At 30.0% G+C, this 115,343-nt stretch carries 111 protein-coding genes and 1 tRNA gene (2 of these 112 only partly in view); 19 read left to right on the top strand and 93 right to left on the bottom strand.

Annotated elements, in window-relative coordinates:
• Positions 1-1,374: the 5' portion of a T9SS type A sorting domain-containing protein gene (locus CX675_RS06300; protein WP_130734362.1), read on the bottom strand. It extends 807 nt beyond the left edge of the window; only the first 1,374 of its 2,181 coding nucleotides appear in the window; the start codon lies at positions 1,372-1,374; its stop codon lies beyond the left edge, outside the window.
• A 432-nt stretch (positions 1,375-1,806) separates the two neighbouring features.
• Here CX675_RS06300 and CX675_RS06295 point away from each other — a divergent pair, with 432 nt between their 5' ends.
• The 3 genes from CX675_RS06295 to CX675_RS06285 all read left to right on the top strand — a co-directional run bounded on the left by CX675_RS06295 (position 1,807) and on the right by CX675_RS06285 (position 4,420).
• Positions 1,807-2,550, top strand: coding sequence for a hypothetical protein (locus CX675_RS06295; RefSeq protein ID WP_130734361.1), 744 nt, complete (start codon positions 1,807-1,809; stop codon positions 2,548-2,550).
• 69 nt (positions 2,551-2,619) lie between these two features.
• Entirely contained in the window at positions 2,620-3,672 is a 1,053-nt protein-coding gene (locus tag CX675_RS06290; protein WP_130734360.1) for a sensor histidine kinase, read from the top strand.
• Positions 3,653-4,420: a LytTR family DNA-binding domain-containing protein gene (locus CX675_RS06285; RefSeq protein ID WP_130734359.1), complete on the top strand. Its 768-nt coding sequence runs from the start codon at positions 3,653-3,655 to the stop codon at positions 4,418-4,420. Before CX675_RS06290 ends, CX675_RS06285 begins: the two co-directional genes overlap by 20 nt.
• Before the next feature lie 50 nt (positions 4,421-4,470).
• On the opposite strand, the gene CX675_RS06280 is transcribed toward CX675_RS06285, so the two are convergent.
• The 7 genes from CX675_RS06280 to idi all read right to left on the bottom strand — a co-directional run bounded on the left by CX675_RS06280 (position 4,471) and on the right by idi (position 7,918).
• A tRNA-Thr gene (locus tag CX675_RS06280) sits at positions 4,471-4,544 on the bottom strand.
• Between the two features lie 117 nt (positions 4,545-4,661).
• Complete coding sequence (locus tag CX675_RS06275; protein WP_130734358.1) at positions 4,662-4,931, bottom strand: hypothetical protein; 270 nt, start codon at positions 4,929-4,931, stop codon at positions 4,662-4,664.
• 57 nt (positions 4,932-4,988) lie between these two features.
• A complete protein-coding gene (locus CX675_RS06270) occupies positions 4,989-5,951 on the bottom strand; it encodes a type I phosphomannose isomerase catalytic subunit (RefSeq protein ID WP_130734357.1) in 963 nt (320 codons plus the stop codon).
• A 126-nt stretch (positions 5,952-6,077) separates the two neighbouring features.
• Positions 6,078-6,404 carry a hypothetical protein gene (locus tag CX675_RS06265; protein WP_130734356.1) on the bottom strand — a complete coding sequence of 109 codons (327 nt, stop codon included), beginning with the start codon at positions 6,402-6,404 and terminating at the stop codon, positions 6,078-6,080.
• 77 nt (positions 6,405-6,481) lie between these two features.
• Complete coding sequence (locus tag CX675_RS06260; protein ID WP_130734355.1) at positions 6,482-6,934, bottom strand: peroxiredoxin; 453 nt, start codon at positions 6,932-6,934, stop codon at positions 6,482-6,484.
• A gap of 3 nt (positions 6,935-6,937) precedes the next feature.
• Entirely contained in the window at positions 6,938-7,348 is a 411-nt protein-coding gene (locus CX675_RS06255; RefSeq protein ID WP_130734354.1) for a 6-carboxytetrahydropterin synthase, read from the bottom strand.
• Between the two features lie 42 nt (positions 7,349-7,390).
• Positions 7,391-7,918 (bottom strand): isopentenyl-diphosphate Delta-isomerase, encoded by a 528-nt coding sequence (gene idi, locus CX675_RS06250; protein ID WP_130734353.1) that lies wholly within the window; start codon positions 7,916-7,918, stop codon positions 7,391-7,393.
• Between the two features lie 317 nt (positions 7,919-8,235).
• On the opposite strand from idi, the gene CX675_RS06245 reads away from it, so the two are divergent.
• Positions 8,236-8,658: a hypothetical protein gene (locus CX675_RS06245; protein WP_130734352.1), complete on the top strand. Its 423-nt coding sequence runs from the start codon at positions 8,236-8,238 to the stop codon at positions 8,656-8,658.
• A gap of 61 nt (positions 8,659-8,719) precedes the next feature.
• Here CX675_RS06245 and CX675_RS06240 read toward each other — a convergent pair whose 3' ends face one another.
• Positions 8,720-10,279, bottom strand: coding sequence for an NAD(P)/FAD-dependent oxidoreductase (locus tag CX675_RS06240; RefSeq protein ID WP_130734351.1), 1,560 nt, complete (start codon positions 10,277-10,279; stop codon positions 8,720-8,722).
• A gap of 38 nt (positions 10,280-10,317) precedes the next feature.
• The gene (locus CX675_RS06235; RefSeq protein WP_130734350.1) at positions 10,318-11,367 is read right to left on the bottom strand and encodes a DUF2891 domain-containing protein; all 1,050 of its coding nucleotides are present in this window, start codon (positions 11,365-11,367) and stop codon (positions 10,318-10,320) included.
• Between the two features lie 64 nt (positions 11,368-11,431).
• Here CX675_RS06235 and CX675_RS06230 point away from each other — a divergent pair, with 64 nt between their 5' ends.
• Positions 11,432-11,671 (top strand): hypothetical protein, encoded by a 240-nt coding sequence (locus CX675_RS06230; RefSeq protein WP_130734418.1) that lies wholly within the window; start codon positions 11,432-11,434, stop codon positions 11,669-11,671.
• On the opposite strand, the gene CX675_RS06225 is transcribed toward CX675_RS06230, so the two are convergent.
• The gene (locus tag CX675_RS06225) at positions 11,659-12,531 is read right to left on the bottom strand and encodes an AraC family transcriptional regulator (RefSeq protein WP_130734349.1); all 873 of its coding nucleotides are present in this window, start codon (positions 12,529-12,531) and stop codon (positions 11,659-11,661) included. The genes CX675_RS06230 and CX675_RS06225 overlap by 13 nt on opposite strands.
• An 82-nt stretch (positions 12,532-12,613) precedes the next feature.
• Between CX675_RS06225 and CX675_RS06220 the strand changes: the two genes are divergently transcribed.
• Positions 12,614-12,976 (top strand): DUF983 domain-containing protein, encoded by a 363-nt coding sequence (locus CX675_RS06220; protein ID WP_130734348.1) that lies wholly within the window; start codon positions 12,614-12,616, stop codon positions 12,974-12,976.
• A 77-nt stretch (positions 12,977-13,053) separates the two neighbouring features.
• On the opposite strand, the gene recQ is transcribed toward CX675_RS06220, so the two are convergent.
• The gene (recQ, locus tag CX675_RS06215; RefSeq protein WP_130734347.1) at positions 13,054-15,249 is read right to left on the bottom strand and encodes a DNA helicase RecQ; all 2,196 of its coding nucleotides are present in this window, start codon (positions 15,247-15,249) and stop codon (positions 13,054-13,056) included.
• A gap of 86 nt (positions 15,250-15,335) precedes the next feature.
• Here recQ and CX675_RS06210 point away from each other — a divergent pair, with 86 nt between their 5' ends.
• The 4 genes from CX675_RS06210 to lptB all read left to right on the top strand — a co-directional run bounded on the left by CX675_RS06210 (position 15,336) and on the right by lptB (position 18,419).
• On the top strand, positions 15,336-16,301 hold the full coding sequence (locus CX675_RS06210; RefSeq protein WP_240723605.1) for a KpsF/GutQ family sugar-phosphate isomerase: 966 nt from the start codon (positions 15,336-15,338) through the stop codon (positions 16,299-16,301).
• Positions 16,301-17,125, top strand: coding sequence for a twin-arginine translocase subunit TatC (gene tatC / locus CX675_RS06205; RefSeq protein WP_130734345.1), 825 nt, complete (start codon positions 16,301-16,303; stop codon positions 17,123-17,125). Before CX675_RS06210 ends, tatC begins: the two co-directional genes overlap by 1 nt.
• A 3-nt stretch (positions 17,126-17,128) precedes the next feature.
• Complete coding sequence (locus CX675_RS06200) at positions 17,129-17,482, top strand: carboxymuconolactone decarboxylase family protein (RefSeq protein ID WP_130734344.1); 354 nt, start codon at positions 17,129-17,131, stop codon at positions 17,480-17,482.
• Between the two features lie 130 nt (positions 17,483-17,612).
• Entirely contained in the window at positions 17,613-18,419 is an 807-nt protein-coding gene (gene lptB, locus CX675_RS06195; RefSeq protein ID WP_130734343.1) for an LPS export ABC transporter ATP-binding protein, read from the top strand.
• 79 nt (positions 18,420-18,498) lie between these two features.
• On the opposite strand, the gene CX675_RS06190 is transcribed toward lptB, so the two are convergent.
• From CX675_RS06190 to CX675_RS06150, 10 genes are all read right to left on the bottom strand, one after another.
• Positions 18,499-20,139 (bottom strand): S8 family serine peptidase, encoded by a 1,641-nt coding sequence (locus tag CX675_RS06190; protein WP_130734342.1) that lies wholly within the window; start codon positions 20,137-20,139, stop codon positions 18,499-18,501.
• Between the two features lie 2 nt (positions 20,140-20,141).
• Positions 20,142-21,758, bottom strand: a complete 1,617-nt coding sequence (locus tag CX675_RS06185; protein ID WP_130734341.1) for a S8 family serine peptidase — start codon at positions 21,756-21,758, stop codon at positions 20,142-20,144.
• A gap of 57 nt (positions 21,759-21,815) precedes the next feature.
• Positions 21,816-21,980 carry a hypothetical protein gene (locus CX675_RS19740; protein WP_165395982.1) on the bottom strand — a complete coding sequence of 55 codons (165 nt, stop codon included), beginning with the start codon at positions 21,978-21,980 and terminating at the stop codon, positions 21,816-21,818.
• 121 nt (positions 21,981-22,101) lie between these two features.
• Complete coding sequence (locus tag CX675_RS06180; protein ID WP_130734340.1) at positions 22,102-23,796, bottom strand: helix-turn-helix domain-containing protein; 1,695 nt, start codon at positions 23,794-23,796, stop codon at positions 22,102-22,104.
• A gap of 441 nt (positions 23,797-24,237) precedes the next feature.
• Positions 24,238-24,687, bottom strand: a complete 450-nt coding sequence (locus CX675_RS06175; protein ID WP_130734339.1) for a sterol desaturase family protein — start codon at positions 24,685-24,687, stop codon at positions 24,238-24,240.
• Positions 24,687-25,526, bottom strand: a complete 840-nt coding sequence (locus tag CX675_RS06170) for a phytoene/squalene synthase family protein (RefSeq protein WP_130734338.1) — start codon at positions 25,524-25,526, stop codon at positions 24,687-24,689. The genes CX675_RS06175 and CX675_RS06170 overlap by 1 nt, the downstream gene beginning before the upstream one ends.
• Positions 25,523-26,989 carry an NAD(P)/FAD-dependent oxidoreductase gene (locus tag CX675_RS06165; protein WP_130734337.1) on the bottom strand — a complete coding sequence of 489 codons (1,467 nt, stop codon included), beginning with the start codon at positions 26,987-26,989 and terminating at the stop codon, positions 25,523-25,525. Before CX675_RS06165 ends, CX675_RS06170 begins: the two co-directional genes overlap by 4 nt.
• A 33-nt stretch (positions 26,990-27,022) precedes the next feature.
• Positions 27,023-27,916, bottom strand: a complete 894-nt coding sequence (locus CX675_RS06160) for a MerR family transcriptional regulator (RefSeq protein WP_130734336.1) — start codon at positions 27,914-27,916, stop codon at positions 27,023-27,025.
• Positions 27,917-27,960: 44 nt separating this feature from the next.
• Complete coding sequence (locus CX675_RS06155) at positions 27,961-28,818, bottom strand: GH25 family lysozyme (RefSeq protein WP_130734335.1); 858 nt, start codon at positions 28,816-28,818, stop codon at positions 27,961-27,963.
• Positions 28,819-28,827: 9 nt separating this feature from the next.
• The gene (locus tag CX675_RS06150; protein ID WP_205728607.1) at positions 28,828-29,565 is read right to left on the bottom strand and encodes a phosphatidylcholine/phosphatidylserine synthase; all 738 of its coding nucleotides are present in this window, start codon (positions 29,563-29,565) and stop codon (positions 28,828-28,830) included.
• Between the two features lie 347 nt (positions 29,566-29,912).
• Here CX675_RS06150 and CX675_RS06145 point away from each other — a divergent pair, with 347 nt between their 5' ends.
• The gene (locus tag CX675_RS06145) at positions 29,913-30,899 is read left to right on the top strand and encodes a PorV/PorQ family protein (RefSeq protein WP_130734416.1); all 987 of its coding nucleotides are present in this window, start codon (positions 29,913-29,915) and stop codon (positions 30,897-30,899) included.
• A gap of 15 nt (positions 30,900-30,914) precedes the next feature.
• Positions 30,915-32,039, top strand: coding sequence for a DUF4105 domain-containing protein (locus CX675_RS06140; RefSeq protein ID WP_130734334.1), 1,125 nt, complete (start codon positions 30,915-30,917; stop codon positions 32,037-32,039).
• Positions 32,040-32,060: 21 nt separating this feature from the next.
• On the opposite strand, the gene CX675_RS06135 is transcribed toward CX675_RS06140, so the two are convergent.
• The 20 genes from CX675_RS06135 to CX675_RS06040 all read right to left on the bottom strand — a co-directional run bounded on the left by CX675_RS06135 (position 32,061) and on the right by CX675_RS06040 (position 53,493).
• On the bottom strand, positions 32,061-33,443 hold the full coding sequence (locus tag CX675_RS06135; RefSeq protein ID WP_130734333.1) for an exopolysaccharide biosynthesis polyprenyl glycosylphosphotransferase: 1,383 nt from the start codon (positions 33,441-33,443) through the stop codon (positions 32,061-32,063).
• Between the two features lie 69 nt (positions 33,444-33,512).
• Positions 33,513-34,529, bottom strand: coding sequence for a glycosyltransferase family 4 protein (locus tag CX675_RS06130; RefSeq protein ID WP_130734332.1), 1,017 nt, complete (start codon positions 34,527-34,529; stop codon positions 33,513-33,515).
• On the bottom strand, positions 34,495-35,853 hold the full coding sequence (locus CX675_RS06125; RefSeq protein WP_130734331.1) for an O-antigen ligase family protein: 1,359 nt from the start codon (positions 35,851-35,853) through the stop codon (positions 34,495-34,497). The genes CX675_RS06130 and CX675_RS06125 overlap by 35 nt, the downstream gene beginning before the upstream one ends.
• Positions 35,846-36,916, bottom strand: a complete 1,071-nt coding sequence (locus CX675_RS06120) for a glycosyltransferase (protein ID WP_130734330.1) — start codon at positions 36,914-36,916, stop codon at positions 35,846-35,848. Before CX675_RS06120 ends, CX675_RS06125 begins: the two co-directional genes overlap by 8 nt.
• Position 36,917: 1 nt before the next feature.
• On the bottom strand, positions 36,918-38,045 hold the full coding sequence (locus CX675_RS06115; protein ID WP_130734329.1) for a glycosyltransferase: 1,128 nt from the start codon (positions 38,043-38,045) through the stop codon (positions 36,918-36,920).
• 2 nt (positions 38,046-38,047) lie between these two features.
• The gene (locus CX675_RS06110) at positions 38,048-38,593 is read right to left on the bottom strand and encodes a serine O-acetyltransferase (RefSeq protein WP_370277584.1); all 546 of its coding nucleotides are present in this window, start codon (positions 38,591-38,593) and stop codon (positions 38,048-38,050) included.
• A 1-nt stretch (position 38,594) separates the two neighbouring features.
• Complete coding sequence (locus tag CX675_RS06105; protein WP_130734327.1) at positions 38,595-39,593, bottom strand: glycosyltransferase family 2 protein; 999 nt, start codon at positions 39,591-39,593, stop codon at positions 38,595-38,597.
• Complete coding sequence (locus CX675_RS06100) at positions 39,583-41,121, bottom strand: glycosyltransferase family 2 protein (RefSeq protein ID WP_130734326.1); 1,539 nt, start codon at positions 41,119-41,121, stop codon at positions 39,583-39,585. Before CX675_RS06100 ends, CX675_RS06105 begins: the two co-directional genes overlap by 11 nt.
• A complete protein-coding gene (locus CX675_RS06095) occupies positions 41,118-42,269 on the bottom strand; it encodes a glycosyltransferase family 4 protein (protein ID WP_130734325.1) in 1,152 nt (383 codons plus the stop codon). The genes CX675_RS06100 and CX675_RS06095 overlap by 4 nt, the downstream gene beginning before the upstream one ends.
• Before the next feature lie 3 nt (positions 42,270-42,272).
• The gene (locus tag CX675_RS06090; RefSeq protein ID WP_130734324.1) at positions 42,273-43,670 is read right to left on the bottom strand and encodes a UDP-glycosyltransferase; all 1,398 of its coding nucleotides are present in this window, start codon (positions 43,668-43,670) and stop codon (positions 42,273-42,275) included.
• Between the two features lie 10 nt (positions 43,671-43,680).
• Positions 43,681-44,496, bottom strand: coding sequence for a polysaccharide pyruvyl transferase family protein (locus CX675_RS06085; RefSeq protein ID WP_130734323.1), 816 nt, complete (start codon positions 44,494-44,496; stop codon positions 43,681-43,683).
• Position 44,497: 1 nt separating this feature from the next.
• Entirely contained in the window at positions 44,498-45,373 is an 876-nt protein-coding gene (locus tag CX675_RS06080; protein ID WP_130734322.1) for an N-acetylneuraminate synthase family protein, read from the bottom strand.
• 87 nt (positions 45,374-45,460) lie between these two features.
• Positions 45,461-46,618 carry an acylneuraminate cytidylyltransferase gene (locus tag CX675_RS06075; RefSeq protein ID WP_130734321.1) on the bottom strand — a complete coding sequence of 386 codons (1,158 nt, stop codon included), beginning with the start codon at positions 46,616-46,618 and terminating at the stop codon, positions 45,461-45,463.
• A 1-nt stretch (position 46,619) separates the two neighbouring features.
• On the bottom strand, positions 46,620-47,753 hold the full coding sequence (locus tag CX675_RS06070; RefSeq protein WP_240723599.1) for a glycosyltransferase: 1,134 nt from the start codon (positions 47,751-47,753) through the stop codon (positions 46,620-46,622).
• Complete coding sequence (locus CX675_RS06065) at positions 47,754-48,824, bottom strand: glycosyltransferase family 2 protein (protein ID WP_130734320.1); 1,071 nt, start codon at positions 48,822-48,824, stop codon at positions 47,754-47,756.
• Complete coding sequence (locus CX675_RS06060; protein ID WP_130734319.1) at positions 48,821-49,849, bottom strand: glycosyltransferase family 2 protein; 1,029 nt, start codon at positions 49,847-49,849, stop codon at positions 48,821-48,823. The genes CX675_RS06065 and CX675_RS06060 overlap by 4 nt, the downstream gene beginning before the upstream one ends.
• Positions 49,833-50,663 carry a polysaccharide pyruvyl transferase family protein gene (locus CX675_RS06055; RefSeq protein WP_165395981.1) on the bottom strand — a complete coding sequence of 277 codons (831 nt, stop codon included), beginning with the start codon at positions 50,661-50,663 and terminating at the stop codon, positions 49,833-49,835. The genes CX675_RS06060 and CX675_RS06055 overlap by 17 nt, the downstream gene beginning before the upstream one ends.
• Positions 50,656-51,243 carry a CatB-related O-acetyltransferase gene (locus tag CX675_RS06050; protein ID WP_130734317.1) on the bottom strand — a complete coding sequence of 196 codons (588 nt, stop codon included), beginning with the start codon at positions 51,241-51,243 and terminating at the stop codon, positions 50,656-50,658. Before CX675_RS06050 ends, CX675_RS06055 begins: the two co-directional genes overlap by 8 nt.
• Entirely contained in the window at positions 51,222-52,514 is a 1,293-nt protein-coding gene (locus tag CX675_RS06045; RefSeq protein ID WP_130734316.1) for an ABC transporter ATP-binding protein, read from the bottom strand. The genes CX675_RS06050 and CX675_RS06045 overlap by 22 nt, the downstream gene beginning before the upstream one ends.
• A gap of 109 nt (positions 52,515-52,623) precedes the next feature.
• The gene (locus CX675_RS06040; RefSeq protein ID WP_130734315.1) at positions 52,624-53,493 is read right to left on the bottom strand and encodes an ABC transporter permease; all 870 of its coding nucleotides are present in this window, start codon (positions 53,491-53,493) and stop codon (positions 52,624-52,626) included.
• 125 nt (positions 53,494-53,618) lie between these two features.
• On the opposite strand from CX675_RS06040, the gene CX675_RS06035 reads away from it, so the two are divergent.
• Positions 53,619-54,353 (top strand): tyrosine-protein phosphatase, encoded by a 735-nt coding sequence (locus CX675_RS06035; protein ID WP_130734314.1) that lies wholly within the window; start codon positions 53,619-53,621, stop codon positions 54,351-54,353.
• Positions 54,354-54,358: 5 nt separating this feature from the next.
• Here the strand turns inward: CX675_RS06035 and CX675_RS06030 are convergent, their stop codons facing one another.
• The 22 genes from CX675_RS06030 to recR form a co-directional block, all read right to left on the bottom strand.
• Positions 54,359-56,722 carry a tyrosine-protein kinase gene (locus CX675_RS06030; RefSeq protein ID WP_130734313.1) on the bottom strand — a complete coding sequence of 788 codons (2,364 nt, stop codon included), beginning with the start codon at positions 56,720-56,722 and terminating at the stop codon, positions 54,359-54,361.
• Between the two features lies 1 nt (position 56,723).
• On the bottom strand, positions 56,724-57,488 hold the full coding sequence (locus CX675_RS06025; protein ID WP_130734312.1) for a polysaccharide biosynthesis/export family protein: 765 nt from the start codon (positions 57,486-57,488) through the stop codon (positions 56,724-56,726).
• 41 nt (positions 57,489-57,529) lie between these two features.
• Positions 57,530-59,434 carry a nucleoside-diphosphate sugar epimerase/dehydratase gene (locus CX675_RS06020; protein WP_130734311.1) on the bottom strand — a complete coding sequence of 635 codons (1,905 nt, stop codon included), beginning with the start codon at positions 59,432-59,434 and terminating at the stop codon, positions 57,530-57,532.
• A 30-nt stretch (positions 59,435-59,464) separates the two neighbouring features.
• Complete coding sequence (locus CX675_RS06015; protein WP_130734310.1) at positions 59,465-60,589, bottom strand: DegT/DnrJ/EryC1/StrS aminotransferase family protein; 1,125 nt, start codon at positions 60,587-60,589, stop codon at positions 59,465-59,467.
• Positions 60,586-61,137 carry a sugar transferase gene (locus tag CX675_RS06010; RefSeq protein WP_130734309.1) on the bottom strand — a complete coding sequence of 184 codons (552 nt, stop codon included), beginning with the start codon at positions 61,135-61,137 and terminating at the stop codon, positions 60,586-60,588. Before CX675_RS06010 ends, CX675_RS06015 begins: the two co-directional genes overlap by 4 nt.
• Positions 61,130-61,747, bottom strand: a complete 618-nt coding sequence (locus CX675_RS06005) for an acetyltransferase (RefSeq protein WP_130734308.1) — start codon at positions 61,745-61,747, stop codon at positions 61,130-61,132. The genes CX675_RS06010 and CX675_RS06005 overlap by 8 nt, the downstream gene beginning before the upstream one ends.
• A 3-nt stretch (positions 61,748-61,750) precedes the next feature.
• Positions 61,751-62,356, bottom strand: a complete 606-nt coding sequence (locus CX675_RS06000; protein WP_130734307.1) for a sugar transferase — start codon at positions 62,354-62,356, stop codon at positions 61,751-61,753.
• On the bottom strand, positions 62,349-63,494 hold the full coding sequence (locus CX675_RS05995) for a glycosyltransferase family 4 protein (RefSeq protein ID WP_130734306.1): 1,146 nt from the start codon (positions 63,492-63,494) through the stop codon (positions 62,349-62,351). The genes CX675_RS06000 and CX675_RS05995 overlap by 8 nt, the downstream gene beginning before the upstream one ends.
• Positions 63,484-64,590: a glycosyltransferase gene (locus tag CX675_RS05990; RefSeq protein ID WP_130734305.1), complete on the bottom strand. Its 1,107-nt coding sequence runs from the start codon at positions 64,588-64,590 to the stop codon at positions 63,484-63,486. The genes CX675_RS05995 and CX675_RS05990 overlap by 11 nt, the downstream gene beginning before the upstream one ends.
• Positions 64,587-65,474: a glycosyltransferase family 2 protein gene (locus tag CX675_RS05985; protein ID WP_130734304.1), complete on the bottom strand. Its 888-nt coding sequence runs from the start codon at positions 65,472-65,474 to the stop codon at positions 64,587-64,589. Before CX675_RS05985 ends, CX675_RS05990 begins: the two co-directional genes overlap by 4 nt.
• 10 nt (positions 65,475-65,484) lie before the next feature.
• The gene (locus CX675_RS05980; protein ID WP_130734303.1) at positions 65,485-66,585 is read right to left on the bottom strand and encodes an EpsG family protein; all 1,101 of its coding nucleotides are present in this window, start codon (positions 66,583-66,585) and stop codon (positions 65,485-65,487) included.
• A gap of 8 nt (positions 66,586-66,593) precedes the next feature.
• Positions 66,594-67,700, bottom strand: coding sequence for a glycosyltransferase family 4 protein (locus CX675_RS05975; protein ID WP_130734302.1), 1,107 nt, complete (start codon positions 67,698-67,700; stop codon positions 66,594-66,596).
• The gene (locus CX675_RS05970) at positions 67,701-68,792 is read right to left on the bottom strand and encodes a glycosyltransferase family 4 protein (protein ID WP_130734301.1); all 1,092 of its coding nucleotides are present in this window, start codon (positions 68,790-68,792) and stop codon (positions 67,701-67,703) included.
• The gene (locus CX675_RS05965) at positions 68,789-69,697 is read right to left on the bottom strand and encodes a glycosyltransferase family 2 protein (RefSeq protein WP_130734300.1); all 909 of its coding nucleotides are present in this window, start codon (positions 69,695-69,697) and stop codon (positions 68,789-68,791) included. Before CX675_RS05965 ends, CX675_RS05970 begins: the two co-directional genes overlap by 4 nt.
• A gap of 94 nt (positions 69,698-69,791) precedes the next feature.
• The gene (locus tag CX675_RS20300) at positions 69,792-70,343 is read right to left on the bottom strand and encodes a DapH/DapD/GlmU-related protein (protein ID WP_304988707.1); all 552 of its coding nucleotides are present in this window, start codon (positions 70,341-70,343) and stop codon (positions 69,792-69,794) included.
• A 20-nt stretch (positions 70,344-70,363) separates the two neighbouring features.
• Complete coding sequence (locus tag CX675_RS05955) at positions 70,364-71,863, bottom strand: oligosaccharide flippase family protein (protein WP_130734298.1); 1,500 nt, start codon at positions 71,861-71,863, stop codon at positions 70,364-70,366.
• A 13-nt stretch (positions 71,864-71,876) separates the two neighbouring features.
• Positions 71,877-73,154, bottom strand: coding sequence for a nucleotide sugar dehydrogenase (locus CX675_RS05950; RefSeq protein WP_130734297.1), 1,278 nt, complete (start codon positions 73,152-73,154; stop codon positions 71,877-71,879).
• Positions 73,155-73,156: 2 nt separating this feature from the next.
• A complete protein-coding gene (locus tag CX675_RS05945; RefSeq protein ID WP_130734414.1) occupies positions 73,157-74,548 on the bottom strand; it encodes a UDP-glucose 6-dehydrogenase in 1,392 nt (463 codons plus the stop codon).
• Complete coding sequence (locus tag CX675_RS05940; protein ID WP_165395986.1) at positions 74,548-75,522, bottom strand: SDR family oxidoreductase; 975 nt, start codon at positions 75,520-75,522, stop codon at positions 74,548-74,550. The genes CX675_RS05945 and CX675_RS05940 overlap by 1 nt, the downstream gene beginning before the upstream one ends.
• A 15-nt stretch (positions 75,523-75,537) precedes the next feature.
• Complete coding sequence (locus tag CX675_RS05935) at positions 75,538-77,994, bottom strand: exopolysaccharide transport family protein (protein ID WP_130734295.1); 2,457 nt, start codon at positions 77,992-77,994, stop codon at positions 75,538-75,540.
• 7 nt (positions 77,995-78,001) lie between these two features.
• A complete protein-coding gene (locus tag CX675_RS05930; RefSeq protein WP_130734294.1) occupies positions 78,002-78,802 on the bottom strand; it encodes a polysaccharide biosynthesis/export family protein in 801 nt (266 codons plus the stop codon).
• A 66-nt stretch (positions 78,803-78,868) separates the two neighbouring features.
• On the bottom strand, positions 78,869-79,489 hold the full coding sequence (gene recR / locus CX675_RS05925) for a recombination mediator RecR (protein WP_130734293.1): 621 nt from the start codon (positions 79,487-79,489) through the stop codon (positions 78,869-78,871).
• 74 nt (positions 79,490-79,563) lie between these two features.
• On the opposite strand from recR, the gene CX675_RS05920 reads away from it, so the two are divergent.
• Positions 79,564-81,084 (top strand): sodium:solute symporter, encoded by a 1,521-nt coding sequence (locus CX675_RS05920; RefSeq protein WP_130734292.1) that lies wholly within the window; start codon positions 79,564-79,566, stop codon positions 81,082-81,084.
• On the opposite strand, the gene CX675_RS05915 is transcribed toward CX675_RS05920, so the two are convergent.
• On the bottom strand, positions 81,055-81,411 hold the full coding sequence (locus tag CX675_RS05915; protein ID WP_130734291.1) for a CoA-binding protein: 357 nt from the start codon (positions 81,409-81,411) through the stop codon (positions 81,055-81,057). The two genes, CX675_RS05920 and CX675_RS05915, sit on opposite strands and share 30 nt — an antisense overlap.
• A gap of 184 nt (positions 81,412-81,595) precedes the next feature.
• Here CX675_RS05915 and CX675_RS05910 point away from each other — a divergent pair, with 184 nt between their 5' ends.
• Complete coding sequence (locus CX675_RS05910; RefSeq protein WP_130734290.1) at positions 81,596-82,219, top strand: MarC family protein; 624 nt, start codon at positions 81,596-81,598, stop codon at positions 82,217-82,219.
• 47 nt (positions 82,220-82,266) lie between these two features.
• Positions 82,267-83,694, top strand: coding sequence for an SDR family oxidoreductase (locus CX675_RS05905; RefSeq protein ID WP_130734289.1), 1,428 nt, complete (start codon positions 82,267-82,269; stop codon positions 83,692-83,694).
• A gap of 3 nt (positions 83,695-83,697) precedes the next feature.
• On the opposite strand, the gene CX675_RS05900 is transcribed toward CX675_RS05905, so the two are convergent.
• The 7 genes from CX675_RS05900 to CX675_RS05870 form a co-directional block, all read right to left on the bottom strand.
• Positions 83,698-86,400, bottom strand: coding sequence for a carboxypeptidase-like regulatory domain-containing protein (locus tag CX675_RS05900; protein WP_130734288.1), 2,703 nt, complete (start codon positions 86,398-86,400; stop codon positions 83,698-83,700).
• A gap of 155 nt (positions 86,401-86,555) precedes the next feature.
• Complete coding sequence (locus CX675_RS05895) at positions 86,556-87,299, bottom strand: GLPGLI family protein (RefSeq protein WP_130734287.1); 744 nt, start codon at positions 87,297-87,299, stop codon at positions 86,556-86,558.
• Positions 87,300-87,337: 38 nt separating this feature from the next.
• The gene (locus CX675_RS05890) at positions 87,338-87,595 is read right to left on the bottom strand and encodes a hypothetical protein (RefSeq protein ID WP_130734286.1); all 258 of its coding nucleotides are present in this window, start codon (positions 87,593-87,595) and stop codon (positions 87,338-87,340) included.
• Positions 87,596-87,729: 134 nt separating this feature from the next.
• Positions 87,730-87,972 (bottom strand): carboxypeptidase-like regulatory domain-containing protein, encoded by a 243-nt coding sequence (locus CX675_RS05885; RefSeq protein WP_130734285.1) that lies wholly within the window; start codon positions 87,970-87,972, stop codon positions 87,730-87,732.
• Entirely contained in the window at positions 87,973-88,656 is a 684-nt protein-coding gene (locus tag CX675_RS05880; protein ID WP_130734284.1) for a GLPGLI family protein, read from the bottom strand.
• Between the two features lie 37 nt (positions 88,657-88,693).
• On the bottom strand, positions 88,694-88,933 hold the full coding sequence (locus tag CX675_RS05875; protein ID WP_130734283.1) for a hypothetical protein: 240 nt from the start codon (positions 88,931-88,933) through the stop codon (positions 88,694-88,696).
• Positions 88,934-88,950: 17 nt separating this feature from the next.
• Positions 88,951-89,190, bottom strand: coding sequence for a hypothetical protein (locus tag CX675_RS05870; RefSeq protein ID WP_130734282.1), 240 nt, complete (start codon positions 89,188-89,190; stop codon positions 88,951-88,953).
• Positions 89,191-89,577: 387 nt separating this feature from the next.
• Between CX675_RS05870 and CX675_RS05865 the strand changes: the two genes are divergently transcribed.
• Both CX675_RS05865 and CX675_RS05860 read left to right on the top strand, forming a co-directional pair.
• Entirely contained in the window at positions 89,578-90,021 is a 444-nt protein-coding gene (locus CX675_RS05865) for a hypothetical protein (RefSeq protein ID WP_130734281.1), read from the top strand.
• A gap of 11 nt (positions 90,022-90,032) precedes the next feature.
• Entirely contained in the window at positions 90,033-91,682 is a 1,650-nt protein-coding gene (locus tag CX675_RS05860) for a S8 family peptidase (RefSeq protein WP_130734280.1), read from the top strand.
• A 76-nt stretch (positions 91,683-91,758) separates the two neighbouring features.
• Here the strand turns inward: CX675_RS05860 and CX675_RS05855 are convergent, their stop codons facing one another.
• From CX675_RS05855 to CX675_RS05800, 12 genes are all read right to left on the bottom strand, one after another.
• Positions 91,759-92,448, bottom strand: a complete 690-nt coding sequence (locus tag CX675_RS05855; protein ID WP_130734279.1) for a hypothetical protein — start codon at positions 92,446-92,448, stop codon at positions 91,759-91,761.
• A 282-nt stretch (positions 92,449-92,730) separates the two neighbouring features.
• A complete protein-coding gene (locus CX675_RS05850; RefSeq protein ID WP_130734278.1) occupies positions 92,731-92,955 on the bottom strand; it encodes a hypothetical protein in 225 nt (74 codons plus the stop codon).
• A 268-nt stretch (positions 92,956-93,223) separates the two neighbouring features.
• A complete protein-coding gene (locus CX675_RS05845) occupies positions 93,224-94,231 on the bottom strand; it encodes a hypothetical protein (RefSeq protein WP_130734277.1) in 1,008 nt (335 codons plus the stop codon).
• Positions 94,232-94,519: 288 nt separating this feature from the next.
• Positions 94,520-95,176 carry a TIR domain-containing protein gene (locus CX675_RS05840; protein WP_130734276.1) on the bottom strand — a complete coding sequence of 219 codons (657 nt, stop codon included), beginning with the start codon at positions 95,174-95,176 and terminating at the stop codon, positions 94,520-94,522.
• Positions 95,177-96,377: 1,201 nt separating this feature from the next.
• A complete protein-coding gene (locus tag CX675_RS05835; protein WP_130734275.1) occupies positions 96,378-97,622 on the bottom strand; it encodes a sulfate adenylyltransferase subunit 1 in 1,245 nt (414 codons plus the stop codon).
• Positions 97,623-97,736: 114 nt separating this feature from the next.
• Complete coding sequence (gene cysD, locus CX675_RS05830) at positions 97,737-98,630, bottom strand: sulfate adenylyltransferase subunit CysD (protein WP_130734274.1); 894 nt, start codon at positions 98,628-98,630, stop codon at positions 97,737-97,739.
• 16 nt (positions 98,631-98,646) lie between these two features.
• Positions 98,647-99,372 carry a phosphoadenylyl-sulfate reductase gene (locus CX675_RS05825; RefSeq protein ID WP_130734273.1) on the bottom strand — a complete coding sequence of 242 codons (726 nt, stop codon included), beginning with the start codon at positions 99,370-99,372 and terminating at the stop codon, positions 98,647-98,649.
• Positions 99,360-99,593, bottom strand: a complete 234-nt coding sequence (locus CX675_RS05820; protein ID WP_130734272.1) for a DUF2061 domain-containing protein — start codon at positions 99,591-99,593, stop codon at positions 99,360-99,362. Before CX675_RS05820 ends, CX675_RS05825 begins: the two co-directional genes overlap by 13 nt.
• A 75-nt stretch (positions 99,594-99,668) precedes the next feature.
• Positions 99,669-100,082, bottom strand: a complete 414-nt coding sequence (locus tag CX675_RS05815) for an Rrf2 family transcriptional regulator (protein ID WP_130734271.1) — start codon at positions 100,080-100,082, stop codon at positions 99,669-99,671.
• Complete coding sequence (ctlX, locus tag CX675_RS05810) at positions 100,083-101,021, bottom strand: citrulline utilization hydrolase CtlX (RefSeq protein WP_130734270.1); 939 nt, start codon at positions 101,019-101,021, stop codon at positions 100,083-100,085. It lies immediately after the preceding gene.
• 57 nt (positions 101,022-101,078) lie between these two features.
• Entirely contained in the window at positions 101,079-101,447 is a 369-nt protein-coding gene (locus CX675_RS05805; RefSeq protein WP_130734269.1) for a four helix bundle protein, read from the bottom strand.
• A 42-nt stretch (positions 101,448-101,489) separates the two neighbouring features.
• Positions 101,490-102,404 (bottom strand): dimethylarginine dimethylaminohydrolase family protein, encoded by a 915-nt coding sequence (locus tag CX675_RS05800; RefSeq protein WP_130734268.1) that lies wholly within the window; start codon positions 102,402-102,404, stop codon positions 101,490-101,492.
• Between the two features lie 136 nt (positions 102,405-102,540).
• Between CX675_RS05800 and CX675_RS05795 the strand changes: the two genes are divergently transcribed.
• A complete protein-coding gene (locus CX675_RS05795) occupies positions 102,541-102,903 on the top strand; it encodes a hypothetical protein (RefSeq protein WP_130734267.1) in 363 nt (120 codons plus the stop codon).
• Between the two features lie 50 nt (positions 102,904-102,953).
• Here CX675_RS05795 and CX675_RS05790 read toward each other — a convergent pair whose 3' ends face one another.
• From CX675_RS05790 to CX675_RS05750, 9 genes are all read right to left on the bottom strand, one after another.
• The gene (locus tag CX675_RS05790) at positions 102,954-104,237 is read right to left on the bottom strand and encodes a citrate synthase (RefSeq protein ID WP_130734266.1); all 1,284 of its coding nucleotides are present in this window, start codon (positions 104,235-104,237) and stop codon (positions 102,954-102,956) included.
• Positions 104,238-104,432: 195 nt separating this feature from the next.
• Entirely contained in the window at positions 104,433-105,779 is a 1,347-nt protein-coding gene (locus tag CX675_RS05785) for a peptide-N-glycosidase F-related protein (protein ID WP_130734265.1), read from the bottom strand.
• A 376-nt stretch (positions 105,780-106,155) separates the two neighbouring features.
• Positions 106,156-109,065 carry a T9SS type A sorting domain-containing protein gene (locus CX675_RS05780; RefSeq protein ID WP_130734264.1) on the bottom strand — a complete coding sequence of 970 codons (2,910 nt, stop codon included), beginning with the start codon at positions 109,063-109,065 and terminating at the stop codon, positions 106,156-106,158.
• 87 nt (positions 109,066-109,152) lie between these two features.
• Positions 109,153-109,914 (bottom strand): LytTR family DNA-binding domain-containing protein, encoded by a 762-nt coding sequence (locus CX675_RS05775; RefSeq protein ID WP_130734263.1) that lies wholly within the window; start codon positions 109,912-109,914, stop codon positions 109,153-109,155.
• A gap of 54 nt (positions 109,915-109,968) precedes the next feature.
• Positions 109,969-111,918 carry a tetratricopeptide repeat protein gene (locus CX675_RS05770; RefSeq protein WP_165395980.1) on the bottom strand — a complete coding sequence of 650 codons (1,950 nt, stop codon included), beginning with the start codon at positions 111,916-111,918 and terminating at the stop codon, positions 109,969-109,971.
• Between the two features lie 145 nt (positions 111,919-112,063).
• Positions 112,064-113,356 (bottom strand): phosphopyruvate hydratase, encoded by a 1,293-nt coding sequence (gene eno, locus CX675_RS05765; RefSeq protein ID WP_130734261.1) that lies wholly within the window; start codon positions 113,354-113,356, stop codon positions 112,064-112,066.
• 101 nt (positions 113,357-113,457) lie between these two features.
• Positions 113,458-114,567: a glutamine-hydrolyzing carbamoyl-phosphate synthase small subunit gene (carA, locus tag CX675_RS05760; RefSeq protein ID WP_130734260.1), complete on the bottom strand. Its 1,110-nt coding sequence runs from the start codon at positions 114,565-114,567 to the stop codon at positions 113,458-113,460.
• A 113-nt stretch (positions 114,568-114,680) separates the two neighbouring features.
• Positions 114,681-115,172, bottom strand: a complete 492-nt coding sequence (gene rplQ / locus CX675_RS05755; RefSeq protein ID WP_130734259.1) for a 50S ribosomal protein L17 — start codon at positions 115,170-115,172, stop codon at positions 114,681-114,683.
• 62 nt (positions 115,173-115,234) lie between these two features.
• Positions 115,235-115,343, bottom strand: partial view of a DNA-directed RNA polymerase subunit alpha gene (locus CX675_RS05750; RefSeq protein WP_130734258.1) — the final stretch only. The gene runs 884 nt beyond the window's last position; the window shows 109 of its 993 coding nt (coding positions 885-993); its start codon lies beyond the right edge, outside the window; the stop codon is at positions 115,235-115,237.

The raw sequence follows: 115,343 nt of genomic DNA, 5'->3' as shown, positions 1-115,343 counted from the left end.
TGCCATAAAAGTTGCATTAGTAAGCGTTCCATTATTTAAGTTAAGTTTTCCTAACCAAGAAATATGAATATTTCCATTTCCTCCCGTAAAATTATTTTGGAAACCAAATGCAGAAGGATTGCTATAGATTGTGTTTCCTTCCCAAAAATTTTCAGAATTATTTCCATGACACCTAGCTCCTACCACCAGTTTATCATTCGTATAATCTACAGCTAAAGCATCTATATATTGATCTGGAGATGAATTAACTATATTTCCAGTAGGAGTAATTTCATGATACAAACGACTCCACCATTTTAAATTACCCGTTGCATCCATTGCAATTACAGCTGGCTCAAAATCGGGTTGACCACCAGGAAGCACGCTTTTAAAATTTAATCCAATATATAACTCATTTGTTCTTTTATCAACACAAATTGATTCGCCTCCATAAACAGGACTACCAGCTGCTGCTGCATATCCTGTATAACCAGGACTAACCGCTGTAGGATTATTAGGGTCGCAAGGAGAATTAAACAAAACATCTAAAGGCCATTTCCCTTTTTTAGTTCCCCCATTTCCGTCTGAAATAATGGTATTATAATCGGTATTTGTCCACGAACGTAAATCACACCTTCCCCAAATTTTTAACACAATACCACTATAAGCAACCGCAGCAATACCACCCAATGGATTAGCAGAAGCAGGTGTTCCTTTCCATTCTGAGCCGTTTGTTAACCAATGTGTACGCCAATTAGGCACCACTTTTAATTGACCATTTGAATTTAAGCAATATACAGCACTCCAATTGTAACCATAGGCTTCACCGCTGATATAATATATTTCACCATTGCTAGTCACATCCCATGGATGATATTCTTTAGGTCCAGTTTGAGCTTGTACTATATGTATCCAAGTACACGCTGTAGGCACACCCGAAATAAAATTATTATTTAATTTAGCAATAATATATCCGCCCCCATTAGCTACAGAATCTGATGTATTACAACTAATAAACAAGTCTCCTGTTTGGGTATAAGGTAAACTATTGGTTTTCATAAATCGGATATCTTCAACAGCTCCTTGTGGAAAATGAACAACATTTAAAATAGTTTGCATGTCTTGAGATAATTGTAGAATAAAGCCAATTTTACTTGTCCCTTGAGCATTTGGAATTGTAGCTGTATATGTTAATTGAGTTCTAGGTACAGCATTAGGTATCCAATTCAAATCTGAAGCATAACCAGAAACAATAAATGTTCCATCACTAAGCTGTATTACATCATAAAAAGTTTCTCTACCATTATTACCAGCATAGGTAACAATATTAGTTTGTCCATTTGCATATTGCAGTATAAAAAGCAATACAGCAAATACATAATAATTTTTCATCATAGTTTTGGTTTGTTTGTTTTCATTTATAATCTATTACAAATCAGTCGCAAAGCCAAACTATCATAATTATGCAATAGAAATAAATTTCGTACAAAATTATATCCCATTCCTTACTCAGAAAAACCATCGCTAGAACAATTTATAAATTGTTCCTATAAAATTTATAAATTATTCTGTTTTTTATAAAAAACTAGATGAAATTACAATAAAAACCTAAAAATTAAATAATTAATAGAAAAAAAATCATTATTATTTTATTTTATCACTCAAAAAAACGTTCACATGTTAAATTCTATAAATTTTAACTCATTATAAAATTTCCTTGGTTTATTCTTATTTTTCCCTAGCTCATCATTTTTAGATTGTAGTGAAAAGAGAGTCATTGTAGTTTTGAGAAACAAAAAAATGTATCACTCAAAACAAAATAATGTTATGAAAAAAGAAGTAGTATTTTTAAGAACTTTTGCTATAGCTATAGCTATAGGCACACTTGTATTAGCAACTAGCGCTTTTAAAAAAAATGGTAATCAAAAATTTACTGAGATAGACGTAGAACGAATTAATATCGTTGAAAAAGACGGTACTGTTAAAATGATTCTAACTAATGTAGATAAATTTCCGAATGGGAACACTATTATTAATGGAAGAGGGACGAATGTAACTAGAAAAAAACGTTCAGGAATGTTATTTTTTAACGAAGACGGTATCGAATGTGGCGGTTTTATTTACGATGGTGCCAAAAGTGAAAATGGGCATAGTTCTGGGCTTTCTTTAACTTATGATCAATATGATGGTGACCAAGTAATGCAATTGTTAAACCAAGATTATCAAAAAGGTGACAAACGATTTGTGAGTACTAGTTTGGTCTTTAATGACAGACCCGCACAAGAAACACAAAAAAGAAATGCTGAAATAATGAAAGAATTAGAAATTCTAAAAAAAGAAGATCCAAAATTAATGCAAGAAAAGTATAAAGAATATCAAGAACAAGGCATTATTGGTGGCGCACCTCGCGTTATGCTAGGCAAAACAAGAAGTGAAAATAACGGTTTGTTCTTATTTGACGACAAAGGAATGCCTAAAGCCATGTTTTATGTAGACAAAAATAACAATGCAAAACTCGATTTTTTTGATGACAAAGGAAATGTTATTGCTTCTTTTCCAAATCAGAAATAAAGAAACAAACAGATTAATAGCGCTATTTATTAAATAGCGCTATTTTTGTAATTCATGAAATAGTATTCCATGCAGTTCCTAAAAAAACTCAACACACATAAGTATTTTTTACTCTTTATTTTTTTATTTGGGTATGCCCATTCTGTTCAAATTCGGTTTTTAATACGTCAAAAATTAAACGGGTATCTTTTTACACCTGAAGCAGCGGTAATGACATTTATAAGTTCTTGTTTCTTTTTTTATATCATGACTATTCTTATAAAAAAATGGCAAAAAGCAACTTTCTTTAGCATATCTGAAGTTGTAAAAATCTTTAGTATTTCTTTACTAATTTATATTATAATCTTGAAGGCTTTTGGATTCATCATTGCCTTACTTTTTGACACTGTTGAAAGAAATTTTAACTTACAAACAATTACTCATTCGTTAGTTACAAATTTTATAGATGCTTTTATTTATGGCAGTTTTTTCTTAGCTTATTATTATCATCTTAAAAATAAAAAGTACCAAAATCAATTAACATCTTATAGTTTAGCTCTTTCCGAAAGTAAAATTAATCAACTAAAAACACAACTCAATCCACATTTTCTATTTAACAACCTAAACATATTAGACCAGCTCATAGAGGAAGATAAAAACAAAGCCTCGACTTTTTTAAATGAATTTGCAGAGATTTACAGGTATCTATTAGAAGTTAGCACAAGAAATAAAGTAACAATTACTGAAGAACTTTCTTTCATAAAAAAATATTTTTTACTTATAGAACATAAATACGGTAATGCTTTTCAATTGATTATTGAAGAAAATAAGGATATTCAAAACACTTGGATTCCACCACTTGCTATCCAATTATTGCTAGAAAACGCTATTAAACACAATTTAGGTACTGAAAAAAAACCAATTATAATAACGATACAAATAAACGAGTCTGTAATTGTAACTAACAATCTGAACAAGAAGAAAAACAAAACATTACATTCAGGAAGAGGTTTACAAAATTTAAACGAACAATACGCAATACTTTGCAATAAAAGAATAGAAATAACAGAAACCGAAACTAATTTTATAGTTATTTTACCCCTAATTTCCAATCACTCTACCAATGAAAATAGCCATTATTGAAGACGAAATTCCAGCAAGAAAAAAGATAAAACGTTTTTTAGAAGATTTGAATGAACCCATAACCCTTGTGGCAGAAATTACTACCGTCGAAGAAACTAATACTTTTTTAGCATCTCAATCTGAAGTTGATTTAATTTTATCAGATATCGAATTATTAGATGGTAATGTCTTCGAAATTTTTTCTAAAAATCAAATTCCATGTCCTATTATTTTCATTACGGCTTACAATCAGTTTTTAATGAATGCTTTTGAAACCAATGGTATAGAATATCTTTTAAAACCATTTTCTTTTGACCGATTTAAAAAGGCTTGGGATAAATTTTTATTACTACGAAAAACAGTCATTCCAGATCACACTATCCTTACAAAGTTAGAACTCCTTTTAAAACAGCCTATTCAAAAAGCAACTTCTAAAGAGCGTTTTACCATAAGTACTAGCAAAGAAATATATTTTATTGAAACTGAAAATATTTCTTTTTTTACTGCTGAAGAAGGGGTTGTATTTGCAATAGATATATATTCAAAAAAACACCTTTTAAATCAAAATACATTAAAAGATATTGAACAATTAATTGACTCAAAAGCGTTTTTTAGAATTAATAGAAGTACTATTGTACACAAAAAGCACATTCAGAAAATTGAGAAATATTCTAAAAATAATTTAGCTGTAAAACTTTTAGGATATGAAAAGCATTTGATAACTAGTCAGAGTCAAACCAAATTATTTAGAGATTGGCTAGAGGAATAAATAGGAGTTCATAAAATAAAAAAAGGAAAGCGTTTGCTTTCCTTTTTTTGAGCCGATGGAGGGACTCGAACCCACGACCTGCTGATTACAAATCAGCTGCTCTAGCCAGCTGAGCTACACCGGCAACTCTTAAAGGCAAGCCAAGTCTTATTTCATACAGTGCGTTACCTTTATTGCGGTGCAAATATAATTTTGATTTTTATATTTGCAAAGAAAAATCCGCTTTTTTTTAGTATTTTTTTTAATTTAATTTGTTGATTTTTTCAACTATTTGATTTGCAGTATCTTCGTATTCTTTACGAATTTGTTTAAAATGCGCTTTTTTGTTCTCAACATCTTTTTTATTGATTTTAGTAACTAAAGCATCATAGTTATCGTAAATTTCATCAATAATAGCATCTGTAGTTTCAGTAGGTTTTCCACCATTTGTCATTTCCCACACATACACAATATTTACTAAATCTCCTAAAACGTAGTTGATTTCTTTCTTCAAGTTTTTAACGCTTGCCATTTTGTATTTATTTAAAATTTGAAGCAAAATTAAGGAATATATTCTTATGATATTTAATTAAATAGAAATTTCTAATACTGTAGCACTCCCCTTTAAAATTAAATCATCAATTACTGCTGGTATTAAAATCGTATTTCCTGCTTTTAAACTGAAACACTCTTCTTCAAAAAACAAATCAAATTGTCCTTCTGTGCACATTAAAACAGTAAAAGCCTCCTGTTTTTTAGACCAATAGTAATTTCCTTGTAAAGGGATTATATTTGTTTTAAAATAAATACAGTCAACTACTTTATTTGAAACGTTTTCTACTGTATCATAAGTAACTTTTGAGTTTGTTTTTTTATATGTAATCGCATCCAAAGCTAAATCTGTATGTAATTCTCTTCCATGACCACTTGCATCTACTCTGTCCCAATCATAAATACGGTAGGTAATATCGCTGGTTTGTTGTATTTCTGCGATAACAACTCCCGAACCAATAGCATGTATTGTTCCAGTTTCAAGAAAAAAAACATCTCCTTTTTTAACAGGCATTTCATTTAAAATAGAAACTAATGTTTTATTTTGTAGGTTATTCAGATATTCCTCTTTTGTCGTATCATTTTTAAAACCTACTACTAAACGAGAATCTCTATCGGCTTGCATGACATACCACATCTCAGTTTTTCCAAAAGAATTATGTCTTTTTTTAGCTAAAGCATCGTTTGGATGTAATTGTATAGACAAATCTTCTTTAGCGTCAATAAATTTAAACAATAATGGAAATTCATTTCCAAATCTTTTTATTACTGATTCACCTAAAAAATCACTTGAAAACAATTCAATTAAGTCATTTATATTTTTTCCTTTTAAATAACCATTACGAACTACACTAATATCATTTGGAACTGTAGAAATCTCCCAGCTTTCTCCTGTTATATCAGAAAAAATAGGTTTGTTTAAATAAGTTTTTAATTTGGTTCCACCCCAAATTCGTTCTTTAAGTATTGGTTCAAACAATAATGGATATAAATGATTCATAACGTATCTTTTTTTAATACAAATATTCAAGAAATTCAAATAGAATTCTTATTCTTTCGATGAATGGTTATGTATGTCATTTTATTAACATATCTATTTAGACAAACAGCAAAAGAATTAGGCCACTTATTTAAGTTTTGAAATCATTACCAAAAAGGCAATTGCCACAAGAATTATATATCCTGAAAAATAAACAGACGGTATTTTAGCAGCCTCATTAATTTTAAAAAGCTTATTTTTAGCAGTACTAGTTAACTCATAGGGTTTAAGGTCTCCCTTTTTACATTTAGAACAACTCACCATCGTTCTTTTTTCTGAAGGAAAAACAAAAAATTTTATTACAAAAATCTTTAAATAAACATCCACTAACAAATCAGCTTCTTCATTACAAACTTTACATTTCTCCTCTTTAATAACTCCTTGAGAAATTTTTCTTTCAACTGTTCCAATCATAACTAACGTTTAAGAAAAACAAAAATAAAAACTTAATCAGCTAAAAAAATTTTTCTTCAATTTATTTTGTAAAATAATTATACTATTTCTTTAATCTTATCTTTTGCAATTGTGATATGATTTTTTGCAGACATGCTATTGTGAATATAAACTACAACTCCATTAGAATCTATAATATAAGTGACTCTTCCTGGCAACAATCCTAACAAATTAGTAGGAACATCAAATAATTTTCGAATAACTTTATTTGAATCAGATAGCAAAATAAAAGGAAGTTTGTGATTTTGGGCAAACTTTACATGCGATTTTTCAGAATCCCCACTAATACCAATTACCTCAGCCCCTAAGTCTTTAAAATCCTCATATTCATCTCTAAAACTACAGGCTTGAGCTGTACATCCTGGAGTATCATCTTTAGGATAGAAATAAAGTACTGTTGGTTTTCCTAACTGTTCACTCCAATTAAACACTTCTCCATGTTGATTTTTTGCTGTAAAATGAGGTACTTTATCTCCTACTTTAAGTGCCATACTTTAATTCCCTTTATAAGTTACAAAATTACGTGGTGTTTCATACAAAACCACTTCTAAATCCATTTTTAAATTAATATAAGGACGCAATTTATTCCAAATCACCACTGCTATATTTTCGGCAGTAGGATTACGATTTTCAAAATCAACAACATCTAAATTTAAGTTCTTGTGATCTAAAACGTCTTCTATATGTTCTTTGATTAAATCTGATAAAATTTTAACATCTATAACAAATCCTGTTACGGGATCAATCTCACCAGTAACACTTACTATCAATTCATAGTTATGACCGTGATAGTTAGGATTATTACATTTTCCAAAAACTGTAGTATTTTTTTCATCTGACCAATCAGAGCGATGCAATCTGTGTGCAGCATTAAAATGGGCTTTCCTTGAAACTGTTGCTTTCATTGTTAGTAAACTCTTCTTTAGAATTATAATGGCTAAATAATATTATAATTTATGATTTTCTAAGTAATGATAAAACTCATTAAAAATTATTTTAAACCATACAGTGTAACTATCAGGATTAGCCAGCATATCTTCTTTAATGTCTTCAATTTTCATCCATTTCCAATTCGCAACCTCCTCTTTATTAATAATTGGATCTTCATTATATTTTCCTATCATTACATGATCTAATTCATGTTCCGTTAATCCATTATCAAAAGGAGCTTTGTATATGAAATGAAAAAGTTCTTTTAAATCGGTTACAAAACCCATTTCTTCCATTAAACGCCTCTTTCCTGCAACAACATTTGATTCGCCTGCTCTTTGATGGCTACAACACGTATTAGTCCATAACAAAGGAGAATGATATTTTTGAGCTGCTCTTTGTTGTAACATCACTTCGTTTTTATCATTTAAAATAAAAACAGAAAAAGCTCTGTGTAAAAGTGCTTGTTCGTGAGCTGCTATTTTTTCCATTAAACCAATAGCTTCATCGTTTGTATCCACTAAAATAACTTTTTCTTCTCTCATAAATAATCTATTTATGTTTCAAAAATACAAAAAAAGTTTGGCATCTGTTTTAGTTTAAAAGTTTGTGAGAATATTAACAATTGTATAATTCACCCTTTAAAAAACCTTTCTCATCAACTAAAAAAAGAGGCAAAAGACTACTAATTAAAAAGTTAAACAGAAACAAACACCCACTTTATTTTATTTTTCAAATTATAAAAATCACTATAAATCGTGATTCCTAAGTTTTGAAACATATCTTTCTTTGCAAAGAACAATTTATGAATAGCAAATCATTCATAAAAACAAACAAATACTAACATTAAAAATTTAAAAAAATGATTTACGGAATTACATTAATTATTCTAGGGTTATTGGCAGCACCATCATTATTATTAGCAAAAAAACCAAATGCAAAAGAACTTTTAGACAAAATAACTCCTTATCAAGGCTGGATTGGTTTAGTTTTCTGTTTTTGGGGTGTATGGGGAATTATTCAAGCTGTTTTAAATATGGGACTATTAACTACATTCCCTATTTGGTGGATTACATGGTTAGCCTCTTCAGCAGTAGAAGCCGTTTTAGGTTTTATACTTGGTTATGGAATGATTAATCAGTTTTTCTTATCAAAAAATGAAGAAGCAAAACAAAAAGGCGAAAAATTATTAGCAAAATTAGCTCCTATTCAAGGCAAATTAGGACTAGCTGGTATTGCTGTTGGCGTTTGGGTAATTTTAGCCAGTCTTTTCTTTTATGCCTAAATAATTTTAATTAATTGATTGCAAAACCATAGTCTAGACTATGGTTTTTTTATTCCTATATTTATGCTAAACTTTCTGCAATTTTAATAGCGCACTTTTCGCCATCAATAGCTGCAGAAATAATTCCACCAGCATAACCCGCTCCTTCTCCACATGGATAAAGTCCTTTAATTTGCAAATGTTCCAATGTAAATACATCTCTAGGAATCCGAACAGGTGAAGAGGTTCTACTTTCAGGAGCATGTAAAACTGCTTCATTGGTAAAATAACCTTTCATCGATTTTCCAAATTGCGCAAAACCCTCTCGCATGGTTTGGGTTAAAAAATTTGGAAATACCTCTCCAAGTTCTACAGAAGTAGTTCCTGGCACATAAGATGTTTTTGGAATACTATCAGAAACCTTTTTTTGAGAAAAATCGACCATTTTTTGAGCAGGCACTTTTTGAGTTTGTCCAGCCAAATACCACGCTTTCTGTTCAATTGCTTTTTGGAATTCCATTCCAGCTAAAGCACCGAATTTTGCAAATGGTTTAAAGTCTTCTAATTTTAACTCAACCACTATTCCTGAGTTTGCAGTTACCTGATCTCTTTTTGAAGGCGACCATCCATTAGTAACAACCTCTCCTGAACTTGTTGCACATGGCGCAATAACACCACCTGGACACATACAAAATGAATACATTCCTCTACCAGCTACTTGTTTCACTATGGCATAAGGAGCTGGTGGTAAAAATTCGCCTCTAAAATCGCATGAATATTGAATTTTGTCTATTAATTCTTGTGGATGCTCTGCACGAACTCCTAATGCAAAAGGCTTAGCTTCTATTAAAATTTTCTTTCTATCTAATAATTCAAAAATATCTCTTGCAGAATGACCCGTTGCTAAAATGATTTTGCTCACAGAAATAGTACTCCCATCTTGTAATACAACTCCTTCTACTTCATTATTTTTAATTAGAATATCTGTAACTTTAGCTTCGAATAAAACTAATCCTCCACACAATCTTATTTTCTCACGAATATCTTGTATAATTTGAGGCAATTTGTTAGTTCCTATATGAGGGTGAGCCTCAACTAAAATTTCATCAGAAGCTCCAAAACCAACTAACAATTTTAAAATTCTATCAACATCTCCTCGTTTTTTGGATCTCGTATACAATTTCCCATCAGAATAGGTACCAGCTCCACCTTCTCCAAAACAATAATTGGATTCTCCATTAACAATATGATCTACATTTATCGCTTTGAGGTCTCTTCTTCTTCCACGTACATCTTTACCTCTTTCTAAAACAATAGGTTTTAATCCTAATTCAATTAATTGTAAAGCGGCAAACAGTCCTGCAGGACCAGCACCCACAACGACCACTTCAGGAGCATGAGTAACATCTGGATAATCTGGCAATTCTATTTTAGTTTCAACAAATGGTTCGTCTTGTAAAAATACGTTGGCTTTAATATTAATTTTAATTGCTCTTTGTCTTGCATCAATAGATCGCTTAATGACCACAACTTTTTGAATCTCTTTTGGGGAAACCTGAAATAATTTAGCTACATGATGAGTTAGTAACATTTCATTTGCAGCTACTTCTGGTGATACTTGAAATTGAAATTCGCGTGGCATTCTTTATTATTTTTTTTGCAAAAGTAAACATTTTGTATTTAGTTTTTGACCTCAAATGCTCGCAAAGCAAAAGAAGCCAACCAATGTTCCCCTTCATAATTCCCATCTACCACAGAAGGTAATGAAAATTGTAAATGTTGTGTTGCAATAGGCTTTAAATGGGAAAACAATTTAGGATATTGATGACTCAAATTATATAGATTCCATGCTCTACTAAAATTCAACCCGTCTAAATGCACCAAATGACCATCTGTTCTATCTGAAACCTGAGCAGGTTGCCATTGAAAATTCTTTTTAAATAATTGAGGAGCAAAATCTTTCAACCAATCGATAAATTCTTTTTCAGATAAAATTCGTTGCATTAATCCAATTTCCTCTAGACAAGGAGACAAAAAATCGGTGCCGCTTGGTTCCCAAGTAAACGGGCAATTTTCATCCGAACCATACAAACGCAAGGCATTTTCCTTGATTATTTTTTGAAACAAATCGTTTCTTGAAAAAACGGCATAATCCCAAGCATTCGTTAATCCAAAAGCAGTATTTGAATGCGTTCCTACTCGAATAGGATACAACAATTTCGGTAAAAATTCAATATATCTTTCGATTAATAAATGGGTTAATGGTTTTAAATTTTCAGACAAAGGTTTTGCAAAAGGCTCATCACTTTGTTCCAACTCCAACTGTAATTTCAACAACCAATTCCAGCCATAGGTTCTTTCAAAAGACTTTTCATGTGGTTTCGCAAAATAAAACATTTCTTGTTCAATATTTTCTTTTGACAAGTTGGTTTGCAACTTTTGAATAATTACTTCTCTGTGTCCTAGATTACTAAAATTATTCAATAAATACACCAAACTCCAATGTCCGTGAACAGAAGAATGCCAATCGAAACAACCATAAAAAGAAGGATGCAATGTTTTGGGAGAAGCCAATTCCGAATCGTCTTTTAACAACTGATTCAATTTATTTGGATATTCTTGTTGCAAACATTTAATAGGTAAGCTCGCTAAATGATTCGCTTGATCCAAAGTTAATTCTTGTGAAAATAAAGAATTTATTCCAAAAATTAAAAAAAGAAAATATTTCATAAGACAAAGTTTTTCCAAATTTAATAAAAACTTACCTTTGAATTTCATTTATAAGAGGGTGGTTATTATGCGAAAAATAAAATTAATTTGGGATTTCAGAGGCATGGCTGCGGCTAAGACAGCTGAACATCATGAAATTCATTTAAAAGAGTACATTCAAATTGAAAAGTTACCTATAAATATAACCGGTTGGTTCTCTATAAATGAAATGCATGCTATAGCTTATATGGTTGTTGAAGAAAAAGATATGATTGTTGTACGAGATGCTTTGAAACCACATCGAGGAGAGGTTTATAATTCTTGACTTTTCATTTTTTGGACAAACTCTTTAGTCGTAATTCCTTCTCTTTTTTTAAACAATTTGATGAAATAATTAGGTGAAGTAAATCCTAACTCGTCAGCAATTTGATTAATAGACAGTTTTCTTTCGACCAATAAACGTTTTCCTTCTAGAAGCAAGCGTTCAGTAATAACATCGGTTACTGTCTTATCTAAAATAGATTTTGTAATTCTATTGAGGTGCTTTAATGTAATTGCCATTTTATCTGCATAAAAAGAAGGCGCTTTTTCCTTTTTATAATACTTTTCTAGCAAAGTTTCAAATCGCTTTAATTTCAAATTATAATTAGAATTGCTATTCTCGTTTTGAGGTTGATAACACCTTGCAATTTCAATATGAATAATATCTAGAAGATTAATTAATTTATTTTTTCTATAAATCAAATGATGCTCTTTTTCTTCTAGCATTAAATCAAAATAAATTTCCAATTGCTTCCGTTTTTCATCCGACAATATCGTTTCTGGATTGTTTTGAAAAGACTCAAAAAAAGGATAGTTTTCAACACTTTTATTTTTAAAGTATAAATCAAAAATTTCTTTAGTATAAAAAATGATGTATCCTTCTATATTATTAGATAGTTTCCAAGAATGCATTTGTCCTGGTTGCATTAAAAACAAGCTACCTTTTTGAATGGTGTAATTTGTAAAATCTATCGAATGCATTCCATTTCCTTGCGTAAAAAGCACCAATAAATAAAAATTATGTCGGTGCAAATCCTCTATAAAACGATGTCGTTTCAAATGATTGGCAAACGAATTTACATAGAAATTATTTTTAAAAATGGTTTCTTCAAAATTTTCAATCTTATAAACAGGATAAATCATAAATGTCTTTTTTGTACACTTTTTTGCGAAAATACAAAACCTATGCTTAACAAAAGAGTTTTAAATTTGCACTAAAAAAGAAATGTTACACAATATTCTTCCTGTTTTAAAAAATAAATGTCCGAATTGTACCAAAGGAAAGGTTTTTAAAAACGGATTATTTAATTGGGGGTTTGGATTTCCAAAAATGAATACAAACTGTCCAAACTGTAATTTTAAATTTGAAAAAGAACCCGGTTTCTTTTTTGGTGCTATGTTTGTAAATTATGCTTTAGGTTGTGGGGAAGCTCTAGTGACCTATTTTATAGCGAAACCATTTTTCAAAGCTACTTTTGATTTACGGATTTTTCCAATTATTGGAATTGTAATCTTAGCTTTATCTATTTTTAATATAAAACTGTCGCGTTTAATTTGGATTTATATCTTTAAAAATTACAAAAAATAAAAAAACCGTTCAAAAACACTATAACAAGAAATGGAATTCTTGCCTTACGATTTTTGAACAGTTTTTAATGTTGTTCCTTAGTTAGCGACTTCGCTAATAAATTTAATACGCATTAAACGCAATTCTTCGGTATCGTAATCACCGTCAAATTCTTTCAATGCATCTTTAATATTATCCGATTCAGATTCCATAAAATAATCGTGAATTTCTTCTTGTTGATCTTCATCTAAAATATCGTCAATCCAATAATTAATATTTAATTTGGTACCAGAATATACAATTTGTTCCATTTCTTTCAACAAACCATCCATATCTAATCCTTTGGCTTTGGCAATATCATCTAAAGCTAATTTTCGATCCACATTTTGAATGATGTATAGTTTTAATCCAGAATTAGCTCCTGTAGATTTAACTACTAAGTCATCAGGTCGAATGATATCATTATCTTCAACATATCGAGCAATTAACTCCACAAAATCTTTACCATATTTTTTAGCTTTTCCTTCACCTACTCCATGAATATTACCTAATTCTTCAATAGAAATTGGATATTTTAAAGCCATATCTTCTAAAGATGGGTCTTGAAACACAACAAAGGGTGGCACTCCTAATTTTTTGGCTACCTTTTTTCTCAAGTCTTTCAACATACTCATCAACGCTTCATCTGTTGTACCAGATGATTTAGCTGCTGCCACTATATTTTCATCATCAGTTTCGCTATATTCATGATCTTCAGACATCATAAAACTTTCTGGATTTTTAATAAATTCTTCTCCTTTAGAAGTTAATTTGATTACACCATAGGTTTCTATATCTTTTCGAACATAACCCGCGACTAAAACCTGACGAATTAAAGCCATCCAATATCTTTCATCATGATCGCTTCCTTTGCCAAAAAAAGGCTGATTATCAATTTTGTGCGCTTTTATTATCGCATTTATTTTTCCTGTTAATGCTAAAATAATTTCTTTAGATTTAAACAGTTGTTTTGTCTCATTAATTACAGATAATAATAATTGCACTTGATTTTTGGCTTCAATTTTCTTTTTCGGGTTGCGAACATTGTCGTCCATATCAGCACCTTCTCCATTTTCTAAATCAAATTCTTCTCCAAAATAATGCAATAAATATTTTCTTCTAGACATTGATGTTTCGGCATATGCGACTACTTCTTGTAATAAAGCATACCCAATCTCTTGTTCTGCCAATGGCTTTCCAGCCATGAATTTCTCTAACTTTTCGATATCCTTATATGAGTAATAGGCTAAACAATGCCCTTCACCTCCATCACGACCTGCTCTACCTGTTTCTTGGTAATAACTTTCTAATGATTTTGGTATATCATGATGGATCACAAATCGAACATCTGGTTTATCGATTCCCATTCCAAAAGCAATTGTGGCTACGACCACTTCTACATCTTCCATCAAAAACATATCTTGATGTTTGGCACGTGTTTTGGCATCTAGTCCTGCATGATAAGGAACAGCACTAATTCCATTAACCTGTAATAATTGGGCAATTTCTTCTACTTTTTTACGACTCAAACAATAAATCACTCCTGATTTACCTTTATTTTGTTTTATAAAGCGAATAATATCTCCTTCTATGTTTTTAGTCTTTGGACGCACTTCATAAAACAAATTAGCTCTGTTAAAAGAAGCCTTAAATGTATTTGCACTAGGCATGTCCAAATTTTTCAAGATATCTTCTTGTACTTTTGGAGTGGCAGTTGCCGTTAATCCAATAATTGGGATATCCCCTAATTGCTTAATAATAAATTTTAAATTTCTGTATTCTGGTCTAAAATCGTGTCCCCATTCAGAAATACAATGTGCTTCATCAATAGCAACAAAAGAGAGTTTTACCCCTCTTAAAAACTGTATATACTCTTCTTTGGTTAATGATTCTGGAGCAACATACAACAGTTTGGTTACTCCTGATGTGATGTCATGTTTAACTTGATTAATTTCTGTTTTGGTTAATGAAGAATTTAATACGTGGGCAATACCCGATTCGGAACTGATACCTCTAATGGCATCTACTTGGTTCTTCATTAAGGCTATAAGAGGAGATACAACAATAGCAGTACCTTCTAAAACTAGCGCAGGAAGTTGATAGCATAATGATTTTCCTCCACCCGTAGGCATAATTACAAAAGTATTATTTCCATAAATAATACTATTAACAACTTGTTCTTGAAGTCCTTTGAATTGGTTAAACCCGAAATATTTTTTTAATTCTTTGTGTAAATCAATTTCGTTTGGTTTCATTCTCTATTAATATGATTTTACCTAAATTTGCAAACATAAAGATACAATTTTCTTTAATAAAACAAAACATTAATCTATTTAATACTTTGGACACAACAACAACCATTTTAAATTCGGCAAGAAACACTATTTTAACAGAAAGTAAGAGTATTGCTAATTTAACAGAGTATCTTACAGAAGATTTTGCAAAAGCTACTGAAATTATCTATAAATCAAAGGGAAGACTAGTTATTACTGGCATAGGAAAAAGCGCTATTATTGCGCAAAAAATAGTAGCTACGTTGAACTCTACAGGAACACCTTCCGTTTTTCTTCATGCTGCTGAAGCCGTTCATGGAGATTTAGGTATGGTATTGCCTGACGATGTTATTATTTGCATTTCAAAAAGTGGTAATAGTCCTGAAATAAAAGTTTTGGTACCTCTTTTAAAACGTTTTGGCAATACTTTAATTGGTATGACGGCTGATTTAAATTCTTTTTTAGGAAAAGAATCGCATTATGTTTTACATGCTTATGTAGAAAGCGAAGCCTGTCCTAACAATTTAGCTCCTACAAACAGTACAACAGCGCAATTAGTTTTAGGTGATGCTTTAGCTGTCGCTTTAATGGAGCTTAGAAATTTTAAAAGTGAAGATTTTGCCATTTACCATCCAGGTGGTGCTTTGGGTAAAAAATTATTATTACGTGTGAAAGACATGTTAGATACAACACATACACCTCAAGTTGCTCCAAATGCGAGTATAAAAGAAGTAATTGTCGAAATTTCTGAAAAACGATTAGGCGTTACAGCTGTAATTGAAGCAGGGAAAGTTATAGGAATAATTACGGATGGAGACATTCGTAGAATGTTGAATACGAATGATACTTTTACACATTTACAAGCAAAAGACATCATGACTCACAATCCAAAAAACATCTCATCTTCTATTTTAGTTGCTGATGCTTTAAGTATTTTAGAAAACAATGCAATTACCCAATTAGTCGTAATAGATGAGGGTATTTACAAAGGAATTTTACACTTACATGATATTTTAAAAGAAGGAATTGTATAATGGCAAAGAAAAATTTAGGCGAGATGTCATTTTTAGATCATCTTGAAGAATTAAGATGGTTATTAATAAGAAGCACAGTAGCAATCTTGGCTTTTTCGGTAGTGGCTTTTTTCTTTAGTGAGTTTATTTTTGATCAAATTCTTTTTGGCCCCAAAAACCCTAGTTTTTTTACTTACCAATTCTTCTGTGAATTAGCACAAAAATTTGGTCTAGATAAAAGTTTGTGTGTCACAGAAATTAACCTACCCATTCAAAACAGAGAAATGGGCGGTCAATTTTCGATACATATGTGGACTTCCATAACCGTAGGATTTATTATTTCATTTCCTTTTGTTTTATGGGAAATATGGAAATTTATTAGTCCAGCATTATATGAAAACGAGAAAAAATATGCTTCTGCATTTATTATTATTTCCTCGTTATTGTTCTTTATGGGTGTGCTATTTGGTTATTACTTAATCGCGCCTTTATCGGTACAATTTTTTGCTAGTTACATTGTGAGTCCAGAAATAAACAATTCCATTGATATTGACTCTTATATCAGTCTAATGAAAACATCAACGGTAGCCAGTGGTTTATTATTTGAATTACCCATTATCATCTATTTTTTAACCAAAATAGGACTAGTAACCCCTCAGTTTTTAAGAAAATACCGAAAATACACTTTAGTTATTGTATTGATTTTATCTGCCATTATTACACCTCCAGATGTATTAAGTCAGGTTATTGTTTCAATACCAATTATGATATTATATGAAATTAGTATTTTCATAAGTGCAGCTGTAGTAAAAAAACAAATTACAACAACCGATTTAACAACCTAATTTATGTCAAATTTAGTTCAAGAATTTAATGACTATCGTGCTAAAATGAATGAAAAATTATTAGCCGACAACAACAAAGTAATCAAAAGAATTTTTAATGTAGACACCAATGCATATATGGCTGGTGCCTTAGACGTTAAAACCAAAGAACTTCTAGGTTTAGTTGCTTCTGCGGTCTTACGTTGTGATGATTGTATTAAATATCATTTAGAAACTTCATACAAAGAAGGTATTACCAAAGAAGAAATGATGGAAGCTATGGGAATTGCCACTCTAGTTGGCGGTACTATTGTAATTCCACATTTAAGAAGAGCGTATGAATTTTGGGAAGCACTTGAAAATGAGCCGATGATTTAATGTGTTAAAATGTCAATTTACAATTAACAAATAATTGGCACATAGGCGAATTGCCTAGTTAACACATTATTTATTATTTTTACAAAAAAACTGGCACATTGCCTCATTGTCTAATTGACACATTATCAAAATGAAATTAAGAGCAGAAAATTTAATAAAAACCTATAAAAAGAGAAGTGTTGTAAAAGGAATTTCCGTTGAAGTAAATCAAGGTGAAATTGTAGGTCTATTAGGTCCTAATGGAGCTGGAAAAACGACTTCTTTTTATATGATTGTAGGTTTGGTAAAACCAAATAGCGGTACTATTTTTTTAGACGATATGGATATTACTAATTTTCCCATGTATAAACGTGCTCAAAATGGAATTGGATACCTTGCTCAAGAAGCTTCCGTTTTTAGGAAATTAAGTATTGAAGACAACATTATGAGTGTTTTACAATTAACTTCTCTTTCCAAAGCAGAACAAGAAGCCAAAATGGAAGCCTTAATTGATGAATTTGCTTTGCAACATATTCGTACCAATAGAGGCGATTTATTGTCTGGTGGAGAAAGAAGACGCACCGAGATTGCAAGAGCATTAGCTACTGACCCTAAATTTATCTTACTAGACGAACCCTTTGCAGGTGTTGACCCCGTTGCTGTAGAAGATATTCAAAGAATTGTGGCTCAATTAAAAAATAAAAATATTGGAATTTTAATTACTGATCACAACGTACAAGAAACACTTGCCATTACAGATAAGACCTATTTAATGTTTGAAGGTGGTATTTTAAAAGCAGGAAAACCTGAAGAATTAGCAGAAGATGAAGTAGTACGACGTGTATATCTTGGACAAAATTTTGAATTAAGAAAGAAAAAAATTGACTTTGAAGCACCTAAAACCACTATTATTCATGGTAAAGGGGAACTTTTAAAACAAGAAGAAAATAAAGAATAAAGAGTACTGTTTAATACTCTTTTTTTATTTCTTTGGTATAGTAAAATATTTTAAAAAGAAATACAGTAATTCAAAATTTTCATTTCTTTTTACTTATTTCTTCTGCCATTTTCATGGCGTTATAGGTGTTTAAGATTTTTCCTGACTTACATAATTCAGAAAAAGGAACTAATTCGTTTTCTGTGCCTGGTTTAATAACTTGTTTATCTATGGTTACGCCCGATTGTAAAATAATCTGTTTTACTTCTTGCACGGTTAAATTGGTATAATACAACCAGATTAAAGCAGCTGTGCCAGAAATCATAGGTGCAGCTAATGATGTGCCAGAGTCATATTTGTATTGATTGTCAGGAATTGCAACATATATGTCTTCGCCTGGTGCAAAAATATCGACGTTGTTTTTACCGTAATTTGAAAATGGAGAAACTATAGTACTATCAATTCTTTTAGAAATAGAGCCTACATTAATACAATTATTAGAAATTTCAACTTCTTCCCACATGTAAGTATCTCTAGGGTAAGTAATTTCATTATCTATATTCTTACTTTGATTAGCAGCACATAGAACAATTAATACATTGTTTTCTTCGGCATACTTTATTGCTTTAGATACCCATTCTTGATGTAATGAAAATTCTTTACCAAATGACATATTAATTACTTTGGCACCATTATCAACCGCATAATAGATTGCCATAGCTATGTCTTTATCATTTTCGTCACCTGATACAGATGTGATTAAAGGCATCAATTTAATATTTTTATGAAAACCTGATGTTCCAATATTATTTCTACTGTTTGCTGCAATTATACTTGAAACTTCTGTGTTGTGATATTGCAAATCTTTAAAAGAGTTAAGAAAATTATTGCCATAACCTTTTTCAAGCTTTTCTGGATTATCTTTTATGTATTTTCTATCTACAAAATCAACATTTAGATTTTGCATTATTATAGAATCTAATTCATTTTTTTTATGAACAATATGTTCCAATTTAGTAAAATTCTGTTGATAATTAACAATCATATAATGAATTAAAGAACCTAGGTCAGTGTCATTATCATCTCTTCTTTGCCAATATGGTTTATCATTAATTTTGTGTTTTTTAAATAAGCTATCTAAATCAGATATATTATAATTTTCTTTTGGAAAAAAATATTTCAGAGTGTCTTTACTTTTCGAATAAACCTCTATATTAAAAGTTAATGATTTTCTCCAATTTGAATAATAATCTAAATAATATTCTAGGTAATTTTTTGCATAGGTATATTCATTAAAATCATTTTGTAGGTTAACCTCAATATCTTCTTTCTTTTTGTTTTTAAAAATAGAATCGTATTTTCTTACGATTCTAGTATATTCAAAATTTCCATATATAAAATAACCTCCATTAGGTTTTCCTACAAAGTGCCATCCATTAATGTCGTCTATATAACCGTTTTTATCATCATCAATTCCATTATGAGGTATTTCACTTTTATTAATCCAAAATTGATCTTGTAAGTCTTCATGTTCAAGGTCAATTTGTGTATCTAAAGTTGCAACAATTATTTTATTAGATATGTGTTTTTTATTTTCTTTCTTCCATTTCTCTAAAGAAGTTCCATGAAAATTATCCAAAATAAAATCCTTATGATACCATAAATCTTTATTGCCGGAACTTGATAGATGAGATTGAGCAAAACAATTTGAAACTAAGAATAACAAACCATACAACTTCATGATTAATTCCTTTTCTTTTTACTTATTTCTTCTGCCATTTTCATGGCGTTATAGGTGTTTAAGATTTTTCCTGACTTACATAATTCAGAAAAGGGAACTAATTCGTTTTCTGTGCCTGGTTTAATAACTTGTTTATCTATGGTTACGCCCGATTCTAAAATAATTTGTTTTACTTCTTGTACTTTTAAATTAGGATAATATAACCAGATTAAAGCAGCTGTTCCTGAAACCATAGGCGCAGCTAATGATGTACCAGAATCATATTTGTATTGATTGTCTGGAATAGCAACGTATATGTCTTCGCCTGGTGCAAAAATATCGACGTTGTTTTTGCCGTAATCAGAGAATGAAGATACCATGGTGCTATCGGTTCGTTTAGAGATAGAACCTACGTTTATGAAATTGTTTACTAAGTTTTTCTTTTTATCATAATCGTAATCTGATGGGTAATAAGGGTTTGTGTCGATGTCGAAGCCATTATTACCAGATCCATGTATCAAAAGAACATTATGCTTTTCTGCGTATTTAAATGCTTCAGTAACCCATTGTTGATGTAATGAAAATTCTTTTCCAAAAGACATGTTGATTATTTTAGCACCATTATCGACTGCATAATAAATTGCCATCGCAATATCTTTATCGTATTCGTCACCAGAAGTTGAAATGCTTAATGGCATTATTTTTATGTTATTATGGAAACCTTTTGCTCCAATATTATTTTTTCTATTTGAAGCTATAATGCTAGATACTACTGTACTGTGTTTTCTTAAGTTTTTAGCATTGTTTAGGTTCTTATTTCCATACCCTTTTTTTAAAGCATTTTGATTGTCTTTAATATAATCTCTAGGATTAAAAGAAGTATTTAGATTTCTGTTTAAAATGGAATCTTTATCATTTTTAGAGTTTATTAAATTTTCAATAGTTTTATCGCCAGTTAAATAATCTGATTTTACATAATGTATTAATGCACCTAAATCACGATCATTACTATCTCTTTTTTGTTTATATGTTTTATCATTTATTTTATAGATTTTATATAAGCTATCTAATTGCGAGATTGAATAATCTTCTTTAGGGAAAAAATATTTTAAAGTATCACGAGCAATTTGACCAACATCAATGCTAAATTCCATTGATTTTAACCAATTCGAATAGAACCCAGAATAAATTTGGTGTTTTTGTTTAGCTCTTTTAAACTCATTGAATAAAAAAATAGAATCATTTTGAACTTCTTCTAATTCTTTAAAAACTAATTCATATTTTCTAACAAGTTTTGTGTATTCAAAATTACCATAAACATAATAACCTCCATTTGGTTTTCCAACAAAATTCCAACCGTTAATATCATCAATATACCCATTATTATCATCATCCTTGCCATTGTTTGGGATTTCGTTTTTATTAACCCAAAACTGACCTTGTAAATCTTCATGGTCTAAATCAATTTGAGAGTCTAAAACGGCAACAATGATTTGGTTAGTTGTCTTATTATTACTATTTTCAGAATACCAATAGTCTAATAGATTACTGTTAGATATTTGGTTGTTTTCTTTTTTTTGATACCAAAATGTCTCTTCAAGCTCAACGTTATTTTTATTAGTTGAGCAAGAAATAAACATCAAAACTATTATTAAAAGTTTTTTATTCACAATATAAAAAGGCTTATTGTTAAATTATTAACATTTATCACTACTCATTTTTTTTATGAGATCTGTAATGGTTCCAGGGTCATCATTTCCTGTTAATACATCACTAGTTCCTCCCACTGCCCTTTTTAAATTTGAAAGTTTAGCCACTTCGAATTTTTCAATGCTGAATTTTTTTTCATTTCGTTTTTTCATGTTATTTCGTTTTTTTGTTTGGAACAAATATACATGTCAATTTTAAAATTAGCTACTTTTAAAAAAAATAGCACTCGAAATTCCTGAATTTCGATTTCTTAATTTTTTATAATTCAAAAGATTATAGTTCTTTTAACTCTTTTATGAAATATGAAGGTTTGATTCCTGTTTTTTTATAAAATGCGTTTGAAAAAGATTCTGCAGTATTAAAGCCAGCTTCTTCTGCTATAGCGCTCATGGTATATTTACGTAAATTTTTCTTTTCCTTCAGTTCGTTTACAATGTAATTAATCCTTAATTCATTTACATAATGAACAAAGCTTTTTTCTTTTTTTGCATTTATAATGATGGAAAGGTATTTTGAATTTGTATTAAATTCATGAGCTAAACTTTGAATCATTATGTTTGAATTTAAATAGCCTTTACTTTTTTCAAATTTTTCTAATTCTGTAAGAATCATTTCAATTATCTCTTCGTTGATACCTAAGTTTTCATTATTTGAAGATGTTTCTCGTTTTTCAATTATTATCTCTTCAGTAATTTTATCTTTCTTATTGGTATTTATTAAATTTTCGAAACGTTCTTTGTATTTTTTATTTAGTTTAGTTTGCCTAACATTAAAAAATATAGAAAATGAAATTAGGATAAATAAGATACTTATAAGGTAATAGTTAAACTTTTTTCCATTATTTAATTCATCTATTATAGATTCCTTTTCTTTGATAAGGTGCGGTATGTCATAATCTTTTTGGATTTTTCGAGTTAATACTCTGTAATTTTTTTGAAATAAAGTATCAATCGTCATTAAGGTATTAATATATTGCAATTGTTTTTCTTTATCTCCTTCTCTTTTATAATAGTTAATTAAAAATCTATATCCATCAGTAAATTCAGGGGTAATAATTTTTGTTTTCTGATAAATAGAATCAACTTTGATAAAATTTGTTACTGCATTTTCATAATCTTTAAGACCTTCATACGCTTTGCCGTAATAAAAATAAGAAGCTAGAATATTGTTGCCAATATTATTCTTTCCTTTTAATTTTGGAAGAGCATGATTAACACTGTCAATTGTTGCATTATAATTTCCTTTTAAAACTTGATTTGCCCCTTCATTTAAAATAAAAATTCCATTTAAATATTCATTATTAAATTTTTTGGAATGATTATATCCCAAATTATTGTAATAACTAGAACTATCTAATTCTTTTAGAGATTTGTAAGCGTCCGCAAGCGCAAATAATGAATTCTCATAATCATAAGAAAATGTCGAATCATTTTTTTTCTTGTCAAAAAAAGCATTAAATTCTTTAAATAAGGGTAACGCTTCTTCTACTTCACCCATTTTTTCTGATTTTAAAATTCCTATTGCGAATTTGCAATGATAACAGTAGTCGGTATTCCTTTCTAAGGCTATTTTTTCAGCTTTTAAATAATTATCTATAGCTTCATCATAACGAAATAAATTTTCAAGAAACATTGCTTTCTCATAATAAGCAACTATAGGAAAATTTTTATCATTTATTGGAGTGTTTGTATTATGAATTATACTGTCGAAATAAGCTATCTTTAATTTTCCATTATTAATTAATGAATAATAGTAATACCCTCTTGCTAATTTACTTTGATTGTTTTCTTTTTTAGCTCTCTTAATAATTTCATTGGCATATTTTTTTTGGAATGATATATTACCATCATTTTCAAAAAAAGCTTTTTTTAACTCATCATAGTTCATGTTTTTTAAATCCTTTTCATCTGATTGAGCATAAAAAGATTGAAATAGAAATAACAAACTAAGTAGATAGAAATTTTTCATTGGAATTTTTAGCTTATCTGTTTGAATGTTTGAAGTTGTAAATATCTACTTTTTGTGTTATATGATTCTACTTTTTCCATTAAATTCCAGAAATACTACTCGAAATTCAGGAATCTCGAGTAGGTTCGTTTGTGAGTTAAAAAAAATGCAGGTAGTTTTGGAATATGAAAATACAACATTAGGAGAAGCTTTAAATCGTCCAAATTTTAAAAATATGGATCATTACAAAAGACCGAATACACGTTTGCAAAGATTGTACGTTTAAAGTATACTTGTATTGATAGCAGAACTTATAAAGAACGAATACCTTTATTTTGAAAAGAATATTGATTTCATCAAAATCTCTAAAATGTTGATATAATTCCTACCTTAATGTATGGAAAGATTGGAATATAAATCTCTTAAAGGATTTTAAATAATAACAATACAATGATTAAAGATTTACATCGAAAAATATTTCCAAGGCACATATAACATACCAAAACATTCCCCTTGCTCTTTACCTAAATGTTTGTGATGTATTTTATGGGCTTTTCGCAACCCAACTAAATATTTATTTTTTGTATTCTTAAACCATTTAAAACGCTGGTGAATCAATACATCATGAATTAAAAAATAAGCAATTCCATAACATAAAATCCCTAGACCGATAAAGAATAAAAAGTTGAGTTCTGGATGAATCCCAAAATAAAACAAAGCAATACTTGGAATGGCAAAAATGACAAAAAATGCATCGTTTTTTTCAAAAACACCTTGGTATTTAGGTTGGTGATGGTCTTCATGCAAATACCATAAAAAACCATGCATTACAAATTTATGGGTCAACCATGTAACGCCTTCCATTAGTAAAAAGGTTCCAAAAGTAACCAGTATATAAAATAAAACAGTCATTAGGCAATAATGTTTAATTGATAACGCAAATATGATTTTCCCAAAATTACTAATTTCAAAGGATTTGAAACACTTATTCTTTTGCTTAAAAACTCTTCAGGCTGTGTCTTATTAATTTTTTGCATTAAACTTTTATAGTAACGGTAAGCGGTGTAAACTCCAAATTTTGCTTCTGTAGGCAATTTTAAAATCCCTTTGAAAGCTTCCTCAAAATCAGCATTAATTTCTGCTACAATCTGCTCTTTATTCGCATTGGTTAACGAAGAAAAATTAATTCCTGGAAAATAGACACGTCCTAAATTTTCATAATCATGTTGTAAATCTCTTAGAAAATTGACTTTCTGAAAAGCAGAGCCTAACTTCATAGCGCTCGATTTTAATTCATTATATTTTTTTTCATCTCCTTTTACAAATACTTTTAAACACATTAAACCTACTACATCGGCCGAACCAAAAATATATTCTTCATATTCTGCAATTGAATTGTATTCTTTCTTAGTTAAATCCATGCGCATACTTTTCATAAATGGAGCTACCAATTCATAGAGTCCATAACGATGAACCACATGTTGAAAAGCATTTAAAATAGGGTTTAAACTAATGCGTCTTTCCAAAGCCTTTTTATATTCCGCTTCAAATTCATCAAGTAACGTAGCTTGTTCATAGCCTTCAAAAGTGTCCACTATTTCATCAGCGCAACGCACAAATCCGTAAATCGAATAGATATCATCTTGGATTTCTGGGGCTAACATTTTAATGGCCAATGAAAAAGAAGTACTATACTTCCTTGTAATTGTTTTACTGCATTCTAATGATGCTTGGTCAAATAATGCTTTCATGATGAGAATTCTTTTATAATTTTTTCACTTACTATTTTTCCGGAAATCAGGGAAGGTGGTACACCTGGACCAGGAACGGTTAATTGGCCAGTAAAAAATAAATTTTGAACCTTTCTACTCTTTATTTTAGGTCTTAAAAATGCAGTTTGTGTTAAAATATTGGCTAACCCATAAGCATTTCCTTTATAAGAATTATAATCTTTTATAAAATCATTCACACAATAGGACTCAACAAATATAACATTTTGCTTTACAGTTTGTTGGGTTATTTTTTCTAGCCTATCAATAATGATATTAAAATAATGCTTTCGTGTAGCTTCTGTGTCTTCTAAACCTGGTGCAATGGGAATCAAAAATGTAGCTGCTTCTTTACCATTTGGAGCAAAAAAAGAATCTGTTTTAGATGGAAAACTTGCATAAAACAGAGGTTTTTTTGGCCACACTTTGGTATCATATATTTCTTGAGCATGTGGTTCAAATGGAGTATCAAAAAACAACGTATGATGGGAAACATTTTCAATTTTTTTGTCAAAACCTACATAAAATAATAAAGATGAGGGTGCAAATATTTTTTTGTTCCAATATTTTTCAGAATACATTCTATTTTCTTTATCTAATAATTGCTCCGAGTGATGATAATCGGCTCCACTAACTACTATATCAGCAAACTCATCAATACCATTTACATGTACTCCAATTGTTTTTTTATCTTTCACTAAAATCTTAGTGACATTGGCATGAGTAACAACTCTAACGCCTAACTCTTTGGAAAGTTGTTCCATAGCTTCTACAACTGCATACATTCCTTTTTTGGGATGCCAAGTTCCAAGACCAAAATCGGCAAAATTCATAAAACTATAAAACGATGGTGTATCAGAAGGTTTTGCTCCTAAAAATAAAACGGGAAATTCTAGAATTTTAATAAGTCTCTCGTCTTTAAACCTCTTTCGAACCTCTTTTGAAATAGTAGAAAAAAACTGATGAACGCGCACTATGGTTTCAGTAGTAATTAATTCAGTTATTGAATCTCCAGGTTTATACACCATTTTATCTACGGCTATAGCATAATTATCTTGAGCTTCTTTTATAAAAGATTTTAGCTTTTTTGCACTCCCTTTTTCTATCGCTTCAAACGTTGCTGCAATAGCATCTAAATTATCGGCAATGGTTATTTTTTCATTTTCTTTAAAATAAACATCATAAGCAGGTGCCAATTTTTCTAACTGATAATAATCGGTTATTTTCTTATTAAAATCTGCAAAAAACTTTTCAAAAACGCCTGGCATCCAATACCATGTAGGCCCTATATCAAAATGAAATCCATCGCGGGAAAGCCTTCTTGCTCTACCACCAACAGTAGGGTTCTTCTCATAAATAGTAACTTCATTTCCTGCTTTTGCTAAATAACAAGCGGCAGATAATGAAGCAAAACCCGAACCAATAACAATGATTTTCTTGTTCATTTTGTTTTGTATATTGCTTTAAAAAATTATTCTTTACAGTTCTAAAATTAAATTTTGAATCTCAGAATAAAATGCTATTTTTTCTTGTTTATCTGTAGCATACTCTATTTGTTTACCAAGAACATGCAATGTATTAGGTGTATCTTTTAATATCGTTTGATAAAATTGATGGAGATAAGTATTTACGTCATCCGCATGCGGTTGGATTGTAAAATAGGAAATAAAATGAATTTCTTCAAAGTAAAGTTTCATGTCAGATAAATCTTCCATAGGCACACTTTCCCCTAAGTATACAGTACTATATCCTTTGTTTAACAACAAATAATTAATAAATATCAAACCTAACTCATGAATCTCATTTAGTGGCAAATAAAGAACAAATACTTTTTTTCTAGTATAATTTTCTTTTTGATGTATTGTTTCAATAGCTGTATATAATTTTTGCCTGATTAACGAACTTATAAAATGCTCATGAATAGGTTTGAGTGTAGCGGTTTGCCATAACATTCCTATTTCGTCTAGTAATGGTATAAAAACTTCGTAAAAAATTTCTTCAAAGGATTTGGTTTTTGCTAATTGAGAATAGGTCTCATGAAATAATTTAGTATCAAAATTAAACATGGCATATTTAAAGGAAGAAATTGCCAAAGAAGAACTGTTTTTTTCAGAATAAATTTGTTTTACTAAATTATTCATATCTTCCATAGTAAGAGAAGATATTTTAGAAATTTTATATCCAAAATTATTTAAAAAAGTAATATTCAACAACTTTAATAAATCTTCAGAATTGTACGATCTGATATTATTTTCATTTCTATCTGGTGAAAATATAGAATAACGCTTTTCCCATATTCTGATAGTATGTGCTTTAATTCCTGAGAGATTTTCTAGGTCTTTTACACTAAAAGAAGTTTTAATATTGTTCATCGTTTTTCAAATTTCGTTAAACAAATATAAAACTATTTTTTTATTTATGGCTTAGTTGCTTCTATAAATTTCACAAAATCACCATTAAACACGTTTAAATCTACCGTTCCTTTAATTCCTTCAACTTTCGCTTTTTCAGTAAATTGCCATAGCAACCATTCTTGTTCTGGCTTTTTTTTCCAGATATTATAATTCGCTATCCAAAATGGATATTCAGAAAATTCTTTTTTCAAAAAATCTTTGTAGTAACTTTCACCAGAATAAATTATTGGTTTCATTTTATAATGCTTTTCTACTTTAGTGAGCCATCTTTTTAAACCAACTTTTAAACTATCTAAAGACTGTGTTCTAGGTAGTTTTTCAATATCTAAAACAGGTGGAAAATCTCCAGAAGACAATTGTACCGTTTTAATAAAATTATTTGCTTGTAGTATCGAATTTTCATTAGGCCTATAATAATGATATGCGCCTCGTACAAAGTTATTTTTTTTGGCTGCTTTCCAATTCTTTTTAAACTTTTTATCAACTTTATCTTTGCCAGCAGTTGCTCTAATAAAAACAAAAGACAACGCAAAAGTATCGTCTACTTTTTGTGATTTTTCCCACTCAATTTCTCCTTGATACTCAGAAACATCCATTCCAAAAATAAAATCCTGATGTTCACTTAATACTTCATAAATTCTAATATCAGCTATTTTTCTTTCATCATTGGATAAACCATCTGTGTTATTGGTTTTAAAGCCTAAATAATATAAAACACCATCTTTAAATTGATAAAAGCCTAAACCAATAATGGCAATAGCCAAAAAAGAAATACTATAAAGCACTAATTTGGTAAAAGAAAACGAACTTTTCTTAGTAGTTTTCCTTTTAGAATTTGTATAGCTTTTCTTTGATGACACAGATGATTTTTATTTTTTTCCAAATCTGTTTACCACTACAGAAATAATGATATAACTTAAAATAATTATTGGAATAGCAATAAAACTCAATAGTACTAACAATATGGCTGCAAATAATACAAAAAGAATTTGCAGTTTAGATTCTTTCCAACTGAATTTTTTAAATTTTAAAGAAAATAAAGGTATTTCTGCATTTAATAGATACGAACTAACAATAGCAATAAGTACTAATACATAAGGGTTCTCTAATATTTTTACTAACCAATGATAATTATCAACATATTGAATCATTGGAATACTCATAATAAGTAATGTATTAGCAGGTGTTGGTAAACCAATGAATGAATTAGTTTGTCTGCTATCGATATTAAAATTTGCTAATCGATAACAGGAAGCTAGAGTTACTAAAAAACCTAAATAAGGCAATATTCCTAAATAAAATTGATCCTCTGTTACCATGAATTCTGGTCGGTTTTGTTGTAACGAATCGATTAATCTAAAAAGTAAAATTCCAGGTACAACACCGCTCGTAACCATGTCAGCTAAAGAATCTAGTTGCAAGCCTAAATCACTCTGAGCATTTAATTTTCTAGCTAAAAAACCATCCCAAAAATCAAAAAAGATACCCAAACAAACAAATTTAAAAGCATCATCATAAAATCCATTTGACAAGCATAAAATTGCGATTAATCCGCATAATAAATTTAAAAGTGTAAACGTGTTCGGAATTAATTTTATAATTTTCATAATATTCAACTTAAAAAACGCTTTGAATGTATCTTTAACCCTGATGGCAGTGAAAATCCTTTTCTAAAAAAAACAATTCGCTTATTATCAAACGACTAGTTTGTTTTTAAGAAAAGATTGCAACGAACAGCAGGAAAATGATTTAAAAAGAGCCTATTGTTTGGTTTTTACTAATTTTAGAACAAATGTAATACAATAAGTTAATACATTTAGAGTTTACTAATTAAGATTTTTATTTCATCTTTGTAAAAAATTAATTTGCTTTGAGAAAAACCTTTGTTGTTATTTTGTTTGTTTATGCATTAACTTCATACAGTCAGACTTTTAGAAAATATTCTAATGAGTTTTTGAGTATTGGTGTTGATGCTGCTGCATTGGGTATGAGTAACGCAGTTACTGCACAAACTGGTGATGTAAATTCGGGGTATTGGAATCCTGCTGGTTTATTACAATTAGAAGATAAACAAATTGCTTTAATGCATGCTAATTATTTTGCTAACATTGCACAATATGATTATGCTGGCTTTGCTATGCCCATAGACGACAGAAGTGCACTTGGTGTATCTTTAATACGTTTTGGTGTTGACGACATTTTAAATACCACACAATTAATTGACAATCAAGGAAACATAGATTACAATCGTATTTCTCTTTTTTCAACAGCAGATTATGCATTAACGGTTTCTTATGCTAGAAGCTTACCTGTTCAAGGCATTAATTATGGCGTAAATGCAAAAGTAATTCACCGAATCATTGGGGATTTTGCCAATTCGTGGGGATTTGGTTTCGACCTTGGAATTCAATACAAAAGTGAAAATGATTGGCTTTTAGGATTAATGTTGCGAGACATTACAACCACTTACAACACTTGGTCCATCAATACAGAAGAATATGAAAAAATTAAAAATGCTATTCCTGGTGAAAACCAAGAACTTCCAGAAACAAGTGAAGCGACACTACCAAAAGCGCAACTTGGAGTAGCAAAAAAATACATTTTCAGATACGATTACAGCTTAACGGCTGCGGCCAATTTAAATATGCAGTTTACACAAACAAACGACATTATTTCAAGTGAAATAGTGAGTATTGATCCAGCAGTTGGCTTTGAATTTGGCTATATTGATTTGGTTTTTGTAAGAGCAGGTGTGGGTAATTTTCAACAGATTACTCAAATTGACAACACTAAAAAATTGAGTTTCCAACCTAATATAGGTCTAGGCTTCAAGTATAAAGGCATTCAAATAGATTATGCTCTAACCGATTTAGGCGATCAAAGTGCGGCTTTATATTCTAATATTTTTTCTTTAAAAGTAGATTTTAGTATTTTTAGATAATTGAAAAAATAAGTTATGAAACATAAGTTACTTTCCTGCCTTTTAGTCCTCATTTCCTATATGAGTTACAGCCAAAATGTTTTTTTGTCTGAACAAGCAGAAGTAAGTATTTTAACATGTGGAACAGGCAATGAATCTTATTCTCTTTATGGTCATACAGCTGTGCGCTTTAAAGATGTTACCAATCATATTGATTTAGTTTACAATTACGGTACTTTTGATTTTGAAACACCAAATTTCATCTTAAAATTTGTTAAAGGTGATTTACAATATTTTATGTCTGTAAGTGATTATGCTAATTTTGAATATGGTTACCAATATGAAAATCGATCTATTTACGAACAAATATTAGAACTTCCTTTAGTTAAAAAACAACAACTCTTTGAATCATTAAACTCTGATTTAAAAAGTAAAAATCGGTTTTACACTTATAAGTTTATTGATCGAAATTGTACAAATATGGTTGTAGACAAGGTAAATCTTGTTCTTGGCGATACCATTATTAAAACAAAAAAGCCTGTAGATATTACCTATAGAGAAATTTTATTTCCCTATTCAAAAAATCATTTTTGGGAACAATTAGGCATCAATATTATCTTTGGAACTAAGGTAGATCAGAAAGCCGAACGACTATTCTTACCTTTTGATTTATTAACAGTTTTAAAAACAACTAACATAAACAACACCCCCTTAACAAAAGAAACAACCACTCGTTATGAAGCTAGATCAATTGCTTATGAAACTTCATTTTTTAACAGCAGTTATATACTAATTATTATTCTTTCCCTTATCGTTTTGTTACACAAGAAAAGTATTAATCTCATCTATTTTGGCAGTATTGGGATAATTGGTATTTTTCTTTGTGGTGTTGGCTTTTATTCATTACATAAAGAAGTTATGTGGAATTATAACGCATTACTTTTCAATCCTTTGTATTTAATTTTAGTATATTACTATAATAAAAATAACTTTAAAATGATGACATTATGGATTAAAATAATTGCTGGTATGCTACTTATTTATTTAGTTTACATGACCACAAAAGTTCATCTCTCTTTAATGTTGCCTTTTATTATAGCTCATTTTCTTCTTTTTAGTCGAATGATTTTGAGAAAGAAAAAAATTCTTGAAAAACGATAAAAAAATAGATTATAAAAACAGTTATTGTCCTCTAGCAAAAAGAATGGTACTCAATGTTTTCATAACAATATTGATGTCTAAAAACAAACTCCTATGTTTAATATAATATAAATCATAACGCAATTTCATTAAACTATCTTCTAAAGAAACCCCGTAAGGATAATTTACTTGAGCCCAACCCGTTAATCCAGGTTTAATAACATGCCTCGTTTGATACAACGGGATGTTTTTTGCAATTTCATCGACAAAAACAGGACGTTCTGGTCTTGGTCCTATAATTCCCATTTCCCCTTTCAAAACATTAATAAACTGAGGCACTTCATCTATTCTTGTTTTACGCAAAAATTTACCAAAAGGCGTTATTCTAACATCATTAGCAGTTGCAAAAACAGCTCCTTCTTTTTCAGCATTAACTACCATAGTGCGCAACTTATAAATTTCAAAAGAAATACCATTTTTACCAATTCTTTCCTGTGTATAAAATAATGGTCCTTTATTCCAAATGAAATTAAAAAAAGTAACCATAGGCAATACTAGTAAAAGACCTATTAAACCAAGCAATGAGAAAAAAAGATCAAAAAAACGACTGTAAAAAGCATATAAAGCATTTTGATTACTTCTACTAAATGGAAAAAACTTATACAATTCTTTGTCTTCAAAATGAATTGGAAGTCGGTTTGTACTATATTCATATACTTCTGAATATTGCCTAATGACAACTCCTTTTTCTAATAACTTTAAAAGTTGTGTATATAATTGAGATGAAATAATCTTACTATTTTCATTGGTAACAACAATTTCAGGTATATAGTTAGTTGCAAATAGGTTATCTAAATCCGAAACTGAAAAACAATTTAAAGTATTTTTAATCACTCGATCATCTGTAGGAACAAAACCTATAACTTGGTAATGAGGATTTACTTTTGTAAGTTCTTCCACTAAATTTTCTATTTTTTTGCTACTTCCCACAAAAAGTACTTTCTTAACAAAACGATTAGCTGCTAAAAAATAAATATAAAAGTTTCTCCATAAAAATAGAGCTGTCAAAATAGCAAAGAAGAACAATAAGATTTGTAATCGGTTTGAAGGTAGTGTAGGTGTGTAAAAAGGGGTTAAAAGATACAATAAGGTAGTAACTCCTGAAGTTAAGATAATACTCCTTAAAATTAAAATTTTGTTGTTTGCAATTTGCAAATTGTACATTTCAAAAATAGTTCCAATGCTGGTAATATACAAAGCAAGAAAAATGGTCCAATAATAATTATCTCTGGTAATTTGAAAATAATTAAAATTGAAGTATTTTCCAATAAGAAAAAGTAATAGCAGTACAAAAAAGACATCAAAAACTCGGAGTAAAATTTTTCTTTCCGATATTTCAAAATGTATTTTTTTTGATTTTATCATAATTTGGGGAATTATTCATATGCAAATTAAGGAATAAAAAAGTTACAAAATCATATTTTCAATGATTTTCTAATGCAATAGCGCTTTCCATTTTTCTTTAACTACATCCCAATCCATACTTTCTACTAATTTTCTAGCATTAAAAGTTAGGGTAATTCCTTTAATAGGATTACTAATAATTGCATCTATTGCTTCATACATTTCTAAAACTGCTCTGTCATTTACCAATAGTGCATTTTCATTGTTTTTAAGCAAAAAAGGTAAACCGCCTACGTTTGTTGAAACTATAGGCAAACCTAAAGCCATAGCTTCTAAAACACTTACTGGAGTATTATCAAAATGGGTGGTATTCATAAAAACATCATGATTAGCAGCCAATTGCCACCAAACTTCTTTATTTAACTGTCCTGTAAAATTAACGGTTACCCCTAACTCACTAGCGCGTTTTTGTGCATAAGCTAAACTACCATCTTTATCAGGTCCAACCATAGTTAAAACCGAATTTGGATATTTTTTTTGGAGCTTACAAAACACTTCAATAGCCATGACAGGATTATAAATAGATGCAAAAGCTCTAACCCATAATAATCGTGGTTGAAATTCTTTTCTTTCTTTAAATGAATAGTCATTCACATGTATGGTATTAGAAATATGTTTTACATTATTAAAACCTTCTGTTTCAAAAACACTCTTAAGATAATTAGACGGGGCAACATTGACGAATGCATTTTTAAAAAGTAATCGGCAGATACGTGGACTTTTTTGCAACCGTTTCGGTAAATTACCACCATGTAAAATGGGGATGTATTTTAATTTTAATATTCTAGCTAACTGACTTATTGCAAAAGCGTACCAAAATGCTTTAGTACTATAAGTATCAATTAAAACATAATCTACTTTCTTTGTCAAAGTAACAGTGGTTAAGATCATATCTAATAACCTGAAAAAGAATTTTTTCTTATCAGACGCAGAGAAAACCGTATACCCTTCTTCTTCAAGAGATTTTCCTAAAGTTTCCACAGTTGTCTTATTAACTCCGTGTTTTGATAATTTATTCCCTATGTATAACAGCTTGATTTTCTTCATTTTTATTTTCAAAGGTTACACTTAAAAGTGACAAAGCGTATATAAAAGCAGGTGCAGCTAATCGCATAGCTGCATGATTAATGGTAAGCAACCAAAAAAAGTAAAAAGAAAGTACAAAAAAATTAAATTTATTCTGTAGATATAAAACCAATGGTGTTATAAGCAAGATGAGTATAGCTAGAATTCCTAAGGAACCATGTTCAGCAAGTAATCTTGTTAATTCATTATGAGATGCAGCTACTATTCCTGTATATTCTTCTCTATATTCTTTATTTTTCCCTACTCCAATACCTAAAATGGGATTATCCATAAACATATTCAATTCTGTCATTGCTATTTCTTCTCTTCCTCCTAAACGATCTTCTTTTTCTCTTCCTCTAGCATCTTTATTAACATACCTATTTTCAATCAATCCATTTGTTTGCGCTACGCTATAAGTCCACACTCCTAAACTAACTAGTATACTCCCTAAAAACACAAACAACAAAGTATTTTTATTCTTTCTATTTGAAAACAAATACACTATAAAAAGTAAAAAAACAATCATTATAATACCCGTTAAAACACCCCCTCTAGAAAAAGTAACTATGGCTCTATAAGAAACAAATAACAATAATATAAAATGGAAAAGTTTCTCTTTTCTTGATTTTGAATACAGGAGTAATAGGGCAAAAAAGCAAAACATTCCCAATCCTAAAATAGTAGAAACTTGATTAGGACCAAACCCACCAGAGGTCTCAAAATTTGACTGTGTACCAGTAACTACATCTTTTATTGATGGCGTATATAAAAAAAGATACGCAACAGTAGAAACTAAAGGCAAAATCATTGTTTTGAGCAAAATTCCCATCTCATGGAAAGTAACTTTTCTTTTAAAACAGTAAAGAGTAGCTATAAACAAGGTTAATTCTCCCATAATGTTAAAAGCTATTGCTTTTCTAACATCGACTTTATATCCTAAAGTTACTGCACCAATAATAACTCCTGGAATGAGCAATAATAAAAAAATCCAGTAAACAAAAGAGTATTTAGAAAATCCTTTATAAAATATTCCTATTAACAAAAAAACAATAACTTCATATTTGGCTATTTCATGAAGCGCATTTCCTCCTGTCATTCTTAAAAAGACTTCTGAACTAACTACATAAGCACAAACAACTAAAGCTTGATTGTTGTCATTCTTTGTTTTTAAAAGTAAAACAAACCCAAAAACGAGTATACACAAACCGTATATTTTCGATAAAAAAGGAACTATAAATACTGCTAAAGCAATAAGCAAATGCAAAAGAACTAATATAAAATATGGATTGAGACGTTTAAGCATTTATAAATTCAATATATTTTTTAGAAACAGATTCAGCTGTATAATTTTGAGTAATTAACTCCTTAAGATTATCGCCTATTTGCTTTTTAAGATTAGTATCATGAATTAACCGAAGTAATGCTTCATAAAAAGCAATCGCTTCAAAATTAGGAATTAAAATACCGCTCACACTATCTTTTATTACATTTTCAATATCTCCTACTTTCGAACTAATAACAGGCAAACCAAACGTGCCATATTCCAACAAAGAAACTGGCAAACCTTCTGATAAAGAAGTAATTAAAGCAATATTTACATCTGATAATATTGCAGCTACATCATTACAAGAATCATATAAAAAAACTGTATTCTCCAAATTATTTTGGATTATTGCCTCCTTCAAGGCATCTGAATAAGCATCATTAAAATCTTTTCCTACGAGATGAAAACTCCAATCCACATGCTTCTCTTTCATTTTTTTTGCAATCTCAATCACTAAAAAATGATTTTTTTGCGGACGCAAATTGGCTAAACATATTATTCTCTTCCCATCATTTCCTTTCAAAATAGTTTCTTTACTAGTAATTTTGGATAATTCAGGAAAATTAGGTAAAAATAGTACTTCTTTACAGTACAAATTTTCTTTTGCCCAAACTTTTAAATTTTCATTCACCACAATAATCTTAGAAAAAAACAAAGACATTATCTTGAGTACAAACATTGGTCTTTTATTTAAAAACTCACTGTTCCCGTAATGATCATGCCAAATAATTTTAATTTTAGGATAACTTATTTTTAACAAACTAGCTAAAAAGAATGAACTACTATGTGCGTGAATAAATTGTATTTTATTCCTTTTTACAAATTTTCTCAAGCGAATTATAGCAGGTAAATCTAAAGTTTTATTTTTTCTTAAAAAATGATAGGAAACCTTAGAAGATATTGTTTCTATCAGTGCTCCTTCTTTTCTAGTGGTAATTATGCCCGAAAAATGAATCTTATCTGCAAGTACATTAGCTAAATTAACAGCCATTCTTTCTGCACCACCTGGTTCTAAACTATCTATAAGCTGAACAATTCTCATACTATTGAATTAGATTTTTTATTTCTGACTCAAATTTATCTAAAGTAAATTCTCTAGACCAAATTTTACCTTCATTTATTTTTTCAATATAAACTAAAGGGCGTGTTATAAGTTGTTCGATTTGGAACACGTCTTCCTGTAAATTCCCAGTAATCAGAATTCCTCTGTTTCCATTATCTAACATATAAGGAACACAGGAAATCTTAGTAGCTATTGGTAGACAACCCCAAAACATGGCTTCCGCAACTACTTTGGGCCAACCTTCACTTTTAGAAGGTAAAATTAAAAAATGATGCTCTTGATATGCTTTTTCAATTTTATCTTTGGGTTGGTTTCCTTTTAATTTAACAAATTCTTCTAACGCATGTTTCTCAATAAAATTTTGCAGATGTGCTCGTTCATTACCTTCTCCATATAATTCAAATACAACAGGAAACCCTTTTTTTTTCAGTTCCAAAATAATTTGTAAAGCATATAACGGTTGCTTTCCTGATGAAAGTGTCCCTACAAAAAGCATTTTAATTTGTTCTTTAAAAGTAACATTTTGTGGAATTTCATTTTGTGGAATTTCATTTTCTTTATAAGTTGCTGTAAAAAAAGACTTAATATTTTTACTTTGATCTTTCCACTGACCATATACCAATACTTGCATGTTTCTGGTCAAAAAAGTATTACTTAAAATCCATTTTTGCAATTTATAAGTAACAGGTTGTTTACTATTTGGATCCCAATTTCCAGCATATTTAGCGGTTTTAATTTTCTTAGGATAAAAAATTTGAGCAAAACAAGCAATTAATGTCATGTTCCCAGGGCATCTTAAATGAATATGGTTGGCATTTTTAATTGCTTTAAGAATAATCCAAAAATTAATTACAGAATAAAAAATGGCTTTAGTAACACTACTAAAAGATTGTATATCAAATTCTTTTAAAGGAATAATCCTATGAATCTTAAATATTACTTCGCTGTTTAAAATACCTCTATCTTCTTGCCAAATTGGGCAACAGAAATAAATTTCATCGGTATATTTTGCCCATAATTGCATCTCTTTTTCATAGGGACTATAAGCAAAATATTTTTGTTGTTTAGAAATTAAAGGTGCCGAAGATATAACTAATACTTTTTTCATTCTTAAATGTATTCTCTTGTTCCTTTATTAGAAACTTTTACAGCAGGAACACCTATTAAAACAGCGTTTTCTTCTGCATTTGTGTTTACCAATGAACAAGCACCAATTAAAACATTATCTCCTATCTTTATTTTTCCTGCAACTACTGCATTAGCACCAATATAAACATTATTACCTATAACAGGAACGCCTCTATGTGTTCCTAAACCTGAAATCCCAATAGTAACGCCTTGAGAAATGTTACAATTATTACCAATAATAGTTTGAGCATTTAGAATGATTCCACCAAAATGACCAATGTAAAAAGAATGCCCTATGCTTACAGACGCTGGAATAGAAATACCAGTAAGTATTTCAATCCATTTTTGCCAAATAAGACACATAAATCTCAAAATGGATTTAATAATAGGTAGTTTCATTTTGTAAACACCATTTGCAATTCTATATTGTAAAATGGCCCAAAATCCTTGGTTTAAAAAAAGGATGGTCATAAAATTCCCACCATACTTTTTATATTTTTTATAATCTGAAAATATATAGCGTATCAAATTAATTTAGTTTGGGTTTAGACAAAAATAAAGAAAACCAACCAATAATTCTACCCAAACTCTCAGTAAAAGCTGCTTTACGGTTAGCTGTCGTAATTACATTTGTTAATCGAATAAAGGTGAGCAAACAGGTAATTAAATGCCATTTTATTTTTGCTTTAAAAGAAGGGTTTGGGTATTTCACCCTCCAAACATACCATCCATTTTGCACTACCATTTTTCCATATTTATATTGATTAGGTCTTCCTGAAGCATCGTGAAAATGTCCTAACTGAGCGGCTGTATTTATATAAAGCTTACCACTTTTGGCCACTCTTAAGGTAAAGTCGGCATCCTCATACAACCCATAACCTTCAAAATAATTTGAAAAATGAAACGTATTAAAAACTGTTTTTTTAAAAGACGAAACGCCTCCCATTAATTGTTCTACTTCGTATATTTTATGGGATGGTGGTAAAAAACCAATACTTCTCCCATGTGAAAATTCGGGTAAAAATCCAGGTAAAACATCCGAATCTAAGCCTATTTTTTTTCGCAATATAAATCTTGAGCCTTCTTTTCTCTTCCAACCATCAAAATAAAACTCTTTAGCTTTGGCATCATAATTCTCTCCAACAAACTCCCATTTTACTTCATTATTAATATATCCACCTACTCCTAATGCTTCAGGAAAAGTTTGATATGTTTTTAAGATTTCTTCAAAATAGTTACTTTCTAATATTGTATCATCATCTAAAAAACAGATAATTTCTATAGCATCACTTACTTTTTGGATACCAAAATTTCGCTGTCTTGTGAGTCCTCTATCAATCGCGTCTACTTTATAATAAATTAGATTTCTAAAGTGTTTAGATAACTGTAATTTTTGGGTATCGTTATCTGGAGAACCATCAACAATTATGATTTCATTAGGATAAAAGGTTTGCAACGCAACTGAATTTAAAAGTTTTACAATTGCTTCTGCCCTTCTATAAGTACAAATAATTAAGCTAAATTGCATTTTTATTTAATAAAATAGTAGTCCATTTTTCACTTGCTTTCCATCTTTTTTGCATCGTTCTAAAATAACGAAAAGGATTCTTAATTTCTTGACTTTTATAAAATTTAAGAAATAAAATGGTTTTATATCCTTTGATTTGTGCTTCAGAATAATATTTTTTTCTAAAATATAAAACCGTAGGTGATGGTTTGGGTTGTATTATTTCCGTTTCCCAAGGATGAATAAATTTAGTTCTAAATCCTCCCATAGGAGCTTTAAGATGAGTAATTACTAAATTAGGCACATAGATTACGTCTTCTCCTATATTTCGCAATTGCAAACCAAATTCGGTATCTTCACCATAGCCAAACTCTAAAGCTAAGTCAAAGTGTATTTGTTGTATGATTTCACTCTTTAAAAAAGCATTTCCAGATCCAAAAATAGTTGTTTGAGCAATACAATTATTATGTATTATTTCCTTTGGTTGTGGATAAGCAGTAATTAAACAATTAACATGCAATCCTTTCAAATAACGAATTGCATTTTCTATAAGAGAAACATCAAATCTATTGTCGTCGTCATTTAAAAACACCCATTTACTAGTAACTTCTTCTAAAGCTTTATTTCTCGCTTGACAAGCTCCAGTTTGATGAGTAAAAATATGCTTTATTTGAAAAGGCCAATCTTCATTTTCTATATAGTCTAATTCAGAAGCACTTTCTGATAAAGGGTTTTGTTCAACAATAATTACATTTTGAGGCAAGACAGATTGTCTTTTTAAGTCGGTAAGTACATCATATAAATGTTTCTTTCTACCAATAGTAGGAATAATAACATCTATAGTTTCTTCAGAAAAATTATTTATTGCTGTTATTTCATCAGTTTTGAACACTGTGTTAAGTATTTTCTTTTTGGAAAACAATACTCCTTTTAAAAAGGAGAATAAAGGAACTTTCTTTTCGTATAAGAATAAATTTAAAAATAGTAAAAGCGTCCAAGTAATCTTATAATGTTGTTTTACAAAAGCAAATAAAATGCTTAAGGCTGCTGTTCTTTCTTCAACGATAACCTTTTCAACAATTAGTTTAGGATTAGAATAACAAAATAAACCTTTTGATTGGTAGTTTTTCCCAATATGTATTAAACTTAAATCGAAGTTAGAGTTATCCCATAGTTTCAAAGGAGTTAAAAGAATAGTCGTTGCTTTTATCACACCAACATAGCTGCTCATCTGCCATGTGGGATAGACCACCTCCTTATTAACATTAATAAAAGGACTGTCCTCTATATAACCTATCGCTCTAGGTAAAAAGTTAGCAAAGGGAGTATACGAAAAAAACAATCTATTCCCAACTAAAGCAGTTTCTATATAGGTTGTATCTATTTTTTCTGTTACTTTTTTATGGCACCAAATTATAATTTGTTCTTTGTATTCTTGTGCTAATACATATATTATTTTCCCTATAGTATTTTTGGAGTCAAAAGGAATAGGAGAACCATCATGAGTTATTGATTCAACTTGTAAAAAATTGTGAGATACAATAATCATCTTTTTGATATTACATTTTTATACAAAGTTATATTCTTTTTAGCTATGTTCTGAATATCAAAATTAGCTTCTACATAACTCCTAGCGAAAGCTCCCATAGTCATTACTTTTTGATTATCACGTAACAGCATGCTTATTTTATCGGCAAATTCTAGATGATTTGATGGATAAACCAAAAAACCACTTTTACCATCTTCCATTAATTCTTTTGCCCAACCTATATTACTATTCACAACTGGTTTTTGCAATGCCATACTTTCAATAGTAACCATTCCAAGAGTTTCTGCATAAGTTGGAAAGATACAAACATTCGCTTTTTTAATATACGTTTGAACCTCAAGATAAGGTATTTTCCCTAGATAGCTTACATTGATTAAATCATCAATATGAAATTGTTTTTGAAGTAACTCCCAAGTAGAAGCACTATTTGTTTGAATATCGCCTGAATCATTTCCAATTAAAATTAGTTTAGCTTCTGGATGATTTTTTCTAATTGAATTAAAAATAGCAGGCAATTCAAAAACCCCTTTTTTTCTAATAATGGTTCCTATATATAATATCAAACCGTTTTCATAAACTGCTGGTGTTTCATTCTTAAATTGTTCCAAATCTAAGCCATAATGAATCGTATGCACTTTATGCATTGGTACACCTAATAATCTTGCCGATTCTTTCCCTGCAAAATGGGTAGGTGCTATACAAATTTTTGCCTTTCTTGCAGCAAGTGTTTCAAATAAACGATTCTTCCACTTTTGTTTTCTTTTTTCTAGCTGACAGAAATAGGTATCACTACCATGAAAACGAATAATTAATGGAACGACGAAAGACATAAAAGCTGTTATTCCAGTCCAATCTGGTGCTTCAATTACATTAATCTTATTTTCTTTACACGCTTTATTGATATAATTTTGAAGATACATACGATACCAAAACCATTTTAAAAAAGGATATTTTTTATCTTCAATCAAATGAAAATGCACTCCATTTTCACTAAACTGCTGCGAGCAATTTTGTCCGTAAATGAATATGGAGACAGTTACATTTTCTTTCACCAAAGCTGCAACTAAGTTTTTAATACTTGTTCCTAATCCTCCTGCATGCTTTGTTTTTGCATGAGGATATTCTGGTGTTAGAAAAGCTATATGCATTTTTTAAGATTTTAAAATTTCCTCTATGCCATTCCATATCGTTTCAGAAGCTTGTGTAGGTTGTTTACCCACGACAATATCAAACCATTTTTTTCCTTCATAAACATTCGACAATTTACCGTCTAAAATGTTTTTTACAATTTCTGTTAAATCATTCTTTGAGTATACAAAAAGCGCAGCTTCTTTAGATGGCATCGAACGGAAATGAATATATTTATAATTCTGACCTATGTCTCGAATTCCTTTTCTTAACTGGGGTTGTTCATAATCAAAAAACAAGCAAGGTTTATCATGTGCTACAAAATCAAAAACCATTGAAGAGGCTATGTTACCTACAAATTCTGTATGGTGACAAATATTGGCTTGAAGAGCAAAATCTTCTTTGGTTGGCATAATTTCGTTCCAATTTGTACCAACAGGTCTCCATAACGGATCTATAGAAATAACAACATCTTTATACTTTGCTAAAATAGCATCGTATCGTTTTGTAAAATCTACAGGACATTTTCTATAAATGATACCTAAATTATATCCTTGTTTATTTAGAGCTCTAACCGAAATGGCTAAATCTTCTAAATAATATTGATCTAACGGAGACGTAACAATATCATCACCAGAAAAACAAATGTATTTTTTATTTAAATCTAGATTATATTTTTCAAAAAAAGTGGCTCTACTTTCTAATAGATCAGTCTCAAAGTGACTTTCAAACTGTGGTGTTCCAGTAACAAAAACTTGTTCGTCTCTTACATAAGGACAGTATTGAAGTAATTCATTTTTCATGTAATCGCTCCAAACAAAATAAAAATCTGGTTCAACCAGTGTTGTTGCTTTGGGTAAATTATCCCAAGAAAAAATAAATGATGCAGTAGGAATCCCTAAGTCTTGTGCTGCTAAGATAGGTGCAATAGCTTGCGTAGGTCTTGGATTAGTACAAAAAACAATATCAGGTTTATATTTTTCCAGTTGTTTTTTGCAATAATCATATTTAGAAGTAGCACGTTCTAATTCTTTTATCTTTTTTCGGATAGATTCAATTCCTTTTTCAGTAGATTTAGTGGCTACTAAAAAATCGACATTTAAACTTTTGATAGCATTTTTTAGACCTTTATACGACTGAGGAAAATTATAGGTATTGTAAACGGTTTCGTTAAATTTTTGATCAAAGACATTTAATTCGCAACGTTTTCTAGCTCTAGTATATACCGTTGTCCAAGGATTCAAAGTATGGTTTTCGATAAGAACCTCATCATATCCTAATTCTTCTTTTATTTTGAAGGGAGTATTATTCCAATAGGTTATTTCATACCCCATTTTTTTTCCAATGTTGTTAAAGTGGGTTAAAGCGAAATTACGCAGTCCTACTCCATCTGGTAAAAAAATAAATGCTTTCTTACTCATTTTTATATGATTATTTAAAAGGACAAACTGCCATTAATCCTTCTCTTAATTTATGCATCGTTTCTTGATTTGGCAAAAAAGGTTTCCCTATAAACAAAGGGGCTATTTCATCATCTAAAAAGGCAGTTTCTCTAATATTTGGCTTGTAGCTATTTAATCCTACAGATTCAAAATAATCTTGGTATTTAATATCGTCACCAAACACTTTATTAGAAAATTTTTGCCATACAGCTGGTATTTCATAAGCATGAGCAATAATAATACCGTGTAAAGAAGAAGATATAATTTTTTCACACTCTAAAAATTCCCTTGTCTTTGCTTCAACATCATTAGTCATCATATCAATCACTACAATGTCTTTATGGTTTGTATACCAGTTTTTAACTATCTCATAATCTTTATAATGAGGTACAATTCCAATTTTGTATTTTTTTTCGACCACAGGATTAAAAAAAAGAGGCAATAAAATAGCAGGATCACCATAAACTTCAGGTACTTGATATCCAAAATTTAATAAATATTTTCTTGTTTGCGGACCTCTAACAGCTAGAAAAGTAGCTTTTTTTATTTTGAATTCACAATTAATAATACCACTTCCCCAAACAATACATTTATGGTTTACATTATGAATAATACTTCCAATGGTAACATAAATAGGGCTAAAAAAATCAGCTATGGCTTTTTTTTTAGGCCAAGCGAAGACTACTTTTTTACCTGATATTTTTTCAACCAAATATTTGCCCAAAACATCCCCATAATTTTCTTTGGACTTGCCTTGAATAATTTTTTCATTCCACCAAAATAAACGAATTGTCTTTTGGAACATATTACACTTTCTTGTTTTTCAATTTATCTCGCTGTACTTGCTCAATAGGCAAAATATCTTGATTTTTAAAATGTAAAGCATTATGTACTGCTTTTAAATCTCTGGAAAGTTTACGCAATCCTTCTGGTTCTAACGAAGCAGCGTGATCTGTCCCTTTCCAAGTTCTGTCTAAAGTATAATGACGCTCAATAACATTGGCTCCAAGAGTAAAAGCAGCTATATCAACAGCAATTCCTAAATGGTGACCCGAAAAACCAATATGCTTCACCTTATCACCATATTTAGCAAGTAACAAATTAATGTCTAATAAACAAACATCTTCAAAAGGAACTGGATAACCAGAAGTACAATTGTATAAAACTAAATCGTGGTTTCTACCTTTATTTTCAAAAAATTGCACTAAATCTTCCGTTTCATGTTTTGTAGTCATTCCTGTAGAAATGTGAATTTCTCCTGTATAATTATCACATAACCATCCTAACATTTCATAATTATTATTACATGCGGAAGGAATTTTTATAAACTCTGGATTCAAAGAGGCGATTTCTTTAGCTGAAGTAGTGTCCCAAACTGAAGTAGAATATACTATTCCAATTTCTTCACAATACGCTTTTAACTCAGCATGTTGCTGTACATTAAACTCTAGATATTCACGATGTGCTCCATAGGTATCACCGTAAGAATTAGAAGGATTTGGATGGGGCGCATTATATTGCTCTTCAGTTAATAATTCAACATTGTTACGTTTTTGAAACTTAACAGCGTCTACATTACAAAATATTTTAGCTATTTTGATTAATTCTTTTGCTATATGCATTTCACCTTTATGGTTACATCCAATTTCAGCAATTACATAAGGTTTTTTATATGTATTCATTCTCATAAATTTGGGTTGGCAAATTAAACTAATTTTAGCCAATTAACAATAAACAAAGTAAGTAAATTAAAAATACTTCTACCTTGATTAAAATCTGTTGTTATATTTTAAGATCCATTCACAAACTTCTCTAATAGCACCATCAGCAGAATTACTATTTAAGACAAAATCTGCATGTTGTTTTACTATTTGGGTTGCATTTGCTGGTGCGAAAGACCATCCTACTGTACATATATTTGCTAAATCATTAACATCATCTCCTACATAAGCTAAATTGCACCAATTAATTTTATTATTTTGAATAAAATCCTGTAAAAAAGCGTACTTATCTTTTACGCCAAGAAAAGTGTGTTGAATTTGCAATTTATCCATTCTTTTTTTTACTAAAGCAGAATTTTCAGAAGTAATAACCATAACATCCACTTTATTTTGACGTAAAATTTCTAACCCCATACCGTCTCTCATGTCAAATTTTTTAGTTAACTCACCATTAGCATCATAATAAACACTTCCGTCTGTAAAAACACCATCTACATCTAAAACTAAATACTGAATATTTTCTTGTTTTTTAATTTTCTTTTGACGTTCAGCTAGTAAACTCTCTACTATATTCCAATCGGAAACACTATCTATTTCTATGAGTGTTTCTTCAGGCATTTCAACTAATCCGATAACGCCACTCACTCTGTTTTTAGAAGTTAAAAACGCTTCCTTTGTGGTAACGTATACCGCTCCATTTTCTATTAATAACCCTTGAAAGTCCTGTCTTCTTGGGCGGTTAAAAACATCATAATTTTGTGGTGTACCATTGCTGTCCCAAGTAAATCGATGTGTTTTTACGACACTCAAAGCAGCTGTTTTTCTTTCATTACTTATTTGATGCAATGCTGCATTAATATCTTCAGCATTAGTTAAAGGTGAGGTGGCTTGCAACAAACAAAGTATGTCAAAATTATAGTTTATTTTAGCTGCAAACTCTAGCATGGCACTTTCTGTTGAAGCGGTATCATTAGCATTTTCATCATTGCGAAGTAATCCTTTTATTTTATTTGTCCAATGATACTCTTTATTAATAAAAGTAAGAATTTCTTCATCGTCGGTAAAAACATAAACTTCGTCTAATTCAGAAAAAACAGCAGCACCTAAAACCCAAGAAAACAAAGGGCGCCCTAACAATTTCTTTTTATTTTTTCCTGGAATTCCTTTTGAACCTTTACGCAAAGGAATTATGGCTACTTTTTTCATATTACATTATTTCTAAATATTTTTCTCTTACTGCTTTTTCAATTACTTTATATTCAATTTTTAAAGCAATCTCTTCAAAATTATATTTTTGAACTTCTGCTAAAGTATTCATTTTTAAAGCATTTTCAATACTTTCAACAATTTTCTCTATCGATTCACAATCTTCAATTAAAATACCATTTACGTTATTTGTTATAATCTCTTCTGTCGCTCCTCCAGGATTAGACTGAATAGGAATGGCACCCATACAAATAGCTTCCAATAACGTGTTTGGCATTCCATCCGAATTACTATTCCCAATGTAATAAAGTGCCTCTCCCATTAATTGCAGCACTTCTTCATGCGAAATTTTCCCCAGAATTGTAAAATTATTCCAATTTTGTATAGGTCTTTTTTTAACGTACTCAATAACTTCTTTATCGGATCCAAAAACTTTTATTTTATAATCTTTTAATCTACTACTTATTTGCTCAACTGCCTTTAAAACAGACAGGACTCTTCCAGATCTTCCTTGAAATCCTTTTATTAAAATTGTTTTTCTTGCTATTAATGGCAATTTATATTTTTCCATTCTTTCTAACTCAAAACCACCTCCACCAGGAAAAACACCTAAAAACACACCTTTAAAACCATGGTTTTTAGCAATTTCATAATCCCTATTGCAATCGGTAAATAAATAATTTATTCTAGGCAAAACGGCTTGAATATCTTTTAAATAGAGAGATTCATTCTGAAAATAGTACAAATCACTTCCCCATGAAGAATACACCCATTTTAACTTAGGGTATTTATTCATTGTTTTTAAAATAGGCGAACAAGAAAGGTATAAAGCAAAACTATGAACTACATCGGGTTGTATTTCCGAAATAAAAGCTTCAAAAACAGCTTCAGTATTGTATTCATTAACGATTTGAATTGTTTTATACAGTTTGGGAAATTTATTTTTTACAAATTGTCTTCCTGGATAGTCCCATTTAAGCTTCCAATTATTTTTTTGATGTAACCAATTAATTCTACTTACCTGCTTACTCATTCCTGTAATATCAAACCAATAAATTTCATGTTCAGTATCTTTCAATTGGTTTACCCAACGAAAGAAATGAAGTGACGGAATGGAAACCATGACAATTTTCATCTATAACTTAATGCGTAAAATTATGGTATGCTCTTTCTTTTTATATTCAAAATAATATGGATTATTTCGGAAATTAACGATTATAACAGACAAAATTAGATTCGTAATTTCTTCAAAATTATAAAATTCTAAATGCTTTTTACCCAACTTCATTTTCAACCAATTTTTGGTATCTTTAAACAACTTGTGTTCAGAAACTTTAATAGTATAAACTCCTTTTTGAAGATTAAATAGTGTTCCTTGTAAAAATGCCTGAAGCTCATTCTTCTCATTAGTCAAATGTATTTCCATCTCATTTGTTTGGAGTGCTTCATACTCATTTTCAACTGGAATCAAACCATACTCAAAATAGGTATTGGCTTTTTTTATCTGGTTTTTTTGTGTTAATTTTAAATAATTATGATTGACTTGTTCTAATAATGAATGAAACGGCTCTGTACTATATGAACTTCTGTATTGTTTCGGATGCCACTGATGTTTCATAAGAACCTCCTCATCGTAAAATTTTACTGAAATTCCAGAATTAAGTAATCGAACATGCACATCTGTATCTTCAGCTCCCCAACCATGGTAAAACTCATCATAACCTTGTAATTCTTTTAGAAGATGCGTAGGATAAAAAGTCATCCCTGTGGCTTCTTTGTTAGAAAGAAATGCGGTTTTATAAGCATCAAAAGTCTTATTTAAAAGACTTTCTTCTTGAGAAAGAAATCCTACTTGGAAATAAAAGACTTCTTCTAAAGATTGCATTTGATACAATTTGGCTATAAAATTTGGTGCAAAAATCATATCTATATCGCCTACAAAAAACGAAGCTGTAGTACATTCTTTTAACACGGTATTAATGGCTCTACTTTTATTCCATAACTGACCAGAAACTGGATAAAATTTAGCTGTTACAAAATCATAATTCTCTATTATTTCCTTACATAAGGATACATATTCAGAATGAGAACCATAATCTACAAAGAAACATTTAAACTCTTTTACGGATTGCGTTTTTAAAGAATCTAAACATTTTTTTACAATAGACAGGTCTCTATTTCTATTTGTTATAACCAATGTAATCATGATATAAAGTCATTAATTTGTTTCTTACTCAATCCTTTATATCTCAGAATTATCATTTGAATTTTCTTGAAATAAAAAATTTTTTTAAAAAATTTTTCAGACAAAAAATAGCGAATCGGTTTTTTCTTAATAATAGATAACGATTCATAGTTTTCCGTTCTTTTTTCTTGATTTGCTAACGAAACAAACTCTTTTTCCATCCATTCCTCGAGATGATTTCCTAAATGATAAGCGTAATTATCGTATGTTGCTAATCGATAAGCACCTCTTTTTATAACGGGTTCGTCTGTATATAAGAATTCGCTATTTCCCCCTAATTTGTACTGGCTATTTTTTTTAGGTAATTCGGAGAATACTTCTGTTTTGTAAGTTGCCACAAAATGAGAGCACCCTAAAACAGCAATTGTTCCGTTTTTAGATTGTAACGTTCCTATAACATCTTTATATTTCTCATCTAACCAAGGCCAACCAATACTTTTGGCGAATTTAGTCATGGCTTCAGTATTTTTAACTTGCCTAAAATATAGTTTTTTTGAAAATAAATACTTCATCCATATGTTACTGGTTAAATTTAAATGTTTTCTAAAGACAGGTACAGGGCAAACCGCTCCTGCATTCGGAAAGGCGTTAAAAACCTCAACTACAGCTTCTTCCCATCCATTGCAGAACAAAACATCTGCATCTGTTATGGTAACTAATCGTTCTTCTGTAGTTCTCAAAGATTTCAGAATGCTATTTATTTTACCAATATCTTCTTTTTCTATGATGAGCTCGTCTATATGTCCTTCATTTTGTAACTGAAGCAGTTTTTGGTTAACCCTTTCACAAGTATTGTTACTTATTACAGAAATTTTCAAATAGGTAGCACTTGTTTTTACTATGGAAAACAAACACATTTTAAAAATTTCAAAGGCATCTTTATAATATCCTTCCAAATTTGGAATATATAAAGGAATTATTACTCGATGTGAAGATTCTCGAAGATGAATTAAAATATCTTTAGATTGATTATTTCCTTTTCTCATTTTTTTTAAAAGGGCAAGAAGATAATAGTTGATTTTGCCTTAAAATTAATAAATCTTCAACAGCTAATACACTATTTTTATGTTGTTCTATCAAAGTTATAAATTTTTCATAACTACATTCTTGAATTTCTAATGCAATTTCTTTAGGGTAATATATTCCTACTGATTCGAAATAATCATAAAATTTGACATTATCACCTGCTAATTTATTTGAAAACTTTACCCATAAAGCTGGAATACCATATGATTGAGGAACAATAAGACCATGAAGTGAAGAAGAAATAATTGTTTTGCACTCTAAAATTTCTCGAGTCGTTTTTTCAATATCATCGGTCATTAAATTAATTACCTTTATTCTTTCATCATTAGCAAAAAAACTGCTAACACTCTCATAATCTACATAATGGGGAATAATTCCTAATTCCTTTTTCTTTTCTATTGTATTAGGAATTAGTTTTGGCAATAATAGTGCTGGATCTCCAAATACTTCTGGCACTTTATAGCCAAGTTCTAATAGCCGTTTTCTAGTTCGTGGTCCTCTAACAGCTAAAAATTTAGCCTCTCTAACATTTTGATTTTCTTTGATAATACCACTTCCCCAAACAATAGAATTTTTACTTACCGCCCAAATAATACTTCCTACAGTTACATAGTGTTTTATTAAAAGACGAAACCACCTGTCCATAGGGTGTGAAACTTGATGTACTTTTTTACCTGATAGTTTCTCAACAATATAAGGAGCTAGTATATCACCATAATTATCAAGTTCACCTCTTTTATTTAAAGACCACCAATAAACGTATATTCTATTCATTTGTGTTGTAATTTGTAAAGAAAAAATCTTTGTTTTTCTGTATGGTTTCATCATCCCAATTCCACCATTCAGATTCTAGTAGTTTTTCTTTTGTTTTTTGTGAGAATCTATCTTTTATATATTTTGCTGGAACACCACCTACAATAGTATAAGCGGCAACATCTTTTGTAACCACACTACCCGTTCCAATAATGGCTCCAGTTCCAATGATTACATTGGGTAAAATTGAAACATTATCTCCTATCCAAACGTCGTTACCAATGACAATTGAATACTCAGATGTATTTCTATTTTCATTTTTAGGCTTTTGTTGAAAATGCTTTTGATAAAATCCATATTGCATCACTGGGAAATTGTAGTCATGATTAGACGTAATCAGTTTAATATCTCTTCCAAAAGCACAGTAAGAACCAATTTCAATTTTGTAATTCCCTCTTATTTCGAGACGACCATTATGATAACTATTTTTACCTACATACAAATTATTAGAAGACAACATTTTTATTGGTAATTTCTCATTTTCCAATAAATTCTTGACTTTCAATTGCAACCATCTCTTTATTCTTGATTTAATTCCCATAATGCATTTGAATAAATAAACAAGTTTCCTTTTGGTATTCTTCCAGTACCATAAATATCGTTTGGAATAATACTAAAACCAAGACAATCTTCTTTGATACTAATTGTGGTATTATTTTCAGCAAGTGCTATTGTTACGGTATAATCTCCAGGCATTAATTTTAAATCGGGAACCGTTACTTTAAAAATAAAATCTTTCGTTGCCGAAAATGACTCTTCCATTATCTCATGAGATCGTATTGCGGCTATTCTTGTACCACTTGCATTTGATATAATGATACTAGCCTTCAAATTATGATACGCTTGTTTTACTGAGACAAACATCATAAATTCTAAACTATCTCCCATTAAAATTCCACTAGATGAAGATTTTTCATTAAGTGAATTTACCGAACCTATTTGAAATCTAGAAATTTCTATAGCTGTATTCTCCTTTTTAAAAGCAACATAGTTGTCATTAGTAAATGAAAAAACACTACTCTTTAAATACAAATCGATTGTTTTATCTATATCTCCAAAAAATGTTGTTTTGCCATTTTCTATTAACATACCACGAGTACACAAACTTTTCACAGCTGCCATATTATGACTTACAAACAATACGGTCCTACCTCCTTCTCGCGAAATATCTTGCATTTTACCAATAGCTTTTTTTTGAAACTCAGCATCTCCTACAGCTAGTACTTCATCTACCACTAAAATTTCTGGTTCTAAAAAAGCCGCTACTGCAAAAGCTAAACGCACCGTCATTCCACTGCTATATCTCTTGGTTGGAGTATCTATGTAACGTTGACAACCGCTAAAGTCAATAATTTCATCTAGTTTTGAAGTAATCTCTTTTTTTGTCATTCCTAAAATGGCACCGTTTAAATAGATGTTCTCTCTTCCAGTTAATTCAGGATTAAACCCTGTCCCTACTTCTAATAATGACGCGATTCTTCCTTTCGATTTAATTATACCAGTTGTAGGCGAAGTTACTTTAGACAATATTTTCAGTAAAGTTGATTTTCCTGCTCCATTTTTTCCAATAATCCCTAGCACTTCTCCTTGTTCAACTTCAAAATTAATATCTTGTAAAGCCCAAACATACTCGCTATTTCCTTTAGTACTTCTATCATTAGTTTCTCCCACTTTTAAATAAGGATCTTCTTTGCCTCTTATTTTATGCCAAAACCGGTTTAAATCATGGCTTAAGGTTCCTGTTCCCACAACACCTAATCGATATTGTTTAGAAATATTTTCAACTTTTAATATGCTATTTTTCTGACTCATTTCATTTTAGTTAATATCAAAAACAAGTATTGATTTAAAATCCAGAGTTTCATTTTTAATCTTATCTCTTTTATCTTACTTCTTGTTTCTTTTATCTTGGTATTTGGTGTTATACAGTATCTATGAATTTTTTTTCTGTTTGATTAAAAATTACTAATCCAAAAAGAAATACGGCTAATGTAAAAATAATAGTATAAAGTAGCCCAAAATAAGATAAACTCCCTTCGTTTAATAAAATATAACGAGAAGTTTCAACTACATAGGCCAATGGATTATACTCGATTATCCAACCAAATTGAGGTAATTTTTCTTGAATTAAAGCCATAGGATACATTACAGCTGATACATACATCAACAATTGCACTCCAAAAGTGACTAAAAAAGTTAAATCGCGATATTTTGTAACCAAAGAAGAAATAATCATACCTAAGCCTAAACCTAAAAACCCCATAATAATTACTAGAAAAGGAAAAAGCAAAATCGTTTCTGAAAGTGTATTTGACATACCTTGCGACACATAATAAATGTAAAACCCAATGAAAATAAGTAATTGTATTCCTAGTTTTACTAAATTAGTTATTACAATAGATAATGGCATAATTACTCTTGGAAAATAAACTTTTCCAAAAATAGCTGCATTTTTCTTAAACGTATCTGAGGTTTCTGTTAAACAAGTTGAAAAATAATTCCAGATAACAATTCCAGATAAATTAAACAACAAAGAAGGCACTTCCCCTGTTTTTATTCCTGCAACATTATTAAAAATAATAGTAAAGGTTATAGCTGTAAACAATGGTTGTATTAAATACCAAAGTGGTCCAAGTACTGTTTGTTTATATACTGTTACAATATCTCTTTTCACAAAAAGAAGCAACAAATCTCTATATCTCCAAACTTCTTTTAGGTTTAAAGAAAAAAAATTGCTTTTAGGTTTTATTTCAAATAACCATTCTTCAGCAGAATGCACTGGTTTATTCATATAGATTGGGCTCTTTCATTAGAATTGGCTCAAAAATAAGCTATTTTGTATAATTTAGGAAGTTTTCCTAGCCACATAATCTATTTTATTATCTAATAAGTCTATTTTTGCAAAAAAAAGCTATTATGTTCTCCTTATTCAAATCTAAGCCAAAATTATACGAACTCATTCCTGATGGTTATGTAGACATTCATTCTCATATTTTACCTGGTATTGATGATGGTGCTAAAACGATTGACGATACAGAATATTTAATGAAGCAAATGTTAGATTTTGGTTTCCAAAAAGCAATTGCGACTCCTCATACCATGAATACTGTATGGGAAAACACAAAAGAAACTATTGAAGCAACTAAAACTAAAGTTGAAAAGGAATTACCTGTAGAAAGCAATAGATTACATTTAAATTGTGCTTCAGAATATTTTATGGATGATCGTTTTGTTGATCGTTTTCAAACAGAAAGCTTACTCACTCTAAAAGACAATTATGTTTTAGTAGAAATGTCTTATTTAAATGCTCCTATTCAACTATTTGACATTCTTTTTGAGCTACAATTAAAAGGATACCAGCCTGTTTTAGCACATCCAGAACGATACACTTTTTTTCATTCTAATTTCAAAGAATACGAAAAGTTAAAAAAAGTTGGCTGTCTTTTTCAATTAAACTTACTTTCTATTGTAGGTTATTATGGGAAAGAGGTGAGTAATGTTGCTGAAAAATTATTAGCACAAGATTTAATTAATTTTACAGGTTCAGATATTCATCATAAAAATCATATTTTATCTTTTCGTGATAAAATAATCATCAAATCTTTAGATAAATTTGAGATGGCCATACAACAAAATTCATTCTTTAAATAAATGATTTATTTTTTAAGAAATGGAATAAATGCATACCAAGGTTTCTTTTCCATTTTTTGTCCATAACCATAGCCATAGCCATAACCATAACGCAAGTTAATTTCGGTATCATTGATTAAAATTGACATATTGGGTAATTTTTTCTCCCTATACAATCGTTCTGGTAACTCTAACATTCTTTTATCTAAGAAGTTAGCCCTTGTAACATAAATAAAAGCGTCTGCATATTTGGCAATCAAAAGGGTGTCTGTTACTAAGCTTACTGGTGCTGTATCCACGATGATATAATCATATTCATTTCTAAGTTGATCAAACAAATCACCAATTTTCTTATTCATCAATAATTCTGCTGGATTAGGAGGAATAATTCCAGCTGGAAGAACGTTTAAATTTTTGTAACCTTCAATTTTAGTAATATATTCTTGGATGTTTTTAGATTCCTTAGATGATAAATAATTAGTCACTCCTTTAGATGATAATTTTAAATATTCATCTAATTTTGGATTACGAATATCCAGTCCTATTAACAATACTTTCTTTTCAGATAAGGCAATTGTGGAGGCCAAATTAACAGAAATAAATGTTTTTCCTTCCTTAGGATAAGTAGAGGTTAAAAAAATAACTTTTGCTTTATTCTCTGGCACATTGGTTAACAAAAATTCTAAATTAGTTCTCACAATTCGAATGGCTTCAGCGGTACTTGTTCTACTTGTACTATCGATAACCAATTGATTGCTTTCTAGTTTTGGAATTTCTCCTAAAAAGGGAATAGTGGTGTTTTTTTCTAAATCAGCTCTAGACTTAATTTTAGTATCAAATAAATCGATAAGATAAAGTATCCCAAAGGGAATTAAGAATCCTAACAATAATGCACCAAGATATATCATTCTACGGTTAGGAGAAACTGGGCTTTTTGAAGCTTTAGCAGCATCTATAACTTTTGCATTAGGTGCTGTAACTGCTAAAGAAATGGCTGTTTCTTCTCTTTTTTGAAGAAGATACAAATACAAAGACTCTTTTATATTTTGCTTTCTATCAATGTCTCTTGAATTTCTTTCTTGCGATGGAATTTGAGAAATTTTGCCACTTAAAATGGCATTTTGCCTAGCTAAATCATTTCTTTTTATTTGTAAGGATGACTTTAACTGACTTAAACTCGAGCTCACACTACTTTTTAAAGCATCAATTTTAGACTCTAAATTTTGTACTAACGTATTTTTTGATCCAGCAGTTTTTAAAAGTTTATTTTTTTGGAGTACCAATTCATTATATTCCGCAATTAACTGACTTGCTCCTTGCTCCTGACCTATTATATTTACAGGAATGAGTTCTTTCGTATCTGAAGAATTAACATAATTTATCATGGTTTCCACAACTCTAAGTTGTGTAGCGTTGTCTACTTGCATGCGTTCAAAATCGCTAGCATTTTCTAAATACAATCCAGCTTCTGAAACAACATCAGTTATTTTATTATTCTTCTTGAATACTTCTTTATCTTTTTCTACATCTTGTAATTCTTCTGAAATAATGCTAAGTCTTTGTTCTATAAATTTTGACGTATTTTCTGATATATATTTTTTATCCTCAATAGCGTCTTTATTATAATTTTCTACCAATGCATTTAAAAAGTCTTCCGCTTTTTCTCCTACCGGATCAACAATACTAAGCTCTATAACACTTGTATTTTTACTTAAAGCAGCCACATTTAGCCTATTTTTAAAACTTTCCGTAACTTGGCTTACAGGATTAATTTGAACACCTACGTTGAATGGATTTTTAACCAAATTAGGGCTATTTACAAGTACAGTAAACTTATCTGTTCCTATTTTAAATGTCTCCCCATATTTAAATGTTCCTTTTTTAACATCTGATTTATCATAAATAGTAAAACTCACTGAAGTTGCTTTTTCAATTCTATAAAAATGACTTTGTGAGAAAAAATTAACTGAATTATCTAGTAAAATTAATTTTACAGGTGATTTTTTATATAGCTCTTCCCATTTAACTCTTCCCTGAGTTAAATAAGTGACATTTAATTCTAATTCTTTAACGGTAGATTCAACTAGAGTTCTAGATTTTACTACTTCAATTTCGTTATCTACATTGCTTTTTACATTAGTTATTAGTCCTAAATCGGAAAAAGCAGAAAGTTCAGAAGCCATATTTCCTTTTCTATCATCTTTAACCAAAATAGTGGCAACTGCTTTATAACTTGCGATAGTATATCTTAAATATAAAAAAGCAGATAGTATTGCTAAAAACAATCCTAAAACAAACCATTTCCAGTGTTTTACATATTTAACAACTTCTTCTTTAAAATTAAAGTTATTGTTTTGATTATGTTGTTCTGTGGTATGTAAATGTTGCATTTTATCTAGTTGTTAAAGCGATAATAGTTACGATTAAAGATAATGCTGAAATTCCTACTGTAAGATTTGGACCAATTAAAGAAGAATTTACTCTTGTTTTATTAGGTTCTACATAAACAACATCATTTTGAGATAAGTAATAAAAAGGAGAGTTTATAAAATCAGATTTTGTGATATCTATTCTTTCCATAATTTTATTACCATTTTGTTCCCGTATTAATAAGATATTATTTCGTTTCCCATAAATAGTTAAGTCACCAGCTAAACTTAAGGCTTCCAAAAGGGTTATTCTTTCACTTTTAATGGTAAAGCTTCCTGGTTTTGTAACTTCACCTAATACCGTAACTTTAAAATTCAAAATTCTCAAGTTAATGATAGCATCAGTAACATGATCTTTTAGTTCTTGTTTTAATTTTACTATAGCTTGTGTTTTTGTTAAACCTCCAAGATGTAAACTACCTAAAATAGGAAATTCAATATTTCCATTGGCATCCACAATGTAGGTTTGCATTTTTACATTTCCAGAAGCTTCTTCTATATTATTATCAACAACTACAGATTTTAAATTATAAGGAGCTGCTATTTCAGGGTTTTCAGATGAAACTAAAATTAAAAGAACATCATCAGATTGTATGTAAGGTTCATATGTGTTTTCTGATATTGCTGATGTTGTATTATTTTGAAGATATACTACATTTTTTTTCGAAGCACATGAAAATAAACTTAATACAAGAATTAGAAAGAATAATCTTTTAAAATATTTCATTAGGTATTTTTTTTTGCAAATATAAGTTAGATATAATTAAATTACTTATCTAGGCATTCATAAATAGAGTTCATACTTTTAAATTCTGGAATGATTTTTTTCATTTCTGATACAATATCTAAATCTGTTGAAAATTTTGCTTTATCAATTAAATTTGTAATCATAATGAGGTTTTCTTCATAATTTTCATCCAATTCCTGACAAATCATAATTTTATCATGATGGGTAGGCAGTGTTTTAGAAGTATCGTTTAACAATTCTTCATATAATTTTTCTCCTGGGCGCAGACCTATTACTTCGATATCTATGTCTTTATAGGGTTCGTAACCTGCTAATTGTATCATTTTCTTAGCTAAATCGATAATTTTAACAGGTTTACCCATATCAAAAATATAAATTTCTCCACCTTTACCCATAGAACCCGCTTCTAAAACTAATTGACAAGCCTCTGGAATAGTCATGAAATAACGTATAATTTTAGGATGTGTAATGGTTATTGGCCCTCCTTTTTGGATTTGTTCAGAAAAAAGTGGCACCACAGATCCATTAGAACCTAGAACATTTCCAAAACGAGTAGTTATAAATTTGGTAACTTTTTTCTCGTCGTTTTTAAATTTAAAATATAAAGATTGAACATATTTTTCAGCAATTCTTTTACTTGCTCCCATAACATTACTAGGATTTACTGCTTTATCTGTAGAAACCATAACAAATTTCTTCACGTTGTATTCTAAAGATAAATCTGCAAGATTTTTTGTTCCTAATACATTGGTAAAAATAGCCTCAGAAGGGTTTTCTTCCATTAATGGTACATGTTTGTAAGCTGCAGCATGATATACCATACTAGGTTGGTATTTTTCAAAGACTCTTTTCAAAACAACCTTATTTCTAATATCTCCAATTAAAGGAACAATTTCTATTCTCTTTTCAAACTTTAAAATTTCAATACATAATTTATGTAATGGCGATTCGGCTTGATCAAAAATAATAATACGTTGCGGGTTAAACTCTAATACTTGCCAAACTATTTCACTTCCTATGGAACCTGCTCCACCCGTAATTAAAATCGTTTTATTTGAAATTTGCTTTGAAATTAATTTATTATCCAAAATAATGGGTTTTCTTTCCAATAAATCTTGAATTTCGAAATTTTTAATTTTTTTAGAGATTTCGGTTTTATTTTCCCAATCGGAAATAATAGGTACTACATACACTTTGATATTGTTTTCCAAGCAATCGTCTACAATTCTTATTTTTTCATCTTTAGTTAACGATTTTTCAGCCAAAATAAGTGTTTTTGCTCCCAAAGAGCGTAAGAGTACAGAAGCCTTTTTGTTTTTATACAAAATAGGCAATCCTAAAATACTCTTCGATTTATTATGTCTAGATTTATCTAAGAAAGCAACTATTTTAAATCGGGCTGGTATTTCAGATTTTACAGCATTTGCAACAGCAATTGCATTAGCATCTGAACCATACACAACTGTTCTTATTAAGGTTTTTGAATCTATAGTATTAATTTCAAAGGCGAACTTCACCAATAATCTAAAAAAGAATAAAAAGGTAAACGATAAAACAAAGCTTATTATTAAACCTGGAAAGAGAAAAATTTTCTTTTGAAAAATAATAAAAGAGCCGTAATTAAAAATACTTAGAACTAAAAAAGAACAAAAACTGGCAAAAAATAGTTTTACGGCATCTATAAAAGTAGAATGCCTAATAATACCTGAAAAAGTCTTAAATACTCTAAAAAAAACAATATTAACTAGTAAAATTAAAAGATATTGTTGCGATAAAGAAATAGTGTCATAAAACCCTAAGGTTAAATTAATTAATATAATATGCGTTAAAGCATTAGCCAAAACTAAAATACCTATATCAATGCAAAAAATTATCCACCTCGGTAGATATCCTATTGAAAATAATTTTTCATTAAGCTTAATCATTTTTTCTTACCACATTTAATTGCAAAAGTACTAAAAAAACCGTCTTACAACCTCGGTAATTCTATCTTTATCGCTCGTTGTTAAATTAGATCCTGAAGGTAAGCAAAGTCCTTTTTCAAATAAGTCTTCGGCAATGCTATTCCCAAAATACAGACACTCTTTAAAAACTGGTTGTAAATGCATAGGTTTCCATAGCGGTCTAGTTTCTATATTTTCTTTTTCAAACGCCAAACGCAACGCTTCTCTCGTTGCATAATTTGGAAGTAAAATAGCACTTAACCAATGATTTGAAATAGAATCACTATTCGGTTCTTTAAAAACAAAAACCGAATCTATTGCTTTAAAAATAGTTTGATAAAATTGATTTATTTCTTGTCTTTTAGCAATATGGCTTTCTAAGATTTCCATTTGACCTCGTCCAATTCCTGCACAAATGTTACTCAATCTATAATTATAACCTATATGAGAATGCTGGTAATGAGGCGCATTATCTCTAGCTTGAGTAGCTAAAAAAATAGTTTTTTCCTTATCTTTTTGTTCTTTGGTAACCAAAGCACCTCCTCCAGAAGTGGTAATAATTTTATTTCCATTAAATGACAAAGCAGCTAAAGTACCAAAAGTGCCACATTTTTGCCCTTTGTAAGTACTTCCTAATGCTTCAGCACTATCTTCTAAAATAGGTATTCCATATTTCTGACTAATGGCGACTATAGCTTCTACTTTAAAAGGCATACCATATAAATGAACCGCTATAATCGCTTTCGGCTTTTTACCGTTTTCAATTCTGGAGATAATAGCTTGCTCTAAAGCATCTGGACAAATATTCCAAGTTTCGGCTTCACTATCAACAAATATTGGCTTAGCGCCTAAGTAGACTATTGGATTCGCAGATGCTGAAAAAGTAAATGTCTGACAAATAACCTCATCTCCTGTAGTTACTCCCAAATGAATTAATCCTAAATGTAACGCGGCTGTACCCGAACTTAAAGCAGCAACATAGGATTTTTCTCCTAAATAATTTTGCAAATCTTCTTCAAAACCTATCACATTTGGTCCCAAAGGAGCAATCCAATTTTCCTCAAAAGCTTGTTCAATAAACTTTTGTTCAGTACCACCCATATGAGGGGAAGACAGCCATATTTTTTCTAGGTTCATACTTTAAAAATTGTTTTTATAATAATCCGCAAATCTACTAAAATACTTCGCTCATAGTAGTATGCTAAGTTCATTTTTACTTTATCAGGAAATAATACCGTATCATTATACCATAAAGGGTTTTGTTGCTTACTTAAAATAGCTTCTTCATGGGCATATTTTATAGATGCTTCCGATGTTAAACCCGGTTTTAATTCCAATATTTTTCTATTTTCTCCTTCTAAACAATCATAATACCCTGGAACATCTGGTCTTGGACCTACAAAACTCATATCTCCTAAAATAATATTGACTAATTGAGGTAATTCATCAATTTTGGATTTTCTTAAAAAACGCCCAAATGGAGACACTTTTTTAGTAACATCATGCATTGTTTTAATTTTAAAAATTTGGAATAACTTACCAAATTGACCAATTCTAATTTGTAAAAACAATCCAAATGATTTTGTATCTACAGAAGCTAAAACAAAACTAATTAAAAGAACCCAAGAAACTAGCAATAACGCCATAACAGCTAATACTAAATCAAAAATTCTTTTTTTATTCATTTGACTTGCTTTTGATTATTTTTCCTGGATTACCTACCACGACTGCAAAATCAGGAACATCTGCAATAATTACTGCTCCAGCTCCAATTGTAGCCCATTTTCCTATAGTAACACCCTGAATCACACTTGCACCTATTCCTATATGTACTCCTTCTCCAACAGTTACATTTCCTGCAAGAGAAGCATTGGGCGAAACATGTACATAATCAGACAATACACAATCATGTTCAATTACACTTCCAGAGTTTATAATACAATGTTTACCAATTTTTGCATCCGCATTTATTACAGCTTTTGCCATTACAACACTACCTTCTCCTATGGAAGAAAATGAAGAAATTGCCGCATCATTGTGTATCGCCTTCAAATAATGAAAAGCATTTTTTGCTACTATTTCTTTTCTAACTACATTATTCCCAATGGCAATAATAAATTTTGAGGGATTAAAAACTGAAAAAGCTTTAGTCTTTATAACAGGTATATCAAAAAGGGTTTCAAATTTTGGATCATCATCAACTATTGCAGTAACATTGATTTGGTTAAAAATTAAAATATCCAACACTACTTTTGCATGTCCACTCGCCCCAAAAACATAATGATTTATTTTCATTTCTTAAGAATTACCTTTAAAAACTTCCATTGTTGCTTCCCCATCCTGAGAAATCCCTTCTCTTACAAACACCTTTTTGAAGGTTAAAAATAATATTTTTAAATCTAAAAAAAAGTTATAATTTTTAACATACCATACGTCGTACTCAAATTTTTGATTCCAACTTATAGCATTTCTTCCATTTATTTGTGCCCAACCTGTTATGCCTGGTCGCACTAAATGTCTCTGCTTTTGAAAATCATTGTACAATGGTAAATATGCTGTTAAAAGTGGTCGTGGTCCAATGAGACTCATATCTCCTTTAATTACATTAAGTAATTGGGGAATTTCATCTAAAGATGTTTTTCTAATAAACTTTCCTACTCTAGTTAAACGCGCTCCATCGGGTAACAAATTACCTGCTTTATCTTTTTTATCATTCATAGTTTTAAATTTAATGATATTAAAAATAACTCCTTTATAACCAGGTCTTTTTTGTATAAAAAAAGGTTTTCCATTATTAGCAATAGTTAAACAAAGAACAATAATAATAAATATGGGAAACAATAAAATGAATCCAATTAAAGATAGAGAAAAATCTAGTACTCTTTTTAAAAAAAGCTTATACATTATCAATCAGACTGTTATATTCATTAAGTAAGGATTGCCAAACTACGTTTTGATTAAATGCGGATACAATTCTTTCTCGAGAATTACTTTTTAAAAATGGATACAATTTTCTATCTCTTATGGCAATCATACTTGCAAAGATAGCATCAGAATTTTTAACGGGAATAATAATCCCATTTTTATTATGAGTAATAATTTCATTACTGCCATTAATATCCGAAACAATCGCTGGTAATTCCATGGCTCCTGCTTGTAAAACCACATTTGGAAAACCTTCTCTATAAGATGGAAAAACCAAGGCCTGACTGATGGCCATGTAAGGACGCACATCTGTTTGAAAACCTACCGATATAATGTTTTTATTATTCTTAATCTCAAAATAAACTTCTGGTGACAGAGGATCTAAATCTTGTTCAAAGGGACCTACTAATACTAGTTTTACATTTTCATCTTGAATTTTTGTAAATGCAGTAACTAATTCATTAATTCCTTTATCTTTTACCAAACGGCCAACAAACAAAAAGACAAAATCATTCTTATTGATACCTAATTTTTTTGACAATTCATTTTTTACATCTTCTGATATGTCATTCGGATTAAAATAATCCAAATCAACACCATTGACGTTTCCGTTAGCTAATATTTTTAATGGCTTATGGGTTATTTTATAAGACAACAAATCCTGTTGTACTCCCTTCCCTTCTGGATAAATATGAGTGGCATGAAAACAGAGTATTTTATCCATGAGTATTAATATTTTTTTCATAAATCCTTTTTTACTAGGAAATATAAGTCCGGTAAAAGTATGCATTCGAATGGGCACACCAGCATATTTAGCGGCTATCATACTTAACAGACCTGCTTTAGGAGTTATCGAATGTACTACTGTTGGTTTTTCACTTTTGAATAAAAAATATAATTTTATCAAAGCGATACTATCTTTAACTGGAGCTATTTTACGTTCCATTTTCAAATCAATAATTTGAACTCCTTCTCTTTTTTTTACCATTTCAAGATCAGTATCATATCCTGAAACCGCTTTTATATCAAAAAATTGATTTAAAAACTTCAGCTGTCCTCTTAATAAAAGATTCAAAGACATCGCTACTGTTGCAATTCGAATAATTTTAGGCTTCATAAATTTTCTTATATAGAGCAATGTGCTTTGCTATCATATTCTTTATATCAAATTGTTTGGCTCTCTCAAGACAAGAAGTAGCCATTTTTAAATAATAGGTTTTATCAAGCATTAACTGATTTATTTTATCCGCTAAATCTTGTTCGTCACCTTCTTTGAATAAAACGCCATGATGCTCAACTATTTCTTTTAAACCTGGAACCTCTGAAGCTACGAAAGGTACTCCCGAAGACATCCCTTCGATAGAAGATAAAGATAGGCCTTCATAATGACTCGATAAAACTACAATATCAACCGATTTTAATAATCTAGGAATATCGGCACGTTGACCTAAAAAATAAACCTTATTATTTAAATTCTCATGGATCACATAATCCTCACACATCTTTTTATTTACCCCATCGCCTACTAAAAACAACTTATAATTATGAGGTAGGTATTTCATGGATTTTATAAGTGTTATTTGGTCTTTTTGTGGTCTAAAAGCGGCCACTTGAAGTAAAAAAACATCACTTTTAACACAATTAGTATTCAAAACAACTTTATCGTAAGGTTTTGCATTGATTATAGTTTCAATAGATACACCGTTTTGAATTACAATTAATTTTTCTTTTTGATTCTTTAAATACTCTGAGTAGATACCTTTAATTTCATCAGAAATACAGATGAGTTTAGCATAGCGCTTATAGATAAATCTTTCAATAGGTTTAAAAAATTTACTTTGAATTCTTTTATTAGTAGTGTTATGTTCTGTAAAAAGAAGTTTACAGCTATTTCCGTTCAAAATATTAGCAAAAACCACAAAGTATTGTGCAGGAAATAAATGAACATGTGCCAAATCATAATTTTTTAAAATTTTAGCAATTTTAAAAACATGAGATAACTGATAAATATCTTTATAATTTGATGATTTTTTTAAAATGTAAATTTTGGAGCAATTTAGCTTTTGTAATTCATTGGTAAACATACAATCGTTATCCCAAAGTAACAAAACATCAACTTGAATACCTTGTTGAACATATAGAGGGATTGTATCTAAAATTAATTTTTCTGCACCTCCTGTAGCCAATGAATTTATAATTTGAAGAATTTTCATTTAAAGTCTCTCGTTTTTAATCGAATATATAAATTTAATACTATTCCAAATGGAAGAGCCAATAAAACCAAGTGTGTTCGATGAGATTTAAACAACCAATCTATTTTTTTTGAAAACCAAGCAGATGAAATCAAATGAATTGCATTTTTAAATCGTTCTTTAAAAGTTTTACCTAAGTTTATTCTACTTATTCTTGAAAAAGCAAAGCCATTAGGATGTCTTCTATATTGATATAATATATTTTTTGTTGAGCCATCTAGTTGATATTCTACAATACAAAGTACTTTATTTACAGGTTTTAAATAATAATCTTGATCAATTAATAGGTATAAATAATCAAGGGGAACAAACCGTTCTCCAATAAAGATTGGATAAGCTGGATATTTTTTTACAACATCTGTTTTTAAAACTATTTTTTTATCCCCTTTTACTCCATGAAGACTATACAATTCATTTAATTTTACTTCTTTTAAGTTTTCGGGAATATTTGTGCCAATAATTTTATGTGTTGATTTTGCTGCATCAAGACCAAGAATTCCTGCCAATTTAGGGTTTAAGCCATCTATTTCTTCAAGTATAATTGCTACTGCATTATCTGGCATATAATCATCTGAATCAATACATACATTATATGCTGTTGTGATAGTCTGATAGGCCGTATTATGAGCACCATGCATTCCTTGATTTTCTTGAAATTGATAGACAATAGTGATTTGATTTTCTAATTGCCAATCTTTTACTATTTCTTTTGTATTATCAGTTGATCCATCATCTATTATCAACCATATAAAATCTTGATTCGTTTGTCTACATAAACTTTCATAAAGTTGAGGCAATAAGTAAGCTCGGTTGTATGTTGGGGTAAAAACGGTTAATTTTTTCATTACTAATAATTTAATTTAGTATTACATTCATTAAAAAAGTAAAGGCAAAATAGAGAATCATAATATTTGCCAAAAGCAATTTATTTTTCTCATTTTTTATCATACTTTCATGCACTAATGGGTAAAAAATGATAACCGACAAAATGAACCATGACAAATAAGCAAATCGATTAGAATATGCAGCCCGAATTACTATTACCCAAAAACTATTCGCTATAACATAAAAAGCATAAACAATATTGTAAAATTGATTGTTAAATCCTTTTTTAATTTTATAGTACCAACCCGCCAATACGCCTGTTGCACTATAAATAAGAAAATCCAATCGAAAACCTGTTTTACTAAACTCATTGGCATATTGATCTATATTATTTAAATAAGCTGTAATTTTATCGTCTCCCATAACACCAATAGATAATAAAAAATTTTCCAGAACACTACCAACAGCAAGCGATAAAAGTATAGATATAAACCACAAATAAATTATTTTTTTTGTATCATTAAACTTAAAAGCTATTAGATAAAACACAACTATTAATATCGTAGACTTATGTATTAATATTGCAAAAATCATCCATAGCAACTGATATTTCAAACTTTTTTTACTTATAGCGAATAGGAAAATAGAAGTAGCCAAACCATTACGTAGTCCATTAGTTCCATAGGCCCAAAATGAAAAAGCACCAATCAACATCAAAAATAAGTACAACGCATTTTCTTTACCCCATTTTTTACTTATCAAATAAATAGGATACGTGTAAAAAAAAGCAATAATTAAGAAAAAAAATTCTTTTTCCATAATGGTGGAGCAAAATTTCATAAAACCATAAAATAATATATCACCATCTAGCTTAGGCAATTCCCCTCTCCTAAAATCATCATAATTCGCCGCATATACTCCCATGTCTCCAAACCAAAAACTTACTGGACGAGTACCCATATATAGAAAAATCAGAAAAAATAAAAGAGGCAAAACAATGAAATTATATTTTTTATTTAACTCATCATCTATTGGCCTCGCATATAAATGCAAAGCGGTAAGTATTACCAAAAATAATAGTATGTAATGATAGCCATATGCATACAGTTCTACTGGTACTAATTTATTCATTTATGCAATTACAGTTTTAATAAACTTATCCAACTTTTCATTATATTCTCTGTTTTAAATCTCTGTCCATTTTTAATTCCATTTTCACTCATCACCATACGTAGGTCTATGTCGTTAATCATTTTTTTTAATGCTTTTGCAAATTCTTCATAATTTTGATTTTCAACTAAAATTCCATCAACATTAGTCGTAATAATATGTCTTGGTCCATTAGGACAATCATATGATACAATAGGCAATCCTACTGCCAAACTCTCTAATAAAACCGTTGGAAAACATTCTGTTTTAGACGTTAAGGCATAAATACTATACTGTTGCATGATTTTTGGAATATTATCTACACTTTCATTTATTTCTACAACATTACTTAATCCTAATTCAACGATTTGTTCTTCTAAACTTTTCTTTGTGTTTAAATAATCTGTTCCATAAATATGCAACATCCAATCTGGAAATTCTTTATTAATAATTTTCCAAGCCATGATTAATTGTTCAAAGCCTTTTATAGGAGCAATTCTCCCAGCAGCTATTACTTGTTTCCTACTTGGATCTGCTTTAAAAGGCACCTCATCTATTGGATTTGGAATTACAACTGCATTGTTTGTTTTTACATATTGAGCTTCATCTTTATTTAGCACTACTATATGACTGTATTTACTATCAATCCAATTATTGAACATAAATATTAATTTTCTCATAAATGTTGCCGATTTATATTGCTCGGCTTCAAAATATCTTGAACTATGGCGTTCTTTTATAGTTTTTTTAATACTTTTAAAAAAAGGCAACCAATAATGATCAAAATTAAAATTTGGAGATATAACTACATCTGGTTGTAATTCTTTAAAAAGTGCTTTTTGCTTCTTAAAATGCGATATAGCTTTCTTTATATTTTCTTTTGAGAAATAAGACAAAGATCGATTATAATTAATATTCAAATCAATCAATTGTACTCTCGCATCTAACGGATAGCAGGACGTATTTCCCTTTTGTTCTGTGGTTACAATATAAACTTCCACGTTAGGCAATTGGGCAAAATAATTGACTTTTGTGGTCATTACTTTTTCGATTCCCCCGTGTAAATATATTTGATCTGTATTAAATATAATTTTCACTTAGAAAGAGTTAAATAATTGTTGCCAAAGACGACCAATGACATCTATCTTATATTTTTCGACATTTTTTTTTGCTAAGTTACCCATTTGTAATCTTAATTCGTTATTTTTCACCAAATTAGCAATTCCATTAGCAAGTAAAGCAATATTTCCATTTGGGACCAAAACACCATCTTCTTCGTGATGAATAATATCCGAAGGCCCAAAAGGACAATCAAAAGAGACACAAGGTACACCACAAGCCATAGCTTCTATTAAAACCATACCAAATCCTTCATAACGAGATGATAACACAAAAATACTACTCTCCAAATATTTAGATTGAATATTTTGAACTGGATTTAAAAAATGAACTGATGTTTCAATTTGTAATTCTGTCGCTATGGTTTCTAAACCTTGTGAAGCATCTTTAGTTCCATAAATATTTAATTCCCAATCGTCATATTTTGAAACTACAATTTGCCAAGCTTTTAATAACAAATCAAATCCTTTTTGATACGACTGTTTACCAACTGCAATAACTTTTTTCGATTTTAATTCAGATGTTTGTTCTGGTAGAAAAGTTAACGGATTAGGAATAACATGTATATTTTTTAAGTTCTTCCATTCTTTTGTATTGCCTTGGGTTAAAACAACAAAAGCATCAAACTTAGAAGCCAAGTAATCCATTAATTCCCATTTCAATTTAGTGGTTATTTTTTGCGCTATATTGAAATCTTCTTTCCATTCTATCTTTTTAGATACGTGTCGTTCATAAATACAAGGTATCTTTTTACCTATAATAATAGGAATACTAAATCCTTTTAAACCATCATCACAAACCAAAACTATATCTGGTTTAATTCTATTTATAATAGCAATAATTCCTTTTTTATATTGAATAAAATACTGAATCGGATTCCCTTTTACAAAAATTGATTCAAAATTTATGTTTTCAGAAAAACTATAAAACGGATTTTCGTTTCCGTTATTTAATCCTACAATGGTAACTTCAAAATGCAGCACATCAACAAAATAAGATGCTTTAAGGGACAACACTCTTTCCAAACCTCCTACGCCATTAATTCCATTTGTGATGTATAACAACTTCATCTTCTTCTAACTATATTAAAGATTGATTTGATAAAATTTAAGCAATTTTTCATATTCAAATCAAGGATACAAATTTTAAAATAACATCGTATTGCGTACAACCTATTTTTTACATCTTTAGAAAGATAATATTGTATGGCACGAATTGTTAAATCATTTATTTTAAACATATTCCATTCCTTTTTGGAAAAAGAATTCTTAGATAGAACTATAAAATCATATATTTTATCTAAAGACACTATAGTTTTACTTATATTTAAGCTTGAAATTCTATCGGATTCATGTTCATACATAATATGTAATGGTTGCTCTAAACAAGCAAAATTTAGATTGCTTTTCAAAGCATGCAACATTAAAAACCTATCTTGAAAACGATCAATTTCTTGAAAACCTCCTATTTCAATTAATTTATTTTTTTTTATACATAACATGGGGGTAAAAAAATTACCTCTAATTGAAAAATTAACAAAGTCTTCTACAACTGGAAAATTTGAATTTGCTTTAATTTCCTCTTCTTTAGCATTTAATCTTTTAAATGGTGCCAAACAACCATCGAGGTTACTATGATTTAGCATGAATGCCATTTGAGTTTGAATCTTACTATTTTCATAGGAGTCATCATCGTCTAAAAAAAAGATATAGTTACCCTTTGCTTTTGAAACACCATAATTTCTTGCATAACATGCTCCTTTATTAATCTCTAATGGATAATATTGAATTTGGTTATACAGAATATATTTATCAATAGTTTTACGTGTAAGCAATTGATTTTGTGTTTCCAAACCATTGTCATCAATTATGATTATTTCATATTTATAATTTGTATTTTGTAACAACACACTATCTATTGCACGAGTTAAAAAATGTGAGCGCCGAAATGTAGTAATGATAATGCTAGCATCCATTTAAATTGTTTTTTCAGGCATTATTAATTTTATTGATTTATATCTTGTTTAGATTCGCTTCCTAATGGTTTATTTAGAAACTCTTAAAATTATATCAAATATTCTTTTCAGTTTTGGAAATATATTTTCCATTGGCTATTAATTCTTCTAATCTCGAACTTGAACGAAAACCAATAGACCTAAAGGCTCCTCCAACAACGATTTCGCCTTTAGCAACATCTTTTGCTACCGTTGTTCCCATTCCTATTATCGCACCATCTCCTATGGTTACGCCTGGTAATATATTTACATTTTGTCCAATCCAAACCCCTTTACCTATAGTAATTTTATTCTTAATATATGTAGTATTGTAAGGCAAATAATCTTCGCTTTTAAAATCATGGTTTCCAGAATGAATGCATACATTTCTACTAATTATTGTTCCTTCTCCAATTTCTATACCGCCAATCCCCATTAAAAAATAATCTCTACCTATTCTTACATGATTATAAATACTTATATTCTCTTCATGAAAGATTTCTCCTCCGCCTTTAAAAATTACGTTTTCACCAAAGTATTTAAAATTCTTTCTTTTTATGTTTAAAACATAACTTTGTATTTCAGGCTCTAAATAAGCTATGTAAAATGCAGCTAATTTTTTTGCCATATATTTAAAAAGTCTCCTCTTCATCTTTTATCTTTTATCTTTAATATCTCTTTTAAAAGATTTCTTTCATAAGTGTTTAACCCAAAACTAATACAAAGAAAGTACAAAATGGTAAATAACACTATTTTTAAACCAAATAAAAACCAAGTACCTTCATTGATTGCTTTTATTAAAAAGGAAGACGAAAAGGCTATACAAATGAGTAAAAATAATTTACTAATAAAAACTTCTTTTAAAAATAATAGTATATTTAAACCTAAGACTTTATGAAAAACAATATTTAATATAAATTGAGCAATAAGCCAACCTAAAGCTATTCCTAACGCCATTCCCTTAACTCCGTAACCATCTATTAATAGATATCCTAATAAAACACCTAATGAAATAAAGACCATGTAAATGATTACTTTATAGAAAACTTTGTTTTTAGCTTCAATAATCGAATGAGCAAAATTTTGTAATAGTGGGATGGAATACACTATCATTATAGTTGCTGCAACAAACCAAGAATCGATATATTCATGTCCTACCCAAAGCACAATAAACTCTTGCCCAAATAATAAAAATGCAAATAGTATATAAGTTAAAATAATCAATAATAATCTACTAATCTTTATCATTTCATTTAATAAATCTTCATTAGTATTTAATAAAACCATTTTAGTTGCCTTTGGTAAAAAAACAGTATTAATAGCACCTGCGAAACCTCCATAATAACCACCTAAAGTTATTCCAAGTCCATAAATAGCTATTAACAAAGTATTCGTTCTTAAACCTAAAACGATTTGTCCGGTATTCCAAAAGAATTGACCAATCATTGCCATTAAAAAAATCCATATAGAATACTTAAAAATGCTTTTAAAAAGTGAAAATTCTATTCCTTTAAAAACTAGTTGTAATTTAACCTTCTTTACCACAAATAGTAGAACAGCTACTATTAGTAACACATTTAAAATGGTATCAATAACAACAATAGAAATGGCTTTACCTCCATAAAATAAAACAAAGTATATTAAAATTGTTCTTAAAACATATCGTATTATAGTAATAAATCTAGGAAATACAAATTGTTCATAAGCGTTGCAAATAGCAGTAAAGGAACCTCCTGGTAGTGTAATTGCAATATTAAAAATTAGTATGAGAAACATGATTTTTGCTTTAGCAAGCTCAGTAGTATTCAAACCTTTAAAAATATGTTCCAAATTTAGATAAAGAAAGAGCCCAAAAAGTAATACAATTACAGAAATGAAAAAATAAATTATAAAAATAGAACCTAAAAATTTTTTTTCTCCTACAACATCTTTTTCGGTCCTATATTTCGCTACAAACCTAACTATTGTATTATTTAATCCAAGATCCATTAAGGAGAAATAAGCTACTAATGAACCTATTAAAGTATATAGTCCATACTCAGATTCTCCTAAACTCTTAATAATAAAAGGAGTTAATAATAGTCCTATTAAATTAGTAAGAGCTATATTAATGTATGATAGTATAGCTCCTTTTTTTAACTGACTCATTGTTTATTTTTTGTTATAATCTGCTTGTTGACTTATCACCGAGATTACCTTTAACGTCATAAATAATATGGTTCACTTTACAAAGATTGTCAAAATTAATTGATAAAAATTCTTTATGTGCAACACCTAAAACAACAGCATCATATTTCTCAGTTGGCAAAACATTACTACTTTCTATGTTGTATTCATGTTTAACTTCCTGAGGATTAGCCCAAGGATCATATATGGTTACCGTAATACCATATTCATTTAAAGAAGAAACAACATCCACAATTTTAGTATTTCTAACATCGGGACAATTCTCTTTAAAAGTAATTCCTAACATTAAAACAGTAGCTGTATTAACATTGATCCCTTTTTTAATCATTAATTTCACTACTTGAGAAGCTACATATTCTCCCATAGAATCATTCAACCTTCTCCCAGCTAAAATAATTTCTGGATGATACCCTTTTTCTTGTGCCTTTTGAGCCAGATAATATGGATCAACACCTATACAATGCCCTCCCACTAAACCAGGTTTAAATGGTAAAAAATTCCATTTAGTACCAGCAGCTTCAAGCACTGCATGTGTATCAATTTCTAACAAATTAAAAATTTTAGCCAATTCATTAACAAAAGCAATATTAATATCACGTTGTGAATTTTCAATTACCTTTGCTGCTTCAGCAACTTTAATTGTTGGTGCTAGATGCGTACCAGCCGTAATTATGTTTTTGTATAAAGAATCTATTTTCTTCCCTATTTCCGGAGTAGAACCCGAAGTGATTTTTAGAATCTTTTCAACCGTATGTTCTTTATCTCCTGGGTTTATTCTTTCAGGAGAATATCCCACATAAAAATCCACATTAAATTGTAACCCAGAGATACGTTCTAAAACAGGAACACATTCTTCTTCTGTTACACCTGGATAAACTGTTGATTCATAAATTACGATATCTCCTTTTTTCAAGACTCTACCAACCGTTTCACTTGCTTTATAAAGTGGCGTTAAATCGGGTCTATTGTGCTTATCAACGGGTGTAGGAACAGTTACGATATAATAATTACTATCTTTTATTTCTTCTAAATTATATGTACAAAACAACCCTATATCTCCAGAATTGTTTGGAAGTAATACTTTTTTGAGAACCTCATCCTCAATTTCTAAAGTTGTATCTATACCATTTTGCAATTCATTAATCCTTTTTTGATTAATGTCAAAACCTATGACAGAGAATTTTGTTGCAAATAATCTTGCTAATGGTAAGCCTACATACCCTAAACCTATGATAGCAATTTTATCTCTCATAACTAAGATCCAATCGATTGATAAATAAACCCTATTGCTTCTAATTTATTTTTATCCAATAAATTTCTACCATCAAACACAAAAGCTGGTTTCAACATTGAATCATATATTTTTTGCCAATCATATGTTTTAAACTCGTCCCATTCTGTTAAGACAGCAATGGCATGAGAATCTTCAATTGCTTTATAAGGATCCATTTCAACATGTGTTAATTTACTATTTTCTTCTGCTGTTCTTGTTTCTAAATAATTAAGATCAAAAAACACTTGTTCTTGACTTACTTTTGGGTCATATACAGAAATCATAGCTTGTTCATTTAATAAATCATTAGCTACATAAATAGCAGCAGATTCTCTTGTATCATTGGTATCTTTTTTAAATGCCCAACCCAAAAAAGCTATTTTTTTTCCCGAAACAGTATTATAAAGCGTATTAATAATATTCTTTGCAAAACGTCTTTTTTGGTGATCATTCATAATTACAACTTGTTCCCAATAATCGGCTACTTCATGTAAACTATAACTTTTTGCAATATATACTAAGTTTAAAATATCTTTTTGAAAACAAGACCCTCCAAATCCAACAGATGCTTTTAAAAATTTGGAACCAATTCTACTATCCATACCAATAGCTTTTGACACTTCATTAACGTTAGCTCCTGTTTTTTCACATAATTCGCTCATAGCATTTATAGAAGATACACGCTGTGCTAAAAAAGCATTAGCTGTTAATTTAGACAATTCAGACGACCAAGTATTTGTCGTTAATATTTTATCTTTGTCAACCCAATTAGCATAAATATCAACTAAACATTGAATTGCTTTTTCTCCTTCTTTTGTTGAATCTCCTCCAATAAGAACTCTGTCTGGTTGAAATAAATCCTCTATAGCAGTTCCTTCAGCTAAAAACTCTGGATTCGACAATATTTGAAAATCAACACCGTTTCCAGTATGATTTAAGATATCTTTTATGGCTTGTGCTGTTCGGACTGGTAAAGTTGATTTTTCTACAACTATCTTGTTACTTTTAGCAACTTTAGCAATTTGTCTAGCACATAATTCAATATATTTTAAATCCGCAGCCATTCCTTTTCCTACACCATAGGTTTTAGTAGGAGTATTAACCGAAATAAAAATCATTTCTGCTTCATCAATAGCTTGATCTACTTCTGTTGAAAAAAACAAATTTCTACCTCTTGCTTCTTTAACCACTGCATCTAATCCTGGTTCATAAACTGGTAATCTTGATAAATCGGTATCGTTCCAAGCTTTAATTCTATCTTGATTTAAATCGACTACAGTTACTTTTATGTGCGGGCATTTTTGAGCTATAACTGCCATAGTTGGACCTCCTACATAACCCGCTCCTATACAACAAATATTCTTAATCATAATTATTTTAATTTTTCCCAATACCAATGAACAGATTCTTTAAGACCTTGTTCTAATCGATATTCGGGTTTATATCCTAACATTTTTTTTGCTTTTTCTATACTAGCTAACGAATGTGGAATATCTCCTACTCTATTAGCTCCATGAATTATGGGTATTTCTTTAATTTTACTATTATATTTAGAAAGATGTTCTTTTAAATATTTCACTAAATCGTTTAGTGTTGTTCTATCTCCGCAAGCCGTATTATAAACCGTATTTACCGCTTCTTTATTAGTAACTTCCATGGCTAATTCATTCATTTGAATCACATTATCTATATATGTAAAATCTCTTGAATAATTACCATCTCCATTAATAATAGGACTTTCTAGATTTATTAATTGCTTTACAAATTTAGGAATAACGGCTGCATAAGCTCCATCTGGATCTTGATTTTTTCCAAAAACATTAAAATAGCGTAATCCAATAGTTTCAATGCCATATGTAACACTAAAAACTGTTGCATAAAGTTCATTAACATATTTAGTAATGGCATATGGAGATAATGGTTTTCCAATTACATCTTCTTCTTTTGGCAAAGATTCGGAATCACCATAAGTAGAAGAACTTGCCGCGTAAATAAATCGTTTTACATTGGCTTCTTTTGCAGCAATAAGCATGTTCAAAAAACCTGATACATTTACTTCGTTAGAAGTTATCGGATCAACTATAGATCGAGGCACGCTTCCAAGAGCAGCTTGGTGTAATACATAATCTACACCAGTAGCAGCTGTTTTGCAAACACTTAAATCTCTAATATCACCTTCAATTAACCCAAAATTTTCATAAGTTAGAAAAGGTTCAATATTTTTCCGATAACCCGTTGAAAAATTATCTAAACAAATTACAGTATTATTGTTTTTTAGAAAATAATCACAAAGATTTGATCCAATAAAACCTGCTCCTCCAGTAATTAATATTTTTTTATTAGTAATCAAACTAAAATCTTTTTAATTATTCTTTTTTCTTTTTAATAGTCTTCTCCATCCTTTTACTTCTGTCACTTCATCATGATATCCTTCACCATAAACCCCATAACCATAACCATAACCATAGCCATAACCATAACCGTATTTAGCCTTATTCTGAAATCCGTTAAATAAAATACTAATATTATGCAATTCTCCTCTTTTATGCTTCTCATTTACCACAGAAAGCATTCCTTTTTTGGTAAATCCTTGTCTAGTTACATAAAGAGTCGCATCGCAATAATGAGCTAATTCTAAAGCATCAGAGACTAATCCAACAGGTGGTGTGTCTAAAATAATGTAATCGTATTGCTGTTTTAGTTCTTCTATCATTTCTTTCATGCTTTCTCCCATTAATAATTCAGCAGGATTAGGTGGTATTGGACCAGAAGACAAAATATCTAAAAAAGGAATATGTGTTTTCTGAATCACTTCAGCTAACGGTTTTTGTCCAATTAAATAATTCACAACACCTACCATATTATCCAAATTGAAATCACCATAAATTCGTGGTTTTCTTAAATCGAGTCCTACAATTATGGTTTTCTTTTCACTTAAAGCAAAAACTGTTGCTAAATTGATAGAGCAAAATGTTTTTCCTTCTCCACTTACTGAGGAAGTTAACATTAATATTTTAGCTCCGTCTTCTTTTTGCTTCTTATACAAAAACTGTAAAGAAGAACGAATGGCTCTGAAAGATTCTGCAAGTGGTGATTTTGGTTTATCAAAAACGGAAAGATTTGTTTCTGTATTTTTTTTACCAATAACACCTATAACAGGAATTTTGGTCAATTTCTGAATATCATCAACTGCATTGATGTTATTGTCTAACAATACAATCACAAAAATAATTAAGAGTGGAATAAGTAACCCTAGAATAAAAGCCAAAATGTAATTAATACTTGTTTTTGGTCCTCTTAATCCTCCGCCTACATCTTTAGCTGGATCAATGAAGTCGATATCCGAAATATTTGCCGCTTTTACTATTTCTGCTTCACTTCTTTTTTCTAAAAATGTACTGTAAATATTATCTTTTAAATTATACTTACGGGATATTTTCAAATGCTCTTGTTGTTGTTCAGGCAATCTACTTACTTCAGATTCGGCTTGTGAAATGTTCTTATTTACAATATTTAAATCAATCATTAAAGCACTTTTAGAACTCGAGATATTTTCTAATAATACTTTTTTAATAGCTTCCATTTCTACATCAAATTCAGAAAACATTTTTCCGCTCTTTACCGCATAATTTAATTCGGCTCTTTGTTTGGAAAGTTCAATTAATCGAGAAACATTATTTACAATGTTAGGATCTTCTATATTGGCTACAGTAGGTGCTGGCAAATTTGAAAAATCGATACTCTTATCTAAATACGATTTTAAATTATCTAAATACCTTATTTTTCTAACTGTTTCATCTTTTTGCACATCATACTCCGAAATTTTTTGAGTAAGCAATTCACCTCCTGCTTCTAACTCAAACACATTCTTTCCTTTTCTGAAATCTTTCAATTCGTTCTCCGCTTCTTTAATTTGATCTTCCATAACATGAAGCGTACTGTCTATAAAATTAATTGTATTTGTTGCGAAAAGATTCTTACTATTTAGCTGGTTTTTTCTCAATAAATCAACGGTAGTATTTAAGTATTCTACTAATCTATTTTTATTAGAACCTGTTAATTGCAAGCTTATTACAGATTGTGCTCTACTATCTGCTGCTACGTCAATACTTTTATATCTAGCAACTGTAGTATTAAAATCTTCAAATTTTAAATAAAACTCTTTATTTAAATAATCATTTGCACTAGAATGTAAATGTAATTTCAAATGCAGAAAAGGAAGATCAACTTCTTCATCTATTTTAAAACGCTTTGTAAAAAGAGTTTCTTCTGCACCTAAGGTACTTCTAGAATTGTCTACATAATGTATTAATGTACGCGAAGCAAACTCATTAAAATCAACACTCAATTCATATTGTGTAGCACTTATAAATTTTATTTTGATAGGTACAAAAGCGAGTTGTCCTTTGTTTTTATCTATTTTTACATAAAAGGGTATATTACCGTAAGCATCTTGGTAAAAATATTTTCCTTTGGTTTGATATTGAATATAATATTCTAATTTATCAACAACTATTTCATTATGTGATCTAGATTTTAAAGTAGTTATTACAGTTTGCACTTTATCCGAAACACCTCCCCAATTGAATACCAAACTTGTGTTTGAAGTAAAGAATGGATTGTTTTCATCTTTAACCACAATAAGCGATTCCATTCCATATACTTTTTCTTTTCTAATATTCACATTATATGCAATTAAAAAAGCAATGATTAAAGAAAGTACAAACCACTTCCAATAACTAAAAATTTTAAGTACAAAACCCTTAAAATCGAAATTAGATTGGGATTCAAAAAAAGTAAAATCTTTTGTGTCTAACATCTTTTAGTTACAAATTTCTAGTTAATAAAATTGCTGTAGTTATTAGAGACAATGCTGAAATAACAGTAGTAATTGTCTGAACACCAGTTGTTCCTGTTCCCCAAGATTTTTGTTTTAGAGGTTTTATATAAATATAATCATTGGGTTGTAAATAAAAATAAGGAGACTCAATCGCAGTATCTTTCGTTAAATCTATAGTGTGCGTTTCATACCCTTGAGGATATTTTCGAATGATTTGCACATTTTTTCTGTTCCCTGTAATGGTAATATCACCAGAATTAGCAATAGCTTCCATAATCGTAGCTTTATCCTGATACAATACATTTGTTCCTGGGCTATTAATTTCTCCATTTATAGTATATCGAAGACCAGCTAGTTTTACTGTTACATATAACCTTGCTTCGTAATTGAAATATTCATCTAACAATTTTTTCTCAATGGTTTGTCTTATTTCATCCAAAGTATAACCTAATACATTTACCTCTCCTAAAACTGGAATTCTTATATTTCCATGATCATCTACACTGTAACCAGAAAAATACAAACTTTGTTGTGATATTTGATTCGGGTTTTGATTTTGAGTAGTAGAAGGATTAAACATATCAACCAATTTTTGATCCAATGCTTTAATGGAAACCGTTAGAATATCATTGGTTTGCACTCTATAAGGTTTAGAAACAACCTCATTAATCTGATATTCTTTATTATTTTTTTCAGTTTCCTGTAAATACACTAAATCTTTGTTTGGTATACAAGAAACAAAGCTTAAGGTGATAATAATTATAACAATAAAATTTTTAATTTTCATTTTATCTCTTTAAATGACAAATATAGTTTTTAAGAATTAATCTATAACGATAAAATTTAGATTAAATTAAAGTTGTCTTATCGATTGTTCAAAAGGAATTCTGTGCATTAAACTTCTACCAAGTGTAACTTCATCAGTATATTCTAATTCATCTCCTATACCAATTCCTCTGGCAATAGTAGAAGTAACTATATTAAATTCTTTTAATTGTTTAAAAATATAAAAATTAGTAGTGTCTCCTTCCATGGTAGAACTTAATGCAAAAATAATTTCATTAACTGTATTTGTTTTCACTTTATCTAGTAATGACTTAATGTTTAATTGAGTAGGACCTATCCCTTCAATAGGATTAATTTTCCCTCCTAAAACATGATAAATTCCTTTGTAAAGCCCCGTAGCCTCTATAGCCATCACATCTCTTACATCCTCCACTACACAAATAATTGTCTTATCTCTTTTAGCATTAGAACAAATCGAACAAATTGAAGTATCAGAGATAGTATGACACTCTTCACAATACTGTATCTCATTTCTCAAAGCATCTAACGCCTGAGTTAATGTACTCGTTTGTTCCAAAGGTTGTCTTAAAAGATGCAATGCTAATCGTAGCGCTGTTCTCTTTCCAATACCCGGTAACTGAGCAATTTCATTAACTGCGTTTTCTAATAATTTTGAAGGCAATTCCATGGTGCAAAAATACAAAAGTAAGTCGTTACATTAATTTATTTATTCTATTATCTTTGTTTTACAATTTTAAGTTTATGAAACCAATTACAATTATAACTATAATTCTATCTTATTTCTTCTTATTAGTTCTTTTCTCCTTTTTTGTAGGTAGAAAAGAAGAGAAAAACAACGATTCTTTTTTCAAAGGAAACAAACAATCTCCTTGGTATCTTGTAGCATTTGGAATGATTGGTGCTTCTCTTTCTGGGGTTACTTTTATTTCTGTACCTGGCTGGATAGAGAGTTCGCAATTTAGTTATATGCAGGTTGTTTTAGGTTATATTGTAGGTTATTTTGTGATTGCTACGGTATTACTCCCTTTATATTATAAATTAAATCTCACCTCAATTTATACTTATCTAGAAGGTCGTTTTGGAAATTATTCCTATAAAACTGGTGCTTCCTTATTTTTATTGTCCCGAATTGTGGGTGCAAGTTTTCGCTTGTTTTTAGTGGCCAACGTATTACAAATCATCTTATTCGACGAATTAGGGATTGCTTTTTGGCAAACGGTGACTATTACTGTATTACTAATTTGGCTATACACATTCAAGTCTGGTATAAAAACCATTGTTTGGACAGACACTTTACAAACGCTTTTTATGCTTATTGCATTAGGGGTAACCATTTATTTTGTAAGTGATTCATTAGGTTTAAACAGTACTTCAATTGCAGGCTTTATTTCAGAAAGCAGTCTTTCCAAAACATTTTTCTTTGAGGATGTTTTATCTAAAAATTATTTTTGGAAACAGTTTCTTTCTGGTGCATTTATAGCAATTGTGATGACTGGATTAGACCAAGACATGATGCAAAAAAACCTAACTTGCAGAACATTAAAAGATGCTCAGAAAAATATGTTTTGGTTTACCATCGTACTTACCATAGTCAATTTTATATTTTTATGTTTAGGTCTTTTACTGACTGTTTATGCCCAAAAAAATGGTATCGATGCACATAAAGATGATTTATTTCCCGTTTTAGCTAAAAATTATTTAGGTTCTGGTATCTTTATTTTCTTTATCTTAGGATTAATTGCAGCCGCATACAGTAGTGCCGATAGTGCTCTTACCTCTTTAACCACCTCATTTAGCATAGACATCTTAAATATTGAAAAAAAACACAACACAGTAGAACAAGTAAAAATTAGAAAAAGAATCCATGTTTTGATATCACTTCTTCTAATATTTGTCATTATTGCCTTCAAATACCTTATTAAAGATGCTAGTGTTATATCTAAACTATTCACTTTTGCTGGTTATACGTATGGTCCATTATTAGGAATGTATGCCTTTGGTCTTTTTACCAAAATGAAAGTTAAAGACAAACTCGTTCCTATAATAGCAATAGCCTCACCTGTCTTAACCTATATAATCAGTATTATTGGTATCATTTACAGCTATTTTACAATTGATTTTTCTACTTGTGAAACAACAAAATGGGAATGTGCAACTACTTATGCGTCCGCTAATTATTACCAGTTTGGTTTTGAATTGTTATTAATTAACGGATTGCTTACTTTTTTAGGTTTAGTATTGATTCGTAGCAAGCAAAACTAAAGTACAAGCTACTTCATATTGAATATTGTTTTCTTCTAAAAGGGTGTAAAATTCTGGATTTTCAGTTCCTGGATTAAAAATAACCCGTCTAGGTTGCAAGGAAATTACATAATCATAATATTCTCGTTGTACTTTAGGATTAATATATAAAGTAACAGTATCTATTCCTTTAAAAGGGATTTTTTCAGTTTCAATAGTTATGTCTAACGCCATGCCCTTTGAAGCACCAATAGCTACAACTTGATGACTCTTTCCTACCAAATTATGTATCGCTTTATAAGCATAACGCTCTTTATTTGTAGTAGCGCCAATAACTAAAGTTTTCATAGTAAATTATGTATTTGTCTGTTTTATTTTAGCAAGTATTCTCTAGAAATAAAAGTAAGAAATTCCCACTTTTTATTATTATTATTTTAGATAAAATTAGTAAAATAAAATTTTAATTTTAACTTTGAGATAACTTTATTTTAAAACGTGGTTTCTAAAACAAACGTTTCTTTGCAAAAAAACTATGGAACTATTTATTTATGTCTTTGCAGCCCTATTTTCAGTATTAAATCCTTTAGGAGCTGTACCTGTATTTGTAGGTCTTACTCAAGATGATACCAAACAAGAACGCTCCAGAATTTCACTTTGGGCTGCCATTAATGTCGCTATCATTTTAATTATTTCCTATTTTATCGGAAAATACATGCTACAGTTTTTTGGTATTAGCATTAATGCCTTACGAATTGCTGGCGGCTTATTAATTGTTAATTCTGGCTTTAGCTTACTTTCTGGAAATGTAAGTAAAAGAAGAGGTGTTAATAAAAGAGTAACAAACGATGCTATGCATAGAAATGACATTGCTTTAACTCCATTAGCCATGCCTATGCTTGCTGGACCTGGTTCTATGTCTTTGCTTATTGCCATGTATCAGGAACAACCAGAAATATTACAAAAAGTAATTACTTGCCTAGCTATTCTTTGTGTTTCAGTAACCATCTTTTTAATTTTAAGAAGTGCGCATTATCTATCTAGAATATTAGGTGCTTCGGGTTTAGTTGCCATTTCTCGAATTATTGGCTTTATCGTAATCGCTATTGGAATTCAATACATTAGCAGCTCTATAGTTAATATTTTTCAAACTATTTAACTTCTGTTGAATGATTTTTCTTAGTAATTTTAAAGAAAAATCAAGTTATGAGAATTCTGCTTACTGGAGCAAATGGTTATGTTGGGAGAAGATTATTACCAGAATTAATAGCCCAAGGACATGAAATAGTCTGTTGTGTAAGAGATAAAAACAGATTGGGTTTCTCTTTACATGATGCTACAAATATCTCAGTTTGGGAAGTCGATTTTTTAACAAAACCTACTTTCGAAAACATTCCAAAAAATATTGACGCTGCTTACTATCTTATTCATTCTATGAGTTCTTCAACTACTGCTTTTGATGCCATGGAATCTAAGACCGCTACACATTTTAACGAATATATGTTGCAGATACAACCCAAGCATGTAATTTATTTGAGCGGAATTGTGAATCATTCACAATTATCAAAACACCTAAAATCCCGCAAAAATGTAGAAACTATTCTATACCAAGGCAATTCTCCTGTAACCGTTTTACGAGCAGGAATAATTGTAGGCTCAGGAAGTTCATCATTTGAAATTATTCGAGATTTATGTGAAAAACTACCTCTTATGATTACTCCAAAATGGGTACTTACAAAAACGCAGCCTATTGCCATTCGGAATGTAATTCAATATTTAATTGGTGTATTATTTCAAGAGAAATGTTATAATCAATCTTATGATATTGCTGGTCCAGATATTTTATCTTATAAAGAAATGCTTCAACAATATGCCAAAGCCAGAGGTTTTAAAAATTGGATTTTAACTGTCCCAGTCATAACGCCTAAACTTTCATCCTATTGGCTTTATTTTGTAACCTCAACTTCTTATAAATTAGCTATGAATTTAGTAGATAGTATGAAGATTGAAGTCATTGCAAGAAAAAACAATTTGCAAGAATTACTACAAATTACACCTATTACTTATGAAGAAGCAATTTCACTAGCTTTTTTAAAAATTGAGCAAAATTTAGTCATTTCTAGCTGGAAAGACAGTTTAATAAGTGGTCGATTTTGTAGAAACCTATCCGAATTAATTCAGGTACCTACCTATGGTTGTTTAACCGACCATCAAACGATGCCTATACAAAACATAGAAAAAACACTAGATAACATTTGGTCAATTGGAGGCAATAGAGGTTGGTATTACGGAAATTGGATGTGGAAAGTACGTGGTTTTTTAGACAAAATGGTTGGTGGTGTAGGATTACGTAGAGGACGCACACATCCAACTCATCTTGATAATGGTGATGTGCTCGATTTTTGGAGAGTGGTATTAGCTGATCGAAATAAAAAACGTTTACTTCTATTTGCTGAAATGCGTTTACCAGGAGAAGCTTGGTTAGAATTCCGAATAGACGAACAAAACAACCTACACCAAATTGCCACTTTTAGACCTAAAGGATGGTTTGGAAGATTATACTGGTACACATTAATTCCTTTTCATTATTTTATTTTTGGAGGTATGATAAGAAATGTCACCAAAACAGAATAGCGATTACAACTTATAACTGATTGAAAGCATAAGTATTCTTGGCAAAGTAAAAGTGGTTGAATTGGAAATTAAAAAATCAGAAAAAGAATTATTAATTATCGTTCCATTATTGAAATAATTTTGAGCGGAAAGTTCAAATCGAAAAGGATTGTTTTTCTTTTGGTAACTTAAATAAGCATTTCCAATTCTATAATTTGTTTTTTGACCCAAACTATTTTCATTAAACGTTACTTCATAATCGGTTTTAAAAGTAAAGGATTTTAAGAAGTCGATATCCAAACTGAAAGAGAAAACGTCATTTGTAAATTGGGACGAAGTTAAACCACTAAACTGACTAAAACTTTTGTTGTAACCTATACTTACAATAGGCCACTTTTTGGTAGCGGTACTTATCTTTACACCTACAGCTTGATTGTTCCTATTATTGGTAGTCGTTTGATTATTTAATGTTTGGATATAACTAAACCAACTTAGGCTAGAATTGAACTGTAATCTAAAACGGTAAATTTTTTTACTAATAGTACCATAAGCTTTCCAATTGGTTTCTGGATTGTCTGTAATAATAGGTGTGGTAAACTGATTGATTCCGTCCAATTCTACTTTATTTCTAATGGTTCTTATCTTTTTATTGAAATTAATGTTTGCAAAAAGCATTAAACCGCGATACATACTTGTTTTTTTATAACGCAAACTAGCCGTATGAAAACGCTCATTACTCAATAAAGCATTCCCTCTAAAAACGGTATTATAGCTTTGCAACGTATAGCGTTCTAATAGTTGGGTTGCATCTGGAAAATCATTTGACAATTGATACTTAAACGTCAGTGCCTCCGATTGGTTAAACTCATACTCACTATCCCATTGTGGCTCCAAATACGTTTTGTTTACAGTATAGGTAGCGGCAATTTGATTGGTTTGTAAATGATACTTATGGGCATAGATTCCTGGTTTATTAATCCATTTTCCTATTTTGAATTTGTATTCCAAGCCTATATAAAAATCATTCAATACATAATCCAAATCATTTCCAAAACCACCATTGGCAAAATCGTTAACCGTACCGTCTGATAGAAACTGCTTTTCAGTTATTTTTAATTTAGTTGTTCCAAAATTATTACCTACATTGGTATACAAATGATTGTAATTATTTACAATCCAATAATGTTTCAATAAAGCATCAACACTATTGTTTTTTACTTTTTTAATTTGCTGAATATGATAAAAACTATCATTTTCCAAAGGAATCAATCCTGCTAAAAATTCGGTATCGGTTAGCCAAGTATTCGTAGGAATGTTGTTTTCATAACTTTGATTTACTACAAAAGTCGTCGTATGCTTGGTATTTTTATACTGTTTGTGCCATTCTAAAAATTGCTTGATTTGATTATTATCTGCTTCGTTTATAGTTTCAAAAACACTTTGTTGCCCGTCTCTAAGAGAGTTCAACATAGAAGTAGCATCGTTAGCACTCAATTGCAATTGGGCATTGTAAAACCATTTGGATTGGTCACTTGGACTGTAATCGAGCTTTACATTTGCAATTCCTAACACCGTTTTGTTTTCTTTTTGGGTCGTTCTATTTTCAAAAGTAAAAGCGTTATTTTGCAAATACTCATTATTACTTTCCGTTAAAGAAGCACTAAATAGTTTTGAAAAAATGGCAAAACCTTCAACTGCTAGTTTTGAATTTATATCGTGTTGAAAATTTAAAGCTCCAAATTGCGATTTGTTTTCGATAACATCGGTATTATCTGTTGTAAAAGCATACAAATTGGTCAATTGTTTTCTATCATTTAAAAAACTGCTCACACCTCCTTGAAAACGCATCAGGTCCTGAAAGGAAAAAGTTCTTTTTCCTATGTTATTCGCGTCTCCAATAAAACTGACATTGGTTTTCGGACTGTAATAAAACAAAGCTGCGTGCAACAAATGAAATCCATTATCGTTTGCCAACTCAGCACCTGCTTCCACATCTCCAAACACAAACTTCTTTTTTTCTTCTTTGAGCTTTACATTCATAGCCAGTTCATCGCTATCCGACACTTGTTTTAGAAAACCCACTTTATTAAAATGGTCAATCACTTCTATTTTATCTAAGGCATCGGCTGGAATATTTTCTACGGCCAATTTGGAACCGCCACCAAAAAAGGATTTGCCTTCCACCATCATTTGAGTCACTTTTTTACCTTGTACCGTAACCGTTCCCTCTTTGTCGACTTCTACACCTGGCATCTTTTCTAGCACTTCTTTCATTTTTCGCTCATTTCCATTGGCAAAAGAAGCCACATTGTAAATTAAGGTATCTTTTTTTACAACTATAGGTTGGTACTCATAGTCGATTACAATTTCCTTTAATTGTTGTCCGCTTTCTTGCAATACAAAATGATGTTCTTTAAGGTCTGTATTGGCTTCTACTTTTAATACAACTTCCTTATACCCTAAATAGGAAACTTTAATTTCATAAGGCACTTCTTTTTCTAATTCTAACTTATACCTCCCTAAATGATCTGCAATAGCAAATTTTAAGCCTTTATTTTCTAGTAAAGGTTTGGCAATTACATTGGCATTGGCCAATGGATTATTTAAAGAATCTTTAACAGTTCCTATAAGTGTTTGGGAGAAAGAAAAATTTAAAAAAAAGAATGTAAAATAGCATATCAGCTTTGTCGTAGCATTAAAAAGTAGGCATTGTTTTGATAATTTCATTAAATTCTTCTTGAGTTACAATTTTTCCTTTAGTTAGTTTTTCAATTACTATTTCATTGGTGCTTAAGTCTATTTTTTAACTTATTAAAATAATTTTTGGTTTCGATTTCTTTGAAACTAAAACCAATGTCTATTTTTATTAAATTAAATAAATATTAATAACCAAAACTCTTTTCATTTTTTTTATTTTCTAAAAAATCTTCTTTCTTTTTATCAACTAGATTATCAAACTCAACCTTAGACATTATTTTTTTTACTTGAGGAAACTGAATTTGTATGTTTTCTTTAGAAATTTTCTCTACCACCATAGTGGTTTTATCATCACTAATTTGAACTATTAATCCTGGTAAAGCATAAAACCCTTTTGGTCCGTATGGAATTGAAAGCGAGGGGCAAAACCAAGCTTCTATTGCTACTTGTTTTATTTCATTTTTAATTTTAAAAGATCTAGTTGTTGTAGCTTTGTAACAAGTTAAGGAGTCAATTTGTTTGGTTTCCTCTGTAACAATCCATTCCATAACTTCATTATTTTCTATATAAAACTCTTCATTTAAAAAACTCTTCTTTATAAAGTTAGTTTTATTTTGAAGATCAAAATAGTATTCTTCACTACTATTAGTAAACGTTCTTGCTAATCTTAAAGCTCTTTGATTATGGAAAATAATATCATTAGTTTTAAAAGAGACCTTATCACTATTTACAAGAAGTTCAAATCTCAAACTTAAAATTGCCTCATCTAAATCTTGATATAAATATTTAAGCTTACTTTGAGTAACCATTTCAGTTTTTTCAACAGGTCCATTATTAGGATAAGACTTATATATCACTTTATAAGTTTCTTGACTAAATGAAAAATTTGAAATAACCGTTAAAAAAAATATGTATATAAATCTATTCATAAAGAAAAAAAGTTATTGCCTCATAAAGAGGCAATTTATTAACAAACAAATGGTGGATTACAAGATTCTCCACTACTCATACAATCATCAAAATAAGCATTTGCATTATCCATAGCTTCCTCTTCTCCAAATGCATCAACTAACTCATCATATACATCGCTAGCAATCTTTGCACAATCCCAATAGTCTTTGATTGTCTTTTCTTCTTCAATTTGGCTTTTAACTAAATTCTCATTTGCCATTCCAGCAAATGAAAATGCTATTAGAGCAACAGCACTAAACATGAATTTTTTCATTGTTTTTAATTTTAATGATTAATAAATTTACTTGTTTATGTTGTACAAACATATCGTAATAATGCCTAAAGTCAATTTTTATTGTCCGAATTTGTAAGTTTTTTCTAATTTTAACATTAATAGTTTAAAACATATTACTTATACCCTAAATAGGAAACTTTAATTTCATAAGGCACTTCTTTTTCTAATTCTAACTTATACCTCCCTAAATGATCTGCAATAGCAAATTTTAAGCCTTTATTTTCTAGTAAAGGTTTGGCAATTACATTGGCATTAGCTAAAGGATTATTCAAACTATCCTTTACAACCCCTGTTATTGTTTGAGAGAAAGAAAACGAAACACTTAAAATAAATACCCAGAATAAAATTCGTTTCATTTAACGTTGTGGCAAATTAGATTTTAAAGCATCAAAATATTTTTTCTCTTCCACTTCTTGTAGCTTATCCAATGTTTTAATTTTCACATCCCCTTTTTTCAATACGAGCGATTTTAATACAAAATGATTGGCTGGCATTTCTATAAGTTCTACAATTAATCCTGGCAAACCATTATATTCATTAGGTCCATAACTAAAAGGAATTTCAGGGCAAAACCATGCTATAATTTCATGATTAAAGCTCCCTCTTTGATTGGTCACTTTTTTAATTTTAGTCGCTTTATAGCAGGTAAAATTCTGGATTTTTTTTGTTTCACTGGTAATATTCCATGCTAAAGTATCTTTTTGCTTTTCATAGTAAACTGGAGCATTAATTACAAAAAACCGAGATTGATTTTTACGAAACAAATAGTCTCCTTTACTGATTATTTTTGAAGCTGCTTTTTCAAAACTAGTATCATCTAAAACAACCTTATCTGAAACCGAAAAATAAGACACACTATCATTAAAGACAAGTTCAAATTCTAAGTTCTTAGAAGCCTCACTAAGTTGGTTCATAAAAGCCGACTCCCTTTTTGGATTTTGAACTTTAAAAAGAACATTATATTTTGCTACATTATTTTGGGAAATAACAGTAGCTATAGCAAATAGTATAAATAGTAATATAAATTTATTTTTCATCATATTTTATTTAACAGGGGACATAGCCCCTGTTTTCATTTTAATCAACTCCTTGACCAGAATCTCTTATTAGGTTTCGATTCATTAACCAGCAATACGCATAAGCCGCATTTCCTGCTGCTGCAATTTGTTGATCATCTAAACCAGCTTCTGCCGCCCAATCCATCGCATCAAACATCATATCATCACAATGACCTACCGCCACTTGTTGTGATGTTAAGGGTGTAGCAAAAGAAGACAACGAAATTAAAAAGAGCATACTTAAAACTATTTTTTTCATAATCATAACCTATTAAATTAAAAAGAAGGGTTTAATTCCGAATTTTGTCTTAACCAACAATTCGCATACGTCCAGTTTCCAATATAACTTACCGTTTGATCATCAAAGCCTTCTTCCAATGCCCATTCCATAGCATCAAACATAGCTTCTTCACAACTCGGATCAAAAGGCATTCTTTTGTGTACTTCCTTTTCCGTTGCAAAAGAAATAACAGTAAACAGAACTAGTGTTAACACACTAAAAACATTTTTTTTCATACTTTTGTTATTTAATTAAATTAATATCAGTCATGCCTTTGTTCGTCAAAACATTTTGTAAGGTATGACTGTTTTTTTTCTAAAACACAACCCATAAATACAGGGTTATTCTTACTAATTACAAGAATTGAATTACACTTCTTTTCGTGGCCACTAGTACTTATACAAGCGTATTTCATTTTTTCTTATCCCAAAACTAACAGCGTTTTTTTAAACTCACAAACGAACCTACTCGAGATTCCCGAATTTCGAGTAGTATTTCAAGAATTTCGAACTTTTTCTGATACATTCCTTTTTTTATAGCGTTAGTTTTTAATAGTTTTGTTCACCCCAAACAGCATATTATTCCTTTATTTCTATTTCTATACTCAAAAACATTTTGTATACATGAAATTTTTTTTTGCATTAAAAAATCTGCTGTTATTATTTTTGCCTTTTTTTGCCTTTTGTCAGCAAAATCTTGACAGTTTATCCTATAAAGAATTAAGAATAGCTTTTTTTAAAGATTATAGTAAAGACAATAATCAAATTAAATATGCCAAATATTATTTTGAAAAAGCTAAAAAAGAACAAAATGATTTAGAGAAAGGAAGATCATATTATTTATTAGCTTATAGTGTGTATTACAATGATTTGAATTTATCTCTATCTTATTTTGAAAAATATGAAATAGCAAAATTAAAAAAAGGTAAAATATACGGTGGTACCGGCACAACCAATGGTGATCCTGATACAACGACTGACACGAGTCGCAAATGTTCAACTAAACCTGGATGTCCTGTAGATCCTAATCCTGACCCAATTGATCCAATTGACCCAGATACATTTTAAACAAATATTAAATGAGATTAGTACTATTTTTAATTATTGTTCTGATTAGTTGTAAACCTTTACATCAAAATAACCATAAAACCTCGCAAAATTGGCATTTAGACGATAATTCTAATGCTTCTTCCCTAGAAAAATGGTACCGTGAAAACCCAAAACAACCCAACAACCAAATCATTGTTGCTACTTTAGATACTCAAATCGATTTAGACCACGAAGATTTAAAAAACAACATCTGGGTAAATAAAAAAGAAATACCTAATAATGGTATCGACGACGATCAAAATGGTTATATAGACGATATAAACGGATGGAATTTTTTAGGAACTAAAAGCGGCAATTATATCGTTTGGGCCAACTTTGGTTATACTCGATTTGTTCGAAAATGGCAATCGACATTTGAGGGAAAGAAAAAAGAAGAGATAGAAAAAAAAGACATCTATAATTTTTGGTTGTATGACTGGGCTGTTAGGTTATTGAAACACAATATTGATATATACCAATACAAACAAAAATCACTTGAGTATGATATTTCAATTTATCAAAAAGCAAAAGATACGTTGAAACACTATTTCCCCAAGGAAGATTATGATTATGACAAACTAGCGCATTTGTACAATGAAATTAAAGGTGATGACAAAAGAACCTACGAAGACATGCTAACCAATGAAGATGACGATTTCTTAGCTTTGGTGTATAGTTCTTATCGCAATCATGCTTACGATATGACAAATTTAGAGATGCTTCTAGACGAAAAAATACAAGCCGATTCTATCCTTTCTAAAAATTTAAATATAGATTATAATGAAAGAATATACATTGGTGACCGCCCAGACACCCTAGAAACAGGCTACGGTCATCATAATGTTAATCTAAAAATAGACGGTATTCGAAGCATTAACACACATAATACTGAAGTTTCTAGTGTTCTTGCTGCCAATCGTACTAATAAATTAGGTACCAAAGGCTTTTCGAATAACATAAAAATAATGCCTCTAACCCTTTCTGCTTCTGGTGACGAGCATGATAAAGATATTGCGATGGCAATTTATTACGCAGTCGATAATGGTGCCAAAGTAATCAACATGTCTTTTGGAAAAGAATTTTCCTTACATAAAAACTGGGTGTTTGAAGCTATGCAATATGCCGAAAAGAAAAATGTACTATTAGTTCATTGTTCAGGAAACAAAAGCAAAAACATTGACAAATACTATTATTACCCTAATGATATTGCTTATGACAAAACACCAGAAGTAGTAACCAATTTCATAAACGTAGGTTCTATCTCAAAACGAACCGATAGCACCATGGTATCTTCCTTTTCAAACTATGGCAAAAACAACGTCGATATTTTTGCACCAGGCGAAGACATATATGTTGCGATTCCTGACAATCAATACAAATACGACTCTGGCACATCATTAGCTGCGCCTATGATTTCTGGCACAGCTGCTTTAATCTGGTTATATTATCCCAATTTAACCGTGCAAGAAGTAAAACAAATTATTTTAGAATCGGGTGTATCCATAGACAAGCAAGTTGTGAAACCAGGCACAGAAAACGAATTAGTTCTCTTTTCTGAATTATGTACGTCAGGAAAAATCTTAAACACTTATAACGCCATGAAAATGGCAGAAGAAATAAGTAAAAAGAAAAGGAAATAAAGCTCAGCAAATAAATCTAAAAATACAGTTACCAAACCTCACAAAAAAAGGGCTTGTAAAAGCCCTTTCTATTTAATTAATCTACCACTTCTGGTTCACTCATAGTATTCTTTTTCACCCTACGCATTCTCGAAGTAATTTTCGTTACCGTATACTCATCGCGCTTACTCAAACCATCATACATAATCTTGCCCGCCTTTGCAATCACACTAATATAAGCATACAACGCATCATATTCCTGCTTGTTGTCTTTATACAACTGCTTCTTAACATTCATCACCACGTTTTGTAACTCATTTTTCGCTTTCAAATCCTCTTTTAAAGTGGTTAATTCATCCGGAAAAGCAGCACTCATTCCTTTCGATTCCAGCAACGTCTTTTTACTCAACACATACTGAATCACAGCATCTAGTTTTAAAACAGCCCCTTCAATATTCTTAACAGCCAAATCCTTTTTAACTGCACTAATAATCGCAGGGTCTAAATTGGCACGCTCAAAATAAAAAGACAGAAAATTCAACTCCTTGTTCGCCACTTCCGAAGTGGTATACAAACTAACCGTAACGCCTTTTTGCTCTTCTGTAAGTACCAGTGTTTGCTCTAAACCCGCTACTTTTGCCAACTGTACTTCAAAATCCTGCAAATAAGCCGTGGTAAATTCGCTAAAACGCGTAGCCAGTTCCTCTCTATCACGCACAAAACTAGCTTTTAAAAAAGCACCCGCAGGCACATACTCTTCCATTTTAAGATAAAATCCTTTACTCATGTTTTTAATTATTTGTTGTTTAAACTATAAATAGAATAACAACAACAATTAAGCCAAAACATCTGGTTTTTCTTATCAAAAATCATAAATATTTCATAATTTTTTAAAGAAAAAATGTAATACTAAAAAATACGACACTAACAATAATCTTTAAATGGGTTTTGGTATGCACAAACCTACCCAAACACAAAACCGATGAGCAACAAACTACTCTTCCAATACAAAAAGGCTTGTGAATATAATTATATTCACAAGCCTTCTTTATTATTTATGTATTAGATATTAATACGGATGCTTTACCCATCGTCCATTTTCACAAATATAAATACAAGTGGGCTGTTGAGTAGAAGAATCTGGCGGTTGTACCGCACAACCTTCAAGAAGCGCACTAGTATTATTATAAATACAATGTTGAACTTGAAAAATAGGATCACCACCTACTATATTTATTTGTCTATTTTTATCTAGGATTTTTACTCCCGATAACTCAGAAATTTTTTTTAACATGATATTTTGTTTTTTATTAATATTCTCAAAATAGTAAAGCCTGTTGAGATTCAGACTGCTCCTGTACAGGGATTTTTTATATTTCTAAAAATAATAAAATTAAATCAATATCACGCCTTACTTCTTGAGGTTTAACAAAATAGGCAGTTTTAATACCTTATATGTTAAGGGAGTTGATGTTGTTGTTCTTTTTTAAGTGTCACATTGTTGAGTTTACAAAAGAGGGGGCATCTTGCTAGTACTAGCTGGAAAAATTACTAAATAATTTTTATCCGATTTTTTTTATAAATTTTTTAAATCGCTCTTTAAAATTATCTTCAAATAGGTTTATATCGAAAACCCTTCTTTCATTTTCGTTTTTAGTAGAAAAAATTGTTGCTTTAAAAAAATCACTATCCAAACCTTCTAATTTTTTTTTATAAAAATTATGCGAACAAACCCATGTCTCACAATTCAAAATTATTAGATTCGATAGTTTTCTATAGACTCTTTTCAATTTTTCTCTCATAAAACTATTTACAAAAGGTTTTGCAACTTTTATATCGTCTTTATGATAACCCATAATAAGAATAGATTTATCTTGATATGGAAAAAAAGAAACAAATATTTCTACAAGCCTCTCTTTATCAATACCAAATATTTTAATATGGTTTATAATTTCTTCTGATGTATCATATGTAAATATAGAGTTTAAGCAAATTTCTTGCTTTGGAAATTCTCTCCATTCAAAAATGAATGATTCAGTTTTATTGTTTAAATCATCCCATAAGCTATCTCCAAAGAATTTTAAATCTTGTAAAGCAATATCACCTTGCTCTATAACTTTATTAATTAATAAAATGTCAGAAATAGTTTTAGGATGATTTAAAACACACTGATGTTGTTTTTTAACAACTAATTTTAACCATTTTTCATTACATAAAGTTCTAAGTGCAAAAAGGGAACATGCTTCATAATCTTCAAAATCAATTTCCCCTTGAGTTTCAATTTTTTGGAAAAGACCTGAATCATGCTCGTTACAGAAACCTAAGAAAGTATATATTTCATTGATACCAGTTTTTTTAAATGTAATATATTCCTTTTTAAAATGATCTACGTTAAATTCCCACAAATGTCTATCCTCACTTATTGAAGAAAGAATACCATTTTTCTGCATAATATGTGATTTGATTGACGTTTTATTACACCCAGGAAATAAGCATGTATTAGTTGTTAATCTAGCTTTTTTAGCACAGTCACTAAATATTTTTGATAATTCTGGATGATCAGTTCTCATAAAATAATTGATAATTTGTTACATACACATTTTATATCCATTGATAACATAGATTGTCTCTTAGCTACGGAAAGTTTCTCAACTTTTAAGCAAAGAAAAAACTTAATCTTACTATTAAAATATAATCTCTTTAAAATAATTTATTTCACTAAAAATCAGGTGACTTTGCGGAGTGGGCTATTCAAAGTTTGAAGTATTGGACTTTGCGAAGCGGTTTTAGTATATTTATTAAATATCTAAAAGTTCAATAACAATATCTGACTTCTTTATTCATAACTTTCTTAAAATTTATATAAGTTTAGAAATATCATCTAAGTCTTTCTTTATTAAATCCGAATGTTCTTTTTTCATAAAACTACCAAATTGTCCAGAGATAATTTCTAACTCAATTCTTCTTGAACGAGCTATCAACTCAATAAGTTTTTTAACCTTATCATTTGTTAGCTCAAAATCTTGTGTTGCAGTTGAAAGTTTATTTAGTTCTGCATTAACTCTTACACCTTGTCGTTTAATTTCGTTTCCAATTTGTGTACAACAAGCTCCTAAAGAAGCTTGTAAGTTTCCATCTGAATGTTCTTGGAAGGTTGAAGCTGTTATCCCAGCAAGATCTGATGGTATCTTTATAGGCTTTGTTCTATCATAGACTATGTAAGTTCGATTTCTTCCAAGACCACCTACAAAAAGTCCTAATTCAAACAACACATTATCTCTTGGAGATGGTTTAGTCTCGTCTCTAGATATAATCATGTCATCAGGTGTCAAAAATAATATTGCAAAATCAAACTTATCAATAGCTAAAACTAGAGATTCCAATGTTCCTTGACTTAATCCAAAAATTCCTTGACTCCAAATAGTAACTTCACATTGATGATCGAGGAGTAACTGCATTGTATTAGCATACTTTAGCCCTTCTGTAGAAGATCCTATAAATACTTTCGGTCTCATATTATTGATATTTAAAATAAGTGAATATTAATAATAACCAACTTATAAGCAAACAAATTATCTCTAAAATAATTCTTCTTTTAAAGATAAAACTTCATATATAAATAGTTATCCCCTCAAATATAACTTTTTCAACACCTACCCACAATACGTATTTATACGTATTTTTCGTACTTTTTTATACGTATTTATACGTACAAAAAAGCATTTTTAGTAAGAAATAGATAAAAAGTAAAAAAGGAAGAGTTAACCACAATACTCCACTAGATAATCCTTCTATAAAATTGGTTAACTGCCTAATTTAGCTATAAAACCTACCTACTCAGGTTGTATTTTGTAGTACTCAGGTTGTATTTTATACTACTCAGATTGCGTTTTTACTACTCAGATTGTACTTTGTACTACTCAGGTTGTATTTTATACTACTCAGATTGTGTTTTTAGTACTCAGGTTGTATTTTGTACTACTCAGATTGCGTTTTTACTACTCAGATTGTATTTTATACTACTCAGGTTGTAATTTGTACTACTCAGGTTCTATTTTATACTACTCAGATTGTAATTTGTACTACTCAGATTGCATTTTTAGTACTCAGGTTGTACTTTGTACTACTCAGATTGCATTTTTACTACTCAGGTTGTATTTTGTACTACTCAGATTGCGTTTTTACTACTCAGGTTGTATTTTATAGTACTCAGATAATGAAGTGGAAGACTTAAGTGGTCTTTTTTAATAAGAGAGAGCAGAATAATGTGCCTATTTTGAAAAAGCAGGAGGAAAAAACACAGTACAATCCTTCTAAACACCTGTACCCGTCAGTTCGAGTGATTTTCAACCGAACCCTTCTGGCAGAAAATCGTATCGAGAACCAGAAAAATAGTAATGAAAAACGGTTCTCGATACATTCCGATTAGCATCGGAACACTCCAACTGACGTTTTTTATAACTGCATCCATACAAATTTTAGTAAAATAGAATTATAAAAACCTCCTATAAAGCACTTTACCTCTAAACTCTATTTTTCGTCAGTTCGAGTGATTTTCAACCGAACCCTTCGGGCAGAAAATCGTATCGAGAACCAGAAAAATAGCATTTAAAACAGCTTTCCGCTAGTGTAAATTGGGTCAACGCTATAAAACAAAAAAAATCCCTAAAGCAAAAAACTCTAGGGATTATCCACCAAATTATAAATTACACATAACTATTGTACAAAACCAACAGCAACCGTGTTATTCGTTTGTGCATCAATTAAAATAAAAGCCCCATTTGCTTTATTTACTGCAAAAGCATCTAAATACATTGGGTTGGCCAATTTTAATTTTACCAAAGCAATATCGTTTAATTTCAATTCGTGAGAAGCTACATGCTCTAACGGATTTTCAGGTTGTATTAAATAATCAATCTCTTGAATTTTACACACACCCATTCTTGAACCCGTTTGAATATGATACTTCGCTGATGTATTCGCTGCTTTTTCATCTAACCAAACCAAGCGTGCTTGTAATTCTTTCGCAAAAAGTGCTTCCTTATTTTCTTTTACGAAAAGCATCCCTCTACTAATATCAATATCATCTTTTAAACGCACTTGTATAGAATCTCCTGTATGTGCTTCGTCTAAAGTAGTGGCAAACTTTCTTACCTCAACTACTTCAGAAGATTTTCCAGATGGCAAAATCGTAAGTGTTTCTCCTACCTTAACACTTCCCGAACTAATTCTTCCCGCATAAGCTCTATAATCTACAAAGTTTTCATTTTGTACATGATATACTTGTTGTACATCCATACGGAAGGGTTTAGAATCTTCTTCTTTTTTACTAAAACTATGCAATACAGTCGATAACGTTTCTCCTTTGTACCAATCCATTTGTTTTGAAAAATGAACGACATTATCTCCTTTTAAGGAACTAATCGGAATAATCGCAATTTCCTGTTCTAAAGGTTCTAACTGCTTAATCATTTTATCAATATCAGCAGCAATGTTTAAATAAACGTCTTCGCTATAGTCTACCAAATCCATTTTGTTAATACAAAACACCACTGATTGCAAACGCAATAATCGGCTAATAAAATAATGCCGGTGCGTTTGTTCTAGTAATCCTTTTCGTGCATCAATTAAAATAATCGACAAATCCGAATTAGAAGCACCCGTAACCATGTTTCGAGTATATTCGATATGCCCTGGACTATCGGCAATAATAAATTTTCGAACTGCTGAAGAAAAATAGATATGTGCTACATCTATCGTTATGCCTTGTTCGCGTTCTGCAATTAACCCATCGGTAATCACCGAAAAATCTAAATCTTCTAATCCTTTTTCTTTTGTTTTTTTACGAACCAACTCTTCTTGTTCAATCGTTAGTGCGTTATTATCATAAAGGAAGCGCCCTATTAAGGTACTTTTTCCATCATCTACACTTCCTGCTGTATTTATTTTTAATAATTCCATTTGTTTTTATTCGATAGTTTGATTATTGGATGGTTCGATTGATAGATTATTGAGTAGGCCGAAGATTTTACGCTTCAAAAAATCAAATAATCTAACAATCTAATAATCCTTTCATTAAAAATAGCCTCCTTTTTTTCTTTGTTCCAAAGCAGCTTCAGAACGTTTATCATCTATTCTTGCACCTCTTTCAGACGATTTAGACGCTTTGTTTTCATACATAACCTCTTCAATACTCGCTGCATTAGACAATAAAGCAGCAGTACAAGTCATGTCGCCAACAGTTCTAAAACGAACAACATCGTTTACAATTTCATCGGTATCTACAAGATTCAAATACTCAGAATGCGCTAAGAAAGCTCCATCTCTCTTTACTAGCTTTCTTTCGTGAGCAAAATAAATAGAAGGTAATTCTAAATTTTCCTGTTTAATATAACTCCATACATCTTCTTCTGTCCAGTTACTAATTGGGAACGCTCTAACGTTTTCTCCAAAATTAATTTTACCGTTCAAAATAGTAAACATTTCCGGACGTTGTTTCTTCGCATCCCATTGTCCAAAATCGTCACGCACAGAGAAAATACGTTCTTTGGCTCTCGATTTTTCTTCGTCTCTTCGGGCTCCACCAATACAAGCATCAAAACCAAATTCTTCAATAGCATCTAAAAGCGTTACCGTTTGTAACGAATTTCTACTTGCATATTTACCCGTTTCTTCCTGAGCTTTATTCGAATTAATACTATCTTGAACATAACGAACTACTAATTCTACTCCTAGTTCTTTAATTAATTTATCTCTAAAAGTAATAGTCTCAGGGAAATTATGACCCGTATCGATATGCATAAATACAAATGGAATCTTAGCAGGATAAAACGCTTTTTGCGCTAATCTTGCTACAGTTATCGAATCTTTCCCTCCCGAAAATAAAAGCACAGGCTTTTGAAATTGAGCTGCTACTTCTCTTAAGATATAAATGCTCTCGTTTTCTAATTCTTCTAAATAATTTCGCATTATACTTACTTTTAAATTAATTATTGTTTTCTATATGGATATGTAATCCGCATTCTTTTTTCCCGTTTTCCCACCACCATCTTCCGGCTCTAAAATCTTCTCCTTCAACTAACACTCTGGTACATGGAGCACAACCTATACTTAAATATCCTTTTTTGTACAAACTATTTAAAGGAATATTATTTTGGTTAACCAATGTTTCTAATTCTCCTAATGTATAATGCAATAAAGGATTAAATTTTACCAATTGGTTATCCTCGTCCCATTCTAAAAATGCCATGCTCTCTCTATTCTGAGATTGTTCTGCTCTTAATCCTGTTACCCATACTGAAGCACCTTGTAAAGCAGTGCGTAAAGGAATTACTTTGCGAACAAAACAACATTTCTTTCTACTTTCTATACTATCATAAAACCCATTAATTCCATCGGTATCTATATAGTCCTGAACATCTTGCTGATTTGGTAAATAGGTTTTTATTTCTAATCCTTTATATTTAGTTTGTGTCTTTTGGAAAACCTCATAGGTTTCATTAAACATTCTTCCTGTGTCTAAAGTAAAAAATGAAACATCATTTTTAAAGGGATACAAAAAATGAGTCAGTACTTGATCTTCTATTCCAAAAGAAGTAGAAAACACTTTCTTTCCTTCAAAATTATCGTTTACAAATGCAATGCTTTCTTCTAAACTTAATTCCTGCAACATCGAATTAAATTCGGCTAACCTTTCTTTTATTTTGTCCATTTTGCCCAAGCTCTTTCGTGAAAAAAGTACAATATCATCTTTGAAAACACCTCAAATCCTCCAATAGAGAAGGCAACTTTAAAACTTCCCGTCATAAAATAAGACACTACCATAGTATCGATTGTTCCTACAATACGCCACGTAATTGCCTTATATGCAGAGACTTTAACCTCTTTTCCTAACTCAAAAGACTTCTTTGGTCTAATCAAATCAAATAACATAACTTTTTAATTTATTTCATTTTTCAAATATACTATTAGTCTATCGAATTACTAGGGTATTTTTGAAAAAAATTTTTAAAAATTTGCTAAATCATGTAAAGTCTTCTTTTCCAGAACATTAAGAGCGTTATCACGTACTTGAATCATCAATTTATTCAACGAACATGTTTCTTCGCTCGGACAATCGTCACATTTTTCATAAAAATTTAGACTTACACAAGGCAATAAAGCGATAGGTCCGTCTAAAAAACGAATAATAGTAGCCACAGAAATATCTTTAGGATTTTTCAATAAATAATACCCTCCTCCTTTTCCTTTTTTGGAACCTACTAAACCGATTTTTTTTAAATCTAAAAGAATTGCTTCTAAAAATTTTTTAGAAATATTCTCTTTCTCTGAAATTTCAGAAATAAGGACTGGCATTAAATCATCTTGCTTAGCAATATAAATTAATGCCTTAATTCCGTATTTTGTTTTTCTTGATAACATTTATTCTGCTTTTGGTAAAAATACTTCAGCCATCATACAACGTGCACTTCCACCACCACATGCCTCAATAATATCTAAACTTGCATGCACAATCTTACAATGTTTTTCTATTTTTTCAATTTGAGACAGTGTTAAACTTTCATAAGCGGCATTACTCATAATTAAGAAGCGTTCGTCATTTGTACCTCTTACTTGTAACATATTACCCGCAAAATTATTTACTTGTTCTTCTGTAATTAGAATTACTTCTTTTCCTGATTCTTTCAGTTTAGAAAGTACCATTTTTCTTTCTGCTTTATCATCAATACAGTCTGCGCAAATTACAGCAAAAGTTTCTGCCACACACATAATCACATTAGTATGATAAATATGTTTACGTGTTCCTTCAACCGTTTGATAGGCCTCAAAAATAACAGGGTCGTATTCAAAATCTTCACAAAATTCAATGAACAATTCTTCATCAGCTCTTGGAGACAAAGCACAATACGCAATTTGATTGGTTCTATCCAAAACAATACTTCCTGTCCCCTCTAGAAAATACCCATCTTCCTCAGCTTCGGTATAATCCATGATTTCATCAATCACAAAACCGTTATCTTCAATGATATCTAGGATATCTTCTCTTCGTTCTAATCTTCTGTTTTCTGCAAACATGGGATATAAAACCACATCACCTGTTTCATGGAAAGATACCCAATTGTTTGGAAAAATACTATCGGGTGTATCAGGATTTACGGTATCATCTACAACAATAACTTGTATTCCTACTGCTCGTAACTTTTCAACATACGCATCAAATTCAGCTTGCGCTTTGGCATTAACAGTTGCGGGTAATAAATCATCTAATACTTTTTGATAATAATTATTTACAGCGGTTTGTTCGTTCATTCGGAAAGCTACCGGACGAATCATTAGTATGGTATTTGTTGTTTGATTCATTGTTTTGTATCTTATTATTGTTGTAAATTGTATGTTGTAAGTTTTAGGTTGTAAGTTCTAAGTTTTCCAGTTTTCTTCAACATATTTTATAAAATTAAAAATTTTAGCACTTAATTCATTATATCTACGAATTAATTCTAAATCATCTGGTATTATTTCGGGATACAAATTATTAATCTTTTCAATATGAAAAACAGTTTCTAAACAGCTAGACCACGAGTAAGTTAAAAACTTGATAAAATCAGCTTTATATTTTTTCCTTCCATAACCCTCTACAATATTTGTAGTAACTGAATCCGAAGCCCTTCTTAATTGACTTCCTAATTCATACATCTCATATTTAGGTAATTTTAAAGAATATAAATGAGCAATATAAAACAATTCTAATCCTAAATTATATATACCTAAATCTTTATAACTTTTCATCCTCTACATTTAAATTTTACAACTTAGAACCTAGAACTTCTCTTATTCTCTAATTAAAGGCAAAGTTGAACATCTTAAAAGACCTTCTTGCTTTGATATTTCAGCATATGGAATTTCTTCAACTGTAATTCCTTTACTTCTCATCCAGTTATTCAATCGCGTAAAATTTCTTTCTGAAACGACTACATCTGGTGCAATAGAAAAAATATTTGAGTTCATATGATACATTTCTTCTCTATCAATATGAAATAAGTTTTCTTTTCCAAAAAGGTTTACCAAATACATATAATCTGCTTCTTCTCTAAAACCGCTTTTATATATAATTCCTAAATTAGTTCCTAAAGGCTGAAAACAGCAATCTAGATGTAACGCATTGTCTCTCGGCTCTATTTTAGATTTAACTAAATCGAATTCTTTTACAATTTTATGTGGAAACAAATCTTTGATATAATTTACGCCATGCATATTGGTTCTAGCGGTAATATAATCTTTATAATCTGAACCTTTGTAGGTACCAATAAAAATATAATCGTTCCAAACCATTACATCACCTCCTTCGATATGCACTTCTTCGGGTGGTCTTACGATTTTAGCAGGGTCAATTCGGTCTAAAACATATTGAATGGCATCTAATTCTCTTTCTCTATCTGGAAGAATATTTGCTTTTATAAAAATATCATCGATAACAAAACCAATGTCTCTTGAGAAAATTTGGTTATAATTTTCGATTATTTCTGGTCTAAACACCTGTACATTATATTTCTCAAACACCGCATTAAAAGCTTCCATTTCTTTAATCATATCAGCTTCTACCGGATATGTTCCTGCTAATAAATGTTCTAATGATTTTGGATCATAAGCTTCTTCTACTTTCGGTGTTGGTCCATTACTAATAGCAGTTCCTAAAACTACAGCTTTAAGTCTTGAAGACTCATTCTTTATATTTAATTGCAACATGTTAATTGACTATTAATTTGCCATTTAATGGCGCTCATTCGGCAAAGATAGAAAAAGGAATGTAATTGCATAATTCTAAAAAAATAAATATTTATAAACATAAAATGTATACATTTGATAAAAAACGAAACATATTATGGGACTTTCAAACTTTTTTAACACCTTATTTGGCAAAGCCAAAGTAACTGCTGATGAGACTATAGAAAAAGCCTCTGAATTTGCAACTGAAGCAAAAGTATCTTTAGAAGAATTAGCTAATTCTGCTTCGCAAAAAATTGACGAATTACAACTTTCCGAAAAAACAGAAGATTTTATTAAAACGGCTAAAGAAAAATTAGATGAAGCAAGTGAATGGGCAGATGAAAAATCACAACAAGCCAGAGTGGCTTTTGAAGAAATCATTGCAACAGTTGAAGAAAAAATAGAAGAATTAAAAAAAGACAAAACAACAACTACAGACTCTTCAAGCAATAATGAATCTAATCATAACCCAGAGTAATCCATTTTATAATAAAAAAATCCGAGCGTTGCTCGGATTTTTTTGTAGTATTATCTTTGATTGATTTCTTTAAAAGCTCTTGAAGGACTTCCTGTGTATACTTGTCTAGGACGACCGATAGGCTCTTTATTTAATCTCATTTCTTTCCATTGTGCAATCCAACCTGGTAAACGACCTATGGCAAACAATACAGTAAACATTTCAACTGGTATTCCCATAGCACGGTAAATAATTCCAGAATAGAAATCTACATTAGGATATAAATTTCTTGATTTGAAATACTCATCTTCTAAGGCCACTTTTTCTAATTGTTTTGCAATATCTAACAATGGATCATCTACACCTAAAGCATCCAAAACATCGTCTGCAGCTTTTTTAATAATAGTTGCTCTTGGATCGAAGTTTTTATAAACTCTATGACCAAATCCCATTAAACGGAACGGATCATCTTTATCTTTTGCTTTTAAAACATATTTTGCAACGTCTCCGCCATTATTATTAATTTCTTCTAACATTTCAAGCACTGCTTGATTTGCACCTCCATGTAATGGTCCCCATAAAGCAGAAACACCCGCAGAAATTGAAGCAAATAAACCAGCATGTGAAGAACCTACAATTCTTACTGTAGATGTAGAACAGTTTTGCTCGTGATCTGCATGAAGAATAAATAATTTATCTAATGCATCCACAATCCTTTTGTCCATTTTATATGGTTCTGTAGGAATTTCAAACATTAAACGCATAAAATTTTCTACATATCCTTTTGTATTATCATAATAATTTAAAGGGAATCCCATTCTTCTTCTGTATGTCCAAGTTGCAATAACTAAGAATTTACCCATAGTTTTGCAAATTGCATCATACATTTCTTTTTCGTTTTCAACATTAACCGATTTGGGGTTGAATGCTGTTAAGGCACTTGTAAGTGATGATAAAACACCCATTGGATGAGCAGTTTTAGGGAAACCTTCTAAAATAGATTTCATCTCCTCGTTTACCAAAGTGTGTTTTCTAATATCGTTCTCAAATTTTTCTAATTGAGCTGTGTTTGGTAATTCACCAAAAATTAAAAGGTAAGCTACTTCAAGAAAATCGGCCTTATCCGCTAAATCTTCGATTGAATACCCTCTGTATCGTAAAATTCCTTCTTCACCATCTAAAAAAGTAATTTCACTTTTGCAAGAACCAGAATTTTTATAACCTGGATCTAACGTAATAGCACCAGTTGCACCGCGCAACTTCTCTATATCGATAGCAACCTCATTTTCAGTTCCGACTATAACAGGAAACTCATACTTTTTGCCATCGATCTCTAATATTGCAGTTTTCGACATATTATATTATGTGTTTTTTTGAAAATTTGTAAAGTATTCTGCGAATTTAACGAATTCCAATTGAATTTTAAAGGAATTAATAATAATATATCGTTATAATTCTATAGCAAAATCTTCTAACAGAGAATATCCTAAGCTATAAGAACTCTTTGAAAATAAAGAACCCTAAAAAATTTAAGAATCAATAAATTAAAATTAGTTTTTAATTATTTTCTCTATTTGACTATTTTGATCGGCGTTAACCTTCAAAAAATAAATGCCTTTTGCCATCGTTGACAAATCATATTTACAATCGTAACCGTTAACAATTTGTGAAGTTAGAACTCTACCTTCTAAATCTAACAATTCAACAGACGTAACAACAATACTGCTTTTTACATTAATAAAATTAGTTGTTGGGTTTGGATAAATATCTATAGTTGTAATATTAAAATCCTCAGTACTTAACAAAGTACTTTCACCTTGTAAATAAACAGAAATAGGAAAATACCCTTCTTGATTTACGAATTGAGCAGTGGGAACAGCTATTTTAAAAAAATGATTTCCTGCACTTAAATTACCTACGCTAAGTGTTCTTATGGGAATTTTCGCTCCTGGACACCAATTACTAAACGATTGCCATTGTGCTGGAGTTCTTGGAGATGCCCCATATATTCCATTACTTTGCGTATTGTAAACCCTATAAGGTTCACAAGTAGATTCTCCAGGCGTATATGTTAAAGAGGGTATTGAAATATCAAAAGATATTTGGTGTAATCTTCTATTGTATTCTTCTCCTCCTGTATTAGACCCATGATTAGAGGTAATAAAATAAAAAGTAGCATTCTCAACAGCAGAAGAAAGAGTAAAGTTAATAGTCCTAACGGTTGTTCCAATTGCATCTGAAGCCCCTACTTGATAATTATTTAGATAATTCTTGAAATTTAAAGGCAATAAAAATGTATCGTTTGTAGTAGCAGTATCAACATTTGTTATAAAATTTAATGTTCCAAAAAAAACATCGTTTCTACCAGAACAACCTGCTATTTGAGTATTTGCCGCATATGGCACACCGAACAATTCAAATTCTATCCAAAAATCATACTGCGAATTTAAAGAAGAATCTTTTAATATCTTTGTAACATTATCGACAGAAAACGTATAAGGAACTATATTAGGAGGTACATTTTTATTCATAAATGGAGTAATAATTCTTCCTAATTCAATTCTAGCAACCGATTCAGGCACATAAGATGTAGCGTTTTTTGGAACTAAAGCCAAATTTATATTTCCTATTCTATCATAATTATCACAGGAAGCTGATATTGATATATCTAATGTTAATGTATTTCCTATTTGTGAAATAACATTTGGAGTTAATTTTTTTGTAAACAAATCATTTCTCAATCGTATTACACCAGAAGGTAGTGGTGTCACATCATTAACAAGACCTGCATAACCATCATAAAAAAGAACATCATTATAAATAGGTATTGTAACTTGAGCTTGTAGTGAGGAATAAATTCCAAGAAAAATCAGTAAAAAAAAGTATTTTTTTTTCATTTTTATTTATTATTTAAATTAAACCTAAAAAAAGTCTTTCATAAAAGATTAAAAAAAGAGCTATTTTAATTTTACTTCAGAACCTAAAAATATTTATTACTCTTATTTAAAGTCTGACATAGCATCCGATTAAAAGAACATTCCTTTTCAAAAAAATTAATCCTATATTTAAAACACTAAACTATAGAGCTTCAACTATTAGCTTTTAATTTTTTTTTTGCAAACTTAACTAAAATGAATAAAATTTAAACAAAAATGAAATAAATAATTAATTTAATTCATGTTTTTAACATTTTCATTTTGTAATTACAGAAAATAAAAACTCCCATTTCTGTTGAGAAATGGGAGTATCAAACTTAACAAAACAATTATAGAATTACTCTTTAATAATTTTTTCTACTTTCTCACCTTGCTCGGTTTTTACTTTTAAGAAGTAAATTCCATTTTGAAAATGAGACACATCTACACTAAGTTGTGCAGTATTTGCGATTTTTTTCATAACAATTCTTCCCTGTGCATCGAAAACATCCACACCCATTATCTGTGTATTTGCTTTTAAATTAATCACATTGCTCGTTGGATTTGGATACACTCCAAGTGTATTATCTTTATTTATTATGGAAGAACTAAGTGTTTGAAAAGTGGTATTGGCATCATTAGTTACTATAGGTGCATTATAATCAAAATAAATATCTGCCTTATTCGTTACAATATCAGTAACTATTAAACTTTCCACTGTTTTTAGTTTTAAAAGAATATTTCCATGTCCTCCAGTGTCTAAATAAATGGCTTGGAAAATAAACTCAATTATATCGCCATCAATTCTTACATTTACATTATGAGAAGCATTTAACAATTGTATAGTCCTAATATCATAATCTGAAGGATTTATAACCGTTTTTACCACTATATTCTCAGCAGGTGCGTTACCCGTGTTTTCAAAATTAATAACGTAATGTAAATAATCACCAATAGCAGATGGTGAAACCACATCACCTTCAATACAGGTAATATCATTCGGATCATAAGAACCCACTACTGTTTGATTGAAATCGAAAGAATTATCCGCTACAATTCCATCACCTACAACTGGATTAATAACGGCTGTGAAATATAAATTATCTCCTATATTTACAGCCGGACTTTCAGTAGGACCATTTACGTTAAAAGTGACATATATACTTTTATTTTCAAAAGGTTGCAAATTAGTATAATTAAATGTTAACTGACCTATAGTTGCTACATCAGGTAATACACTTGTATTAATTAAATCTAAAACACTATCGTCATAGGTAAACGTTACATCACCTGACACTGTTTGATTTCCTTTATTCTTATATACAATCTGATAGGTAGCATCAAAACCCGGTCTGGCAGGAACGATAGGAGCAATAACTACTTCTACATCTGGAAAAACACCATTAGCTGCAATACAAATGTCTTGAGTAATTACAGTATTATCTATTATTGGTATATTAAATTCGAGAGGAGATGGCGTTACTGTAAATATGGAAGGATTTTCAAAATTTGGGTTTAAAGAATAAACACCTGCATAACTGGTAAATAAACTATAATTTCCAATTGTATTTGAAAAAACAGATGAATTTGTTGTAACACCGTCTCTAACTACCTCAAAGCCTATATAAGGTGCTACTGGATCAGTAATATCACAACCGTTAGCGTCTACATCATATTGTACGACACCAGCGATTGTATTATAATCTCCTCCTGGATCGAAAGAACAGTATGTATTTACCACTGGAGTATCAGTTGTGGTAAAATAAGTATAATTATCGCTAGTATCTATACAAATATATTGTTGCATATTAGACACATTATCTGATCCCAATTCAACATTTGAATTTGCAAAACCATTCTTAAGATTTATAACATTCAAATTCACATTATTATTAAGATAGATATCTAAAATATTTGCTGCTGGCAGATTATTTGGCTCAATTTGATAAGCAATTGTAGATAAATCTATTTCTGTTAAATTATTGTTTTGAGCTTGAAGCCTATACATTATTGGCAAGTTAACTAATTCTAAGCTGGTTAATTGATTAAAACCAATTAGTAAAGTTCGCATGAAATTTTTATTCTGAAGCGAGAAACTAGTTAAGTTATTTGTAAAAGCTATAATAGATGTAATAGCATCATTATTACTTAAGTCCAAAGTTGTTAAAGAATTATTTCTAACCGAAAGATTTGACAAATTAGGACATTGGCTAAGATCTACAGAAGTTAATTGATTATATGAAATATCCAGAGACTGTAAATTATTACAATTTGACAAATTGATACTAGACAAAATCCCGTTAGTACTATAAAACTGATTTAAATTAGGAAATATACTTACATCAACAGATGTTAACTGATTGTAGTTACAATTAAAAAAACCTAAATTATAAAATGCTTCCAAACCTTGTAGGCTTTGTATTCCACCATTAGCACCAATTGAACCCATAATATTTAAGTGAACTATTTCTTGAGCTTCAGATAGTTGAATTTCTCCATCATTATTAGTATCAATTGCTGTAAATATATTCCACGTATCTGTACTAAGCGGATTTACATTAGAAGCTATATTATTAGCAGAGCTAGCAGAAAGTAATTTTGCTTTCAAATTAGCATCTGGAATATTAACAATACCTTCTTCATCTACTATTAGATCAAAATTTGCGACTACAGCACATCCCGTATCTAAACTTTCGATTCTTGCATAAAGGGTTTGTGGACTTGATGTATTTGTATAAGAAGTAGGATTAGCAATTGGATTCAAATCATTGTTTGCATCATTTTCAGATTCATGAAAAGTTACCTCTAAATTAATCTGATTTCCTATTAGATGCGATATTTGTTGTGTTAAATCGAAATTAGCTATATAATCCAATGGAGACTCAAATACAGTCATGTTTGGCGATTGCATAATTGTAGGCGCATAATAGGTAACCAATTGTAAATAGGTTATTGCAAAATTGGTTGGATTAGCATTTTCAACCACTCTTACGGTTACAGATTGATACACATTAATAGCTACATATTGCGTAGGGTTTGATATTGCGTTTATGCCATTTTGAGCATCATTTGAATTTTCATAATAACTTACGGCATATAAACTAGGATCTAATGCACCTAAAATTTCAGTGTTTTTTGATGTAAGATCAAACAACGCATAATTAGAGTTATTGTATTCGCAAAGTGTATAATTAGTTGGCTGATTAATTGGCGGTTGTGCAAAGGATGATATTGTAAATAACAGCAATAAGAATGTAATGTTTTTCATGACCTGAATATTTTTATATAAATTTACTGGATTGGTTTTGGACTATATTTAATAATTGAGTATACAGTAGTTTTTAATTAGAATTTGCTAAATTGTTTTTAAAATTTCTTGTAATCGTTCTTTTTTTCGTTGTGAAATAGGAAGATTACTATTATCAGCCATAATTACATACCCCCCATCTTTCTTAATATAAGATTTCAAATAAGCCAAATTAATAAGATGTGATTGATGTATTCTTTCAAAACCATGTTCTGTTAAAAGTTCTTCATACTCTTTGAGGGTTTTAGATATAAGTACTGGTTTGCTATTTTTAATAAAAAACTTAGTATAATTATCTTCACTTTCGCAACGAATAATATCATTTATCTCAAACAAATGAATTCCATCAGAAGTAGAGAGTGCTATTCTTTTAAAATTATCAACTTTTTTACGAATATTTTCAAGTAATAAATCAATATGTGCATAGCTATCTGTTTTTTCTAATACATTTTCGATTTTTTCCACGACTTTAAGCAATTCGTCTGGATCTACTGGTTTTAATAAAAAATCTAAAGCGCTAAAACGAAAAGCTTTAATTGCATATTGCTCATGAGCCGTAATAAAAACAATGTTTGATTGAATGGTTCCATTTTTTTTTGCTAATTGTTCTAAGATATCAAAACCCGTTCCGTCGTTTAATTGAATATCCAAAAAAACGACTTGTGGGTTTAGTTTATCAATAGCATTAATTCCACTTTGCAAGCTATCTGCTTCACCTATAATTTTAATTTTTGGTGCAAACCGAGCTAGCAATCCTTTCATTCCATCTCTCAGATTTTTGTCATCATCTATCAGTACAGCTGTAATCATATACAATAGGACTTTAATTTTATTATTATTTTAGTTTCAAAACATTTTTAATTATTATTGAATGTATTGAAGTGGCAAATACAAGATCACTTTTGTTCCTTCAACATGATCATTAATTAGAATTTCTTCTACTTGCATGGTAGCATTTTTTTGAGTGGAAGATGCAATCATTTCTAATCTTTTCTTTATAATATCCAATGCCATAGATTTGTGTGCAAGAACTAAATTTTCTTTATTTTCTTTAGATTTGTTAATACCAACACCATTATCAGAAATGACGCAAATTAGAGTTTCTTCCTTTATAGAAAAATTAATTTGTATGATTCCTTCTTCTTTTTTTGGAATAACACCGTGAATGATAGCATTCTCAATAAAAGGTTGAATTAATAAAGGAGGCAAAGCAACATCGTCTTCTATTTCATTACTTTTAGATATAGAAAAATTAAATTTATGATTGAAACGCAACTGCTCTAATTCTAAATAGTTTTGTAAACTTTCGATTTCTTTGTCTATTGGTATTAAAGATTCTTTAGAATATTCCAAAGTTAAACGCATTAATTTAGAAAACTTAGACAAATATTTTATGGCTGAATCTGTCCCATTTTGAACAATAAAACTAGAAATAGAACCTAAGCAATTAAAGACAAAATGTGGATTCATCTGTAAATGCAATGCTTTTTGTTCATATTCTGCTAATTCTTTTTGTAGTGTTAGCGTTTTCTTTAATTGCATTCGATTATATATCAAAAAGACAATTCCAAATAATAAAAGAACAATTAAACCTACATAAAATAATTTTAATTTAAACTGTTTGGCTTGTTCTTTTAGCAGCAACTCTCTTTTTTCATTTTCCTCTTTTTGAAACAACTCTTTTTTTTCAAATTCATAATTCATTGCAGCTTCTACAGATTTTCTAATATTTGCTTCATTAACTAAACTATCACTTAGAATAGTATATTGCTTAAAATGATTTAATGCCAAGGAAGTATTATTTCCTTTCTCATAAATAATACTCAATAATTTTTCAGCTACACTTTGTTGTTCCAAAACTTCTATTTCTTTAGACAAGCTTAAAGCTCTATTCACGTTAATAATAGCTTTGTCTAATTCTTCATTTTCTAAGAAATATTCTCCTAAAAATAGATAGGTATCTGTTAACCCAAATTTATCATTAATAGATTGAAAAGCATGAATAGCTTGTTGCCAGTTTTCAAAGGCCTCTTCTTTTAGTTGTTTTGCATTATAATACAATCCCATATTATTATACCACTCCCCTAAAGCTCTATAATTGGGATATTTATCGAGACTTACTTTAGCAAGACTATAATACTCTAAAGCTTTATCATACTGCTTTTGGCTTAAATAAATATTAGCAATATTAGTATAGGTAATTCCTGAATTAGGATCTTCATGTTTAATCTGTATAGTACTGGCTTTCAAAAAATATTCCAACGCTTTAAATTCAGAATGTTGCGATTTATAAACCACACCAATATTATTGTATAATTTGCCGCAAAATACTTCTTCTTGCAGTGCTTCATAAATTTTTACCGATTTTAAATAATATTGAATTGCTTTCGAATAATTACTTTGTTCAGAAAACACAATCCCAAGACTTCCATAGGTTTTGGCTAACCCTAATTTTACCTCATTCGAAATATTAGATTGTTGTTCCTCTTCAAAAAGTTCTTTTGCTTGGATAAAAAAATGAGAAGCATTATCATATTCCCCTTTTATAATACTAGAAGTACCGATATTGAGTAACGCATTTCCTTCTTCTACTTTATATTTTATCTTTTGAGCTAATTGTAATGCTTCATTAGCATACTTAAGCATCTCATCAGGATTAGAATATTTATATTGATTAGCAATAGCGTTTAGGCTTTGCACCTTTTCAATATCGTTTTTAGCGTCTTTTAAATTATTTTTCAAGCTATCTATAACCACATCTTGAGCGTAAAGTAAGCTATTGAATAAAAAAAGAAGTATAATTATTTTTCTCATCATTAAGTAAACTATCGAAATTCAAATGTAGCGTTTAGATTGCAAAAAGTGTAGTTAAATTAGAATTTAGATACTTTGACTTAGAATTTTCACAAAAAAACCCTGTCTATAGGACAGGGTTTCTTCTTATGAATATATAAATTATTTAATTTTGTTTGAATGCCTTTTCACCAGGGAAATAAGCTACATCATTTAATTCTTCTTCAATTCTTAATAACTGATTGTATTTTGCCATACGATCAGAACGTGAAGCTGAACCAGTTTTAATTTGTCCACAGTTTAAAGCTACTGCTAAATCTGCAATTGTATTATCTTCTGTTTCGCCTGAACGATGAGACATTACTGAAGTATAACCTGCATTATGAGCCATGTTTACAGCAGCTATTGTTTCAGAAAGTGTACCAATTTGGTTTACTTTAATCAAAATAGAGTTAGCAATTCCTTTTGAAATTCCTTTTGACAATCTTTCGACATTGGTTACAAATAAATCATCACCAACTAATTGTACTTTATCTCCAACTTTTTCTGTTAGTAATTTCCAACCATCCCAATCATTCTCATCCATACCATCTTCGATAGAAACAATTGGATATTTCGCTACTAATTCAGCTAGGTAATCAACTTGTTCGGCAGAAGTTCTTACTTTTCCAGTAGGTCCTTCAAATTTAGAATAATCATAGTTACCGTTTACATAAAATTCAGCAGAAGCACAATCTAAAGCTATTTTAATATCTTCACCAAAAACATATCCAGCGTTAGTAACTGCTAGCTTAATAGAATCTAAAGCGTCTTCTGTTCCACCTGCTAAGTTAGGTGCAAAACCACCCTCATCTCCTACAGCAGTTGATAAGTTTCTATCATGCAACACTTTTTTAAGGTTGTGAAAAATTTCTGTTCCCATTTGCATAGCATGTGTAAAAGATGTTGCTTTGACAGGCATAATCATAAACTCTTGAAATGCTATAGGAGCATCAGAATGAGACCCCCCATTGATAATGTTCATCATTGGTACTGGTAATGTGTTTCCAGAAACACCACCTACATATCTATATAATGGCAATCCTAATTCATTTGCAGCTGCTTTAGCAACAGCTAAAGACACACCAAGAATAGCATTAGCGCCTAATTTTGATTTATTTGGAGTTCCATCTAATTCAATCATGGTTTTATCTATTGCGTTTTGCTCAAATACAGACATCCCAACAATTTCAGCAGCTATTGTTGTATTTACATTTTCAACAGCTTTTAGAACCCCTTTACCCATAAAAGCTTTACCACCATCACGCAATTCCACAGCTTCATGCTCACCTGTAGAAGCACCACTTGGAACGGCTGCTCTACCTAAAATTCCATTCTCAGTAACAACATCTACTTCAACCGTTGGATTTCCTCTAGAATCTAAAATTTGTCTTGCGTGAACTTTTATAATTATGCTCATTTTATATATTTTTAGTTAGTATTTTTTACGAATAATAACAAATTTATAACTTAAAACGTAATAAATTTGTCAAATTCAAAAAACTTATAAACGATAACGTTTTAGTTGATTGAAGATTTTATATTTTCAATAAATTGGTCAAACAAGTAAGACGAATCGTGCGGTCCTGGGCTAGCTTCTGGGTGATATTGTACTGAAAAACAATTCTTATTTTTCATTTTCATACCTGCAACAGTACCATCATTTAAATGTTCATGGGTTAATTCAAGCTCTGGGTGATTTTCCAACTCTTCTTTAACTACGGCAAAACCATGATTTTGAGAAGTAATTTCACCTTTCCCCGTAATTAAGTTTTTTACTGGATGGTTAATTCCTCTGTGACCATTAAACATTTTATATGTTGAAATACCATTTGCTAAAGCAATTACTTGATGTCCTAAACATATTCCAAATAATGGTTTATTTGCATGTAAGATTTCTTTTGCAACGTTTTGAGCGTTATGCAATGGTTCTGGATCACCTGGTCCATTAGATAAAAAATAACCATCTGGCTCAAAAGATTTTAAATCTTCAAAACTAGCATTATAAGGAAATACTTTTATATAACAATCTCTGTTTGCTAAGTTTCTAAGGATATTGGTTTTGATACCTAAATCTAAAGCTGCAATTTTATATTTAGAATCTTTGTTCCCAAAAAAATAAGGCTCTTTTGTAGAAACCTTCGATGCTAATTCAAGACCATTCATTTCAGGAGCTTTCTTCAATTTTTCTCTCAATAAATCTATTGAAGTTCCGTCTGTAGAAATAATGGCATTCATGGCTCCATTTTCTCTGATATAACTTACTAAAGCCCTAGTATCAACATCAGAAATTACAATTAAATTTTGCTTTTCTAAGTAATCATACAAACTTTCTGATGCATTATCTCTAGAATAATTAAAACTAAAATTTTTACAAACTAATCCTGAAATTTTCACGCCATTAGATTCAACTTCATCGGCATTTACACCATAATTTCCAATATGAGCATTTGTAGTAACCATGATTTGCCCAAAATAAGAAGGATCTGTAAAAATTTCTTGATAACCTGTTGTTCCCGTATTAAAAGCAACTTCACCAAAAGTGGTGCCTTCAATACCTATTGATTTTCCATAAAAAACTGTACCATCCTTAAGTAGCAAGATAGCCTGTGGTCTATTATTATATTTCATTTGTGTGTTGTTTGTGCAAATTTAGTGCAAAATAATGATTTAATAAAAAGATATAAAAAAAGGATAAACTATAATAGCTTATCCTTTTTATGTTTTTCATCATTTCTTCATGATTATTCAGTAGCTTCAGTGTTTTCAGAAGTTTCAGCAGCAGGAGCTTCAGTAGCTGGTTTAGCTTCTGTTTTTTTAGCTCTACTACGACGTGTAGTTGCTTTTTTCTCTTCTTTTTTACCACCTTTGTATAATTCATTGAAATCTACAAGTTCGATCATAGCCATATCAGCATTATCACCTAAACGATTTCCCATTTTAATGATACGTGTATAACCTCCTGGACGATCTGCAACTTTTGCTGAAACTTCTCTAAATAATTCAGTTACTGCATATTTATTTCTTAAATAAGAAAACACAATACGTCTGTTGTGCGTAGTATCTTCTTTTGACTTTGTAACTAAAGGTTCAACAAATTGTTTTAAAGCTTTAGCTTTAGCAACTGTTGTATTAATACGCTTATGCTCTATTAAAGAACAAGCCATATTTGCCAACATAGCAGTTCTATGTCCTTTTTGTCTGCCTAAGTGATTGAATTTTTTTCCGTGTCTCATGACCTTGCTATTTAACCTTCATCTTGCTACAATCCACCTTGGAGAGCAAAATATGAAGTAATTTATTCTTTATCTAATTTATATTTACCTAAATCCATTCCGAAGTTTAAACCTTTAGCAGCAACTAACTCATCTAGTTCTGTTAATGATTTCTTTCCAAAATTACGGAAT

This window comes from Flavobacterium sp. J27 (assembly GCF_004303025.1).
Lineage (GTDB): Bacteria > Bacteroidota > Bacteroidia > Flavobacteriales > Flavobacteriaceae > Flavobacterium.
This window is presented reverse-complemented; position numbering and strand designations above follow the sequence as displayed.

Bases quoted from the DNA above. Each gene is read 5' to 3' on its own strand.
- CX675_RS06295 (WP_130734361.1), top strand. From the start codon at position 1,807: ATGAAAAAAGAAGTAGTATTTTTAAGAACTTTTGCTATAGCTATAGCT.
- CX675_RS06290 (WP_130734360.1), top strand. From the start codon at position 2,620: ATGCAGTTCCTAAAAAAACTCAACACACATAAGTATTTTTTACTCTTT.
- CX675_RS06285 (WP_130734359.1), top strand. From the start codon at position 3,653: ATGAAAATAGCCATTATTGAAGACGAAATTCCAGCAAGAAAAAAGATA.
- CX675_RS06275 (WP_130734358.1), bottom strand. From the start codon at position 4,931: ATGGCAAGCGTTAAAAACTTGAAGAAAGAAATCAACTACGTTTTAGGA.
- CX675_RS06270 (WP_130734357.1), bottom strand. From the start codon at position 5,951: ATGAATCATTTATATCCATTATTGTTTGAACCAATACTTAAAGAACGA.
- CX675_RS06265 (WP_130734356.1), bottom strand. From the start codon at position 6,404: ATGATTGGAACAGTTGAAAGAAAAATTTCTCAAGGAGTTATTAAAGAG.
- CX675_RS06260 (WP_130734355.1), bottom strand. From the start codon at position 6,934: ATGGCACTTAAAGTAGGAGATAAAGTACCTCATTTTACAGCAAAAAAT.
- CX675_RS06255 (WP_130734354.1), bottom strand. From the start codon at position 7,348: ATGAAAGCAACAGTTTCAAGGAAAGCCCATTTTAATGCTGCACACAGA.
- idi (WP_130734353.1), bottom strand. From the start codon at position 7,918: ATGAGAGAAGAAAAAGTTATTTTAGTGGATACAAACGATGAAGCTATT.
- CX675_RS06245 (WP_130734352.1), top strand. From the start codon at position 8,236: ATGATTTACGGAATTACATTAATTATTCTAGGGTTATTGGCAGCACCA.
- CX675_RS06240 (WP_130734351.1), bottom strand. From the start codon at position 10,279: ATGCCACGCGAATTTCAATTTCAAGTATCACCAGAAGTAGCTGCAAAT.
- CX675_RS06235 (WP_130734350.1), bottom strand. From the start codon at position 11,367: ATGAAATATTTTCTTTTTTTAATTTTTGGAATAAATTCTTTATTTTCA.
- CX675_RS06225 (WP_130734349.1), bottom strand. From the start codon at position 12,531: ATGATTTATCCTGTTTATAAGATTGAAAATTTTGAAGAAACCATTTTT.
- CX675_RS06220 (WP_130734348.1), top strand. From the start codon at position 12,614: ATGTTACACAATATTCTTCCTGTTTTAAAAAATAAATGTCCGAATTGT.
- recQ (WP_130734347.1), bottom strand. From the start codon at position 15,249: ATGAAACCAAACGAAATTGATTTACACAAAGAATTAAAAAAATATTTC.
- tatC (WP_130734345.1), top strand. From the start codon at position 16,301: ATGGCAAAGAAAAATTTAGGCGAGATGTCATTTTTAGATCATCTTGAA.
- CX675_RS06200 (WP_130734344.1), top strand. From the start codon at position 17,129: ATGTCAAATTTAGTTCAAGAATTTAATGACTATCGTGCTAAAATGAAT.
- lptB (WP_130734343.1), top strand. From the start codon at position 17,613: ATGAAATTAAGAGCAGAAAATTTAATAAAAACCTATAAAAAGAGAAGT.
- CX675_RS06190 (WP_130734342.1), bottom strand. From the start codon at position 20,139: ATGAAGTTGTATGGTTTGTTATTCTTAGTTTCAAATTGTTTTGCTCAA.
- CX675_RS06185 (WP_130734341.1), bottom strand. From the start codon at position 21,758: ATGTTTATTTCTTGCTCAACTAATAAAAATAACGTTGAGCTTGAAGAG.
- CX675_RS19740 (WP_165395982.1), bottom strand. From the start codon at position 21,980: ATGAAAAAACGAAATGAAAAAAAATTCAGCATTGAAAAATTCGAAGTG.
- CX675_RS06180 (WP_130734340.1), bottom strand. From the start codon at position 23,796: ATGAAAAATTTCTATCTACTTAGTTTGTTATTTCTATTTCAATCTTTT.
- CX675_RS06175 (WP_130734339.1), bottom strand. From the start codon at position 24,687: ATGACTGTTTTATTTTATATACTGGTTACTTTTGGAACCTTTTTACTA.
- CX675_RS06170 (WP_130734338.1), bottom strand. From the start codon at position 25,526: ATGAAAGCATTATTTGACCAAGCATCATTAGAATGCAGTAAAACAATT.
- CX675_RS06165 (WP_130734337.1), bottom strand. From the start codon at position 26,989: ATGAACAAGAAAATCATTGTTATTGGTTCGGGTTTTGCTTCATTATCT.
- CX675_RS06160 (WP_130734336.1), bottom strand. From the start codon at position 27,916: ATGAACAATATTAAAACTTCTTTTAGTGTAAAAGACCTAGAAAATCTC.
- CX675_RS06150 (WP_205728607.1), bottom strand. From the start codon at position 29,565: ATGAAAATTATAAAATTAATTCCGAACACGTTTACACTTTTAAATTTA.
- CX675_RS06140 (WP_130734334.1), top strand. From the start codon at position 30,915: ATGAAACATAAGTTACTTTCCTGCCTTTTAGTCCTCATTTCCTATATG.
- CX675_RS06135 (WP_130734333.1), bottom strand. From the start codon at position 33,443: ATGATAAAATCAAAAAAAATACATTTTGAAATATCGGAAAGAAAAATT.
- CX675_RS06130 (WP_130734332.1), bottom strand. From the start codon at position 34,529: ATGAAGAAAATCAAGCTGTTATACATAGGGAATAAATTATCAAAACAC.
- CX675_RS06125 (WP_130734331.1), bottom strand. From the start codon at position 35,853: ATGCTTAAACGTCTCAATCCATATTTTATATTAGTTCTTTTGCATTTG.
- CX675_RS06120 (WP_130734330.1), bottom strand. From the start codon at position 36,916: ATGAGAATTGTTCAGCTTATAGATAGTTTAGAACCAGGTGGTGCAGAA.
- CX675_RS06115 (WP_130734329.1), bottom strand. From the start codon at position 38,045: ATGAAAAAAGTATTAGTTATATCTTCGGCACCTTTAATTTCTAAACAA.
- CX675_RS06105 (WP_130734327.1), bottom strand. From the start codon at position 39,593: ATGCAATTTAGCTTAATTATTTGTACTTATAGAAGGGCAGAAGCAATT.
- CX675_RS06100 (WP_130734326.1), bottom strand. From the start codon at position 41,121: ATGATTATTGTATCTCACAATTTTTTACAAGTTGAATCAATAACTCAT.
- CX675_RS06095 (WP_130734325.1), bottom strand. From the start codon at position 42,269: ATGCATATAGCTTTTCTAACACCAGAATATCCTCATGCAAAAACAAAG.
- CX675_RS06090 (WP_130734324.1), bottom strand. From the start codon at position 43,670: ATGAGTAAGAAAGCATTTATTTTTTTACCAGATGGAGTAGGACTGCGT.
- CX675_RS06085 (WP_130734323.1), bottom strand. From the start codon at position 44,496: ATGTTCCAAAAGACAATTCGTTTATTTTGGTGGAATGAAAAAATTATT.
- CX675_RS06080 (WP_130734322.1), bottom strand. From the start codon at position 45,373: ATGAATACATATAAAAAACCTTATGTAATTGCTGAAATTGGATGTAAC.
- CX675_RS06075 (WP_130734321.1), bottom strand. From the start codon at position 46,618: ATGAAAAAAGTAGCCATAATTCCTTTGCGTAAAGGTTCAAAAGGAATT.
- CX675_RS06070 (WP_240723599.1), bottom strand. From the start codon at position 47,753: ATGAAAATTGTCATGGTTTCCATTCCGTCACTTCATTTCTTTCGTTGG.
- CX675_RS06065 (WP_130734320.1), bottom strand. From the start codon at position 48,824: ATGATTACATTGGTTATAACAAATAGAAATAGAGACCTGTCTATTGTA.
- CX675_RS06060 (WP_130734319.1), bottom strand. From the start codon at position 49,849: ATGAGAAAAGGAAATAATCAATCTAAAGATATTTTAATTCATCTTCGA.
- CX675_RS06055 (WP_165395981.1), bottom strand. From the start codon at position 50,663: ATGAATAGAATATACGTTTATTGGTGGTCTTTAAATAAAAGAGGTGAA.
- CX675_RS06050 (WP_130734317.1), bottom strand. From the start codon at position 51,243: ATGGGAATTAAATCAAGAATAAAGAGATGGTTGCAATTGAAAGTCAAG.
- CX675_RS06045 (WP_130734316.1), bottom strand. From the start codon at position 52,514: ATGAGTCAGAAAAATAGCATATTAAAAGTTGAAAATATTTCTAAACAA.
- CX675_RS06040 (WP_130734315.1), bottom strand. From the start codon at position 53,493: ATGAATAAACCAGTGCATTCTGCTGAAGAATGGTTATTTGAAATAAAA.
- CX675_RS06035 (WP_130734314.1), top strand. From the start codon at position 53,619: ATGTTCTCCTTATTCAAATCTAAGCCAAAATTATACGAACTCATTCCT.
- CX675_RS06030 (WP_130734313.1), bottom strand. From the start codon at position 56,722: ATGCAACATTTACATACCACAGAACAACATAATCAAAACAATAACTTT.
- CX675_RS06025 (WP_130734312.1), bottom strand. From the start codon at position 57,488: ATGAAATATTTTAAAAGATTATTCTTTCTAATTCTTGTATTAAGTTTA.
- CX675_RS06020 (WP_130734311.1), bottom strand. From the start codon at position 59,434: ATGATTAAGCTTAATGAAAAATTATTTTCAATAGGATATCTACCGAGG.
- CX675_RS06015 (WP_130734310.1), bottom strand. From the start codon at position 60,589: ATGAACCTAGAAAAAATATGGCTGTCTTCCCCTCATATGGGTGGTACT.
- CX675_RS06010 (WP_130734309.1), bottom strand. From the start codon at position 61,137: ATGAATAAAAAAAGAATTTTTGATTTAGTATTAGCTGTTATGGCGTTA.
- CX675_RS06005 (WP_130734308.1), bottom strand. From the start codon at position 61,747: ATGAAAATAAATCATTATGTTTTTGGGGCGAGTGGACATGCAAAAGTA.
- CX675_RS06000 (WP_130734307.1), bottom strand. From the start codon at position 62,356: ATGTATAAGCTTTTTTTAAAAAGAGTACTAGATTTTTCTCTATCTTTA.
- CX675_RS05995 (WP_130734306.1), bottom strand. From the start codon at position 63,494: ATGAAGCCTAAAATTATTCGAATTGCAACAGTAGCGATGTCTTTGAAT.
- CX675_RS05990 (WP_130734305.1), bottom strand. From the start codon at position 64,590: ATGAAAATTCTTCAAATTATAAATTCATTGGCTACAGGAGGTGCAGAA.
- CX675_RS05985 (WP_130734304.1), bottom strand. From the start codon at position 65,474: ATGAAAAAATTAACCGTTTTTACCCCAACATACAACCGAGCTTACTTA.
- CX675_RS05980 (WP_130734303.1), bottom strand. From the start codon at position 66,585: ATGAATAAATTAGTACCAGTAGAACTGTATGCATATGGCTATCATTAC.
- CX675_RS05970 (WP_130734301.1), bottom strand. From the start codon at position 68,792: ATGAAGTTGTTATACATCACAAATGGAATTAATGGCGTAGGAGGTTTG.
- CX675_RS05965 (WP_130734300.1), bottom strand. From the start codon at position 69,697: ATGGATGCTAGCATTATCATTACTACATTTCGGCGCTCACATTTTTTA.
- CX675_RS20300 (WP_304988707.1), bottom strand. From the start codon at position 70,343: ATGGCAAAAAAATTAGCTGCATTTTACATAGCTTATTTAGAGCCTGAA.
- CX675_RS05955 (WP_130734298.1), bottom strand. From the start codon at position 71,863: ATGAGTCAGTTAAAAAAAGGAGCTATACTATCATACATTAATATAGCT.
- CX675_RS05950 (WP_130734297.1), bottom strand. From the start codon at position 73,154: ATGAGAGATAAAATTGCTATCATAGGTTTAGGGTATGTAGGCTTACCA.
- CX675_RS05935 (WP_130734295.1), bottom strand. From the start codon at position 77,994: ATGTTAGACACAAAAGATTTTACTTTTTTTGAATCCCAATCTAATTTC.
- CX675_RS05930 (WP_130734294.1), bottom strand. From the start codon at position 78,802: ATGAAAATTAAAAATTTTATTGTTATAATTATTATCACCTTAAGCTTT.
- recR (WP_130734293.1), bottom strand. From the start codon at position 79,489: ATGGAATTGCCTTCAAAATTATTAGAAAACGCAGTTAATGAAATTGCT.
- CX675_RS05920 (WP_130734292.1), top strand. From the start codon at position 79,564: ATGAAACCAATTACAATTATAACTATAATTCTATCTTATTTCTTCTTA.
- CX675_RS05915 (WP_130734291.1), bottom strand. From the start codon at position 81,411: ATGAAAACTTTAGTTATTGGCGCTACTACAAATAAAGAGCGTTATGCT.
- CX675_RS05910 (WP_130734290.1), top strand. From the start codon at position 81,596: ATGGAACTATTTATTTATGTCTTTGCAGCCCTATTTTCAGTATTAAAT.
- CX675_RS05905 (WP_130734289.1), top strand. From the start codon at position 82,267: ATGAGAATTCTGCTTACTGGAGCAAATGGTTATGTTGGGAGAAGATTA.
- CX675_RS05900 (WP_130734288.1), bottom strand. From the start codon at position 86,400: ATGAAATTATCAAAACAATGCCTACTTTTTAATGCTACGACAAAGCTG.
- CX675_RS05895 (WP_130734287.1), bottom strand. From the start codon at position 87,299: ATGAATAGATTTATATACATATTTTTTTTAACGGTTATTTCAAATTTT.
- CX675_RS05890 (WP_130734286.1), bottom strand. From the start codon at position 87,595: ATGAAAAAATTCATGTTTAGTGCTGTTGCTCTAATAGCATTTTCATTT.
- CX675_RS05885 (WP_130734285.1), bottom strand. From the start codon at position 87,972: ATGAAACGAATTTTATTCTGGGTATTTATTTTAAGTGTTTCGTTTTCT.
- CX675_RS05880 (WP_130734284.1), bottom strand. From the start codon at position 88,656: ATGATGAAAAATAAATTTATATTACTATTTATACTATTTGCTATAGCT.
- CX675_RS05875 (WP_130734283.1), bottom strand. From the start codon at position 88,933: ATGAAAAAAATAGTTTTAAGTATGCTCTTTTTAATTTCGTTGTCTTCT.
- CX675_RS05870 (WP_130734282.1), bottom strand. From the start codon at position 89,190: ATGAAAAAAAATGTTTTTAGTGTGTTAACACTAGTTCTGTTTACTGTT.
- CX675_RS05865 (WP_130734281.1), top strand. From the start codon at position 89,578: ATGAAATTTTTTTTTGCATTAAAAAATCTGCTGTTATTATTTTTGCCT.
- CX675_RS05860 (WP_130734280.1), top strand. From the start codon at position 90,033: ATGAGATTAGTACTATTTTTAATTATTGTTCTGATTAGTTGTAAACCT.
- CX675_RS05855 (WP_130734279.1), bottom strand. From the start codon at position 92,448: ATGAGTAAAGGATTTTATCTTAAAATGGAAGAGTATGTGCCTGCGGGT.
- CX675_RS05850 (WP_130734278.1), bottom strand. From the start codon at position 92,955: ATGTTAAAAAAAATTTCTGAGTTATCGGGAGTAAAAATCCTAGATAAA.
- CX675_RS05845 (WP_130734277.1), bottom strand. From the start codon at position 94,231: ATGAGAACTGATCATCCAGAATTATCAAAAATATTTAGTGACTGTGCT.
- CX675_RS05840 (WP_130734276.1), bottom strand. From the start codon at position 95,176: ATGAGACCGAAAGTATTTATAGGATCTTCTACAGAAGGGCTAAAGTAT.
- CX675_RS05835 (WP_130734275.1), bottom strand. From the start codon at position 97,622: ATGGAATTATTAAAAATAAATACAGCAGGAAGTGTAGATGATGGAAAA.
- cysD (WP_130734274.1), bottom strand. From the start codon at position 98,630: ATGCGAAATTATTTAGAAGAATTAGAAAACGAGAGCATTTATATCTTA.
- CX675_RS05825 (WP_130734273.1), bottom strand. From the start codon at position 99,372: ATGGACAAAATAAAAGAAAGGTTAGCCGAATTTAATTCGATGTTGCAG.
- CX675_RS05820 (WP_130734272.1), bottom strand. From the start codon at position 99,593: ATGTTATTTGATTTGATTAGACCAAAGAAGTCTTTTGAGTTAGGAAAA.
- CX675_RS05815 (WP_130734271.1), bottom strand. From the start codon at position 100,082: ATGTTATCAAGAAAAACAAAATACGGAATTAAGGCATTAATTTATATT.
- ctlX (WP_130734270.1), bottom strand. From the start codon at position 101,021: ATGAATCAAACAACAAATACCATACTAATGATTCGTCCGGTAGCTTTC.
- CX675_RS05805 (WP_130734269.1), bottom strand. From the start codon at position 101,447: ATGAAAAGTTATAAAGATTTAGGTATATATAATTTAGGATTAGAATTG.
- CX675_RS05800 (WP_130734268.1), bottom strand. From the start codon at position 102,404: ATGTTGCAATTAAATATAAAGAATGAGTCTTCAAGACTTAAAGCTGTA.
- CX675_RS05795 (WP_130734267.1), top strand. From the start codon at position 102,541: ATGGGACTTTCAAACTTTTTTAACACCTTATTTGGCAAAGCCAAAGTA.
- CX675_RS05790 (WP_130734266.1), bottom strand. From the start codon at position 104,237: ATGTCGAAAACTGCAATATTAGAGATCGATGGCAAAAAGTATGAGTTT.
- CX675_RS05785 (WP_130734265.1), bottom strand. From the start codon at position 105,779: ATGAAAAAAAAATACTTTTTTTTACTGATTTTTCTTGGAATTTATTCC.
- CX675_RS05780 (WP_130734264.1), bottom strand. From the start codon at position 109,065: ATGAAAAACATTACATTCTTATTGCTGTTATTTACAATATCATCCTTT.
- CX675_RS05775 (WP_130734263.1), bottom strand. From the start codon at position 109,914: ATGATTACAGCTGTACTGATAGATGATGACAAAAATCTGAGAGATGGA.
- CX675_RS05770 (WP_165395980.1), bottom strand. From the start codon at position 111,918: ATGAGAAAAATAATTATACTTCTTTTTTTATTCAATAGCTTACTTTAC.
- eno (WP_130734261.1), bottom strand. From the start codon at position 113,356: ATGAGCATAATTATAAAAGTTCACGCAAGACAAATTTTAGATTCTAGA.
- carA (WP_130734260.1), bottom strand. From the start codon at position 114,567: ATGAAATATAATAATAGACCACAGGCTATCTTGCTACTTAAGGATGGT.
- rplQ (WP_130734259.1), bottom strand. From the start codon at position 115,172: ATGAGACACGGAAAAAAATTCAATCACTTAGGCAGACAAAAAGGACAT.